Raw genomic sequence first — 115343 nt, 5'->3', positions numbered from 1 at the left:
GGAAGTGCCCGCACTGATCACCACGGATGGTGGTACACAGGTGGCTTGCCACGCGGTGGAAGAGGGCCGTTTGTAGTGGCAGCGTGGGGATAGGCTATCATGCCTGCAATCCGGACCTGACCCATACAACCGCTTAGTCACACCACTTCACTCCAGGGGATTCCATGGAAGTACGCTGGCTGGAAGACTTTTTGGCGCTTGCCCGCACGCGCCATTTTTCACGGGCTGCCGAGTTGCAGCACGTGAGCCAGCCTACGTTCAGCCGCCGCATCAAGCTGCTGGAAGAGGCTATGGGCAGCACACTGATTAACCGCCAGACCCTGCCACTGTCGCTGACGCCGGCAGGAGAGATGTTCCGGGATCTGTGCGAGCGGATTACGCGGGACGTACGGGACACGAAAGAGCGTATTACTGCCCTTGAGGCCGAGGCGTCGGCGCGGATCAGTGTCGGGTCCACACAAGGTCTGTTTTCACACTTTTACCAGGGGTGGGCGACGGATGTGGGCATCGCCGAGCGACTCCAGCTCAACCTGAAAGCCACCAGCTGGGTTGGCGAACAGTTTCTGGAAGCCCTGGAAAGCGGTGAGTGTGACCTGGTGCTGTGCTATTGGCATCCGGACCTGCCCTGGGGAGACCGGTTGACCAAAGAGAATTTCGAGTGGCTGGTGCTGGCCCGGGAATCCCTGGTGCCGGTCAGTGTCGCGAACGAACGGGGAGGCGCCCGGTTCCCTCTGCCTGGTAGTCAGGAGCAACCGGTGCCACTGATCGCCTATCACAATCGTGGCTTTTTGCAGTCGGCAATTGAAGGTCATCTGGCACGGCAAAAGCTGACAGCGAATCTGTTGCCTTTGAATGAGAATACCCAGTCGGCCAGTATCAAGGCACTGGTCAAGCAGGGTTTTGGCATGGGCTGGCTGCCGCAACGGATAACGGAGAAAAGTGAACAGTTTGGAAGCCTGGTGCGCGCCGGTAATGAGCGCTGGGATGTGCCGCTGGAAATCCGTCTGATTCGCCGGCGGGATGCCCGTTCGGAAGATCTGTTAACCCTCTGGAAACAACTGGAAAGCTGATATGCCTGAAGACGCCCTGCTGTCGCTGCAACTGGATCACCTGAAAGAACTGCAAAGCCGGTATGAATCGGTATTGGCAGACAATGGTTTCGATAGCCTGCTGATTGCTTCCGGCGCCGCGCCTTACCGACATGGCGATGATCAGCGCTGGCACTTCCAGGGCTATGGTCCGTTTCTGCACTGGACCGGGCTGGCTGGCCGCGAAAACTGTTGGTTATTGATTCGGAGCGGGCACAAACCGGTGCTGTGGCTGTATGAGCCGGTGGACTTCTGGCATGCGAATCAGGCGTTGCCAGAAGAACCCTGGCAGGCGTTCATAGAACTTCGCAGTAACCAGTCGCCGGACGCGCCGGTGCTCGACGATCCGGGCCACGTCGCCGTGATTGGCGATCCGGCCCTGATTGACGGCGTGGCGAGGGAGCATAACCCGGAAGACCTGCTCGCAGCCCTGGACGAAACCCGGGTGCACAAAACCGCTTACGAAATTGAGTGCCTCGCACGCGCGAATGCCCTGGCTCTGGTAGGGCACCGTGCTGCCCGGGATGCGTTTGCAAACGGGGAGAGCGAATTCAGCATCAGCCTCGCCTATCAGCAGGCCACCGGGCAGCGGGAGGCCGATGCGCCGTACCACAGCATCATCGGCCTGAATGAACATGCCGGTACATTGCACTATCAGTATTACGACACCCGGCCTCCGGGCCACCCTCGCAGCCTGCTGATTGACGCCGGTGTCCGGTTCCGGGGGTATTGCTCCGACATTACCCGCACCACCGCCGGGCCGGGGGAGTCGCACTTTGCCGCCCTGGTCCACGGGCTTGAAAGGCTCCAGTTACGGTTATGCGAGATGGTGGCACCCGGGGTGGATTACGTCGATATCCACCGCAAGTCCCACCAGGGCATTGCGGCCCTGCTGTCAGCCTCCGGCCTGGTTACCGGTCTGACTGATGAAGACATCGTGGAGCAGGGCATTACCCGGGCCTTCTTTCCCCACGGTATCGGCCACTTTCTTGGAGTCCAGGTCCATGATGTTGCCGGAAAACCGACACCGCCGCCGGAGGATGCACCGTTTCTGCGCTTAACCCGTACCCTGGAGCCCGGTATGGTTGTGACCATCGAGCCCGGCCTCTATTTTATTCCGTCGTTACTGGAGCCATTGCTGGCAGGAGAGGTGGGGCGCCATATCAATCGGGAACGGCTGAACAGTCTGCGGGGGTGCGGAGGCATTCGCATCGAAGACAATGTGGCGGTAACCGAGACCGGAAACCGTAACCTGACCCGTGACCGGCAAGGCTGAAACACTCCGTTGCACAAAATTGATCCAAGGGGGTTGCAATTCCAGATGTAAATAACAATAATTATCACTCATCTTTGTATCCGCTGGTGAGTAATTATTATGTACGTGTGCCTGTGCCATGGGGTAACCGACCGAGAAATCCGTGAAGCTGCCGACAACGGCGTCAGTTCCATGCGCCAGCTTGGCAAGGAACTCGGCGTGGGTACTCAATGCGGCCGCTGCGCCTGTACCGCACGGGAAATCCTGCGTGAGAGCCGTACTCCTGATTACCTCGCCATGGCCAACATGCTGGCCCAGCCGGCCTGACAGGCATTGGGCAGCATCTGTTCTTGCCTGCACCTGATTCCCAAATGTGATTTTTTCTCCCCGTATGAAGGACTATCCTTGTAGGATTACCCACTCACACAAGGAGATCCGTCATGAAAGGCGACAAGAAAGTCATCCAGTTCCTGAACAAGGTGCTCGGCAACGAGCTCACCGCTATTAACCAGTATTTTCTGCATTCCCGCATGTACAAGGACTGGGGTATCACCAAACTGGCGGACAAGGAATACGAAGAGTCCATCGACGAAATGAAGCATGCGGATCAATTGATCGAGCGCATCCTGTTTCTGGAAGGACTGCCAAACCTGCAGGACCTGAACAAGCTGCTGATCGGTGAGAACGTCGAAGAGATGATTTCCTGTGACCTCAAGCTTGAAATGATCGCCCACAAGGACCTGAAAGAAGCCGTTATCTACTGCGAGCAAGTTCAGGACTACACCAGCCGTGAATTGTTCCGCGGTATTCTCGACAGCGAGGAAGAGCATATCGACTGGCTCGAAACCCAGCTCGACATGATCGGCAAGATGGGCATCCAGAACTACATTCAACTTCAGTCTGCCGCCGCGGAGTAAACATTAGTGACAATGGATCTGTCCTGCTTTAAAGCCTACGACCTTCGCGGCCGCGTTCCGGACCAGCTCAATCCGCAGCTGGCCGAGCGCATCGGCCGCGCCTACGTGGAGGTGACGGGGGCGAAGCGAGTCATCGTTGGCTACGATATCCGCCTCTCCAGCCATGAAATTACCGACGCCCTCAGTTCCGGCCTGATGGCCGCCGGTGCGGATGTCTTCGATATCGGCCTTTGCGGCACCGAACTGGTCTACTTCGCCACCAGCCACTACAAGATGGATGGCGGTATCATGGTCACCGCCAGCCACAACCCGCGGGACCACAACGGCATGAAAATGGTGGGCCCGGACTCGCGCCCCATCAGCTCCGACAACGGCCTGAACGACATCCGCGACCGGGTGCCGGAACCCTTCGGCAATGCACCGGAACAAGGGCGTTACGAGCCCCTGGAAGTCACCACTGCTTACATTGATCATTTGCTGGGCTACATTGACTCCGGGTCGCTCAAGCCGATGACCATTGTCGTCAACGCCGGAAATGGTGGGGCAGGGCTGGTCATCGACGAACTGGAACAGCACCTGCCGTTCGACTTCGTCAAAGTGCACCACCAGGCCGACGGCAACTTCCCCAACGGCGTGCCCAACCCCATCCTGGAAGAAAACCGAGCGGCCACCGCCGAAGCGGTCATCGAACACGGCGCCGCCATGGGCATCGCCTGGGACGGCGACTACGACCGCTGCTTCTTCTTCGACGAAAACGGCCGCTTCATCGAAGGCTATTACATCGTTGGCCTGCTGGCAGACCAGTTCCTCCGCAAAACCGGCGGCGGAAAAGTCATCCACGACCCAAGGCTGACCTGGAACACCATCGACCTGGTCAAAGCCGCCGGCGGCGAAGCCATCGAAAGCAAAACCGGCCACGCCTTCATCAAACAACGCATGCGCGACGAAGATGCCGTCTACGGCGGCGAAATGAGCGCCCACCACTACTTTCGCGACTTCGCCTACTGCGACAGCGGCATGATCCCCTGGCTGCTGGTAGCCGAACGCCTGTGCCAGTCCGGCCAGACGCTTTCGTCCCTCATCGACGCCCGCATCGAAGCCTACCCGGCCAGCGGCGAAATCAACCGCACCATCGCCGACCCACCCAAAGTCATCACCGCCATCGAGGCAAAATACAGCGTAGGCGCCAAAAACGTCTCACACGTTGACGGCGTAAGCATCGAATTCGACGACTGGCGTTTCAACCTCCGCATGTCCAATACCGAACCGGTGGTTCGCCTGAATGTGGAATCGAGGGGGGATATTCCGTTGATGAAGGAAAAAACGGCAGAACTTCTTGCAGAAATGCAGAGACTGAACGAGGAAGGCTAACTCAAAGCTCTGGGGCCGGTCGGCGCGATACCCATGTCAGAAACTGTGCGGAGCCATGGATGGCGGAGCCCAAGCGTCACATGGATGTGCCGCAAGGAGCGTGTTTCTGACATGGGTATCGTGCTGACCGGTCTTGCAGCAAGTTCAGGAAATAACTCAAAGCCAGTCATTCAGCATAATGCCAATGCCAATCCGCTGAATCCGCTCATTGTAATCAATCAGACTCTCGCCATACCCATTGTAATAATGGATATACCCCTTGATCGTATCCCCCATCGGAAAGCTATAACCCAACTCAACAGACGTCTTATTACTATCCGACCGCAAATTGTTCATCAGCTTCAAAGACAGCGTCCGATCCTCTGTCCACTTATAGATCGCCATATAATTGGCATACCCCAGATAACGCTCAATATCCTCATTGTCATCCTCACTTTCATCCTCCGGCAAGCGATACCAGGGCTGAAGGATAAACAGCCAGCGATCATAACTGTACGCCGCCGAAGCCACGATCCGGTTCCAGCTACGCGATCGAGGCTCGGACTGCCCGTTCGACTCATGATTAAAGCCCAGAGTGACACCATTTAGCGTACCAGGACCTATATCGAAGTCCGTCGCATACCTCAGAAAAACTTCCGGCTCGTAGTTGGTCTCCCGGAATGGGGCCGAATTATCAGTGTTATAGACCTGCCAGAAAGACTTCTGGGTATAGCCGAACCAGAGCGTGGTGCGCTCATCAAGCCAGCCGGTCAGCAATGGCACCTTGAAACTGATCTGGTATTTGGCTTCCTGGTTGTCAATGCCGTAGTCATAGTCGGTGCTGCCCAGCCGTGGGTTGGAAGGCTCCCGGTTGGCATTCTTCATATAGCTGAAGGGCAGGATGTACATTGGCCGGTGCCCGACAAAACTGCCGGAGAACGAGAAAATGGCTTTCTCAGCAGCCACATACCGATTCAGGAGGGCAGACATCACGCCAGTGTCCCCATCCTCTGCATCAGGTTCTGCGTTCTCCGCGGCCCCCAGTGACGAGTCGTCATCTTTTGATGGGGCAGCTTCCTCGAACTCCAGAGCCTGGGTGGATTGGTCAATGGCTTCCAGGGATTCTTCGGAGGCGCCATTGTGCGCTTCGGCAGGGTCATTGATGGCGTCATAGCAGGCAAGCCGCTGCACGCCATCCTTGATCAGGGCGCATTCCTCCGAGCTTACGCCCTCGGCGTTGCCGCTGCCTGAAGGTTCATCCTGTGCATTGACAATCGCAGGCATAGCTAACCCCAGGCACAACAGAATGCCGGCGGGCCGCAAGGTTCCGGTGTGGGAAATGATTGGCATTGTCCTGTTCCTAAGCATTGGAAAGACTGACCCATGTGTTGGCAATACCGTAAGCCCATACGCTGAGCAACGTTATCACCAACAGGGAAAACACAATCTTGTGGCGGGTTTTCCGCTCCGCGGCTGCCGCCACCACCCAGCGCAGGTACATCAGCCCGATAAAACTGACGAACACCGCCAGGCTTGCAGCAGCAGGTATCAGTAGCCAGACCGGGCTGAGTGCTGCCCCGGCGTCTGCACGGCTGGAAAACCACCCCATGGAGACCACCAGTATGGCCACAGCGGCAAACTCGGTGATCAGTAGTGGCTTTCGCCAGGGGTGGGGCTGGTTCGCATCAGGCATATATTCGCATCCTCGGTATCTGTTTTGTGCATGGTACCCGGAAAGGGCGTCCGGAGCCTTCCGGCTTACGAAATGGCAACGAAAATTGATTGAAATCGGGTGTTCATTTTGCACTTTGGTTTTTTTGGCCTGCCGCAGTCGCTATAATGCGGGCACTAACGATTATAACGCCCAATTGTGAGGTGCATTGTGAAGATGAAGAGAGTCCTGGCTGCCGTATTGCTTGGCTTCGGCCTGACAACAGGTGCCGTAATGGCAAATGTTGAAGATGAAATCCGCGCCCGTATTGCTCCGGTCGGCGAAGTTTGCGTCCAGGGAGAAGACTGTGGACAGGCAGCCGCTCCCACCGAAACGGCGAGTTCCGGACCTCGCTCCGGAAGCGAAGTATACGATGCAGCCTGCATGGCCTGTCACAGCACTGGCGCGGCGGGTGCTCCGAAAAAAGGTGACGCGGCAGCCTGGTCACCTCGCATAGACAAGGGGCTGGAAACACTGGTCAGCCACGCGATCAACGGCTTCAATGCAATGCCCGCGAAGGGCGGCTGCTCAAACTGCTCTGATGAAGAAATCAAGAACGCTGTGCAGCATATGGTGGAAGCCAGTCAGTAGCTGGCGGTGATAACACCAGAAGCCTCCGCGTTGCGGGGGCTTTTTTGTTATCAGAGTTCGAGGTCGCCAAGCAAAGCACTCAGCGTGGCCTTGCCCTTCTTCTGGTTGGCCTCCACATTGAGGTCACCGGTACCCTCCCAGAGCAGGTCGGCTTCGGGAAGTTCATCCAGGAACCGGCTGGGGATGGTTTCAAGCTTTTCACCGTACTGTTTGCGCTGGGCAGCAAAAGTGAGGGTCAGGGTTTCCCGGGCACGGGTAATGCCTACATACATCAGCCGTCGCTCTTCCTCGATATTGCCTTCCTCGATGCTGGAACGGTGAGGCAGGATTTCCTCTTCCAGCCCCATGATGAAAACGTGGGGGAACTCCAGTCCCTTGGAGGCGTGCAGGGTCAGCAACTGGACCTTGTCACTGTCGTCCTCCTCTTCCCGCTGCTCCATCATGTCCCGCAGGATTAACCGGCTGATGGCGTCCTCGATACCCATTTCGTCAGCCGTGCCCTTGCCATCATCCAGCATGCGCTGGATGGACTCCACCAGGTACCAGATGTTCTCCATCCGCTTTTCGGCCTGTTTCGGCGAGCCGGAGTGCAGGTGCAGCCATTCCTCGTACTCGATGTCGGTGAACAGCTGCTTGATCACCGGAATCGGGTCTTCGCTGTGCAGGCGCTCGCAGGTGTTGTCCACCCAGTGGGCGAAGCGACGCAGGCGGTCCAGCCCCTTTTCGGTAACGTGGGTTTCAGCGCCCATATCGCCCAGGGCGCGGAACAGGCTGACATCACGGGAACGGGCGTAATGGCTGAGCTGTTCCAGGGTGCGCGGGCCAATCTCCCGGCGCGGCACGTTCACCACCCGCAGGAACGCGGCATTGTCATCCGGGTTCACCAGCAGGCGCAGGTAGGACATGGCATCCTTGATCTCGTTCTTGGAGAAAAACGACTGGCCGCCGGAAATGCGGTACGGAATCTGGTAGGCCTGCAACTTCATTTCCAGCAACCGCGCCTGGTGATTGCCCCGGTAGAGCACGGCGAAATCCCGGAAGGCCTGGCCTTTCTTGAGTTTCTGATCGAGGATTTCCGTGGCCACCCGTTCGGCCTCCGCGTCCTCGTTACGACAGCGGACGATGCGCAGCTCATCCCCAGTGGTGTGGTCGCTCCACAGAGCCTTTTCGAAAACATGGGGGTTGTTGGCGATGACGGTGTTGGCGCAGCGCAGGATGCGCACGGTGGAGCGATAGTTCTGTTCCAGCTTGACGATCTTCAGGCTGGGAAAGTCTTCCTTCAACTGGGCCAGGTTTTCGGGCCGGGCGCCGCGCCAGGCGTAGATGGACTGGTCATCATCGCCCACCACGGTGAAGGCAGCCCGCTCCGCCACCAACAGTTTCACCAGCTCGTACTGGCACACGTTGGTGTCCTGGTACTCATCCACCAGCATGTAGCGGATTTTCCGGCGCCATTTCTGCAACACTTCCGGGTTGTCGCGGAAAAGCTGCACCGGCAGCAGGATCAGGTCGTCGAAATCCACCGCGTTGTAGGCTTTCAGGTATTCATTGTAATACCGGTAGATAATGGCAATGCGTTGTTCACGCTCGTCCGCAGCCCGGCTCCAGGCGTCCTGGGGGCTGCGCATGGCATTCTTCCAAGATGAGATGGTCATCTGCACGTCGGAGAGCTCATCGCCGGCGTCCGCGCTGGCCTCGCGCATCATCAGGTCCTGCAGCAGGGCCTTGGCGTCTTCGGCGTCGAAAATGGAAAAGCCGGGATGATAGCCCAGGTGCTCGTGCTCCTCGCGGATCATGTTCAGACCGAGGTTGTGAAAGGTGGACACAATCAGGCCGCGGGTCAGCTTCCGGTCCACCAGGCGCCCGACGCGTTCTTTCATTTCCCGGGCCGCCTTGTTGGTAAAGGTGACCGCGGCAATGTGCCGCCCTGGAATGCCCAGGTGCTCGATCAGGTAGGCCACCTTGCGGGTGATCACGCTGGTCTTGCCACTGCCGGCACCAGCCAGTACCAGCATGGGGCCGTCCGCGTAGCGGACGGCTTCGCTCTGTCGGGGATTGAGCCTGTTCACAATATGGACGCCAATTCGGGATTTAATGAGTGAACTCGAGAAGCGGATATTCTACACCAGCAGGACTTGCTGTACCTTGTGGATGTATCAGCTATTCTTGAGGGAACGGAGATGTTTGATCACGAGGAACGGGACGCTTCTTGATGACCCTGGCAGTAAAAAAACTCAACCCAGGCCATGTGCGGCTGCTGGTGCTGACTCCGGAGTATTCGGACTTTCTCTGGCTGGGCGCTCTCCTGTCCCGCGACAGTGAAATGGAACCGGACCTGACCTGGTGTCCGGACCTGATTGATTGTGATGACCTGATACGCAACACTCACTTTGACGTTATTCTCTGGGACTGTGTTTTTCACGGCGGCTCCGAAGACGCCTTCCTGCAGTACCTGTCGGTGTCCAGCAACGAGAAGCCGGTTCTGGCCCTGAGTGCCGAGACGGCATCCGAGCGGGCTCCCGAACTCTTTGCCAACGGAGCATCCGACTACCTCTGCCGCCAGACCCTGGACCACTGGGGGCTGCGCCGGGCGGTTCGCTGCCTGTGGTACCGGCAACAACTGTCGGAGTCCGCCCACGGCCAACTGGGCCGGGAAGTCGCCAGTGGCTTTATCAACCGTGACCTGTTTTTTGATCGTCTGCAACAGGCCTTGCTGAGGGCGGAACGAGCCAGCCAGAGACTGGCGCTGCTGCACATTAACCTGGATGATTTTCGTAGCTTCAATGAATCCTTCGGCTACCAGAAAAGTGACCAGATCATGCTGAAGCTGGCGGAGCGGCTGCGCCAGAACCTCAGAAGGGTGGATTCGCTGATGCGAATTGGTGGTGACGAGTTTGCCATCATTATCGAAAAGGTAGAGGACTCCCTGGATATCACCCAGATTATCCGCAAGATTGTTAACGCGCTGGGTGAGTCGCTGAGTATCGACGGACAGAATGTCGTGGTCAGCGCCAGCCTGGGCGTGGCCACCTATCCGGAGGCGGGCGACAGCCCGGAGAACCTGTTGCGACGTGCCAACCGCGCCATGTTCGAGGCCAAGCGCGATCCGGGCACCAGCTACCGTTTCTACGACCGGCAATTGCACATTACGGCGGGCTACCAGCTACGCCTGGAGGCCGATCTGCGCAATGCCCTTCGGGGTAATGAACTGGAGGTGTATTACCAGCCGCGAATTGATCTGGCGTCCGAGGAAGTTCGTGGTGTCGAATGCCTGCTGCGATGGAACCATCCGGAACGGGGGCTGGTGGGCCCGGACGAGTTTATTCCGGTGGCCGAGCGCAGCGGGCTGATTGTGCCTATCGGTTACTGGGTGATTGAGCAGGCCTGCAAGCGTCTGCAGGAATGTTCGGAGTTGGGTCATCCGGGGCTGGTGTTTGCGGTGAATCTCTCTTTCCGCCAGTTCCATGACCGTAAGATGACGGAAACCATTTTCCGCATTATCTTCAACGCCAACATCGATACCAGTCTGCTGGAACTGGAACTCACCGAAAGCGCCATGATGCACGACCCGGAATACGCCCAGCGATGCCTGCGCGAGCTCAACCAGTTGGGTATCAGCTTTGCCCTGGATGACTTCGGTACCGGTTTTTCCTCCCTTAGCAATCTTCAGCACCTGCCAATCTCTCTCGTTAAAATCGACAAGTCCTTTGTTCAGGAACTGGGCCAGTCCGCCGATGCCGAGCACATCATCCGCGCCATTATCAGCCTGGCCCACAGCCTGCAGATCAGCGTTGTAGCAGAAGGCGTGGAGACCGAAGGGCAGTTGGAATTCCTGCGCCAGCAACACTGTGATGAAATCCAGGGTTATTACTACGCCCGCCCCATGCCCTGGAAAGATCTTGTTCAATTCCTGGACAACCGTAGCCAGTCTGCTTGCCTGCAGCAATAAGCCGCTGTACCTTTGCGCTTTGACTCGTAAGCATCAGATGAGGTTGCATGAACAGTATCATCAGGCGCATTGCTGACGAACTGGGTGTTCGTGAACAGCAGGTTAATGCCACCGTGGAAATGCTGGATGGTGGTGCCACCGTTCCTTTTATTGCCCGTTACCGCAAGGAAGTTACCGGTTCGCTGGACGACAGCCAGTTGCGTACCCTGGAAGATCGCCTGCGCTATCTGCGGGAACTGGAAGACCGCCGGTCCACCATCCTCAAAAGCATCGAGGAGCAGGGCAAGCTGACCGATGAACTGCGTGCCAGCATCGATGCGGCGGACACCAAGAACCGCCTGGAAGACCTTTACCTGCCCTACAAGCCCAAACGCCGCACCAAAGCTCAGATTGCCCGTGAGGCAGGGCTGGAGCCCCTGGCCGATGCGCTTTATGACGACCCGACACTGGAGCCGGAGAGAACAGCGGAAGGCTACCTGAACGAGGATGCCGGCATCACCGACACCAAGGCGGCCCTCGATGGCGCCCGTTATATCCTCATGGAACGTTTTGCCGAGGACGCGGAACTGCTGGGTGAGTTGCGTGACTTCATTTGGCAGCAGGGCCAGCTCAAGGTCACCGTGGTGGCAGGCAAGGAGAACGAAGGCGCTAAGTTCCGGGACTACTTCGACCACGTCGAGCCCCTGAAAAAAGTACCCTCCCACCGTGCCCTGGCGATTCTGCGGGGCCGCAATGAAGGCGTGCTGACCTACTCCATCGTGGTTGGCGACGGCGAAGACGACCGCCGCCAGCCACATCCCGCGGAACAGCGCATTGCCGCGCGCTGGAGAATTCGCGATAACGGCCGGGCTGCTGACCGCTGGCTGTCGGAAGTGGTGCGCTGGACCTGGCGGGTGAAGCTCTCGACCCAGATTGAAACCGACCTGATGGCCCAGGTGCGGGAAGCGGCGGAAACCGAGGCCATCAACGTGTTCGCTGCCAATCTCAAGGACTTGCTGCTGTTGGCGCCCGCCGGCCCGCGCCCGACCCTGGGGCTGGACCCTGGCCTGCGGACTGGCGTGAAGGTAGCCATCATTGACGGCACCGGCCAGGTAGTGGGCCATGGTGGCATTTTCCCACACGCGCCCCGCAACCAGTGGGACCAGTCCATCGAGCAGTTGGCCAAATGGTGTCGTCAGTACAGCATTGAACTGATTGCCATCGGTAACGGTACCGCGTCCCGCGAGACCGAAAAGCTGGTGGCGGATCTATGCAAGCGCTACCCGGAACTGAAGCTGGCGCGGATCGTGGTCAGCGAGTCCGGCGCCTCTATCTACTCCGCCTCCGAGTTTGCCTCCCGCGAACTACCGGACCTGGACGTCACCATCCGCGGTGCCGTGTCCATTGCCCGCCGCCTGCAGGATCCACTGGCAGAAATGGTGAAAATCGAACCCAAGTCCATCGGCGTGGGCCAGTACCAGCACGACGTGTCACAGGTGCAGCTGGCCCGCAGCCTGGATGCAGTGGTGGAAGACTGTGTTAACGGCGTGGGGGTGGATCTCAATACAGCCTCTATTCCCCTGCTGGCACGGGTGTCGGGCCTGAACCAGAATATTGCCCAGAACATTGTCGATTTCCGTAACCAGAATGGCGTATTCCGTGACCGTAAGCAGTTGCTTAAAGTGTCGCGACTCGGTGACCGCACCTTTGAGCAGGCGGCCGGCTTCCTGCGAATCGCCAGTGGCGACAACCCGCTGGACCGTTCGTCGGTTCACCCGGAGGCCTATGGCGTGGTTGAAGCCATTGCCCGCAAGAACAACCGCAAGGTGGAGGGCGTCATTGGTGACGCCGCCTTCCTGCGCTCGCTGAACCCGCAGGATTACGTCACCGAACAGTTTGGTCTACCGACCATAAAGGATATTATTACGGAACTGGAAAAGCCGGGCCGGGATCCGCGCCCGGAATTCCGTTTTGCCAGCTTCGAGGAAGGGGTGGAAACCCTTAATGACCTGAAGCCGGGAATGGTGCTGGAGGGCTCGGTTACCAATGTCACGAACTTCGGCGCGTTTGTGGATATCGGCGTTCATCAGGACGGACTGGTGCATATTTCAGCCTTGTCCAACACCTTTGTGAAAGATCCCAGGGAAGTGGTCAAGGCCGGGGATATCGTCAAGGTGAAAGTGATGGACGTGGACATCCCCAGAAAGCGGATTGCGCTTTCCATGCGTATGGATGACCAGCCGGGCGAGAAGTCCGACAATCGTGCCGGCTCTGGTGGCAACCGCAGGGATGGTGGCGGCAAGCCGTCTGCCAGGAATGACCGCCAGAAGGGCAGTGACAGCCCTCAAAAGGGTGCCATGGCCGGAGCGCTTGCGCAGGCGTTGGCATCAGCCCGTAAAGACGGCCGTTGATCCGCGCCGTTACACACTATACTCATGGCCGCCGGTGATCCCGGGGCCATCCCAGCAGGAGTCATTCATGGGTGAATCCCGCCATCAGCTTTTTCAGCAGTTCACGGCCAGCCAGTGGACAGGGTTCAGGAAGGGCGTGGAGAAAGAGGGCCTGCGGGTCGATCGCAACGGCTTTATCGCCCAGACTCCGCATCCGCGTGCGCTGGGCTCCACGCTCACCCACCCGCGAATCACCACGGACTACTCCGAAGCCCTGCTTGAGCTGATTACACCGGTGTTCGACACCACTCGCGGAATGCTGGATTCGCTCCGGGATATTCACCGGTACGTACAGCACAACCTGGGCGATGAAGTGTTCTGGGCCGCCAGTATGCCCTGTGAGCTGGACGGCGACGCAAGCATTCCCATCGCGGAATACGGTACGGCCAATATCGGGCGCCTAAAGCATGTCTATCGCCAGGGGCTGGCGGTACGCTATGGGCGCATGATGCAGAGCATTGCCGGCGCCCATTACAACCTGTCGTTGCCAGAGAGCTTCTGGCGCCTGTGGCAACAGGCTCTTGGTAACCAGCAAAGTTTGCAGGACTTCAAGTCAGACCAGTACTTCTGGCTGATCCGCAATTTCCGCCGCCGTAGCTGGCTGCTGATGTTGCTGTTCGGAGCCTCCCCGGCGCTGGATGCCAGTTTTGTGGCGGGTGTACGTCATGACCTGGCCCGGTTCAGTGGCGACACCTGGTATGGCCGGAATGCCACTTCCCTGCGCATGGGGGATCTGGGTTACCACAACAATGCCCAGGCCTCGCTGAATATCTGTTTTAACGAGCTGAAGACCTACACAGACACCCTGTTCCGGGCCATCCATACCCCCTGGCCGCCCTACGAAGAGATCGGCACCCGGCGTGACGGCGAGTTTATCCAGATCAATACCAGCGTGCTGCAGATCGAGAACGAGTACTACAGCGCGGTGCGCCCCAAGCGCACGACCGAGCGGGAAGAAAAGCCGATTCAGGCCCTGGAATCCCGTGGTGTGGAGTACATCGAAGTGCGTTGCCTGGACCTGGACCCGTTCTCCCCGGTGGGCGTCAACGAAAGCCAGATCGACTTCCTCGACCTGTTTCTGTTGGACTGCCTGCTCTGCGACAGCCCGCGCATTGACGATGCCGAATGCGACCGCCTGGATGACAATTATCAGGACGTCGTGGCGCAGGGCCGGGATCCTGATCTGACCCTTTGTCGTGCTGGAGAGAGAGTCCGGGTTGGTGACGCCGCCACCGGTATACTGGATCGTCTGGCGCCACTGGCCGAACAGCTTGACGGCTGGAACGGTGACAACACCTATCGGCGCGCGCTTGACGATCAGCGGGCCAAGCTGGACGATCCGCTTCAGGTGCCATCAGCACGGGTACTGGATGCCATGGAGCGCTCCGGCATGGGGCACCGTGAGTGGGGGCTGGAAATGTCCCGGCAGCATCAGCAGACACTTCGTGAGGAAGGGCTGTCGCCGGAGGTGATGGCCGCCTTCGAAAAAATGACAGCCGACTCCCTCGCCGAGCAGGCTGAAATGGAACACGCGGAAAACCAGCCATTTGGCGAATTTCTGGAGCAATACCTGCGCTCATGAGCCGGGTGAAAAACACTCGTTCACATTCTTCCCGGACCTGTCGCACAGAAACGTGATAAACGTTTGTCACTTTCTGTTAGCGCTGTTAATTTCTGTAAACAGAAAGGCACCATCTGATGGTGGCTGACAGGTAAAGGGAGAACCGGCATGGCCAGAGACATCAAGCTGGGATGGGATGTGGAATCCCTGAACAAAGCCTATCGCCAGGGCTACATGGCCGCCTCCATGGGCATGGAGCGCAGCCGCTGTCCGTACCGTGGTGAGGTCGTTGTCGCTGCCTGGGAGGCGGGCTGGGAAGACGCTGAACAGGTTGCCGGTGAGGTACAGCCTGCCGATGACCTGTTCTCTCGCATCGCCTGACATCCTTTCCCGCTTTCCGCCCGGTGGTGTGCCGGCTGTTACTTCTGTACGACAAATTCGGTGAATAGCACGCCGGTGATGCGCTCGCCGGTCTGCTGTTCTTCCAGTACCGCGTTAATCCGCTGTGTGGCCTCTTCCCGCAACGCCTGTTGCCCCTCGTTTCCAGACAGTCGGTCAGTGTCGGTCTGCTCCCCAAACAGCATGACCAGCTCATGGCGCAGTCTTGGCATGTGGGCCTCCACCGCGGGGCGAGTGGTCTCCTTTGATGCTCTCAGGGTAACGGCGGCCTTCAGGTAGGTGAGCTTGGTATCCGGCTCCCCCACATGGGTAACGAAGGAAGGATCCATTTCGATGTAGTCGGTGATTGCCGGTTCTTCCTGCTGTTCCTGAGTCTCCTCTTCTCCTTCCGGCTCCTCCTGGGCAAGGGCCACCGGGGCCAGGGTAAGCGTGAAAACCAGAGTTAGCAGAAAGTGCTTTAGCTTAAGTCTCATAGGCTTGAAGTTCGTGTTGGTTTAAGGTTTAGTGGCTGGGCACCTGCCGGTGCCTCCTGATGCTGGGAGAATAGCAGGCTAGATGCGTGGTTGCAGCATCCGGTGCTTCAGCCGCCCAAGGCAGAATGAAATACCTGACCCGAACGTTGATCCGAGGTACGCACTTGAATTCCAGAGCTGTCTTTTTCCTGATATTCCTGCTTTGCGCCGGGCTACTTGGTGTGGCCTTTTACATGGAACATGTGATGGGGCTGGAACCCTGCCCGTTGTGCTGGTTGCAGCGCTTCGGTTTCATGGCCGCGGGTCTTGTCAGCCTGCTGGCAGCCCTTCACGGCCCCCGTGGCTTCGGCGTTAGGGTTTACGGTCTGTTGCTGGTGGTAAGCGCCGGCGCCGGCCTCGGGGTTGCGGGGCGCCAGCTGTGGCTTCAAAGCCTGCCGGCCGATCAGGTTCCCGCTTGTGGCCCCTCGGTGGACTATATGCTGGATGTGTTGCCCTGGATGGAGGTACTGACCACTGCGCTGAAAGGCACCGGGGACTGCGCCGAAGTGACCTGGCGCTTCCTGGGGCTCAGTATTCCCGGCTGGACGGCCATCTTTTTCACCCTGCTGGTTGTCGCCGGCCTGGTTCTGCTGTTTCGGCCCGGCAGAAAGCGTGAGTGGATACAGGGCTGAAACGGTTGCGACGGACCGCTGGCATGGGGTAACTTGAGTTTCGATACAACAAGAATCAAACCAGAACCCGGTAACCGGAGAGAGGCGTCATGTTGGATAATTGCCGTAATGCCAGGGAGCGTTGGGGTGGTGTCAGCGAGCTGATTGACCGCTGGCTGAAAGAGAGGCAGGAGCTGCTGGTGCACTACTGCGAGCTGTCTGCTGCCACGGATTACTCCCAAACGGATGCGCTGCGCGCCAAGTTTGTCAGGCTGTGTGAGGTGTTGGTGGATTATGTCTCGGCAGGGCACTTCGAGATATATGAGCAACTGGTGCAGGAAGCCCGGGAATTCAACGACGGCGGGCTTGAGCTCGCGGCAAAGCTGTATCCGAAGATAGAACAGACCACGGAAACGGCGCTGAACTTCAATGACCGGTTGAACGGTCAGTCATTGACGGAAAACGAAGTGCGCGATTTGTTCCAGCAGTTGTCAGAACTGGGCGAAACCCTGGAAAATCGATTTGAGATGGAAGATTTCCTGATCGAGCATCTGCACAACGCCCATGCCGACAAGGTGATGTCCTCCGCCTGAATACCAGGCGAGAGTCTTCCCCCGCATCATAGAGTGAAGCGGGGGAAGAAACGGTAATGGCGCGGTTTATTCCGGATTGATTTCCAGCAGTTCCACGTCAAACACCAGGGTTTCATTGGGTCCGATCCGCTGGTTTCCACCTGGGCCGTAAGCCAGTTCCGATGGAATGTAGAGCTTGGCCCTGCTGCCTTCCGACATCAGTTGCAGACCTTCCGTCCAGCCAGGGATGACCTGGTTCAGTCCGAACGTCACCGGCTCGCCGCGCTCGCGGGAGCTGTCGAACACCTCTCCCGAAATCAATTCGCCAGTGTAGTGCACACGTACCCGGTCTTCAGCCGTTGGCTTGGCGCCCTCGCCCTCTTCCAGAATTTCATACTGCAGTCCGGAGTCAGTGGTTTTAACGCCTTCTCGCTTGGCGTTCTCGGCCAGGAACTCTTCACCGGCCTCAAGGTTTTTCTTTGCCAGTTCTTCCGCCTTGGCCGATTCCTGCTCCTGGAGCTGGGTCTGGTAGGCCATCAGGGCTTCCTGGATTTCTTCGCGGCTCATGCGCGTCTGCTCATCATCACCGGCGTGGCCGTGCTGGATGCCTTGCAGGAACTGCTCCATTTTCAGGTTTGGCAGATCATTACTCATTCTCTGGCCCATCACCAGGCCCATGCCGTAGCTGACTTTCTCGTCAGTGGATTCCAGTGCGGGGTCTTCCGGAGCAGCGTCCTGAGGAGAGGAGCAGCCTGCCATGACACCGGCAACTGTTAGTGCGATCAGGGTTTTTCTCATTACATCGTCCTTAGTCGTACTAGTCATTGAATGATCGGGAACGCACAGAAGGTAACGGGTTCTGTCGCCAGATGCCACTGAACATGTGTTAAGGAAGGAGGGTAACCTCAACTGCCGTTGTTGGCGGTGTCCGGCGCGAGAGAAAAGGGCGCATGGTAGGGGGACTGCCAGTCTGTCTCGGGGTCAGGCATGGGCGGGCGTACTCTCTTGCTTTCCGATCGCTCTATGGCCAGGGCGTTCCAGGGGCCTTGTGCCGGTGGTTTGTCGGCATAATGCCAACTGCCGTCGCTGTCCTGCCATTTGAAGACGATATCCGGGCCTTCTGTTGGAACCGGCGAAGGAACCAACCCCTCGAAAGCCGGAATTTCCGTGTTGGTTTCCGCTTTGGCGGGTTTGCTCGTGGTTTCCGCAGGGTCGTTCAGGCCGAAAAACATCAACGCCACCAAAACGCCCAGTGCGGGAAACGCCAGCCGGATTAGCCATTTCATCAACATGGCCTTTTATCTCCCTCAACGAGTGTCGACAGTTCTCTGGTCAATGTGTCCAGCATGCTGCCGGTCCCGTTATCCAATGTCTTATCCGGTGCCGCGGCGAGAAGGTTGCTCCGGGCCAGACTGGCCGTTGGCTTCTCACCGTTGCCTGTTTGTTTGTCTGAAATCAGAGCCTGATAAGCCAGCGCCAACTCTACTCGCTCCGCTTCTAGTTCACTATGGGCAACGCATTCCCTCACAATAGCAGTGCAGGGGTTGTTTTTAGTAATGTATTTCCTCGCGGACCTGAGTGGCTCGGTAACATGGTTTCGCCATTCGATCACCGTCTGGCTCTCCAGGCCGGAAAATGTTCTGCCCAATGAGGCCAGCCAGCCCGCGCACAGAATCCGGGTAACGCTCCAGCCACAGTCCTGCAGCTCCAGACACGTTTCCCGTGCCGGGGATGAGGCCCAGAATCGGCAGGCAAAATGCCATAACGGGTTTTCCGGATCAGCATCCTCAGGTATCTTGCTCCCGCTACACGACATAGGACCTCTGCCGGTTCCTTATCAAATATTCCCTGATACCATTACGCTATGTTAACGATAACCGATCTCAGTTTACAACGGGGTGGCGTCTGGTTGCTAGAAGCCGTCAACCTGACCATCCAGCCTGGCCAACGGGTGGCGATAGTCGGTGCCAATGGCGCTGGCAAGTCCAGTTTGTTCCAGTTATTGCTGGGACAGCTGTCGCCGGAGCAGGGTAGCGCGTCGTTGCCCGGTGGATGCCGGATTGCCCACATGGCTCAGGAGGTCGCCGCCTCGCCCCGCAGTGCCCGGGATTTTGTGCTGGACGGTGACCACGACCTGCGGCGGATGGAGGCAGAACTGGCCGCCGCGGAAGAGCGTGGGGACGACCACACCATTGCCCGTATCCATGGCGAACTGGACGTCCACGAAGCCTGGTCCGCGCCGCGCCGGGCGGAAACCCTGCTGCGGGGGCTGGGGTTTTCGGATGCCGATGCTGACCGGCCGGTGTCTTCGTTCTCAGGCGGCTGGCGGATCCGCCTGAACCTGGCCCAGGCGCTGATGCGCCCCTCGGACCTGTTGCTGCTGGACGAACCCACCAACCACCTGGACCTGGACGCCTGTCTATGGCTGGAAAACTGGCTGCGGCGTTACGAGGGTACCCTGCTGTTCATTTCCCACGACCGGGATTTCATGGATCGTGTGGCGACACACCTGGTGCATTTCGATCAACGAAGACTGGACCTGTATACGGGTAATTACTCAGCGTTCGAAACCCAACGCAGCGAACGTATCGCCCAGCAGCAGGCCGGCTATGAGCGCCAGCAGGCCAGAATCGCTGAGATCCAGCGTTTCATCGACCGATTCAAGGCCAAGGCCACCAAGGCCCGGCAGGCCCAGAGCCGGGTCAAGGCGCTGGAGCGCATGGAAAAAATTGCCCCGGCCCATGTGGACTCGCCGTTCAGTTTTGAGTTTCCGATGGCCGACAAGGTATCTAACCCGCTGCTGTCCATTCGCAACGGCGCCGCCGGCTATGGTGAAACCGTTGTCCTGGACGGGATTAAACTGTCCCTGCTGCCCGGTAGCCGCATTGGCCTTCTGGGGCCCAACGGTGCTGGCAAGTCCACCCTGATGGATGCCCTGAGGGGTGAAGGCACACTGATTCGCGGCGAACGGACGACTGGGGAACACCTGGCCATCGGTTACTTTGCCCAGCACCAGTTGGAGTCGCTGGACCTGGACGCCAGCCCCTTCCTGCATCTGCAGCGGCTGGCTCCAAGGGCATCCGAGCAAGGTATTCGCAACTTCCTTGGTGGTTTCGACTTCCATGGTGACGAGGCCCTGAGCGCGATCGGTTCTTTTTCCGGCGGCGAAAAGGCCCGGGTGGCCCTGGCGGTGATTGCCTGGCAAAAGCCCAACCTGCTGCTGCTCGATGAGCCCACCAACCACCTCGACCTGGAAATGCGCCAGGCCCTGACCATGGCCCTGCAGAACTTTGAGGGTGCCATTGTGGTGGTCTCCCACGATCGCCACCTGTTGCGCAATACCGTGGATGATTTCTGGCTGGTGAATGATGGCCGGGTGACCGAATACGACGGCGACCTGGAAGACTACGAACGTTGGCTGGCCGACCGGCGCAAGGATGAAACCGAAGCGCCCCGCCGTGAGAACGGCAGTACCCCGGCAGCCGGAAACCAGGGAACTGCCGCTGGTGCGGCAGCGAGCGGTGCCGGTGAGAACGCGGAAGACCGCAAGACCCGTAAACGGGTAGAGGCAGCCATTCGCCAGAAGCTGAGCCCCTATCGTAAGCAACAGGTTGCGCTGGAGAAGGAAATGGACAGTCTCCAGTCCACCCTGGTGACACTGGAGCAGGAACTTTCCGATCCGGACCTCTACTCCGATCAGGGCAAGCAGACGCTGAAAGAACTCCTGGGCAGGCAGGCCAGCGCCAAGAGCCGCCTGGCGGATGTGGAGGCCGAGTGGCTTGAAATAAGTGAAACCGTGGAAAGCCTTGAGGCCGAACTGACGGCCTAGATGTTCACCTCAAGCCTGAAATCCTGTTTGGCCAGGTACTCACGTTCGTTTTCAAGGTCTGCAAGGGTCAGGGGGCGCTCATCCAGCCAGCCTGAGGTGAACTCCACGGCAAGGCCGTTGTTTGAAGGGTGCAGGCAAAACTCCGGCGGCTGCTCGTGATTCCGAGGATGCTGCAGCAGTACGGCCAGGCGCACCAGCACGCACAGGTAGCGCAAGCGGGGAACGTCCTCCGGGTCCAGCCCTTCAAAAATGGCGGAAGAGAACTTGCGCCGGTGCCCGCGGACCAATGTCGCCAGGTCGCGCTGGAACTGCTGGCTGAAGCCGGGCAGGTCAGAATAGCGCAGCAGGTAGGCACCGTGTTTGTGGTATTGGCTGTGTGAAATGGTCAGGCCGATTTCGTGCAACCGGCAGGCCCAGCGCAGCACCTCCTCGTCGGCGGGCGTATTCAGCGCCCAGGTGTCGGCCACCTGCCGCCAGGCCGCGATGGCGGTGTTCTCAACGGCAGTGCCGTGCTCCTGGTCCACATGGTAACGCTCCTGCAGGGCCTGGATGGTCCTTTCGCGCACATCCTCGTGCTGAATCCGGCCGGCAATGTCGTACAGCAGGCCTTCCCGCAGGGCGCCATCAGCGAACGTCATTTCCGATATCTGAAGCGACTGGAAGGCACCCATCAGGATGGCAAATCCGGCCGGGAAAATGCTCTGGCGGTCAGTGCGCACGCCCAGGTCACCAAGCTTCTCCACCTTGCCCATATCCACCAGACGTTTCCTGAGCTCGGCCATGGCCTCCGTGGTAATGGTGCCATCGGTAATCTTGAGACTGGCCAGCACACTGGCAATGGCCTTGATGGAACCGGACGACCCCACGGCACTCTGCCAGCCCTTGTTACGGAAGTGCTGGCGGATATTGAGCAACTCCTGCTCGGCGTGGGTGACGGCCCTGTCCATCTGTTTGCGGGTAATCTTGCCATCGGGGAAGTAACGGTTGCGGAACGACACACAGCCCATGTGCAGGCTTTCCAGCTCCTGGGGCTCGAAACGTTCCCCGATAATGAACTCCGTGCTGCCGCCGCCAATATCAATCACCAGACGCCGCCCGCTGTCATCCGAGAGGGTGTGGGACACGCCCAGGTAGATCAGGCGCGCTTCTTCCCGCCCGGCGATGATCTCCACCGGGTATCCCAATACTTCCTCCGCCCGGGCCATGAACTCCTGGGTATTGCGCGCCACCCGCAGGGCGTTGGTGCCCACAACCTGAACCGCCTCCGGCGGCATGCCCTGCAGCCTCTGGGCGAACCGGCTGAGGCAGGCCAGGGCACGCTGCTGGGCTTCCTCGGTAAGGCGGTTATAACTGTCCAGGCCAGCCCCGAGCTGAACCTTCTCCCCCATCTTCTCGAGAGTACGAATTTCACCGTGAACCAGGCGGGCGACCACCATGTGGAAACTGTTGGAGCCCATATCAATTGCTGCGAGCAGTTCTGGCGGGGTGGCGGAGGAGTTGGCCGTCACGTGTATTGAATTCCTTCTGCCAGGCCCTAAATAGAGGGGAGGGAGCTTGAAAGGCCGCAGGCCGGAAAGCCCGGAAGCGGTCATAAACGGTCATTTGCCACTGGGATGGCAGGCGGAAACCGCCGTACATGGTGATTACTATAAGCGATATGCCGTGTAACGCAATGGGACCTCATCGCTCAGAATGAGGGTAATCCGAAGTGCCGGGTTGGAACGAAGCGCTTCACATACGCCTGACCAATCGCGTAAAGTATCGCATACAATAATTTAGGAAATCGGTTGCCCCAAGCCTTTTTCGGCAACTGTCAGAACAGTCAACAGCATCATCCATGCGGCCGTGGCCGATGGTGGGTGCACGAATCGGGAAACTGAAATGAGCGGAAATATTGTAAACGTTACAGATGCCTCCTTTGAGCAGGACGTACTGCAGTCAGACGTACCGGTACTGGTGGACTACTGGGCAGAATGGTGCGGCCCGTGCAAGATGATTGCACCGGTACTGGAAGAAATGGCCGAAGAGTACGAAGGCAAACTGAAAGTCTGCAAACTGAACATCGACGAAAACGAGCAGACACCGCCCAAGTTCAACATCCGCGGCATCCCCACGCTGATGCTGTTCAAGAACGGCAACGTGGACGCCACCAAAGTGGGCGCACTGTCCAAGTCACAACTGGCCGCGTTCCTCGACAGCAATCTCTGATAGCTGCCAACGGCCAAAACCGCCCCTGGACTGATGTTCACGGGCGGTTTTTTATTGCCATAAATCGATCCGAAGGATCTTGAAGGCAACTCTGCACCAGGCGAGTAATGCCATCTCCCCTTCCGAAAATGTGCGGAGCCATGGATGGCGGAGCCCAAGCGTACACGGACGTATTCAAAGCGTTTTTCGGAAGGGGAGATGGTATTACTTGCCGTCTGGCAGAAGGTTTCGACGGATTACTCCCAACTCCGAGTCCGGTCCAGGTCAGCAGCTCTCTGCTCAACCCAGTGCTCACTGTCGCCAGTAATCTCCTTCTTCCAGAACGGCGCCGACGTCTTCAAAGCATCCATAATGAACTCACAGGCCGCAAACGCATCCCCACGGTGGGCACTGCAAACCCCCACAAACACAATCTGCTCACCCAAAGACAGATACCCCACCCGGTGGATAATCCGCGCTTCATGCACATCCCAGCGCCCGGACGCCTCACGAACCAGCCCCTCGATAACCTGCTCCGTCATCCCGGGATAATGCTCCAGAAACAGCCCCGTCACACCATCCAGGTCACCACTGTCACGCACCAGGCCGGTAAACGTCGCAATAGCTCCGGTACCGGAACCAGAGCCACGGAGTGCGCGGTATTCTTCTGCAGGATCAAAATCCTGTTGCTGCACACGAATCACGTCAGCCCCCTGTCACCGGCGGGAAAAATGCCACCTCATCGCCCGGTTGCAGCACCTTGTCCGGTTTTGTCATCACCTGATTGACCGCAATCATCACCGGTAGCGCGCCGTCCAGCTGAGCCCAGTTTCCGCCCTTGCCAGCGAGATCATGAAGCAACCGGCCTGCTGTCAGCCCCGGTTCGGCCTCAACCGTCAACGTGGCGGTATCCAGTTCCTCCCTCAGGCGGGCGAAAAACTTCACAGTAATGGTATTGTTCGTGGCCATGGTTATTCCAATAGCTCCGCAAATGAGTAGTAAGTGACAGGGTCACCGAGGGCAAGGGTAGCGTTCTCCGGCACCACGGCCAGCCCGTCAGCCCAACAAGCCGAACTCAGAACACCAGAGCTCTGGTTGGGGGAGGCGTGGACGACCGGACCTTCATCACCGATGCCCTTGCGGGCGCGGACATACTCCCGACGAACCGAAGGCTTCTCGATCGAAAACCCGGCGGGCATTTGTTCGCCATGGCCCGAAATGGCCGTCCGGCCCTGGCAGGCGCGTATCAGCGGCATTCCCACCACCAGGAAAGTAACCAGCACTGACGCCGGGTTGCCGGGCAGGCCCAGTACCGGGGTATCGCCAATGCTGCCAAAAGCCAGGGGTTTGCCCGGTTTCATGGCCATGCGCCACAGCGACAGGCCGCCGGCCTCCTCCAGCACTGCCCGTACGTGGTCTTCCTCACCCACCGACACGCCACCGCTGGTGATGATCAGGTCGGCCTCCGCTGCTGCCCGCTCAAGAGTGCTGCGGGTCGCTTCCCGGGTGTCCTTCAGGGTTTCACAGAGCACCACCGCGCAGCCTGCTTTCGCCAGCAGCCCCAGCATTGTATAGCGATTGCTGTTATAGATCTGTCCGGGGCCCAGTGGTTGTCCGGGGTCCACCAACTCGTCGCCGGTGGTCAGAATGGCGACCTTCAGTTTTGCGTAAACAGTAACGTCTGCCACACCGATGGAACCCAGCAGGCCCATTTCCTGGGGACGGATCCTGGTGCCTGCCGCCAGCGCCAGTTCGCCCCGGGCCAGATCCTGGCCACGGCGACGGATATTCTGGCCTTCGCTTACCGGGGCATTGACGGTGATGCTGTCCCCGGACACGCTGACTCGCTCCTGCATGATGACCGAGTCCGCCCCAGAAGGAATTTCCGAGCCGGTAAAGATGCGCACGGCCGTTCCAGGTTCGAGGGCTCCGGGCGCTTCGCCGGCGGCTACCCGGCCGGACACCGGCAACGGAGTTTCACCGGCAAGATCCCTTGCGCGCACGGCGTAACCATCGACCGCGCTGTTGTCCGCGGGTGGTACGTCCTCCGGCACCCTGTAGTCTGTTGCCAGAACACGATCCAGGCTATCCACCAGGGCGACTGTTTCGGTGCGGGCAACCGGGCGGGCCTGTCCGACAAGGTGGTTAATGGCATCATCAACGGGGGTCAGCTCAGAACTTGCCATGGATTATCGCTCCGAACGCTCGCCAATGACCTGATTGATCCGGTTAAGAGGCTTGTCCGGCTTGCCCAGGGCCAGGGCCGAGAAGTTGCAGGGGCCGTGGCGGCTGTCCAGTTGGCTGACCAGAATGCCGTTCCAGCCCGTGCGGCACGCACTTGTGGAACCGGGCAGGCAGAAAACCACCGTGTGATTGGCCAACCCTCCAAAGGCACGGGACTGAATCGTGGAGGAGCCAATCTCGCTGGCGGAAAGCCGGCGGAACTCCTCACCGAAGCCATCGATGGCCTTGTCCAGCAACGGGGCGACGGCTTCCGGTGTGCTGTCGCGCTCATGGAAGCCGGTGCCGCCAGTGATGAGTGCCACGTTGATCTCCGGGTCTGCAATCCAGCCTGACATCAGCGCGCGTATGAGATAGACATCGTCCGGCAGGATGCGTCGGGCAACCAGCCGATGGCCTGCTTCAACGATGCTGTTTTCCAGGAACCGCCCCGACGAGTCTTCCGCTTCACCACGGCTGTCAGACACCGTTAGCAAAGCGATGTTCAAGGGTTCCAGTTCGACGGTGGTGTCGCTGCTCATGGGTGCTCTCCGAAGTCTTTAAGGTCTGTCTGACAGTATCCTCATTGGGAATGCTGAATGGAAGGGGAGTAACCCATCAGAGGGAGGTGATCCGGTGCCGGGATGGACCGATATGGCTGAAAAACCGGAAATCGGTGCAAAAGTGCGCAACATCACTTGACATTGGTACGCAAGGTGGCTGATGATCCCTCTTGCCCGGCGAACGGTTGTTCTTCCTGTCTCTGGCTTCAGTACTTTTCCGGACTCCATCTACACCGGTTGCTCCATCTGGCCAGCACCAAGATCAACGCATATCCGATCAATCCGTTCAGGGGCGTCCCTGTCATTCCAATGTTCGTTTACTTCCATTCCTGACAATCTAACAACCTATGAATCTTACTGAACTCAAGCAGAAATCCGTGCCCGAATTGCTCGATATTGCGCAAGAGATGGGCCTCGACAACCTTGCCCGTTCGCGCAAACAGGATGTCATCTTCACAATCCTGAAGAAGCATGCAAAAAGCGGCGAAGACATTTACGGTGATGGCGTACTGGAAATTCTGCAGGACGGTTTCGGCTTTCTGCGATCCGCCGACGCTTCCTACCTGGCCGGCCCGGACGACATCTACGTTTCACCCAGCCAGATCCGCCGTTTCAACCTGCGGACTGGCGATACCGTTGCCGGCAAGATCCGCCCGCCGAAGGATGGCGAGCGCTACTTTGCCCTGTTGAAAGTTAACGAGATTAACTTCGACAAACCGGACAACGCCCGTAACAAGATCCTGTTCGAGAACCTGACACCGCTGTTCCCGGACGAGCGTCTGATGCTCGAGGCGGGCAACGGCAGTACCGAGGACCTGTCCTCACGTGTACTCGACCTGATCGCCCCCATCGGCAAAGGCCAGCGCGGCCTGATCGTCTCCCCACCCAAGGCCGGTAAAACGCTGCTGATGCAGGGCATCGCCCAATCCATCACCCGCAACAGTCCGGAGTGCCATGTGATGGTGCTGCTGATTGACGAGCGTCCGGAAGAAGTGACCGAGATGCAGCGTACCGTGCGTGGTGAAGTAATCGCCTCCACCTTCGACGAGCCACCGGCCCGTCACGTGCAGGTGGCGGAGATGGTCATCGAGAAGGCCAAGCGCCTGGTTGAGCACAAGAAGGATGTGGTGATCCTGCTGGACTCCATCACCCGTCTGGCCCGTGCCTACAACACCGTGATCCCTTCCTCCGGCAAGGTTCTGACCGGTGGTGTGGATGCCCACGCCCTTGAGAAGCCAAAGCGTTTCTTCGGTGCCGCCCGTAACGTGGAGGAGGGCGGAAGCCTGACCATCCTTGCAACGGCGCTTGTGGATACCGGTTCCAAGATGGACGAGGTTATCTACGAGGAGTTCAAGGGCACCGGCAACATGGAGGTGCACCTGGATCGCAAGATTGCCGAGCGTCGCGTTTACCCGGCGATGAACATCCGCCGTTCCGGTACCCGCCGCGAGGACCTGCTGATGAGCGAGGCGGATATCCAGCGTATCTGGATTCTGCGTAAGCTGCTGCACTCCATGGACGACGACACCGGCGCCATCGAGTTCCTGCTCGACAAGCTGCGTGAAACCAAGACCAACGACGAGTTCTTCCAGTCGATGAAACGCCGCTAGGTTTTGGTCTGAGCCCTCTTTGCGCACTGACTTGGGGGGCTTGCAATGCCGGGGATCTTCTCCCCGGACACGCCGTGAACCCATCCATGGGGGCTCGGCATTGCCATCCTTGGCAATGCACGGTCCGGGGAGAAGATCCCCGGCATTGCTGATCGGACTTTTGCGCGCGCGTACTCACTACTTCATTGTGCTTTCGATTCTGTCGTCTTTTGCGAGTGGTTATCTCGTGATTCGTGAACAGGCTGGGGGACGCTGGTCCCAGACCCTCATTTGCCATGGATGGCAAATGGGAGCCTACATGGACGTATTAACGGCGTGTCTGGGACCAGCGTCCCCCAGCCTGTTCCCGCACCCAGGCAAAAATCCAAGCCAAAACCAGAGCCGAACCAAAACCAAAGAATTCGCGTACAATGCCGGAATCAACCGGAGCAGCCGATGAAATACAACGACCTGAGAGACTTCATAGGCCAGCTTGAAAAGCTGGGAGAGCTGAAGCGTATTTCAGTGGAAGTCGACCCCCACCTGGAAATGACCGAAATCTGCGACCGCACCCTGCGGGCAGGTGGCCCCGCGTTGTTGTTCGAGAACCCCAAAGGTTACGACATGCCCGTACTGGCCAACCTGTTTGGCACGCCAAAGCGCGTGGCCATGGGCATGGGGCAGGACAGTGTGACCGCACTGCGGGAAATCGGAAAACTGCTCGCCTTCCTGAAAGAGCCCGATCCCCCCAAAGGCTTTAAAGACGCCATCGAAAAACTGCCCCTTTTCCGGCAGGTGATGCGCATGAGCCCCAAGGTGCTTCGCTCCGCGCCCTGCCAGGACGTGGTGATCGAAAAGGACAAGGTAGACCTTTACCAAATACCGGTACAGCACTGCTGGCCGGGGGACGCCGGGCCGTTGGTGACCTGGCCGCTGGTGATTACCCGCGGGCCGAACAAGGAGCGCCAGAATCTGGGCATCTACCGGCAGCAGGTAATCGGCCGTAACCGGTTGATCATGCGCTGGCTCAGCCATCGCGGTGGCGCGCTCGATTTCCAGGAGTTCCAGAAGGCCAACCCCGGCAAGCCCTATCCGGTAGCGGTGGCCCTGGGGGCCGATCCGGCGACGATTCTGGGGGCGGTGACGCCGGTGCCGGACAGCCTTTCCGAGTATGCCTTTGCCGGCCTGCTGCGGGGTGGTCGGACCGAGCTGGTGCAGTGTGGCCTCAGCGACCTGCAGGTTCCGGCCAGTGCCGAGATCGTGCTGGAAGGCTTTATCTACCCGGACGATATGGCGCCCGAAGGGCCGTTCGGGGATCACACCGGTTACTACAACGAAGTGGATCAGTTTCCGGTGTTCACCGTGGAGCGGATGACCCATCGCAAGGATCCGATCTACCACAGCACCTACACAGGCCGCCCGCCCGATGAGCCGGCGATCCTGGGTGTGGCGTTGAACGAAGTATTCATCCCCATCCTGCAGAAACAGTTCCCCGAAATCGTGGACTTCTACCTGCCGCCCGAAGGCTGTTCCTACCGCCTTGCAGTGGTGACCATGAAGAAACAGTACCCCGGCCATGCCAAGCGGGTGATGATGGGTGTATGGTCGTTTCTGCGACAGTTCATGTACACCAAGTTTGTTATTGTCACCGACGATGACGTGAACGCGCGGGATTGGAAAGACGTGATCTGGGCCATGACCACCCGCATGGATCCTGCCCGGGACACCGTGCTGGTGGAGAACACGCCCATCGACTACCTGGATTTTGCTTCGCCAGTGTCCGGGCTGGGGTCGAAGATGGGCATGGATGCCACCAGCAAGTGGCCGGGAGAGACCGACCGGGAGTGGGGCACTCCCATTACCATGTCCGATGACGTAAAAAGGCGCGTTGATGACATTTGGGACAGCCTGGGGATTGAAGTTTCGCCCGACCGCCCCGATTGATATGGCCACAGACGTGTTCCGTGTCCTTCTCTCGCCGGCTGCATTGTCATTTACCGCAACAGCCGATGAGACGCTTCTGTCGGCCGCCGGGCGGGCAGGTATTGCGGTCCCTGCCGCATGTCGCAACGGAGTGTGCGAGCTTTGTGAGGCTCGCCTGGCCAGTGGCGACGCCCTGAACACTCGCAATCAACATACAATTCCGGTCACTGGGCGGCTGATGATGTGCCGCACCCACGCGTTCAGTGACCTAGAACTGGAGATAAACGCCGTTATGGCAGCCGGAGACAATCAGCCCCGCAAGTTCCTGGCGAAGGTGGTGGACGTCCGTTCCATCAGCCATGATGTATACTGTGTGGAACTGCAACTGCCCCGTCGCCGGGAACTGTCCTTCCACGCCGGCCAGTACCTGTCGGTGAACCTGCCGGGCACGGATCCGTGTTACTTCTCCATTGCCAGCAGCCCCTCGGATGAGTTGATAGAACTGCACATCCAGGCCACCCCGGAGTGGGTCTCAGCCCAGAAAGTCATCGACGCACTTACTTCCGGCGGGGAAGTCACCGTTGAGCTGCCCCACGGCCGCGCCTGCCTGGCATCAGCGCCAGAAAAACCTTTGTTGCTGGTCGCCGCCGGAACCGGTTTTGCGCAGATGAAGAGTCTGGTGGATTACCTGCGGGAAACCTCTTATAACAAGCCGGTGAAGTTTTACTGGGGTGTTCGCCGCCACGAAGATATGTACCTGCGATCCCTGGCTCAGAAGTGGCAGGAAGAGTGGCCACCGTTCACATTTCTGCCCGTGGTAGGGGATGACGAAGATAACGAATGGAGTGGACACCACGATCAGTTGGTGCGAGCGGTCCTGGCTTCAGGAATGAACTGGAATAACGTGGAAGTCCACGCCAGTGGCTCGCCGACGATGGTGTATACGTTGATGGATGCATTGGTAGAGGCCGGGTTGCCGCAGGCGGCGTTTTTCTCCGATGTGCTGGAATACGCGCCGAGGGGGTGATGCCCGGCACGGTCGGATTACGCTTCGCTAATCCGACCTACGCGCACCATGTCCCAAACTCCATGTAGGTCGGATTAGGCAAAGCCGTAATCCGACAATCAGGCGTCCAGCAACCAGATAAACCACCAGCGTCAGATCAGGCCTGGGTGGGGTACCTTTTCTGGCAGGGAAAAGGTGTCCGAGCAAAGCGAGTTCTTTTCCCAGAAGAAAAGGTACCCCACCCAGGCCCAGCCACCCAACTGGCAGGCTACAAAGCCAATCACCGATCTTTCAGGCCTTCGGCATCGGCAAATCCGGCAACCCACTGTCCTTGACCAGCCCCTGCATCAACAACTTAACGCTGTTTTCACCTTCCCCCATATGGGCATTCAGGCGACTCAACTCCGCCATGGTTTCGCGGCTGCGGCGCAACCGAAGGCTGGTTTCGAAATACTCCCGGGCCTTGCCCCAGAGTTCGTTGCGCAGGCTCAGGCGGCCGAGTGCCAGTAACAGCTCTGCATTATTGGGGCGGTCCTTCAGCCACTGTTCGGCCACCAGTAACTGCTCATCCGGCTTCAGGCCCTTCACGCGGCCATACAGATTGACCAGTTCGTCACCCCAGTGATTGCGCAGCACTTTCCGCAAGAGGGTTTCAGCCTGTGCTTCATCGCCCAGATCGGCGAGCAGCCGGGCGTACTCGCGAATGGTGTGCTCGTCACGGCGAAGGAACCCTGGCAACTCGTCCCAAAGCTTGGTCAGCGGCTCAAGGGAAGCGGAAGGTTCGCCTGACTGGCGGCGGCACTCCTCGGCGGCACGTTGCAGCAGGTTGTGCCACACCAGTCGCTCCAGGTTGCCCAGTTCCTCGCTTTCCATCAGGTTGCGCTTGCGGATCTCCGGCAACAGGCGGGAGAGTTCTCGCCAGTCTTCCAGGCGTACGTAGGTGTTTTTCAGCAGTTTGAGCACAAACGGGTGATGGGGTGCCTGCTTGCGCAGCCTGACCAGTGTGGCCAGGGCCTGCTCAAGGCGATTGCCGGCCAGTTGCAGTTGGGCCTGGGTGATACCCACGGCCATGTCGGAGCCGGGTGTACTCTCAAAGGCCTTGCGCAGCAGTTCGTCAACGGCTTCATGATCGCCGGACTCGAACGATGCCTGGGCTGCGGCCAGATAGTTGATCAGAGGAGTGTCGGCGTGCTCTGCCGACGAGGTAAGCAGTTTGCGTGCCCGGGGCCAGTTGCCCTCCGCCAGGGCCAGCAATCCCTGGGTGGTACGGCGGCGTGCCCGGCGCTCATTGCTGCGGGCCAGCCAGCCGGCGACCATGCCGGTGCCGTGGCGCAGGCGACGAAACAGGTTGATGGCCAGAACAGACGCCACAACCAGCAGTACCAGCAACGCCAGGCCAATCCAGAAATTGGTCTCGATCAGGTAATTGCCCAGGCTGATGCGAATATAGCCGAGGTCGTACTGCAGCCCCAGGGCAAGACCGGTACCCAGCAACAGGGCAATCAGGATGATCAGCAAAATGCGGATCATGAGGCATCTCCCTGCTCACCATCGTTGCTGTTTTCCGGAGTGTCTCCTTCGCCGTTGTCCAGCCGTCCCGCCAGGCGGGCTTTGAGCAGTTCCAGCGAACGGCTGATATCCGGCAGTTCCGGGTCCACGTTCTTTTCCGCCAGTTCATCCAGGGTCTTGGACAAAGCAATGATGCGGGCGTTGCTGCTGTCGTACCAGTTGTTGATGGCGTTGCTGGCCTTGGCGAGCGCGCGGGAATAAAGCTCCTGGTGGCCGCGGAGTACCGCCAGTTCCGCCTCTTCCAGCATCAACTGGAGGTTGAGCCGGGCGTAGGCGCTTTGTTCCGGGGACAGCAGGGGTTTGACCGGTTCGTCCAACCTGCGGACCACGACCACTTGTGACAGAGTTTGCTTGACCTTATGCCAACCCTCGGCAATCAACCCGGGCTCGGAGGCGTTGCTTTCCGGGCTGTCACTCTCGTTGTTGCTGACAAATCCCGGGGCACGATCGTGGACCAGGGCATTGTCAGTCAACTGGTGAATGCTGTCGATAGCAGCCTCCAGCTTCAGGTAGAGGCCGGTGCGGTCAACGTCGGCAAGACCCTTGAGGGCAAGAATTTCTTTCGCCAGTTGCTGGCGCACCGGGTAGACGCCGATGTCGTCGGACTCCGCCAGAACCTCGTCAGCGGATTCGAGCGCCGCCAGGGCGCCACGGATATCCTTTTCAATCATCAGGCGCTGGTTGCCGACCCGGAGCAGGTATTCCGCCTCGGCAAGCAGCCAGTCGGTACGTGTGCGGTTGCCGGCTTCCAGTAACTCACGGGCGTTGTGGTCGATCTGGCGCTGTTGGGTGGCGATGAGTTCGCGCTGGTCCGCAAGTTTGTCTTCCAGGGCCTGCAGGCGCTGGCCCTGTTCGCTGCCGGTCTGGCCGTACATGCGGTCCAGCTGTTCGGTGTCGCTTTCCAGGCTGGCGATGGATTGCTGCAGTGACTGGTAGTTATTCCACTGCTGCCAGCTCCAGAGGGCAAGGGCCACCGCCAGGGCAAGTGCCAGCAGGGTAATGATCCAGAGGGGCCACAGTCTTTGCCGTGTTGGCTGATGCTTGTCAATCGGGGCAGGCAGTAGTGCTTTTGATTCTGTCACGGGCATCCTTACTTGGTGTTTCCGGAGCCTCCGTCCAGGCTGGCAAGTTGTTCGGCAACTGCAGCCACAATCGAGCTATCGGCAAGGCTTCCTGGTATACACGTTCGCCGAAGGCCGGCCAGACGTGCTTGTTCGGCAATCCGCTCAACGGGGACAACCAGTAAAGTATTTTCGAGATTATGGCCGGTATTTTCACTGAGTGCGATGAGATTGTTCAATGTTTCTCCCGACAGTGTGACGATGGCCTCGGGAGAAAAGTCATTCAGCATCGCATTCCGCGTTGCTTCATCATAGTCGGGACAGTAGCGGCGATAAAGTGGCAACACGGTGACGCGCGCGCCCCGTTTTTCCAGGGTTTGCGGAATCAGCTCACGACCTTCCTGGCCCCGTACCAGCAGAACCTTTGCATGGTCCAGTGTGGTCAGCTCCGGCAACTGTAGCAAATCCTCGCTGGTATGGCCGGCGTCTGGCTGACGCGGATTCAGGCCGTAGTCGCTCATTACCGCAGCGGTTCCGGCACCGACACCGTACCAGTTGATCCCCGTGGGCGTTTGTGGCCACCAGTCGTCCAACCACTCCAGCAGTAGGCCGGCGGCATAGGGGCTGACGGCAATCACATGGCTGAACTCATCCAGGTTCAGGATTTGGGTGCGGGTGGCGGGGTCTTCCGGTAGCGGTTCCCGGGCAACGAGGGGCATTGCCCGGGCATCGGCGCCGGCATCACGGAAACTCGCGGCAAGCCGGTCGGCCTCCGGTTGTGGCCGGCAGACCAGGATTCGCCGGCCCTCAAGGGGCAGTGAATCAGGTCGGGGTATGGCCATAGATTTCAGCCAGCACCTTGTCTGCACCCAATGCGAGCAGGTCTTCCGCCAATTCGCGGCCAAGGCGTTCCCCCTCGCTGCGGGGTGCGCGGCCCTCCACCCGGAACACTTGTGTGCCGTCCACGGCACCGACCAGGCCTCGCAGCCAGATTGTGTCGTCGTCTTCCAACAGCGCATAGGCGGCGATAGGTACCTGGCAGCCACCCTGCAGGCGGCGGTTCAGGGCCCGTTCCGCCTTAACACGGTCCGAGCTGTCGGGATGGTCCAGGGGTTCGAGCATCGCGATCAGTTCGGCGTCATCCAGCCGACACTCGATGCCCAGTGCACCCTGGCCTACGGCGGGCAGGGAGATGCTGTCTGGCAGACAATAGCGGATACGGTCATGGAAGCCGAGGCGTTTCAGCCCGGAACTGGCCAGCACGATGGCCTGGTAATCGCCGGCGTCCAGCTTGGCCAGGCGAGTGTTGACGTTGCCGCGCAGGGTGCGGATCTCCAGGTCGGGCCGGTAGGCACGGAGTTGGGCTTCCCGGCGCAGGCTGGCAGTGCCGACAACGGCGCCGTGGGGCAGGGCATCCACGTTATCGTAGTCATTGCTGACGAAAGCATCGGTGGGGTCTTCCCGCTCACAGATGGCGACCAGCCCCAGCCCTTCCGGGAATTCCATGGGAACGTCCTTCATGGAGTGCACGGCCAGGTCGGCGCTGCCCGCCAGCATGGCCTCTTCCAGTTCCTTGACGAACAGACCCTTGCCACCGATTTTGGCCAGCGGTACATCGAGGATCTTGTCACCCTGGGTTTTGATCTTGACCAGTTCAACCTCCACGTTGTCGTGGAGCCGTTCCAGTTCGGACTTGATAAATTCCGCCTGCCACAGCGCCAATGCACTGCTGCGGGTTGCAATACGAAGGGTTCGTTTTGACATGATACTCGTTGCCGGATCTGAAAAATGGTATGCCAAGGGTACTCTTTGTGTGGCCAATTGTGGAGCCGAATGTCGCGCCTCCAGCCCTGACGGGCGGGCTACCCGGGGCAATGCTCCCTCAGCCATTGCCGCACAGAGGCGGCGTGCCTTCGGCTCACCGGCAACTGGCCGTAATGGTCCGTCAGGTCGATCAGATTCTGGCCGTCACGGCGTCTCAGCAGGGCCCGGATAAACCGCACGCCCACCAATGTGTGCCGGTGGACCCTCAGCAAGTGCTGTGGATACGTGCCTTCCAGTTCTTTCAGGGTGTAATCGGTGACCGTCTCGCCACGGACATGGTGGATGGTGACGTATTTCTGGTCGGCCTCGCAGTACAGGATTCCCCGGATGTCGATCAGTTCAGTGCCGCGGTGGGTGCGGATGGCGATCTGTTCGTCCGGGCCCGACGCCTTTTCCGCCAACGCCTGCAGTTGCACCCGGTTGACGCGGCCGGCACGCTTCAGGGCGTCAGCCAGTGCCTCCCTGCGAACCGGTTTGAGCAGGTAGGCCACCGCGTGTACGTCGAACGCCTGGATGGCGTAATGGTCATACGCGGTACAGAAGATGACAGCGGGAGGCGCTTCCAGCCTTGCGATCCGTTGGGCCGCTTCCATGCCGTCCGTGCCGGGCATGCGGATGTCGAGCAGCAGAATATCCGGGCTCAGTTGTGCGATCTTTGTCAGCGCCTCCTCGCCGTCGCCGGCTTCGCCACACGCTGTGTACCCTGGCAGTGCCTCCACCAGCCGGCGTATCCGTTCCCGGGCCAGCGGTTCGTCATCGACAACCAGTACACTGCGGCGGTTTGGGTCGGCCATGGGTGCCTACTCACTCCTTGTTGCGGGTTTACCATTGCCACTTGCCGTCTGCCAGGGCAGCCGGAGCGTGACGGTATATATATCATTCTGGTGGCTGTGTTTCAGCACTGCAGGCTCTCCGAACAGGGCATGCAGGCGCGATTGAATGTTGGCCAATGCCATGCGGTTGCCGTTGTGGCCGCCGTGGTCCGGGGCCGGACGTGGGTTTTGCACCATCAGGTAAACCGATGGCCCCTTGCGATAGGCCTCGATTTTCACGGTGCCCCCGTTCGGGCGGGGCTGTATGCCGTGATAGATGGCATTCTCCACCAGTGGTTGCAGGGTCAGCGGCGGTATGGCTTGTTGGTCCAGGCCCTCCTCGATTTGCCAGTCCAGGGTCAGCCGGTCTTCCAGGCGCAGTTTTTCGATGGCCAGGTAGCGCCGGCACAGGTCCAGTTCCGCCGACAGGGGAATCAGGCGGTCACCGGTCCGCAGGCTGGCACGGAACAGTTCGGACAGGTCGAGCACTGCATCCTCTGCCCGCTCCGGGTTTATGGTGATCAGGCTGGCGATGGTGTTCATGCTGTTGAACAGGAAATGCGGGTGGATTCGCGCCTGGAGGGCCGTCAGGCGTGCCTGCATCTCCGATTCCCGTTGCTGCTGCCACTGGAATTGCAGGTAAAAGTAACGCAACACCATCAGCGTGATCAGTAGCGCCAGCAACAGTTTCTTGGCCACACCCTGCCAGGCCTCAACGCCCGGCCGGGGATGAATCACGCTGTCTGCGAACAGGCTGAAAGCCAGCACGTCCAGCAGCACGATGGCAACGATCACAGCGGTGGCCCGGGGAATGGTCAGGGTCGACAGCCAGCGCCGTAACAGGCAGATCAGGGCGGCACTGGTGAGGACGGTCCATTGCACGAACAGTGACAGCAGGCCGAAGTAGTTCCAGTCAATCCAGTGGCTTTGTGCCTGGACAATCGACAGAACCAGCACCATCAGCTCGCTGGTGACCACCAGCATGAACACGGCGCGCACCCGGCAAAGGTCCGGTACATAGAAATCGGTGTCGCTCACGGTGGTTTCCCTGGCCGTGCGTTCCCTGTTGTGTCTTGCTGCCATTGACGCTTTTCCTGAATCAGAGAAGGGCAACTGTGCGCTTCAGAATGCTATAATCCCGCGACATTCCATTTACCCATTCCCGCAGAATGATGCCGGGCTGTCAGCAGGAAAGATAGACCATGACGGATCAGAACAAGAGCGCCGAGAAACCCTGGGGCGGTCGTTTTACCGAACCCACCGATGCCTTTGTGGAGCGTTTCACCGCTTCCGTGGGCTTTGACCAGCGCCTGTACCATCACGATATTACCGGCTCCATTGCCCACGCCACCATGCTGGCGGAAGTAGGCGTGCTTACCAATGAAGAGCGTGACACCATCATCGAAGGCCTGAAAGCCGTCAAGGCCGACATCGAGGCCGGCACGTTCCAGTGGTCGGTCAGCCTGGAAGATGTGCACATGAACATTGAGGCACGGTTGACGGACCGCATTGGCATCACCGGCAAGAAGCTGCACACCGGCCGCAGCCGTAATGACCAGGTGGCCACGGATATCCGCCTTTACCTGCGTGATGAAATCGACGTGATCGCCGAAGAGCTCCGGCGCCTGCAGGCCGGCCTGCTGGACCTGGCCGAGCGTGAAGCGGAGACCATCATGCCGGGGTTTACCCACCTGCAGACCGCCCAGCCGGTTACGTTTGGCCATCACCTGCTGGCGTGGTACGAGATGCTGGTGCGGGATGCCGAGCGCCTGCAGGACTGCCGCAAGCGGGTCAATGTGATGCCCCTGGGCGCCGCTGCACTGGCTGGCACAACCTACCCCATTGATCGCAGTATCACCGCAAAACTGCTGGGCTTTGACCGGCCCAGTGAGAACTCCCTGGACTCTGTCAGCGACCGGGACTTTGCCATCGAGTTCTGCAGCTTCGCGGCCCTGCTGATGACCCACCTGTCCAGGTTCAGCGAAGAGCTGGTGCTGTGGACCTCCGCCCAGTTTGATTTCATCGACCTGCCGGACCGCTTCTGCACCGGTTCGTCCATCATGCCCCAGAAGAAGAATCCGGATGTGCCGGAGCTGGTGCGGGGCAAGACCGGCCGGGTGAATGGCCACCTGATCAGCCTGCTGACCCTGATGAAAAGCCAGCCGCTGGCGTACAACAAGGACAACCAGGAAGACAAGGAGCCCCTGTTTGATACCGTGGACACCGTCAAGGGCTGCCTCAAGGCTTACGCCGACATGATTCCGGCCATTGAAGCCAAGGCGGACAATATGCGGGTGGCGGCCAAGCGCGGTTTCTCAACTGCAACCGATCTGGCGGACTACCTGGTCAAGAAGGGCGTGGCCTTCCGTGATGCCCACGAGATCGTGGGCAAGGCCGTGGCCTTCGGCGTTGCCGAGGGCCGTGACCTGTCGGAGATGACCACGGACGAGCTGACGCGCTTCTCCGATGTGATCGGCGAGGATGTGTTCGATGTACTCACCCTGGAAGGGTCGGTGCAGGCCCGGGATCATCTGGGTGGCACCGCGCCGGCCCAGGTTCGCGCCGCCGTGGCCCGGGCCAGGAAGGCGTTCTAGCCGCCAATCTTCCCGGTGGTCAGGGCGACTTCCGCCGGTCTCAGCTCCTCCAGGGGGCGAGGCCGGTAGAGTCGGAAGCCCTGACCGTAATGGATGCCCAGTGTACGCACCTTGCGGAGGGTGTCGTCGTTTTCGATGAATGTGGCGACGGTTACCTTGCCCGAGGCTTCCGCAATCTTGTGCAGCGCCTCTACCATCACCTGTTGCACCGGATCATCGTTCAGGTGCTGCATGATTTTGTGGTCCAGCTTGATAATATCCACCGGCAATCGCGCCGCCAGGCTGTAGCTCTCCACTGACGCTCCCGCGCCATCCAGTGCCACCCGGCAGCCAACCCGGTGAAGGGTGTCGCAGAGTACCGCCACGTCGTCCGGATACTGGGTGGCATGGGATTCCCGGATTTCCAGGCAGAAACACTCCGGGGCAAAGGGTGAGCCTTTCAGGGCGGTTTCCATAAAATCGGCGAAGGTGTCGTCCAGTACACTGGCCAGGGACAGGTTAAAACCGCAGTACTTGAGGCGCGGCTCCAGCAGTCGATGCTGCGCCAGCCAGGCCAGGGTCTGGCGAATAACCTGACGGTCCAGGCGTTTGGCGAGATCGAACCGCTCGGCCACTGGCAGGAACTCGCTGGGTGTCAGCGGCGGGCTGTCCGGGGTCTCGCCGGGAATCCGGGTCAGGATTTCGATATGGTCGCCCCAGGTAACACTGGCCACCGGCCGTAGCGACTGGTACTCGAGCTTCAGATGGCCGCTGTCGAGGGCCTGGCGAATCTGCTCCAGGACGTCGTTGGTGGTGCTTTCATCCAGCGACAGGGACATGGCCCGGGCAGCGTGAATCCGGTTGCGGCCGGAGGTTTTCGCGGTATGGCACAAATCGGCGGCCTGGGTCAGCAACTGCTCCGGGTCGGTTGGTGCGTGTTCATCCAGGAACAGCAGGCCGCCGCTGGCGGTTGTCTGTAATTGCTTGTCCTGCCAGTGGAAAACAAAGCCGCCAATCAGCTCCAGAATGCTGTCGGTAATCTTGCGGGCCCTGGCTTCGGGGCAGTTCTCGATTAGCAGAGCGAAAGTATCGCCAGCCAGGCGCGCAAGCCCATCCCGCTGCCGCACCTTGACGCCCAGGTTGCCGGCAAGTTCACGCAGGTAGCGGTCGCAGATACCGCTGCCGGCAATGTCGTTGAAGTGCTCAAACCCGTCCAGGTCCAGATAGAGCAGGCTGTCGGTGCTTTCCCGTCGGGGGTTTTGTTCCAGTGTTTTCTGAAACCTGGCCAGGAAGGCTTTGCGATTCATCAGACCGGTGACCGGGTCGTGCTGAATTCGGTATTCGCTGCTGGACGAGTTCAGCAGGCGGTCGCTGATATCCCGGGCAACGTGAACGGCCCCGATGACCTCGCCCTGGGAATCCGTCAGGCGCTGATAGTGAATTTCGTACAGCGGAAGCTCCTTGTGCTGCTGCGCCAGGGGCATTTCCACCACAAAACTGTCACGTTCGAAGGCGCGGTTCCAGAGTCGCTCCATAAGCCGCCGCTCGTTGGGGAACTCGTGTAACACCGCACTCAGGTTGCTGTCGGGTTTAGGGTGCAGGCCGAAGGTGAGCTCAAACTGGCGACTGAAGGCACGATTGAAATGCAGCAGGTTGAGCTGGCGGTCAACGGCAACCACCAGATCGCTGGTGGTATCAATGGTGGCCGCCAACAGCTGTTCTGCCTGTTGGCGGGCCAGGGTCTGGTTGCGTTCATGGGTGCGGTCAACCAGCGTGCCACCCAGGCGTTGTATCCGTTCGCCGGCTTTCAGGGCGCGACCGGTCAGTGTTACCTGGCGGATGTTCTGGCGGGCGGTCAGCAGGTCCAGGGTCAGGGAAAAGGGTTGCCCGGTGCGGATGCAGCGCCGGAACAGGGCGCGAATCCGGCCCTGGCTGGACTGGCAGTAAAAAAGCGCCTGTTCCGGCGTGATTTCGTTACCGGGCCGCAACTCCAGAAGGTGATACATGCCGTCTGTCCAGGTCAGCTCATTGCTGTTGAGATCCAGTTCCCAGATGCCCAGGCCGGCGGAGGTTTCCGCCAGACGGATCAGGCGGTGGTCGATGGGGGAGTGGTCACGCTGGCTGATACAGGCGCTGGCAGCCTGGTCGGAATCGCGGATATCCATGCGCAGGCTGAGAGCGGCGGTAAAGAAAAATCCTTCCTTGTGGCGAAAGGTAATCAGTACCGATTCGCCGTTTTCGATGCGATGTCGGTGGGCCGGCGCGAAGGGGTCGTCCTGGCGCGTAGCCAGGATACACTGCACCTTGCGTCCTTCCAGTTCGCTGGCCTCATAGCCCAGTACCGCCTCGGCGTGATGATCGGCGAACAGGATCACGCCTTCGTCGTTGATACGGATCAGGGTGCGTCGCTCAGCACCCTGGGGCGCGTCGGAGCGGTCTCGACGGATAAAGAATTCTTTCACGACGGAATAACCTCAGCCAGGTTCGTGGCGGGATGTTGTAAAGTAGTCCCGCTTTTATTTTTTTGCCGGTTTTGCCACGATGCATCCATCATACTGATAATGATATCGGAAAGAACCTCTCCCGCGGAGTCACCGTGACCACCCATACCGCTCCCATTGCCCTGGATTTCGACGAGGGTATCGACCGAAAAACGCTGCGACGGCTGCGGGATCGGTTCATGGCTGTCAACCGGCAACGCTGGGAGCGCGCCCATTCGGCTCTGACCTATCGCCAGCAGGCAGTCCTGGACGTGTTGCCACTGGTGTTTCACCTGAACCACCCGGCCCTGCCTGGTTATCTTGACAGCGACTGTCCCTATGGCCTGAGCCACTACCGGCCTTCCGAGCCAACGCTGAGCGCCGCCAGGCGCCTGGCACGAACCTTTTCGCTCAAGGACGAGGGGCGGCGAAAGCCGGACCTGGAAGCCTTGTTCCTGATGGGAAGTCCCGGAACTCTCGGCCATTCGGTGGCCAGTGACCTGGATATCTGGCTGTGCCATCGTCCGGATCTTCCGGAGCGAGGCATACGTTGCCTGGAGCGCAAGGCGCAGAGCCTGTCGGCCTGGGCCGCGACCCTGGGAGTGGAACTTCACGTGTTCGTGTTTTCCGCCGCCGACTGGCGCGCCGGGCGTCAGCGTGCGGAAGTCACCGGCGAGAACTGCGGCAGTTCGCAGCATTACCTCCTGCTGGATGAATTCTATCGCACGGGGATTCATCTCGGTGGCTGCTACCCGCTCTGGTGGCTGGTGCCGGTGCAGGATGAAGAGCGCTACGACGAGTGCGCGCGGCAACTGATTGATTGCCGCTTCATCCGGGGCGATGAATACATTGATTTCGGCCCGGTGTCGTCCATCCCGCAGGAAGAGTTTCTCGGTGCCGGGGTCTGGCAATTGTACAAGGGCATTGACGCGCCCTGGAAATCCATCCTCAAGCTGTTGCTGATTGAATGTTATGCACGCAGTGGTAACGAGCCATTGCTATCCCGGGTCTTCAAGGCCGAGATTTTCGCCGGTGAAACCGATCCTGACCGGCTCGATCCTTATATACTGCTTTACCAGCGCCTTGAGCGTTGGCTGCTAGAAGACGCGCCCCAGCGCCTGGCGCTGGTGCGCCAAAGCCTCTACCTTAAGGCGGGGTTGCCGCTGACCCGTTCGGCGCAGGCGGGGTCTGGCTGGCGAACCGGGCTGTTGCAGTCGCTGGTCGACTCCTGGGGCTGGTCGGCCCCGGAGCTGAAAAACCTGGACAACCGGATACGTTGGCGGGCAGAAGATGTGGTGACCCTGCGACGGGCTGTGGTGGCTGAATTAACCCACAGCTACCGCTTGTTGTCGCGCCTGGCACGGGATCATGGTACTCGTGCTGCTATCAGTGGTAATGACATGAATCTGTTGGGGCGAAAACTCTATGCCGCCTTCCAGCGTAAGGCTGGCAAGATTGAGCAGATCAATCCCGGGCTGGCACCGTCGCTGTCGGAGGAGAATCTGGCGTTCCATCACCAGTCGGAACAGGGCGGATCGGCGGCTTACGAGGGCTGGCTGCTCTACCGTGACCTCGAAGACCCGTCGGATGCCCTCTGGCAACCGGTTATCCGCCGCTCAGGCAACCTCACAGAGCTGATGCTCTGGAGTTATTACAATGGCCTGCTGACCCGGTCCACCCGGTTGAACGTCCGCGCCGGCAGCAGTATTGCCTCGGTGGCGGAGCTGAGGGAAATGCTGGACGCGCTGGGTTCGTTTCTGCCGTTCCCGGTGGAACCTGCCGGGCGGGAAGCCTTGTCCAGGGCTGTGCATCCGTTGCGTAACCTGTTGTTTGTAAATGTCGGGGTGGACCCCCAAGCCTTTCTGACCGAGCGCGGGCTGCACAAACTCAGCGCCCGACACGACTCACTGGGTTTCAGTGGCGGGCGGGAGAACCTGGTGAACACCATTGACCAGGTCACCTTCAACAGTTGGCACGAGGTCAGCCTGCAGCACTATGCCGCCGGCGATACCCTGATCCAGTGCCTGAAGAATATCCTGGCCTCGGTGGCTGCGGCCCCCGACCGGTTGCCGGAGATTATGGTCCACAGCCATAACACCGGCCATGGTGCCGCCATTGCCCGTCGGGTGCGCGAGCTGTTCATCGACGTGATGCGCCATTTCTTCGCCGGCGGCGTTGGCCCCCATCCCCTGCGCTATGTGATAGAGATGGACAGGCGCTTCTTCCTTCTGCGTTTTAACGGTACCGAACCGGGGTTCGTGGCCTTCGACAGTACCGAGGCGTTGATGGCCTACCTGGCAAAACCCCAGGAGTCCTATCTGCCGGTGGTGTTTGACCAGTACGCCCTGCTGGACGACCTGCCCCTGCGCACCGTGTGCCATGCCAGTGAGCCGGGTAACATCCAGGTGTTCTGCCGGGTAACCGGCGATACCGCGCGGGTGTGGGTGGTGGACGAGCTGGGGTCGGTGTTCTGCTGGCAGCAAGGCTATGCCAATCGCCGCTTCCTGCTGGTGCCGTTACTGCGATTCCTGGAAAACCTGACGGAACGCAGGCAGTTGCGCCAACTTGACGCGATTACCGATATTTCCGGTGTGCAGTGCTATGAAATGGTGCTGCGCGATGGCCAGTGGCGTGCCGAACGGCGTCCGGACGCGGACAGCAATGCGTCACTGCCGGGGTTGGAAGTGCAGGCCATCGGTATCCAGGAGGGCGACTCCCGGGTGCGTTTCGATATTTTCTGCGGTGACCAGGAATTTACCGTCCAGGAGTACGGAGACCAACTGATCCCGGCGGTGGCCCACTACATTCGCTCGCTCCGCCACAGTGGCGAGCCGTATCCGGTCTACCTGACCGATGTTCACCTGCCCCACGACCTGGACCCACAGGTCTACCAGCAGGATATCCAGACTATCCAGTACCTCTATTACCGCACGGAACTGGAACGCTCGCTGAATCAGCACCTTTAACACCCCGGATCGGTGGCCGTGGCATCTCGCCGGACGCCGCCAAACTCAGGTATACTGCGCCCATACAGACACAAGGGGCAGCTACCGATGAAGCCAGGGCAGACAATCGCACTCCTGCTGGTGACGGCCGTGTTCCTGGCCGGTTGCGGCCAGAAAGGCCCGCTCTACCGTGAGGCTCCGGCCGACAGCGAGGCAGCCTCCGAGCAGGCCAGCACCCGTGCGCAGGACAGAAATGAGCAGGCTGAAGACCGCTAGGTCTGGCAGGCTGACCCGATAACAGACTCAGGACATCCATGGATCACTTCAATTACCGTAACGGTGAATTGTTCGCCGAGGAAGTAGCGGTCGCGGACATCGCCGGGCGCTTTGGTACGCCCGCGTATGTCTATTCCCGTGCCACCCTTGAACGCCATTACCGGGCCTATGACGATGCCCTGACAGGCCGTCCCCACCTGGTGTGCTATGCCGTCAAGGCCAACAGCAATATTGCCGTGCTGAATGTGCTGGCGCGTCTTGGTGCCGGCTTCGACATTGTCTCTGCCGGGGAGCTCGAGCGGGTGATTCGGGCCGGCGGTGATCCTGCAAAAACGGTCTTTTCCGGCGTTGGCAAGCAGCGCTGGGAAATGCGCCGCGCCCTGGAGGCGGGCGTTCGCTGTTTCAACGTCGAATCCGACACCGAACTGGACCGGCTCAACGAAGTGGCGGGCGAACTGGGTGTGAAGGCTCCGGTTTCCCTGCGGGTGAACCCCGATGTGGACGCGGGCACTCACCCCTACATTTCCACCGGCCTGAAAGAAAACAAATTCGGTATTGATATTGCCGAAGCGCCAGCGGTTTACCAGCGTGCTGCCGCCATGCCCAATCTGGACATACAGGGTGTGGATTGCCATATCGGCTCCCAGTTGACCACAGTGTCGCCCTTCCTGGACGCGCTGGACCGGGTGCTGGCGCTGATCGATGCCCTGGCGCAGAACAATATTGTTATCCGCCACCTGGACATGGGTGGTGGCCTGGGAGTCACCTACGACCGGGAACAGCCACCGCAGCCGTCAGACTATGTAACCGCGCTGGCGGAACGCCTGGGCGACCGGGAACTGGAACTGATCATGGAGCCCGGCCGCTCCATCGCGGCAAACGCCGGTATCCTGCTGACGCGGGTTGAATTCCTCAAGTGCACAGAACATCGCAATTTCGCCATTATCGACGCGGCGATGAACGACCTGATCCGTCCCGCTCTCTACAGCGCGTGGCAATCCATTATCCCGGTGACACCCCGCAATGACGGCGAGGAGAAAGCCTGGGATCTGGTGGGGCCGGTGTGTGAGACCGGTGATTTCCTGGGCAAGGATCGCAAAATGCGACTCCAGGCAGGTGATCTGCTGGCGGTTCGCTCCGCTGGCGCCTATGGTTTTGTCATGAGTTCCAACTACAACACACGTAACCGCCCGCCGGAACTGATGGTGGATGGTGACCAGGTGCACGTTGTTCGCCGGCGGGAAACCCTGGAAGAGCAGCTTGGCCCTGAAAGCTGTTTGCCGGAATGAGTGGGGATGAAGGTATGAGTCAGTCCCGGCGTGGACAGGGTCCATTGCTCAATTTCACCAAGATGCATGGCCTGGGCAACGATTTCATGGTGGTGGACGCCATCAGCCAGCCGTTCCGCCTGCGTCCCGACACGATTCGTGAGCTTGCCGACCGACACTTCGGCATCGGCTTCGACCAGTTGCTGGTGGTTGAACCGCCAGGCTTGCCGGATGTGGATTTCCGCTACCGGATTTTCAACAGTGACGGTTCGGAAGTGGAGCAGTGCGGTAATGGCGCCCGTTGTTTTGCCCGTTTTGTCCGCGACCAGCGCCTGACGAACAAGAAGGTTATCCGGGTACAGACCGCCAAGGGCGTAATTGAGCTCAGGGTAGGGCGTGCTGGCATGGTTACCGTGGACATGGGCGTGCCGGAGCTGAATCCGCCGGCCATTCCCTTTGCTGCCGACCGGCGCAAGGATATTTACACCGTGGAAGTCGGGGGTGACACGGTGGAGCTCAGTGCCGTATCCATGGGAAATCCCCACGGCGTCCTGTTGGTTGATAACGTCGACACCGCACCGGTGGGCGAACTTGGGCCCCGGCTTGAGAACCATCCGCGGTTTCCGGCGCGGGCCAATATCGGTTTCCTGCAGGTGATTGACCGCACCCACGCGCGGCTGCGGGTGTTCGAACGCGGTTCCGGTGAAACCATGGCCTGTGGCAGCGGAGCCTGTGCGGCAGTGGTTGCCGGTTGCCTTCGTGGCCTGCTGGACAGCCGTGTGGAGGTCGAACTCAAGGGCGGGCACCTTGTCATCGAATGGCAGGGGGAAGGGTCCCCTGTTATGATGGAAGGCCCTACGGCCAGCGTCTTCGAGGGTCAGCTTCGCCTGCCGGGAGACCCGTCCCCGAGACGTCGCAAGAGTGCACGGCAGGGGGATGCAAAATCCGGAACCAACCGGAAGAACCATCGCCAGCGCCAGCCAGTCACATCCAGGCCCTGACCATCAGGAGAGCAGCATGACAGAACAAACGGCCCACAAGAAGGTCGGTGAGCTCAGCCGGGAATCCGTCGCAGACTACCTGCGAAATAACCCCGATTTCTTTGTTGAACAGGACGAGCTCCTGCGCAGCCTGACATTGCCCCACGACAGTGGTCGCGCAATTTCACTGGTGGAGCGCCAGGTTCACCTGTTCCGCGAACAGCGCGACACCCTGCGCCGCGAACTGGTGGAGCTGGTGTCTATTGCCCGCCATAACGACCGTCTGTTCGAGAAAAGCAAGCGCCTGCTGATGCAGGTGATTGAGGCCCGCAACCTGAATGACATGGCCGCTGCGATTGATGACAGTATCCGTGGCGATTTCGGCCTGGATGCGGCCTCGGTCATCCTGTTCACCGACAGTGAATTGCCGGCTGCGGCCCAGGGAGCCCTGCATGTGGTGACGCCGGAAGCGGCGAAAGCGCGCCTTGGGGGGCTGCTGGAAGGTGATCGTGCGGTTTGTGGCCAGTTCCGGGAAAGCGAGCGTAGCTTCCTGTTCCCGGATCGGGAGGAGCCTATCGCTTCAGTGGCGCTGGTACCGCTGCGCACCAACGAACTGGTCGGGGTTTTTGCCGTCGGCAGTTGCGAGATCGGGTATTTTGACCAGAGCATGGGGTCGCTCTTCCTGACCTACATCAGCGATACGCTGAGCCGCCTGCTGCCTCCGATCCTGCAAAGACACGCGGCCACGGTGCCAGTCACCGACGTGGTGGCGGAGTCCCGCTGAGCATGTCGGTGACTGGTGGCGAGGCTGGTCCGGCTGCCAGTCTGGCGGAGCCCCTGACGGCCTTTCTGCGCTACCTGGCCTCGGAAAAACGGCACTCGCCGCGCACCTGTGCCAGTTACTGTGAAGATCTGAAGCGCTTTGCCGTCTGGGTTGAACAACTGCCGTCACCTCATTGGCGGTCGGTTTCCAGCCATGACCTGCGACGTTATGTGGCCCTGCTCAGCCGGCAGGGGCTGGGCGGTCGCAGTATCGCCCGCCACCTGTCCGCCATCCGCCGTTTCTACGAATACCTGTTGCGTGAACACCTCGCCACTGACAATCCGGCGCTTGATATCCGTGCTCCAAAAGCAGGAAAGCGTCTGCCCAGGGTGGCGGATGTGGACCAACTCAACCACCTGCTTGACGCGACCCCTGACGACCCGTTGGAGGTTCGCGACCTGAGCATGTTCGAACTGATGTACTCCTCCGGCCTGCGGTTGTCGGAGCTGGCGGGTTTGAATCTTGGGTCTGTGGATTTTCGTGGTGGTGAGGTCCGGGTCCTGGGTAAGGGCAGCAAGGAGCGTATCCTGCCGGTGGGTCGCAAGGCGCTGGATGCGCTGTCACAGTGGCTTGAGGTCCGTGGTGCAATGGCACCGGAAGGACAAAACGCTCTTTTTGTGAGTCGCCGCGGCGACAGGCTAAGCACACGCAGCATCCAGTCCCGCCTCAGTCGCTGGGGTATGGTCAAGGGCGCGGATCAACGGCTTCACCCTCACCTCCTGCGGCACTCATTTGCCAGTCACATGCTGGAGTCCAGTGGTGACCTGCGTGCGGTACAGGAATTGCTCGGTCATGCGGACATAGCCACAACCCAAGTCTATACTCACCTGGATTTCCAGCACCTGGCAAAGGTCTATGACCAAAGTCATCCCCGTGCCCGCCGGGGTAGTAAACAAGACAGGGAGAGCCGTTGAAACATCAGTCACGGAGCGCCGCAAAGAACGTTATGGATGGTATGCGCGGGCGCATCGCTTCACTCTGATTCAGTGCCTCATCAATGCATCCAGCTCGTCAATGATCTCCGCCCAGTCAGAGTCATCCTCCAGTCCTTCTTCAAGGAAGTGTGACTGGCTTTCCGACCAGAACGGGGCGTCCTGCAGGGCAATTTCGGAAGGGAGTGGCGAGTGTTTTGCGATGAAATCCTCGATACTCCTGGGGTCAGACGGCATGCCGAGTTGCTCAAAGAGAACGCTGAAAGTGTGCTTGCTGGTGTCCATCGTAACAATTCTCCCCGGACTCTCTCCGGTGTTATGACAGGTTGTATGTCTGGCCACGTTAATTCGGGTAACCCGCTGAATGCAATCAGAAGAATTTACGGGTATCGTTCCCTGAACTGTAGCCGAACCGGTGAGGATATCCAGTGAGGGCCGTTTTTCATTTTCTGTTGGTGTTCACCTCCCTGCTGGCGCCCGGCATGTCTGTTGCCGAACCGCCGCAGCCGTCTCCGGCACCGGTTCTGGGTAGTGACGACTTGCGCTGGCTCGAAGAGCGGGAATCGTTTCGCGTGGGGGTTCGCAGTGCCCAGGTGCCACTGGTGTTTGACACCGGTAACGGTGAGTTGGCCGGCATATTTATTGACTACCTCAACCGGCTGTCGAATAAGCTTGGTGTGCCGGTTGAACCGGTTTCCGGCTCCGAAGAGCAGCTTGACCAGTGGCTGCAGGACGGCACATTGGACGCCCGCCTGACAACCCGGATGGCACACCGGTCTCCGCCTTCCAACGTGATGGTGTCATCGCCATTGATGAGTCTGACCTACGGTATTTTTGTCGGTTCGGGCGATGCAGGCATCCGTAAGCTCTCGGACCTTGAGGATGCACGGATCGCCCTGATCACCAATGACCCCAACCAGTTTGCCCTGCTTGATCCTGTCGACAGCTTTTCTCCCGTGCCTGTCCCGAGCGTCAGTGAAGCAGTGGGTATGGTGCTCTCAGGACAGGCCGATGCGTTTCTAGGCCCGGTCCCGGTGGTGTCGGACTATCTGCAGTCGGCGATGGTGAACGGGGTGGGAATGGCCTCGCTACTGAGCCAGCAATCGGTCGATGTAGTGCTGGAAGTCAGCAAGGGCAATGACCAGACATACCGGGTGCTCAATCAGGCAGTGCTGTCCATTGACCACAGTGAACACCGGAGTATCCGGCAATCCTGGTTGCAGACCGAGCTGCCGGAATTGGACCCTTCCGCCATTACCCTGTCTGCTGAAGAGCGCGCGTTCCTCAACAACAACCCCAACCTGCGTGTTGCCTTTCGTCCGGATTGGCCACCTTTTGAGTATACCCAGGACGGGCAGCTTACCGGGCTTGTTCCAGATCTTGTAACGCGCCTGGAGGAGCAGTTGAACATCCGCTTCAGCCGGGAGGTCATGGACAACAGTGCCGATGAGGAAAGTGCTTTGCGTTCGGGCGAAGTGGATATATTGCCCGCGCTTTCCCGCACCCCCCGAGTGGAGGAGTCGTTCCTGTTCAGCCGCGCGTATCTCACCGTCCCCATCGCCCTGGCTATCCGCGACGACGGCCGTTTTATCGGGGAACTGCGGGAGCTGAGGGATGAAAAGGTGGGGGTGGTCAATCGCCAGGCCGGGCATGATTACCTGTTGATCAACCATCCCAACCTTAATCTTTATCCGGTGACCTCCATCGAGGAAGGCCTGTTGGCCCTGTCCAACGGTGACCTTGATGTGATGGTCACCCATATTCCGGCGGTGAGCTACACCGTTGCCCGGTTGGGGCTGTCCAATCTCAGGATTACCAGCATTACCCCTTACCAGTATGAACTGCGTTTTGCTGTCAGCAAGGAACGGCCCGAGTTGCAGCGCATCCTGAACAAGGCTCTGGGCAGCCTCGACGCGTCTGAAACGGAATCAATCTATAACCGCTGGATCCACCTGGATATCGAGCAGGAGACGGACTACACCGTGGTGCGCCGTATTGTGCTCATCGCCCTCGTGGTGGTGCTGATTTTCCTGTACTGGAACCGCAAACTCTCGCGGGAAGTGGACGAGCGCATCCGCTCGGAAAACGCTCTGCGGCGCAGTGAAGATGAACTGCGGGCGGCCAAACTGGAGGCGGAGCGGTTGGCGCGGGAAGCCGAGGCGGCCAGCCTGACGAAAAGCGAGTTCCTGGCCAACATGTCCCATGAAATCCGCACCCCGATGAATGCGGTGATCGGATACAGCGATTTGCTCAGCAACTCGGTCAAGGACCCCCAGCAGCGGAATTACCTGGACGCCATCCGGGCAGGCAGCCGCAGTCTGTTGATGCTGATCAACGACATCCTGGACCTGTCCCGCATCGAGGCGGGAAAAATGCGGCTGGACTATTCGGCGGTGTCGGTGCGGCGGTTGCTCAGCGATGTCCGCCATATATTCGACCTGCGGGCGACCGAACAGGGAATCTCGCTGGAAGTCAGCGTTGACTCGAAGATGCCAACGGCGATGATGCTGGATGAGACGCGGCTGCGGCAGGTATTGTTCAATCTCGTCGGTAATGCCATCAAGTTTACACACGAGGGTGGCGTAACGGTTCGCGCGACCGCCACGCCCAGGAAATCGTCGGAAAAAGGATCGGTTGGGGAAGGGGAAAATGAAGCCGATCGTCGCTGCTGGTACCGACTGGTGGTGACGGTATCGGATACCGGTATCGGTATCCCTCCGGACCAGCAGGAGCAGATTTTTGATGCCTTTGAACAGCAGGAGGGACAGAACACCCGTCGCTACGGTGGCACCGGTCTCGGTCTTGCGATCAGCCGCAAACTGGTGCGAATGATGGGCGGCGAACTGAAGGTTGAAAGTGAGCCGGGGGCTGGCTCCACATTTACCGTGCGGCTTCCGCGGGTGGAAGCAACCGGGGCCCAAGCGGAGGAGGAAGGAGCGCCAGAGGAATCAGAACGCCTGCTGGCGCAGACACTCAGTATGCAGGAGCGCGGCTGGCTGCGGGAACAACTGGCAAGGGACTTCGGTGATGAATGGGAAACCGTGAGGGAGAGCGGCGATCCGGAGCAGATGAAGGATTTTGCCATCCGCGTGCTGGAGTGGGGGAAGCGTTTCCGCTCTCCGTCGGTGACCCGTTATGGCGAGAGATTACTGACGGATGTTGAGGCCTTTAACCTGGACTCGGTGAATAGCGCGCTGGAGGCGTTTCCGCGGCTGCTGGGTCGGGACCAGTAAGGGCATTATCAGAGACAGTCGAACTGGGAGTTACGGTCGAAGGCGACAGCGACCATGTCGTAACCGGAGTCAGACAAAGAGCGTATCAGTTCGCGGTCTTTCAGCAGTGCCATACAGACCTTGTGAACATTGGCCTGGAGCTGCTCTTGTGGCGGCTCGGATTGAAACCGGAAATCCACAATCAGGTATTTGCGTTCAACGGCGGACGTGGCGGGAATGTCTTCACGCTCAACGCTTTCATAGCCAATGTAAGTGGCTTGTTTGTCAGGGAAAATTCCGCTTAGCAGCACGTCCAGGTTGCCGGCCATGACCGGTTGTGATGCCAGTGCAAGTAGCAGGGCAAAAGCGCCGATGGTGCGTTTGATGGTCATGGGAGGCACTCCTGGGGGGTCAGCCCGTCAGGCTCTGTAAACATATGTAACGTTTGGTTACTGATCATTATTGCAGAGTCCGAACGGTTTTGCGTATTTTTTGCACGAATTTTTCAATTGTTTGCATTTTTGCAATCAAGGTGGCTGGCAACTGCAGATTTCCTGAGCCCGCCAGGATCAACTACTATGAATAAAAGCAGAGGCAGGCAGAGGCAGGACTATGTTTCAACTCGTCTTTAAAGGTGAATGCACACCCGGAACCGACCCGGTAACAGCCCGAAATAACGCGAAGACCCTGTTCAAGGCAACCGTAGAGCAGATTGACCGCATGTTCAGCGGCCAGCCGGTGGTTATACGCAATAAGCTTGAGGAGGTGCAGGCGGAAAAATACCGCTTGGTTCTGCAAAAACACGGCATGGTGGCCTATGTACAGCCCATGGAGGGCGTGGCGTCGTCTTCCGCTCCCCGCCCGGAACCCGCCGCCAGTTCTCAGCCAGCGCAAAAACCGTTGCCTTCTGCGGAACCGGGCTCCGCGGAGCCTGCTGTCAGCTCCGGCAAGCCGGGATCATCGGTCGCCGTGGAACCCGGTGATCGTTTGCAGGTGGCCGGCGAAAAGGTTGACAGCATTCTTGCCGGCTCGGGGCTGACCCTCGACCCGGTTGGTGTCACGCTGGAGGCGCATCGGGAGGCACCAACCCCCATGTTCCAGCACCTGGACGACTGGACGCTGGCGCCCCCGGGCAGTGACCTGGGCGTGAAGCGTGAAGTGCCACCGCCGGTGGTGCCCGATGTTTCCCACCTCTCGCTGGCAGACGAAGACCCTGCGGATGAGCGCTGACATGCAGGCAGGATAATGTCGGTATTGAGGTTACTGGGATTGGTCATTGTGCTGCTCTCGACCAGTCTGGCACAGGCGGATGTGGGGCGGCCGAAAGTGGGACTTGTGCTCAGTGGCGGCGGTGCCAAGGGCATGGCTCACGTGGGTGTGCTGCGGGTGCTGGAAGAACTGCAGGTGCCGGTGGATTTCGTGGTGGGCACCAGTGCCGGATCGGCTGTGGGAGCGCTCTATGCGTCCGGTATGGACGTCCACGAGATCGAAGAGCGTTTCATCGATATGGACTGGGTGTCCAGTTTTCAGGATGACCCCGGTCGTGCCTACAAGCCGGTCAGGCGCAAGCGCCAGGACTGGCGCTATCCTGTCTCCCCCGGTATTGGCGTTCGCTCCGACGGTCTGCACCTGGGAGGCGGCATAATTGCTGGCCAGAACCTGGGGTTTATCCTCAACGAGCTCACTCGTGACGCCTCCCTGGTGGAGGACTTTGACAAACTGGCCATCCCGTTCCGGGCAGTTGCCACCGACCTGGAAACCGGCGAGGAAGTTGTTATTGGCAGTGGCAACCTGTCTGAAGCCATTCGTGCCAGCATGAGTATTCCCGGTGTCTACGCGCCAGTCACGCTGGATGGGCGCTTGCTGGTGGATGGGGGCGTGGCTAACAACCTGCCTGTCAGTGTGGCCAGGGACCTCGGGGCCGATATCGTCATTGCGGTGGACATTACCGATCCGCTGTTGGAACGGGAGGATATCCGCGAGGCATTCTCGGTGGTGGGGCAGCTCACCACCATGATGACGCGGCAGAACACTGAACAGCAGTTGGAACTGCTGACCGATCAGGACATCCTGATACGGCCGGATCTGGAAGGCCTGTCCTCGGCGGATTTCTATAAGGCGCCTGCGCTGTTCGAGCTCGGTGCCAGCGGGGCCCGCAAACATGCCGGTGAGCTACGCCATCTGAGTGTCGGTGATGATCACTGGGAGCGGTTTCGAAGCCGGTTGACGGAACACTCATTCAGCCCGGGTGTGATCACTGGCATCCGAATCGATGACGATTCCCGCTTGGCCGGCGATTTCCTGCGCCAGCGCATACGACAGCAGGCCGGAGAACCCCTGGACGTGGCCGCGCTGGAAGAAGACCTTAATCGTATCTACGGTCTTGGCTACTACGAGACCGTCTCTTATTCCCTGGTGCCGACTGACGCGGGTGGCACCGATCTGGTCGTCCGGGTTCGCGAGAAAAGCTGGGGGCCAAATTACCTGTCCTTTGGCCTGAACTATGAAGACAATTTCGAGAGCGACACCCGTTTCAATGTTGCCACCTCATTGCGGATGACGGGCCTCAACGCCCTGGGTGGTGAGTGGACAACGGGGCTTCAACTGGGTACCCAGCCGCGGGTGCGAACCGAATGGTTCCAGCCTCTGGACTATGGCTTTGAACGGTTCCTGACCCTGGGCGGTGAGTATTCCCGGGAAAGCCTGAGTGCTTTCGACGGGGAGGGCGAACGTATCACCGAAGTGGATATTACCAACCGGCAGATTGATCTGGCGTTGGGTACCGAACTGGGAGCGAATGGAGAGGTTCGCCTGGCATACATACGGGGCTACGCAACCGTCGACGAGCAGGTTGGCGAGCCGGTGGCGCCCTCCGGTTCAATCCAGAGCGGCAATATCAACCTGCAACTGGTACACGACTCCCTGGACGATACCTTCCTCCCGGAGTCCGGAGGTTTTGCCGGTATCCGCGGCCGGTTCGAGCGCCCGGGCCTTGGGTCCGACCGTGATTTCGACTCGGTAAGGGTCATGGCCCTGGGTACTGCAAGCTGGAACAAGGCCAGTGTGACCGGGCTGCTGTTCGCCAACGCCGTGACCCGGGGCGTGGCCGGCATTGAGAATTCGGTGCTATTGGGTGGTTTCCATCGGCTGTCGGCCTACAGCCAGGGTGAGGTTTCGGGAGAGGATGCGGCCCTGGCCGGCGTCTATGTCAGGCAGGAATTTGGCGGGCCATTTATGCCCTGGTTTGCCGGAGCGGGTTTTGAAACCGGTAATGCCTGGTCGTCCCTGGGGGACGCCCGCTGGAATAACCTGCTGCGTTCCGGGAGCCTGTTTGCCGGCATTGACACCTTCCTTGGCCCCATTCAGGTGGCAACCGCCTACAACAATGAAGACGATTGGAGCGCCTACCTGAACATCGGCTTTTCGTTCACCCGCCTGTTCTACTGAACATCGGCGGGTTTACGCAGAGGCAGAGGCGTTTTGGATAGCTTCCAGAACCTGTTGGCACTGCTGTTCGGCGTACCCTGCCAGAATCCTCGCCAGACGCTCTTCGTCGCGTTCCTTGATGGCACTGATGGATTCCCGCACATGGGCCAGGTTGTCTTCAAGCACGCGATTGCCACCGCGCTGGAAGGCCACAAAGGCACAGCGTTTTGCCGACGGCCACAGGTCCTCGATGGCGGATACGATGAAATAGTTGTCGGCATAGGCCAGCGACGCCTGGGTATACTCAATGCCCAGTTCCAGGAACGCCAGCAGGTCATTGTTGTCATGGCAGGCTTTCATGCGCTGGTACAGGGATTCAAGCCTGTCCATGTCGGCGGCCTCCCACTGTCGCACCAGCTTGCGCCCGGTGTGGGTCAGGTATAGTTGCAGTACCTCGTAAAGGCTGCGTACAAAATACTCATCCAGCGGTGTAACGAACGCGCCTTTGCGGGGTACGTTCTGCACCAGGTGGCGCTTTTCCAGCAACAATAACCCTTCGCGAATCGAACCATGGCTGACGTCCATCTGCTTTGCCATGGCGCCCTCATAGATGCGCTCGCCGGAGCGAAGCTGGCCAAAGGCAATGAGGTTTTCGATGTGTCGGGCGACCTGCTCGGTCAGGGTTTCGCGGGGCTTGAATGTGGTCATGGTCCTGCTTCGTTACAGCGTGCTGGCTCGGTGGTTCTGGAATACTCTCACATTATTCCCGTATGGAAAATGGGCACACGGAAACCTGGCGGCCTGTTTCAGAGCAGCGGGCCCAGCAACCGGGCGGTGCGGCAGGCCAGGCGGAAGGGAATCGAGCGGTCCCGGTAATCCCGTTCGGTCATCAGGCGGCTGGTGATCAGATCCTGTTCCAGCAAATGCTCAATACCCTCCACAAACTCACTGGCTGTGCAGATGGCGGTGATTTCGAAGTTCAGTCGCATGGATCGGTTATCCAGGTTGGCGGTGCCAATCGCAGCGTACCGGTCGTCCACCAGTACCACTTTCTGGTGCATGAACCCCGGCTGGTAACGATAGATGCCGATGCCGGCGCGGCACGCCTGAACCAGGTAGGAGTAGGCGGCAAGCCGGATCAATCGGCTGTCGGACTTCTCCGGGATAATAATCCGTACATCCACGCCTCGCAGCGCTGCCAACTGCAGCGCGTTCATGATCTGGACGTCGGGCACGAAATAGGGTGAGGCAATCCAGATCCGCGTGCGGGCGTTGTTGATGCAGTTCAGGAAGAACAGCGTGCAGGTTTCATAGGTGTCCGCCGGCCCGGTGGGGAGGATGAGGACTTCCTGATCACCCTGAGCTGACCTGGCCGGAGTCCAGTTAAGAGTCGGGAAATCCTCGCTGGCCCAGTTCCAGTCTTCAAGCCAGGCCAGTTGCAGGCCGGTAACCGCCGGGCCGGTAATGCGGCAGTGGCTGTCGCGCCAGGGTTCCTCGTCCATGGCCGTCCCGAGATATTCGTCACCAAGGTTGATACCGCCGACGAACCCCACCTCACCGTCACAGACCAGCAGCTTGCGGTGGTTGCGGAAATTGACCTGCAACCGCATGCGGCGAAAATTGCCATCCCCGAAAGAGGCAACGTTTGCCCCGGCAGCTGCCAGTTCCCGGAGGTATTTTCGGGGCAACCAGACACTGCCGATATCGTCATAGAGAAACCAGACCTCAACGCCCTGTGCCAGTTTGCGTTTCAGGATCGACTTGATGCGCCGGCCCACCTTGTCGGAGCGGACGATGTAGAACTCGAGGAGGATGTAGTGTCGGGCATTTTCCATGGCATCGAACAGGGCTTCGAAGGTTGCTTCGCCGTCCTTCAGCAGGTCGCACTGGTTGCCGGTTGTGAACGGCTGCCGGCCCAGCTTGCAGAGTACCTGGAGCTCGTCGCGGAAATGCTGGTGAGGGCTGTCGCTGATCGCGGCTGTCTGTTGTTCAAAGCGGTTGAGCAGGTCGGTGAGTGCGGCGTCGCCCATTCGCCGTGCCTTGATATAGCCTCCGAACCGGTTGCGACCGAACAGCAGGAACATGGGAACGGCAAGATAGGGCAGGCCGATCAGGGCCAGTATCCACGCGATGGCCCCCTGGGCCATGCGATAGGTCATCAGTATCCGATAGATGCAGGCCGCAGACGCCAGGTAGAACAGGGCAATAACCATGGCAAGCCAGGGTATGTCTGGGATACTCATTCCGACGGTTCTCCTGTTTCGCTGGACAGGTGGCGGGCACGATACTGGGCCGGCGCCATCCCGGTCCAGCGTTTGAAAGCCCGACTGAAGGCGCTGAGTTCAGAGAACCCCAGCAGGAAGGCGATCTCCCCAAGCGCGTAATGGTCCGATGCCACATAGCGCAGGGCCTTGTCCTTGCGGACTTCTTCCACCAGTTCGTGAAACCCCAGCCCCTCCTTCTTGAGCCGCCGGTACAGGGTCTGGCGGCTCATGTGGCATTGCTTTGCGAGAGTGTCAGCGTCAATGCGATTGGTGGACATCTGGCGGGAAATCAGCCGTCGGATCTTGCGGCCAAAGGTGCGCCGGCTTTGCAGGCGGGCCAGTACCGCATTGACCTGTTTCAGCACCGCGGAATAGACGTAGGGGTTGCGATGGGGGATCGGATGGCTTAGGTGGCGGCTGCTGAACGCCAGGCGAGTGGTGCCGCAACCAAAATAGACCGGGCCGCCCAGCAGTCGTTTGTACTCGGCGGCGTAGGACGGTTTCGAGTGGGCAATCTCGGCCCATTCGGCCTCGATGGCGGGGTGGATGAAGTGACGTGCGCGGCACAGGGCCGCCGCCAGTGTGCGGTCCATATCCTGGCGGCAATAGTGCCCGGGTGAATCCGCCTGCCAGGTCAGGATGGCTTGCTCACCGGACTGTTCAAAACTCAGGATCACCGATTCGTTGATCAGCCGGTGCAGGCGAACGTACTGGGTAACGGCCTCGCCCAGGGTGTCGCAATTGAAGAATACATGGCCCACCAGCCCCATTCGGTCCGGGTCAACCACCTGACCGGCATGGAGGCCCACGCCCGGGTCCCCAGTAACCTTTTCTGCGTGCTCCCACAGGCGATAGTGACGGTCGGCTGGAATGCGCAGGTCCGGGTCGGTCAGTTCATCCCGGCTGAACCCGGTGATCTGCTCCACGGTGGGAAGGTCCAGCACCCCTTGACGGTCCAGGTAGTGCACCAGGGCCAGCGTGCTTGAGGCTGCAACCAGGGGCGATGTGGTGGCGTCTGCCTGTGGTGCGTTCACGGTCACCTTTATTCGATGGTTAACAGGAATTCATTCGTGCTGGTACAAAATGTCAAACCTGTGGGACAGCGTGTCAACGGTTGGTCGTACTAACAACGATAGCATTAAGTCATTGAGGATTCTCATCCGCACGTCAGGAATCAGGAGGTGTTTTCATGGAATTGGAAATTTTCGTTCCCCACAGTGAACTTGAGCGCCGTAACATTGCCGCTCTCGCGGAATACCTGAACAGCATGTACTACTGCTGAACCGGGTACAGCCAAGGTTTATGACCTGTTGCCGGGGGGAAACCCCGGCTTTTTTTTGCCTGTAACATCTGCCCGGCCGGTTGTGTAAGCCTGTTGCCCCCTTGTGCCTGCACCGATCGATGGTAATGTAGTCGGCTGATCGGCAACAGACAGTCAACCCGGTACCATAACCGGGGATTCCAGGAGGCCCAGTCCATGAGTGTTGATCTCAACCACCGTATTACCGGCGACGGTCCGCCACTGATCCTGCTGCATGGCCTGTTTGGCTCGCTGGAGAATCTGGGCGGTATCAGCCGTCGGCTGCAGGAGCAGTGGCAGATCCATGCCCTGGACCAGCGCAACCACGGCAGTTCCCCCCATACTGATACCATGGACTACCCCGCCATGGCCGACGATGTACTGGCCTATATGGACGCCCGTGGGCTGGACAAGGCAGCCATTCTCGGCCACTCCATGGGCGGCAAGACCGCGATGCAGGTGGCTCTCCGGGCCCCGGAGCGGGTTGAGCGGATTATTGTGGCGGATATCGCGCCGGTGACCTATCAGCCCCGCCATGATGCCGTGCTGGAGGGACTGACCTCGGTGGACCTGGGCTCGATCCGCTCGCGACAGGATGCAGACAGGGTACTGGCGGACTATGTTGAGGAGCCGGGCGTCAGGCAGTTCCTGCTGAAAAATCTGGTGCGTGTAGGGGAGGATGAACGAAATGACCACCCGGGGCTTTATCGCTGGCGGCTGAACCTGCCGGTTATCGAGCAGAGCTATCCCGGGCTGGCCCGGGCGCCGGAGGGTGATGGGCCGTTTGAAGGCCCGGTGCTGTTCATCAAGGGTGCCGATTCCGCCTACATCCAGGAGAAACACCGCGACGAGATTCGTCGGCTCTTTCCCAGCGCGGATCTGAGAATTATCACCGGCACGGGGCACTGGTTGCATGCCGAGAAGCCCGACAGCTTTGCAGCATTGTGCCGTCGCTTCCTTGCGGATTAGGCCCTTGTGACCGGCTTGCCGGCGTGGTTGCCCGTTTTGCCGCTGGCGGGTGTCTGATAAGGTTACGGAATTGCATCTGACAGGAACAGGCATCGTCTATGAAGTGGCTTCTGGGAGCTTTGCTGATCGGGTTTTTGGTACTGGGCAGCTTTTTGTTGTCGCCATCGCCCATCAACAGCCAGGCCTGGAAAGCTCCCTCGCCCCAGCCGTTGACTGGTGAACTGGCCCCCAACGAGCGCCTGAGATTGGCTGACCTGCTGGCCAGGGGAGAAGTTTACGGCCCGGAAGACACCACCGTGGATGAAAACGGCGTGCTCTACACCGGCACCCAGGACGGCTGGATTGTCCGGGTCTGGCCGGATGGCCGGGTGGAGAAATGGCTGGAAACCGGAGGCCGGCCCCTGGGTATGGTGTTTGACCGCCACGGCAACCTCATTGTCGCGGATGCCTGGAAAGGGCTGCTGTCCATCGCCCCGGATAAAACCGTAACCCTGTTGACCCGGGAGGCCGAGGGCCTGCCTTTCCGCTTTACCGACGATGTGGATATTGCCCCCGATGGCCGGATCTATTTTACCGATGCCAGCTCCCGCTTCCGTCAGCCTGATTACATGCTGGATCTGCTTGAAATGCGACCCCACGGCCGCCTGTTGCGGTACGATCCGCAAACCCGCAGGACCGAGGTGTTGCTGAGCAACCTGCATTTCGCCAATGGCGTGGCAGTGTCGCCTGACGGCGAATACCTACTGGTCAACGAAACCTGGAAATACCGCATCCTCAAGTACTGGATTGGCGGCCGCAGCCCCGGCCAGGCCGAGGTGTTCGCCGACAACCTGCCCGGGTTTCCCGACAACCTCGCTGTCGACCACGAGGGCCGCTACTGGGTGGCGTTCCCCACCCTCAGGAATCCCCGTGTTGACGCCCTGCATCAGCAGCCCTGGCTTAAAGACCTGCTGGCCAAACTGCCGGGCTATTTCCTGCCAACACCCCAGGAGTATGGCCTGGTGGTGGCAATGGACGAACAGGGTGAGGTGATTACCAGCCTCCATGACACCCGCGGCACCCATTTGCAGGAGATTACCTCGGTCAATCCCCACCAGGGTTACCTCTACTTTGGTTCACTTCACAACGACCGCATCGGCCGGTTAGCCTTGTCGGCCATTCCGGGGCTGGGAGACAACAACGATGACTGACAGCAATCCGGTGAACTGGGATCTCCCCGAGCCGTTCACCATGACCATTGACGTGCGTGAAGAGGATACCGACAGGCTGGGCCACGCCAACAACGTGGTGTACGTGCGCTGGCTGGAGGAAATAAGCTGGCAGCATATCGACAGCCTGGGGATGACCTGGGAACTGCATGAACAAACCGGCAAGGCCATGGCCATTACCCGCACGGAAATTGACTACATGGCCTCTGCCAACGCTGGTGACCGCCTGGTGCTGGGCACCTGGCTGACCGGGTTTGACGGCCGTTTCCGCTCGGCCCGCCAGTTCCAGCTAGTGCGGGAGTCGGACGGCAAGACTCTGGTGCGGGCAGTGTCCACCCATGCCTGTGTCAACATGAAGAGCCAGCGCCCCTCACGGATGCCTGCGGAATACGCGGAGATTCTTGGCAGTGCCATGGTCCCGGGCGGGCGCGGCTTTGATACCACACTTTGAAGTTTCTGCTAGTCTGAACAAATGATCCTGTTCTGTCCCTGAAGCTGTCTGGAGAACCTCATGGAAAACACCGTTGATCCGAATGCTGGCAACGCCATGCGCCACGTGGTCTATGACCGCTTTGGCGATACCGACGTACTCCGGATTGAATCCTCCGCCATCCCCGAACCAGGCGCAGAGGAAGTGCTGTTCCGGGTGGCCGGAGCCGGGCTGAATCCCATCGACTGGAAAACCCGTAAGGGCCTGGGCTTTGCTGCCCGGCAGATTGAAGATCATCTGCCGTGGACACCGGGATACGACGCCGCTGGCGAAGTGATTGCCATAGGCAGTGACGTGACCACGTTGGCACCGGGTGACCGGGTCATGGGGATGGTGGGTTTCCCGGCCGTGGGCGGCGGTTATTCCGAATATGCCGTGGCTCGTGCCGACGAACTGGCCATTGTGCCGGAGGAGCTGGACCTGGTAACGGCGGGCGCCATGCCCCTGGCCGCTCTGACTGCCTGGCAGGCGCTGTTTGAGGTGGCAGAACTGGAAGCCGGCCAGAAAGTGCTGATCCATGCCGGCGCCGGTGGGGTAGGCCATTTCGCGGTGCAGTTCGCGCTGGAGCGCGGTGCCCATGTCATCGCCACCGCCTCTGCGAGCAACCGTGATTTCCTGGCCGCCTTCGGTGTCCACGAGGTGATTGATTACCACACCACAGATGTGGTGGATGAATGCTATGGCCTTGATGTGGTGCTGGACCTGGTGGGCGGCGAAGCCGGTAAACGCTCGCTGCATACCCTGAGTGAGCATGGTGTACTGGTGACCATTCCCACCGTGACGGCGGATGAAATCATTACTGCGGCTGAATCCCTGGGGCTAAGGGCCCATGGCATGACCGTCCGCCCGGATATCTTTCATCTTGATGAGATCGCCGAGTTGATTGAGGACGGCGACGTGCGGGTGCACATCGACAAGGCCTTCCCGCTGGATCAGGTGGCGGATGCCCATCGATTGCTGGAGGGCGGGCACGTCAGGGGCAAGCTGGTGCTTGACTGCCGTACCCGCTGATACCGTCAATTAGGGGCGGGCTCCGGTGCTTCGCCGGTGTCCCGTTCCTTGCGCTCTTTCCTGGCCTGGGGAGGTACCAGGCTGACCAGGGTCCAGTCTTTTTCGGGCCTGATATTCTCCATGCTCTTCACCGGCATGATGCGTTCGCGGTTATCCAGCACGAACAGCACCATGGCCTGACGGTCGTACTTATCCAGGAAGTCTTTGAACGTAAACTCATCGCTGAGCTGGGTGGTTTTCACCGTATACCCCTGGCTGGCCAGGCTCGCGAGCTTGGCATAACTCACGCCTTCGAACAGCCCCCTTGTCAGCTGGATTTTCTCGGCGGTCTGGTGCCTGGCTTTCTGGTCCTGGTCGCCTTCGGCCAGCGTCAGAACGGCGTCTTTTCCGAACCAGTCCAGGAAGTGGTAAGTCGCCAGTGAATTCATATGCTTGTAGGGCGAAATGACCAGCAGGTTGCCAATGCCTGTCAGGTCGAGGTGGGTGGACGCGTGCTCGGACACCGGGTTGCCAAAATACACCTGCAGATTGTCCATCCTTGCCTGTTTGACGTTCTCCCAGTTGGTATCCGCCAGGGTGACCGGTACTTCCAGCTTTTTCAGTGCCAGGCCAATCATCCGTGCCACCGGGTTGGCGCCGAGGATGAGGAAGCCGTATTCCGCCGGCTCTGCCACCTTGAGCAGCCTGGCCAGCGGCCGGGCCGTGAGGCTCTGCAGGGTGACGGTGGCAATAATCAACATGAACACCAGTGGTACCAGGGCGCCAGCACTCTCGTAACCCAGTTTCTGCAACTGGAACGCGAACAGGGCGGATACCGCAGCGGCAACGATGCCCCTGGGGGCAATCCAGCTCAGGAACAGCTTGTCACGCCAGTTGAGGCTGGTACCGAGCGCAGACAGGAAGATGCTTACAGGGCGTGCAACCAGTATCAGTAGCGCCAGCACCGCCACCAGCCCCCAACCCAGTTGGGCAATGGCTTCGAATTCCACCCGCGCAGCCAGGATGATGAACAGGGCGGAGATCAGCAGCACGCTCAGGGATTCCTTGAATTCCAGGATGCTGTCGATGGGGACCTGTTTCATGTTGGCCATCCAGATGCCCATAACGGTAACCGTCAGCAGGCCGGACTCATGGGCCATCTCGTTCGACAGGGCATAGACCCCGAGCATGAACGTCAGGGTGCCGGCATTATGCAGGTATTGGGGTAGCAGGTGCTTGCGCAGCGCAATGCCATTGAGCCAGCCGGCCACCGCCCCAATAAGAAAGCCCACCGCCAGGGTTTTTCCGAAGATGTACATGGAGTGGCCGAACACGTTGCCCTGGCCCCAGGACACAATGCCCTCGAATACCAGAACCGCCAGAAGAGCCCCCACCGGGTCAATGATAATGCCCTCCCAGCGCAGGATGTTGGCGAGTTTTGCATCCGGCCGGACGGATCGCAGAAGGGGAGCTATCACTGTAGGGCCGGTGACGATGGATATGGCGCCGAACAACAGCGCGACCTCCCAGGACACATCCAGGAGCCATCGGGCGGACAGGGTGCCGATAAAGCAGGTGACAATGGAGCCAACGGGAATCAGGTTGCGCACCATCTTGCCGTGGCCCCGGATTTCGTCATAACGGAGCGTCAGGCTGCCCTCGAACAGGATGATGGCGACGGCCAGGGAAATCACCGGGAACAGCAGGTCCCCGAATACCGCTTCGGGGTCCAGGAAACCGAGCATTGGGCCTGCCGCAATGCCACCCGCCAGCAGGAATAGAATGGCGGGCATGCGAACCCGCCAGGCGAGCCATTGGCAAAACAGGGAGAGCACACCGATGCAGGCAAGAAGAAAAACAGTGCTGACGGTCATAATGGGGTCAGTTCCGTTGAATAATGGGTTTAGTTCTGTGATCCGGAAGGGGAGTCTGCCGCGTGATCCGACTCGGCCTTGCGTGCAATCCGGGCCAGGAGCCGGGCCGACGCAAAGAAGCCAAAACTGGCGGTGACGGGGCTGGCGGCGCCGAACCCGGAAGCGCAATCCAGGCGGACCGGGCCCTCGGTGGCTGGCTTCTGTAGGCAGACCTCACCGTCCCCTGCAGGATACGTGAGCTGTTCCAGGGAGTACACGGCTTCGATCCCGAAGCGGCGCTTGGGGTTGCGTGAAAAGCCGTACTCCCGACGCAACAGGTTACGAACCTTGGCCAGTAATGGATCCTGTGTGGTCTTGCTCAGGTCACTGACGCGGATTTGCGTGGGGTCCATCTGACCGCCCGCGCCGCCGGCACATACCAGTGGGATCTTCCGGCGCTGGCAATGGGCTATCAGTGCGGCCTTGGCTTTGACGCTGTCGATGGCGTCGATCACGCCTGACATTTCCTGGGTGATCAGTTCACTGACATTCTTGGTATTCAGAAACCCGAAGTGGACCTGGATATCGGCTTCCGGGTTGATTGCACGTAGGCGCTCCGCCATGGCATCGGTCTTGGTACGGCCGTATTGGCCGGCCAGGGCATGGAGCTGGCGGTTGGTGTTGGAAACGCAGATGTCGTCCATATCGATCAGTGTCAGTGCACCGATGCCGGAGCGGGCCAGGGCCTCGGCGGCCCAGGAACCAACGCCCCCCAGCCCGACGATGGCGATGTGGGCATGACGGAAGCGCTCCAGGGCCCTGCGGCCATAGAGTCGCTCGATACCGCCGAAGCGGAAATGGAAATCGTCACCCGTCATGCTGCATCTCCGGAGAAAAGCCACAATTGTACCCCAGCCCTGCTGGCTGTCTCTAATAAGTGGGCGGATACAGTAACGATGGAAGGTGCCTGTCAGGCATAAAAAAGGCCACGCAAGAGCGTGGCCTGTAAGCAAGTGCCCAACCCGACGGGGGATTGGGCCGGACTAGTTCAGAGACACTAATCAACGTGATCAGTATCGTCTATTAACGTGTCGTCCGGAAGGTCACAAACTGACAATGACCGGTCATTTCCGGCCAAGCTCTCACTTTGCTAAAAGACAGGCATACCGCCTCAGCGTATGAAGGGGTTCAGTAACCGGGTGAATGTGCCAGTGAGTTTGACCGGCGCGCTCAGTATGGAGAGGGTAATGCAGTCTTCGCAGCCAACGGCCACCGGCTTGTGCTCGTCTTCCTGGTTCAGAACCACAAAGTCCCACTGGTTAAACACGCCCTTGTGATCCGAAAACGCACCCTGGAGCACAATGGTGGTTTCGTCGCCACGGTGAGTATGGGCCGGTGCCTTGCCGCCGGCTGCCAGCTTCTGCAGCACAACCTGTTCGTTCTGGCCAGGGAACCTGTCGCTGATGTCCAGCACACTGACGTCGCCCAACTGACGTTTCCAGGGCAGGGCGTTGAGGTCATCGCCCAACAGCTTCTGCAAGGGGCTCATGCGTTTGGCCTGGGTGCTTATGTACTTCTCGGTCATGTCCGGCTCGCTGTCAATGCGTGACAGGATGGCGTCAAACATATCCGACGAAACACCCACATGGGGTTGGTTTTCCATCATCACGGCGCCCAGGCTGTCGAGCGTATCCACGCGGCTGCGACAATGGGGGCACTGGTCCAGATGGAGACGAATGCACAGTGCGTGGGGCTCGCTGAGGTTGCCCGCACTGAATTCCATCAGGGATAGTGTGTCCGGGTGATGCCGTGTCATACGTTCTGGTCCTGCAAAATCACTTTCAGTTTGTTCAGTGCCAGGCGAACCCGACTTTTTACGGTACCTAACGGTATATTGAGCTCGTCGGCCACCATCTGGTGTGACTTGCTTTCCATATAAACCTTGGCAATGACCGTAATCTGTTCTTCCGGGAGCTGGCTGAGGGACTCCCGCACCCGGCGCTCCGACATCAGGCGGTGCAGCGATGTGACCGGCTCGTCGTCGTTCTCCCCGGGAATCTGCCACAAGTCTTCGGTCTCGACCGGCATCTCTGCGCTCGTGCGTCTCATCTTGCGAAGCATGTCAATGCGCTGGTTACGGGCGATGGTGAAAATCCAGGTGGAAGCGGCAGCTTTGCGCCAGTCGTAGAGGCAGGAGCGGCGCCAGATGGATACGAACACTTCCTGGACCAGTTCCTCCGCATGACTTGCCAGGCCATTTGCCATGGCGTAGTACTTTATTTGCGGGCCAAAATGCTCGAACAGGGCATGATAGGCCTGGCGATCCTGGTGCTTTCCCACTTTCTCCAGCATCTGGCTCCAGGGATCCTTGCGGCCCTCGGCCCGAGCCGGTTTCTGATCCAGAGTGGTCACCGGATGCTCCTTGACTGTCGCATGATTTAAAATTGTTCTATTCGTCATTCTATGCACTCGCCCCGGGTTTGTCAGTCACGAGATGTACGGGGCGGGCCGACAGCCGGATCACTCTTCCAGGTAGGTGTAGCCTTCCAGACCACTGCCAAGCTCTTCCAGCAGGCTGATCTGTTCTTCGTCCGGCAGGCCGCTGGCGGCAAACTTCTGCTGGTAGGCCCGCAGCAGGGCGGCGGGTTCAAAGTTCACGTATTGCAGTACCTTGGCCACGGTATCGCCGTGGATCGGTTCACTGACTGTATGGCCGCCGCCCGGATTGCGTCGTACATCCACCGAATGGGTGTCGCCGAACAGGTTGTGCATGTCGCCGAGTATTTCCTGGTAGGCGCCGGTCATGAAAAAGCCCATCAGCATGGGTTCCTCCGGCGTATCTTCCGGCAGGGGGAACGTGGTCTCGATGCCCTGGCCATCCACGTAGCGATCAATCCGGCCGTCGGAGTCGCAGGTAATGTCCTGGATAACCGCACGCCGGTTCAGGGGGCGATTCAGCCCATTGATCGGCATAATCGGGAAAATCTGGTCGATGCCCCACACATCCGGCAGCGACTGGAACAGCGAAAAGTTTACGAACAGCTTTTCCGCCAGTTTCTCGTTGAGCTCGTCAATGATCTCCCGATGCGCGCGGTTGGCGGAATTCAACTGGTCCCTGAGGGCACGGCAACAGGTCGTGTACAGGGTTTCCGCCCGCGCCCGGTCTGCCAGCGACAGCAAGCCGTGGGCGAACTGGGTGTGAACATCCGCCATGGCATGGAGCACGTCGTGGTAGATCTCGGCCAGTGAACGGCGTGAAGCCTCGTCCCGCAGGCTTTCCAGGTCCCGCCACAGATCCTGGAGCGGCGCGGGCGCATCGCTGACTGGCTGCTCCGGCTGGCGCTTGTCGGGCACCTCCCTGTCGATCACATTGGTGACCAGCACCGAATGATGGGCCGTCAGTGCCCGGCCGGATTCACTGATCAGGCTGGGGTGGGGGATGCCTGCCCGGTCGCATTCCGACTGTAGAATGTGCACCACGTTGTAAGCGTATTCATGCACGCTGTAGTTCATGGAGCAGCTACTGCGTGAACGGGTGCCTTCGTAATCCACACCGAGACCGCCGCCGATATCCACCGTGCCCACCGGTGCACCCATGTGGCGCAATTCGCTGTAGAAGCGGGCGCATTCCCGTAGCCCGGTCTGGATGTCACGGATATTGGCAATCTGTGAGCCCAAATGGAAATGCAGCAGCTGCAGGGATTCCAGGGCCCCGGCGCCGCGCAGGGTTTCAACCACATCCAGCACCTGGCTGGCGGACAGGCCGAATTTCGACTTCTCGCCACCGGTATTCTGCCAGTTACCCTTGCCGATGGTGGCCAGCCGTGCACGAACACCGACCAATGGGGTGACCCCAAGCCGTCGGGCTTCCTCCAGGATCAGCGGCAGCTCGGACTGTTTCTCCACCACGATAAACACGCGGTGCCTCAGTTTCTGCCCGATCAGCGCCAGGCGGATGTATTCCCGGTCCTTGTAGCCGTTACAGACGATCACCGACCCCTGTTGATTCGAAAGCGCCAGAACCGCCATCAACTCCGGTTTGCTACCCGCTTCCAGCCCAATCTGATTGCCGCTGGCTGCTGGCTCCGCGCACAGCAGTTCCTCAACCACCCGCCGCTGCTGGTTGACCTTGATGGGATAGACCGCGGTATAGCCGCCCTGGTAGCCGTGTTCCCGGGCGACCTTGTTGAAAGCACCGCAAAGTGTGTTGACCCGGTCATGGAGGATATCGGTAAAACGGATCAGCACTGGCAATTGAATCCCTTCGCTGACCAGTGACCGGGTCAGGTCCGGCAGATTGATGTCCTCACCACTGTGGCCACGGTCCGGACGGATCAGTACCTCCCCGCGGGCATTCACATCGATATAGCCATCACTCCAGTGGGCGATGTTGTACACCTTGTGGGCGGTACTGCCGGTTGGTTCATTCATGGCGCTGTCCTGTACTGAATCTTGCGCCGGCACTGTGCCGGTCTATGGCGGTCATTGTATGGATTCCATCGGCCCGCTAAAAGAACCGTGCCGTAAAAACCATGGACTGACGCGATGATAGTCCTTTAGGTGTCGGGACTCCCCACCTACAATACCTTCAATACGAACAGGCTCAATCAGTAAATCCGGAGACACGACATGACTGCACTGAACGAAGGCTGGTTTACAGAGGTATTCCAGGATCAGGGAACCGCATTTTCCCTTCAGGTGAAGAAAAAGCTGCACGAAGAACAAACCGACTTCCAGAAACTGGAAATCTGGGAAACCGAAACCTTCGGCAACCTGATGGTGCTTGATGGCTGCGTGATGCTGACCACCCGGGACAACTTCCTCTATCACGAAATGATGACCCACCCGGCCCTGTTCACCCACAAGAACCCGAAAAAAGTGGTCATCGTCGGTGGTGGTGACTGCGGCACCCTGAAAGAAGTCCTCAAACACCCGGGCGTGGAAGAAGCCTGGCAGGTGGAAATCGACGAACGCGTCACCCGCCTCTCGGAACAGTACTTTCCCGAACTGTGCGAATCCAACACCGACCCCCGCGCCAACTTCTTCTTCGGCGACGGCATCCAGTGGATACGCGACGCAGTGCCGGAAAGCCTCGACGTCATCATCATCGACAGCACCGACCCGGTCGGCCCCGCCGAGGGCCTGTTCGCCCTGGACTTCTACCGCGACTGCATGATCGCCCTGCGCGACGGCGGCATCATCGTCCAGCAAAGCGAATCACCGTTGCTGCACACCAACACCATCATCAAGACCATCCACGACGACATGAAAAAGGCCGGCTTCGACCACGTACGCACGCTGCCATTTCCGCAACCAGTTTATCCCACCGGGTGGTGGAGCTGCACCATGGCCGGGAAGGAAAAGCCCGTTGTGTACTTCCGCGAGGAAGATGCGGATCAGCGGCCGTTTGTGACTCGTTATTACAACGCTGATATTCACCGGGGGGCGTTGGCGATGCCGCAGTTTATGGTGGATGCGTTGGAGGATGAGGTTATGTCGAGCGAAAGGTAGGAGTTAGCCGGGAGTGGAGATGTCGGATTACGGCTTCGCCTAATCCGACCTACGAGGACCAACACAGAGCTGGCGGAGGAGGTGGGTGGGGCCCTTTCCGGGATCGTCAAAAACATGGATGTTTTGTCGAGCGTACAGGGACGTATTCACAGCGTATCCCGGAAAGGCTCCCTCCCACCTCCGGCAAACTCCGAAGCCGATAACTTCAGAACCAAAAAAGGGGCTCCCGAAGGCGCCCCTCTTTCAATCCAGTGTCAGCGGATATTACTTGCTGCTGACAAACTCCGGATAGGCTTCCATACCACACTCGGACAGATCCACACCTTCGTACTCTTCCTCCTCGGTCACCCGAATACCCATAACCGCCTTGAGGACGCCCCAGACAACCAGGCTGGCAACGAATACCCAGACGAAGATGGTGATAGCACCGATGATCTGGCCGATGAAGCTTACATCGCCGTTGGTGACGGGTACCAGCAGCAGGCCAAGCAGGCCACACACGCCATGTACCGAGATCGCACCGACCGGGTCGTCGATCCGCAGTTTGTCCATGGTGACGATGCTCAGTACGACCAATACGCCACCGAAACCACCAAACAGGGTCGCAGTAAGGGCGCTCGGAGTGGACGGCTCAGCAGTGATAACCACCAGCCCAGCCAGGGCACCGTTCAGCAGCATGGTCAGGTCGGCCTTGCCGAACATCAGGCGGGCAGTGATCAAGGCGGCAATCGCACCACCGGCTGCGGCGGTGTTAGTGTTCAGGAACACCATGGCCACGGAGTTGGCGCTGGCGATATCGCCCAGTTTCAGGACCGAGCCACCGTTAAAGCCAAACCAGCCCATCCACAGGATGAAGGTACCGAGAGTTGCAAGCGGCATGTTGGCACCCGGAAAGGCGCGGATTTCACCGTTCGGGCCGTATTTGCCTTTACGGGCCCCCAGCAGAAGAACGCCTGCCAGAGCCGCGGCTGCACCGGCCATGTGAACGATACCGGAGCCGGCAAAGTCGCTGAAGCCGAGGTCGCCAAGGCTATACATACCGAATACGGACGCACCGCCCCAAGTCCAGGCGCCTTCCATCGGGTAGATGAAGCCGGTCATGAGCACGGCGAAGATCAGGAAGGCCCAGAGCTTCATGCGCTCAGCCACGGCACCGGAGACGATGGACATGGCGGTGGCGACGAATACAACCTGGAAGAAGAAATCAGAGGCGCCGGAGTAGATGGATCCACCCCCGAAGCCGTCTTCTCGGCCGGCGAAGTCGCCCAGAACAGCGGTAGTATCGATGTCAGCGATTCCGGAAAGGAAGATGTTGCCGCCGTACATGATGGCGTAACCGCACACCAGGTACATGATGCAGGATATGGCAAACAGTGCCACGTTTTTGGTCAGGATCTCGGTGGTGTTCTTGGCACGCACCAGACCCGCTTCGAGCATCGAGAAACCTGCGGCCATCCACATGACCAGGGCACCGCAGATAAGGAAGTAGAAGGTATCCAGCGCATACTGGAGTTCAAAAATATGATTAAGATTGCTTTCCATGTGAAGCCCTCCGCACGAGGCTTTTCAAGTTATAGATTTTTTGCGTTGGCTGTCTGGTTGATCAGGCTGTAATCAGACCGCTTCTTCGCCGGTTTCCCCGGTTCGGATTCGGATTGCCTGTTCCAGTTCGGTCACGAAAATTTTGCCGTCGCCGATTTTTCCGGTGTTGGCGGCCTTGGTGATGGATTCGATGACCTGGTCCAGCAGGTTGTCGCCGATAGCAACTTCAACCTTGACCTTGGGCAGAAAGTCCACCACGTATTCTGCGCCACGGTAGAGTTCGGTATGACCCTTCTGGCGACCGAAGCCTTTGACTTCAGTGACCGTTACGCCTTGTACGCCAATCTCGGATAGTGCCTCACGGACATCATCCAACTTGAAAGGCTTGATGATCGCTGTCACAAGTTTCATTGCTTTCTCCTTGGTAAAGCCGTCTCAACATCTGGAGCTCTTCGGCCGTTGTTGAGGTCGGGATGCTGCCACCTCGCACACCAATGTGCGGATTGCGTACAAGGCTTTTAGCATCGGGTGTGCCAACGCAAAATTTAACAATATTATCAGTAGTTTGGGTATATCCTGATCCAAAATGGATCGTCAGGTCGCCCCAATTTGGGGCTGGCCTGCTTTTGGTGAACCATAATGATGCACGAACTCGGCGTGAGCATTACGGTTTATCACAGCGGCATTATACTGCCGACAGGGGCAGTATGGCAGGGGAAGCAATAGTGTTACACTCCGAACCATTGTTCTGGCGCTGTCATCAGCCCGTTCGGGCAGCCATCGGGCCAGAAAGACCATTTTGAAAGGTGATTCGTGAGAGGTGATTCGTGAAAGGCCCACAGGATTTCTTTGCCCAGCTCCAGGGGCAGTTTGGCCAGTTTGTTCCCGACATGGCCCGTGCGGCCCGGGAGGATTTTGAAGCCCAGGCACGGGCGACGGTGATGACCGTTATGTCGCGCCTTGAGCTGGTCACCCGTGAAGAGTTTGATGCCCAGCAGGCGGTACTGATGAAAACCCGCGAGAAGGTCGAGGCGCTGGAAAAGCGCGTGGCCGAGCTGGAAAAACAATCCCCGAACAGCTGACAGGCAGGAAGCCCGTCACGCGGCCCAGCCGCTCATGCCCCTAACCATGGAAGGTTGTCATGTTTGCCGTCGTCCATACCCGCGCCAGTATTGGTGTTTCCGCTCCATCCGTTACCGTTGAAGTTCACCTGTCCGGCGGCCTGCCGGCGCTTTCCATCGTCGGGCTCCCTGAAACCGGGGTTCGCGAAAGCCGGGAGCGTGTCCGCAGCGCCCTGATGAACGCCGGCTTTGAGTTTCCCGCCCGCAGGATAACCATCAACCTGGCTCCCGCTGACCTGCCCAAGGAGGGTGGCCGCTTCGATCTGCCCATTGCCCTGGGTATCCTGGCGGCGTCAGGGCAGATCCCGGTGGAGAGTCTCGCCAACTACGAATGTGTCGGGGAGCTTTCCCTCGACGGCGCCCTACGCCCTCTCAAAGGCATCCTCCCTGCGATACTGGCGGCTCGTAACGAAGGCCGACAGTTGCTGATTCCCCAGGCCAATGCTGCTGAAGCCGCCCTCGCCAGCCAGGACGACGTATTGCCTGCCGGGCATTTGCTGACCGTGTGTGAGCACTTGTGTGAGCGTGCACGAATCTCTCCGGTACCCACTGCAGTGCCGGACGCAGGGGTAAAAGCCGGCCCTGACCTGGCTGATGTCCGGGGGCAGAATGTGCCTCGCCGGGCACTGGAGATTGCCGCCGCCGGCGGGCACAACCTGTTGATGTTCGGCCCGCCAGGCACCGGGAAAAGCATGCTTGCCAGCCGCCTGCCGGGTATCCTGCCGCCGCTGACCACGGAATCCGCCCTGGAAGTGGCGAGTATCCATTCGGTGGCTGGCTTGCCTGTGCGGGACGGGGATTGGTGTCGGCCGCCTTACAGGGCACCGCATCATACGGCTTCGTCGGTGGCCATGGTTGGCGGTGGCAGCAGCCCGCGGCCCGGGGAAATCTCCCTGGCGCACCGGGGCGTATTGTTTCTGGACGAGTTGCCCGAGTTTGAGCGCCGGGTGCTGGAGGTGCTGCGGGAGCCCATGGAGTCGGGCGAAATTGCCATCAGCCGGGCGGCAAGGCAGGTTACGTTTCCTGCCCGGTTCCAGGTGGTGGCGGCCATGAACCCCTGTCCCTGCGGCTACCTGGGGCACCCTTCGATTGAATGCCAGTGCACACCACAACAGGTGCTCCGTTATCGGGCAAAGATCTCCGGGCCGTTGCTGGACCGGTTTGACCTCCACGTGGAAGTGCCGGTGCAGAGTGGGGAGGTACTGATGCAACGCGAGGGCGGAGGCGAGTCCAGCGCTGATGTCAGAGAGCGGGTGTATCGCGCCCGGGAGCGGCAGATGCAGAGAGGCTTCGGGAATTCAGCGTTGGGTGGCGGTGAACTTCAGGCGCATTGCCGCGTGGATGCAGCCGGCGAGGCCATGCTGTCCGGGGCTATGGAACGCCTGGGCCTGTCTGCCAGGGCACTGCACCGTATATTGCGGGTAGCGCGTACCCTGGCCGACCTGGAGGGTCAGGAGCGCATCGGTAATGGCCACCTGGTAGAGGCGCTGGGCTATCGCAAGCTGGACCGACAGCAGACCCGGAACGCGCAGGTTTCCGTGTAGTCGACACACGCCTTGCAGGGGGCTGACGGGCTCGAGGACCTCCCTGTATAGTGCCCCCTGCAGGCCGGCACTCTGGTAAACTATTGCCATAACCCATTGAAGGAGAACCGCACAGGGCGGTTGAGGACGTCAGATGACCGATCACAATGATGAATCCGGCGATTCACCTGTTACCACCCGTCGTGGTGTACGCAGCTTCGTACTGCGTCAGGGGCGGATGACCGAAGGCCAGAAAAAGGCCTATGACCGCAGTTGGCCGAAATATGGCCTGACCCGCGAACAGGGCATGATCGACCCGCGCCAAGTGTTCGGGCGTGACAACATGCTGAACCTGGAGATCGGCTTCGGTATGGGCAAGTCGCTGGCGGATATGGCGGAAGCGGCGCCGGAGCAGGACTTTATTGGCGTGGAAGTGCATCTTCCCGGGGTGGGAGCACTGTTGAAAGAAATCGAAGATCGCGGGCTGGAGAACGTCCGGATCTATTCCATCGACGCCAACGACGTGATTGACCTGTGCTTGCCGGATGCCGCGCTGGACAGGGTGATGGTGTTTTTCCCGGACCCATGGCACAAGAAACGCCACCACAAGCGCCGGCTGATCCAGCACGAATTTGTCCAACGCCTGCGCCACAAGCTGCGGGTGGGCGGTATCCTGCACCTGGCAACAGACTGGGAGAACTACGCGGAGTACATGATGGAAATCATGGGCGAATCCGAGGGTTTTGCCAATTCACAGCAACCCGGGGCGTATTCCCCGAAGCCCGAAGACCGCCCGATCACCAAGTTTGAGAAGCGGGGAGAAACCCTGGGGCACGGTGTCTGGGACCTGGTGTTCTACCGCACTAACTAGGCAGTTGCCGCTAGGGGGAACTATTCGTGCGCCAGCGGATGGCGCCTGGCCGCGCGTATAATCACCAGCCCGGCGCCCCCCAGCATCAGGCCGGTGAACTTGACCAGGGCGCAGACCGTCGCGGAAAGACTGACCATATCCGTCGGCGGGTCCATATTGTTGAGCAACAGGATGTTCTCAGCCAGATCGCCGGCACCAGCAGTCACGAACAGGGCTTTCACCCAGCGTGCGACGTTGCGCTCGCGCACCCCCGGCCGGTCACGGGTCAGGTGGTTGGTCAGGAAGATCAGTGTGAACAGGTAAGCCGGGACAAACAGGAAGTCCAGCCACAGCGACACCTGCGCCCACACCACGCCTTCCTGACGCCAGCTGCGCAGGATTGCCATGGACTGGTCCGCTGTGGCGGCCATCTGGAAACTGACAATACCCTGGGGAGCCGAGCCGGTCTGCAACGGCTGGTTAACAACGACCAGTATCAGCAACAGGGCGGCTGTTGCCAGCAGGCTCAGGTTGAGCCTCTTGGGCAACAGGGTCAGAAGGCGCGGCGGTGACATCAGAGGAAGCGCTCCAGCAAGCTGTTCAGGTATCGCTGTCCGAGTTCCGTGGTCTGTATCCTTCCCGGTTCCAGCATGTTTTCCTTTCTAAGTTCTTCAAGTTTTACCGCAACTGTGCTCAACGGTAAACCTGTACGTTCTGTAAACAGGTTTTCCGAAACCCCTGACGTCAGGCGAAGGGCGTTCATCAAAAACTCCAGCGGCCGCTCATCCGGCTCAACCAGCTGGCTGCCGGCGGTGCGACTGCCAATGCGATTCAGGTAGGCCTCAGGCTGCCGTGTTTTCCAGAAACGCCGGATGTCGCCATTGCCAAACGTGACTTTTCCATGGGCGCCGGCGCCCAGTGCCAGGTAGTCCCCGAACATCCAGTAGTTCAGGTTGTGGCGGGATGCCATCCCGGGCCGGCTCCAGGCGGAAACTTCGTAGTCGGTAAAGCCCTGCTGGTGCAAGTAGTCTGCCCCCTGGCGGTAGATCTCCCACAGGTGATCGTCGTCGGGCAGTTTCGGTGGCCGGCTGTAGAACTCGGTATTGGGTTCGAGGGTCAACTGGTACCAGGACAGGTGCGGTGGATTCCAGGCCAGTGCCGCTGCCAGGTCGTCTATGGCTTCCGCCGGTGTCTGGCCCGGCAGACCGTGCATCAGGTCCAGGTTGAAATTGTCGAAACCCGCGTCGCGTGCCGCCTCAATGGCCCTATGGGCGGCGGTGTCATCGTGGATGCGCCCCAGTGCTATCAGGCGCTTCGGGTTGAAGCTCTGGATGCCGATGGACAGCCGATTGATGCCGGCCGACCGGAATCCGTTAAACCGGGCCTGTTCCACCGTGCCCGGGTTGGCCTCGAGGGTGATTTCGGCATCGTCGGAGAACAGCAGATGCGCGCGAAGTCGCTCGAACAATGTGTTGTAGAAATCGGGGGACATCAGTGAAGGTGTGCCACCTCCGATGAATACAGTCTGAATGGGACGGCCCTGGACCAATGCCAGATCGCCGGCCAGGTCGTCCATAATCGCATTCAGGTAACTGTTCTCGGGAATGTCGCCTGTCAGTGCGTGGGAGTTGAAGTCGCAGTAGGGACACTTCTTCACACACCAGGGGACGTGTATGTACAGGCTTAGCGGAGGCAAGGTGTTGCCTGCAGCTCCATCCGGCAGGGGCATGGTCACTCGGACCTTTTCCCTAACTGGTCGAGGAGCTGGGTCAATGCCCGGCCGCGATGGCTGATCCGGCCCTTTGCTTCGCGGGACAGTTCAGCCGCACTGGTTCCAGTTTCCGGGACAAGGAACACCGGATCATACCCGAAACCGCCTTCACCCCTGGGTTGTTGCAGGATGCTCCCCGGCCAGCGTCCGTGGCAGATCATGGGTGTAGGATCGTCGGCATGGCGCAGGTACACCAGAACACAATGGAACTGGGCGGTTCGTTGCGGCTCGGGAACGCCCTCCAGAGCCTGGAGTAACGCCCGGACATTGTCTGCATCGCTGGCGGATTCGCCGGCGTAGCGGGCCGAGCGAACGCCGGGCGCACCGTCCAGAGCATCGACCGCGAGACCGGAGTCGTCCGCAAGGGCCGGCAGCCCGGTCAGGCGGGCGGCATGGCGTGCCTTCAGGATCGCGTTTTCCACAAAGGTAACCGCTGGCTCCTCCGCTTCGCCAACCCCCAGTTCTCCCTGGGCAATCGGCGTGAGCCCGAGGGGGCCCAGAAGGTCTGCGAGCTCGGCGATTTTGCCCTTGTTGTTGCTGGCAATAACCAGCCTGTTGGTGGAGTCGGTCATCAGTCGTTAAACAGTGTATGGGTAAAACGTACGGGCAGTTCCTCATCACTGCCCGTGGGCCTTGCTGTTATCTCAAACGTCATCAGCTCGGCGTTGCCGTACTGGTATTCGGAAATGAAATAGACCGCATTGCCCTCCTGGACGCGGCGGAAACCCAGAAACTTGATCTGTTGCACATCGTTCAATACCTTGCCTTCCACTTGCCCCGATACCGGCTCCAGGCCACTCTGCTCACCTTCCCGCATGATCGATATATTGACGATGCCAATACTGCGGCTGCGGTTCAGGTTGTATTCACTGGCAATCTTGGGTGCCAGGAAGGTGCTGGGGAAAACACTCCAGTGCACCTGGAATTCACCGAAATCCTTCGAGCCGGCCTGGCTCTGGCCGGTGAAAAGTGCGAGGCATACCAGTGACAGTGTAGCCAGCCAGTGTTTGCGAATGTTATTGGTCATGATTCCTCCCGGGTTATCCGGTAAATGGCAATCTGCCCCAACATGTTTGGCCACAGACGGCTGAGCCAGCGATCCTGGTGTTCACCGTCCACCACCGTACGATTCAGGATGCGGAAGCTTTTGCGGTAACACAAGGCCTCGAAATCCTTGAACGTGCACAGGTGGATGTTGGGTGTGTTGTACCATTTATACGGTAGCGTTTCGGATTCGGGCATGCGACCCCGGCGCATCAGGTACCAGCGTAATCGCCAATAGGCAAAGTTGGGGAAGGTTACTATGCCTTCCCGGCCAACCCGCAACATCTCGTCAAGGACTACGTCGGGGCGTCGAACGGCCTGGAGGGCCTGGGTCATGAGCACGGTGTCGAAGGTGTGGTCCTCGAAATTGCCCAACCCCTGGGTGTCCAGGTTCTGCTCAATCACGGAGACACCGCGGCCCATGCAGGTGGTGATATGGTCCGGGTTGATTTCCAGGCCAAAACCGGTGGCCTGTTTCTCCCGTTGCAGGTAGTCCAGCAGGGTGCCGTCGCCACAGCCCAGGTCCAGTACGTGGCTGCCAGCGCTGATCCACTGTTCAATAATTTTCAGGTCCGTCCTCATGCGCCCACCTCCCGTGCAACCCTGTCCATATAGGCTTCGAAGATTGCGGTGTACCTGGGCGTTGGAATCAGGAAGGCATCGTGGCCCCATGGAGCGTCGATTTCCGCGTAGCTGACCTTTCGTCGGGCCGAGATCATGGCGTCCACCAGTTCTTGCGAGCGTGCCGGTGTGAAGCGCCAGTCCGTGCTGAACGACAGCACCAGGAACTCACAGCTGGCGTGGAGCAGTGCCTTGGCCAGGTCATTGTCATGTTCGTAGGCGGGGTCGAAGTAGTCCAGCGCCCGGGTCATCAGCAGGTAGGTGTTGGCGTCAAACGACTCCGAGAATCGCTCGCCCTGGTACCGCAGATAGCTTTCCACCTGGAATTCGGCGTCATAGCCGAACTTGTAGGCCTGGTCCCGCAGTTCGCGGCCAAATTTTTCACCCATGGACGCGTCGGACAGGTAAGTGATGTGGCCCACCATGCGTGCCAGCATCAACCCGCGGCGGGGCAGGGTGTTGTGCTCAAAATAGCGGCCATCATGGAATTCCCGGTCAGAAGTGATGGCCTGGCGCGCCACTTCGTTAAAGGCAATGTTCTGGGCGCTGAGACGTGGGGTGGAAGCGATGACCACGGCGTGCCGGATGCGGTCCGGATAATCCAGGCTCCATTGCAGCGCCTGCATGCCGCCAAGGGAACCGCCTACCACTGCCGCCCAACAGTCGATGCCGAGCCGGTCGGCCAGAAGGGCCTGGCTGTGAACCCAGTCGCGCACCGTGATCACTGGGAAATCGGGGCCGTAGGGCTGGCCGGTCTGCGGGTTGTTGCTGCAGGGCCCGGTGCTGCCATGGCAGCCGCCCAGGTTGTTCAGGCTGACGACAAAAAAGCGATTGGTATCAATAGGCTTGCCAGGGCCAATGCAACTGTCCCACCAGCCGGGCTTGCGGTCTTCTTCGCTATGGTAGCCAGCCGCATGATGGTGGCCGCTGAGTGCATGACAGATCAGTACTGCGTTGCTCGCGTTGGCGTTCAACTTACCGTAGGTCTCGATCACCAGATCGTAACTTTCCAGCGTCTGGTCGCACGCCAGGGTGATCGGCGTGTCGAAGTGTAGTGTCTGCGGGGTGACTATCCCTACAGAATCCGTTGGCAAGGGATCGGGCATTGGCGCGACAGGTTCCTGATTCGGTCCGTATTATCTGGAAGAAGGTTCAGGCAATGGCCGGGCAGGAAACCCGCATACCGGGGCGGGTTCAACAGGAATGGCCAGGCGATTGCCAGCCAAGCAGTTTAAAGGCCGGCCTGCATGGCTGCAACCGCCATTTCCGGTGTCGGTCAGACCGCGCCGGAAATGTTGACCACCTTCTGCTGGATCAGGGTTGGCGCCGGCTTGCGGATCTGCCGTTGCATGGCATCAGCCAGTTCGAGTTGGCGCGTGAGGTCAGTAATGGTGTTCTGAAGTCGTTCCCGTTCGGCGCGGCTGTCGCGGTCACTGCGGACCATGTCCCGCAGGCGGCGGATCTGGTGTTCCAGCAACTGCTTCTGTTCCATGGAGTACTGCATGATGGGCAGTAACGCTTCCGAGGGCCAGCGGTCAACGTCGACCCTGACTCGCTGATGCAGCGTACGGGCTTCGCCCACCATCACGTTGAAGAAGCGTCGCACCAGCAGGGACTGTTCCGTCAACAGGTTTTTCGGGCTGATACGGAAGCGTTTGGCTTTCTTGCGCAGTTCGCGAATCGCAATGACGTGGCGACCTGCCCGCAATGGTATCGGTTCCAGGTGGCGGGCGCGGGTGTCCTCGTTGTAGCGGCGATAAATGGCGCCGACCATTTTTTCCGCCAGTTGCCCCTCGCTGAGGAGGTTTGTGAGGTCGCTTTCCAGAAGCTCGAAGAAATGGTCCATGCTGTGATTCATGCCAGCGGTGGTCCAGCTCTTCGACATTTTCTGGCGGATTTTCTCGGCATGGGCTTCAAACCGGTCTTCGCTGACCAGATCCCTGAGCATATTGCCTTGGGAATCCATCAGCCGCCGGCTGGATCGCAGGGTGATCAGCTTCTTGTAGTAGAAGTCGTAGTCCCTCTGGGCGCGGTCGGCCAGACGGCGCAACGCATCCTTGTCCATGGTGACACCGGAGCAGGCTTCCAGTTCTTCTTCGAGCGCATCCAGCCGGGTCTGCATGGCGGCCTGGCTGTTTTGCAGCATGCCCAGCAGGTCGTTGATCAGGCTCTGGGTGATCAACTGCTCCTTGTGCATCAGGATGCGCTGGATGATCAGTTGTTCCAGTTGGCCGAGATTGGATCGTTCGAACAGTTCCTCGTTGCCCTTTACGCGCGCCGTCAGGCCCTGCTTGGCAGACAGCGGAATAACATCATTCTGGCGCATGCCGAGATGGTCGGCGGTGTAGCCACGCACTCGCTCAATGGCCTCCTGGGTGTGCTTTTCACCCTGGAGGTCGTCCCACAACACATCAATCTTGTTGAGTACCGCAAATCGCCCGGCGCGGTGGTCTGCGTGCTCGGTGTCGATATGCTCTTTCCAGATCGTCATGTCGCTGGCGGTAACGCCGGTATCGGCGCTGAGCAGGAAGATAATGGCATGGGCCCTGGGCAGCATGCTGATGGTCAGCTCCGGCTCGGAGCCCAGGGCGTTGAGGCCGGGGGTGTCCAGGATTCGCAGGCCGCGTTCAAAGAGGGGGTGGCGAATGCTGATCTGGGCGTTGCGCCAGGCTGGAACCAGGACGTTGCCGGGCCGGTTGCGGTCGTGCTCCAGCATGTCCTCATCAAATCCGAGGCTGCGGGCTTCCTGTGGGCTGACACTCTTGACCCGTGCCACTTCCGCCAGTACTTCCCGCATGATTTCCGGGTTGCGTTCATCCAGGTCGTGTTTGACCCAGCGCTCGGGCTGTTTGCGCAACTGTTGCAGCGACAGCTCACCAGTGCGGGTCTCGATGGGGAGCAGCAGCAGGTAGTTGCTGTTTGCTGTCCGGTCAAAAAACAACTCGGTCGGGCACATGGTGGTGCGGCCGGCCTGGGAGGGCAGCATGCGCTGGCCGTATTCGGAGAAGAACAGGGCGTTGATCAGCTCTGTTTTACCGCGGGAGTACTCACCCACAAACGCGATGGTGAGTTCGTCCTCAATCAGTAGTTCCAGGCCGTGACGGATGCGGTTGCTGACATCATCCGAGAACAGGTTGTTGTCCTGCAGCCACAGGCGGTACCGGCCAATTTGCCTGATCAGTTCCTTTTTCCAGCCGTGGTAGGCCTCTACCTGCTGCGACAGGGTTCCTTGCTTGTTCATCGAACCATCCTTCTGCGCGACTTCCGGGCGACTGCGTTGGACATGGGTTGGGCAAAGTTGCGCCAAAAATATAGCCGATATTACCGCACTGGCGCGGCAAATCAGCGGGAGTAATGACAGGTCTGTATACCAGTGCGACGGGTTGAGGTCAAAAAAATGCAGCTGATTCAGTCAGATGAACCAGCTGCGGGGTAAGGGTGTTTTATTGTCCCGATGTGTAACGGATTGTGATTTTGAGACCTGGTCTACATTCCGACAATGGATCCCATGCCGGCGGCGACTTTCATATGGTCGATAACAACCGAAATCACGTTGAGGATCAGGAACACGATAATCGGCGACAGGTCCAGTCCGCCCAGGGATGGCATGACGCTACGCACCGGCCGCATCACCGGCTCGGTTATCTGGGCAACCAGTTGTATGGCAGGATGGTTGCTCTGTGGGGCGATCCAACTGACAACCACCACAGCGATGACGGACCAGAAGTAGATCTTGACGATCAGATCCAGCACGTTGAGTATCGACCAGCTCAGCAGAGTAAGCGGATTAATCGCCGGAATGCTGCTGTTCAGGGCAACCAGGATCAGGAAAAAAGTGATTGCCTGGATAATGACCGCCAGTACCAGGGCGGCGCCGTCGATGCCGCCCCAGCCAGGAATGAATCGGCGTAAGGGGCGTAGCAGCGGGTTGGTGGCTTTGACCGCGAACTGCGAGATCGGATTGTAGAAATCGGCCCTCGCCAGTTGCAGCAGGAAACGTAGCAGCACAATCGTCAGGTAGAACGTTGAGGCAATAAGCAGGATTGTGATCAGAATGTCAGCCAGCATGAAGCCGTGTCTCCCGTTTTCGGTTACTGTTTTTTGGCGAGTTCTTTGGCCATTTCCCCGGAGCGCTTGTAGGCAGCGGAGTAGGCCTTCTTGACCAGGTCCCTCATGCCACCGTCCTCAAACGTCTGGATGGCCTGTTCGGTGGTGCCACCGGGAGACATGACGTTGCGTTTGAGCTGGCCGGGATCATGTTCGCTGCGGCCCGCCATTTCGGCGGCGCCGGCCATGGTCTGGATGGCCAGTGCCCGCGCAGTCCCGCTGGCAATGCCTGCGTCGGTTGCGGCTTCCTCAAGGGCTTCCAGCATCAGGAAGAAATAGGCCGGGCCACTGCCCGAGAGGGCGGTTACCGCATGCAGGAGCGATTCCTCGTCCACCCACAGGGCCGAACCGATGCTGTTGAAGACCGACTCCACCATGGCTTTCTGTTTGTCCTTCACCTGGTCATTGGCGTAGAGGCCTGCTGCCCCCTTGCCTACCAGTGATGGGGTATTCGGCATTACCCGAACCAGTGGCAGGCCACCTCCGAGCCACTCGTCCAGCGTGTCTGCTTCCAGCCCTGCGGCAATGGATACCATCAATGGGCGGGTGTTCTGCACCACCGGAGCAATGTCCTGGCATACGTCTGCCATGACCTGGGGTTTGACCGCCAGCACCACCATATCCGCCTGCTCGGCGCAGTAGCGATTGTCGGTGGTGACGCTGACACCAAACTGCTTGCGGATGGATTGAAGGTGATTGTCATCGGGGGCGCTGACCCAGATATTGGCAGCTTTGAAGCCGCTGTCCAGCATGCCACCGATGATGGCACTGGCCATGTTGCCGGCACCGATAAATGAAATCGTTGGTGATGTGCTCAAGGTTCACTCCACGTTTGGAATCAGTAGTGGTTCAGTTGTCGATCTGCTGCTGATGATAACAGGATCTGACGCTGTCAGCCTCCGGTTACCGTGGCCCGAACAGGGCGGTACCCACCCTTACCCAGGTGGAACCCTCCTCAATGGCCATCTCCAGGTCACCCGACATCCCCATCGACAGGGTGTCCAGCGGCCCGCTGCCGGGCGCCTCCTGGCGCAGTTTTTTCAGGGCATTGGCCAGCTTGCGGAAACTCGACCGCAGCCCCGCCTCAGGCTGGTCCGGGTCCGGAATCGCCATCAGCCCCCTGAGAGAAAGGTTTGGCATTTCTTCAATGGCATCCGCCAGCTCGATGAGGTCATCCAGTGAGCAGCCGGACTTGGTCTCTTCGTTATTGATATTCACTTGCAGGCAGATGTTCAGCGGCGGCAGGGTGCTGTCACGTTGCTCCTCCAGACGTTGTGCAATCTTCAGCCGGTCTACGCTGTGAACCCAGTCAAACGCCTCGGCAATCTGACGGGTCTTGTTGGACTGGATCGGGCCGATGAAGTGCCATTCGATGGCGTCCAGGTCCCGTAGTGCGCCCATCTTGTCCAGCGCTTCCTGCAGGTAGTTCTCACCGAACGCACGCTGGCCAGCATCAAAGGCAGTACGAAGGTCGTCCGCCGGCCGCGTTTTGCTGACCGCCAACAGGCGCACGGAGCCCGTCTTGCGGCCCGCTTTCAATGTTGCTTTTTGTATGCGTCGGGTTACGCTCCCGATGTTGTCTGCTATGCTGCTCATAGTGCGAATCCGCCGACTCCGGTCAGTCACTGATACGCTGACACGTTACCCGCAGGTCACTGAAATGCCAAGTGAAGCCGTTCAGGGCCAGTGACTGGAGCCGGCGCATACCGGGATAAAAGAAAAAAGCCTTCCGAGGACCCCTATGGATATTACTGAACTGCTTGCCTTTTCGGCCAAACAGGGCGCATCAGACTTGCACCTGTCCGCCGGCCTTCCTCCGATGATCCGTGTTGATGGCGATGTACGCCGTATCAACCTTCCGCCCATGGAGCATAAAGAAGTCCATGGGCTGATCTACGACATCATGAATGACAAGCAGCGCAAGGACTACGAAGAGTTCCTGGAAACCGACTTTTCCTTCGAGGTTCCCGGTGTTGCCCGCTTCCGTGTGAACGCGTTCAACCAGAACCGGGGTTCCGGCGCGGTCTTCCGGACCATCCCGTCAAAAGTCCTTACCATGGAAGACCTGGGCATGGGGCAGGTGTTCAAAGACATCGCCTCTGTACCCCGTGGCCTGGTGCTGGTCACCGGCCCGACGGGCTCCGGTAAGTCCACCACGCTGGCGGCAATGATCGACTACATCAACGACAGCCGTTACGAGCACATCCTCACCATTGAGGACCCCATCGAATTTGTGCACGAATCCAAGAAATGCCTGCTCAACCAGCGGGAAGTGCATCGCGACACCCTGGGCTTTAACGAAGCCCTGCGATCGGCACTGCGGGAAGACCCAGACATCATCCTGGTGGGCGAGCTGCGGGACCTGGAAACCATCCGACTGGCACTGACCGCGGCGGAAACCGGCCACCTGGTATTTGGCACCCTGCACACCACCTCGGCGGCGAAAACCATTGACCGGGTGGTGGACGTATTCCCGGCGGAAGAAAAGTCCATGGTCCGTTCCATGCTGTCGGAGTCGCTACAGGCGGTTATCTCCCAGACCCTGATGAAGAAGATGGGCGGCGGCCGGATTGCGGCCCACGAGATCATGATTGGTACCTCGGCGATCCGTAACCTGATTCGCGAGGACAAGATTGCCCAGATGTACTCGGCTATCCAGACTGGCGCCTCCATTGGCATGACGACGCTGGACCAGTGTCTGGAGAAACTGCTGAAGAAAGGCCTTATTTCCCGCGAGGCCGCGCGGATGAAGGCGAAAATGCCAGATAATTTCTAAACTTTGTAGAAGGCTTGGCAAAGGTTCGGAGGGTGTCGGGCATTGTTTGTTCAGGGACGTCAAAAACATGGATGTTTTTGTCGAGCGTACATGGACGTATTAACAGCGTGCCCTGGACAAACAATGCCCGACGCCCAGAGCACCGAAAGTCAGAAACACAGGTAACAGATCATGGAATTCGAAAAACTGCTCCGTTTGATGGTGGAAAAAGGCGGCTCTGACCTCTTTATAACAGCCGGCGTGCCACCCTCCATGAAGATTAACGGCAAGGTGCTGCCCGTCACCAAGAACGCCCTTACACCCGAGCAAACGCGGGAGTTCGTGTACGGTTCCATGAACGACAAGCAGCGGGCCGAGTTCGAGGAAAGCCACGAGTGCAACTTTGCCATCAGTGCCCGGGGTATTGGCCGTTTCCGTGTCAGTGCTTTTTTCCAGCGCAATCTCTGCGGCATGGTGCTGCGGCGGATCGAGGTGAAAATCCCGCAGATTGATGACCTGGCACTGCCGGAAATCATCAAGGACTTGGCCATGACCAAGCGGGGCCTGATCATGTTTGTGGGCGCCACCGGCACCGGTAAGTCCACCTCGCTGGCGGCCATGCTGGGGCACCGTAACCGCAACAGCCGGGGCCACATCATCTCCATTGAGGACCCCATCGAATTTGTTCACCAGCATCAGGGTTGCATCGTGACCCAGCGAGAGGTGGGCATTGATACCGAAAGCTTTGAAGTGGCGCTGAAGAACACCCTGCGCCAGGCGCCGGACGTCATCCTGATCGGTGAGGTGCGTACACGCCAGACCATGGAATACTCGGTGCAGTTTGCTGAAACCGGCCACCTGTGCCTGGCAACCCTGCACGCTAACAACGCCAACCAGGCACTGGACCGGATTATCCAGTTCTTCCCGCCGGAGCAGCACAACCAGATCTGGATGGACCTGTCCCTGAACCTCAAGGCCATCGTGGCCCAGCAGTTGATTCCGACACCTGACGGACAGGGCCGTAAAGCGGTTATCGAAGTGTTGATCAACACGCCGCTGGTGGCGGACCTGATTCGCAAGGGTGAAGTGCATCGGCTCAAGGAGTTGATGTCCAAATCCAACGAGAGCGGTATGCGTACCTTCGACCAAGCGCTTTATACGCTTTATGCCGAGGGTTCTATTACTTACGAAGACGCGCTTGCACACGCCGATTCAGCCAACGATCTGCGTTTGATGATCAAGTTGGGTACGGATTCGCAAGGAGCGGATAAACTGGCCTCCAGCGTCGACAAGTTGTCGATTCAGGACGATTGATCAGGAGTTAGACAAAAGTCGTAACTGGTTAGGTTTCTGAATCAGTAGTCTTGGCATTTGAGGCCATTGGCCCGTGGTGCGTATACTCCGCCCGACGACTATTCAGGGGGATTTATGCGCAAAAACAAAGTATTACCCGGTTCCGCCATTCGAGTGGCATTTTTATCGGCCCTGGCGGCACCCGCCGGAGCCCTGGCTGGTGGCTTTTCGCTCAATGAGCAGAGTGCCAGTGCCATGGGCGTTGCCAACGCCGGAACAGCTGCCAATCCGGAGAACGCCACCACCGTATTCTTCAACCCGGCCGGCATGAGTCAGCTGTCCGGCACTAATATGTCCTTCGGTGCCGCGGTGCTGGATATCGATGCCGAGCTCAAGGAAGGCACCGGCCGGGCGGTCCGTGATGACGGTCGCCCCGTCAACGGTGGAACCGGCGGTGACATCGCCGACCCGGCTCTCCTCCCGAATTTCTACATGACCCATGAAATCAACGACTGGGTCGACGTAGGCTTTGGCCTGCACGCTCCCTATGGGCTGGCGGCTGATTATGAGGATGACTTCAAAGGCCGCTTTTTCGCCGACGAGACTGAGCTGACTGCCATCGCTTTCAGCCCATCTATTGCGGTCAACGACGGCAATGGCTTCTCCATGGGGGCGGGCATCAACGTCATCTATGCCGAAGGGAAGCTCACCAAATTCCAGGACTACAGTGGTACGGAAGCCCGTTTCGGTCTGCCACCGGGAACCCTCGACGACGGCTACGCGAATATTGAGGGGGACGACCTGGCGCTTACGTTCGCCTTTGGCATGCTGTGGGAGGTTTCGCAGCAGACCCAGTTCGGTATCTCCGCCCAGACCGGGACGGAACTGGAGCTGGAGGGTGATGCAGAAATCCGGAACTTCCCTCAGGGTAGTGCAGGTCCCGGTGGCGTGACATTCAGTCAGCCCACCGTCACTGAAAAGGCGATGGTTCCGCTGGAGATTCCCGAAAGCATCACCTTCGGCGCCCGCCACCGCCTCACCGACACGGTAACACTGCTGGCTGGTGCAACCTGGGCCAAGTGGAGCCGCTTTGAGGCGCTGGACGTGGTCAGCCGCGAAGAGAACGGCCCTGTGTCTTCCCAGACCGGACCGCGCCTGGGTGATGATCGCCTGATCGCCCATGTGTCGGAAAACTGGAAGGATACCTGGCAGGCGAACGTCGGTGCTATCTGGCAAGCCACCCCGGAATGGGCGCTCAAGGCCGGGTACGCCTGGGACGAGTCGCCTGTAAACGACGATTTCCGGACCGCGCGAATCCCTTCCGGTGACCGCGATTGGCTGACGCTGGGCGCGCAGTACGCAGACGCACGTTCAGGCTGGACGGTGGATGTGGCCGCCGGTGTGTTGTTGTTCGACGACCAGAAAGTGGACGAACAGAACTACGATGTCGACGACGAACCGATGCCGGGCGCAGCGCGCTTCCAGGGAACCTATGAACTGGATGCCTGGAGCGCTGGCGTTCAGGTCAGCAAGCAGTTCTGATGGATAACCTGAGGGGCGCAAAACGCCCCTCAGCCAATGACCTGGCCACGGTAAATCACCTTCTTTTTTCTTGCCTGTTCCGCTTCTGTTTCAGACGTACCGTTATGGCCCCTTGAGGTCTCTTCAGCAATAACCTGGCCGCGATACGTTCGCTTTGTACTGTCCTGTTCGTCGTCCTCGTTGTGCACGAGATTGGGGATCTGGGGCTTCAGGGCTTCCCAGGTGCTTATAAGATGGTTGGAGCGGCTTTTGCTGGCATAGTCCGCCAATTGTTGTTCCAGATGCTCTTCCGTGAGATGCAGCTTTACCCCAAACTCAGACTGAATCAGTCGCCGGCACTGGTGAACCAGTTTCAGCAAACTGGGGTTCATTATCCAGCTTCGCTCAGATGCCAGAGAAGTCATGATGAGGGCCTCGATGGAAATGTGTCACAACATGGCCCCGTCTCACGGGTGTGATTCGGGGGCCGACCATGCCCAAACCTGCGAATTTCGTGCCGTTTTTCAGTTTATTGGAGGGGCCCCGGCATTGCCGGGGTATGCTGGGCGTGGGGATAGCTGGTGACGTCGAAGGAGGCATGTTTTGGGGCGAAAACGGCGCCTATGCCCCAAAACGGACCCTGTGTGGATGAATCAGTGGGCCTCATCCCAGTTGTTGCCGACACCGGTTTCCACCAAAAGCGGAACATCCAGCGTGGCGGCAGCCGACATGCGCTTCTCAAGGCCTTCCCGGATCTTGTCCACTGCCGACTCACGGACTTCCAGGATTAATTCGTCGTGTACCTGAAGAATCATCCGGGCATCATCCGGATGATTGTCCAGCAGCCAGCCTTCCACGCTCACCATGGCCCGCTTGATAATGTCGGCTGCTGTACCCTGCATGGGCGCGTTAATGGCGGTACGTTCCGCAGCCTGCTGCATCTGTTTGTTGCGGGCGTTGATCTCCGGCAGGTACAGCCGGCGGCCGTACAGGGTTTCCACATAACCGTCGTCGTGGGCCTGTTTGCGGATGTTGTCCATGTACCTGAGTACGCCAGGGTAGCGCTCAAAGTAACGGTCGATGTATTGCTGGGCCTGGTTGCGGCCCACATCCAACTGGCGGGCAAGGCCAAAGGCCGACATGCCATAGATAAGCCCGAAGTTGATGGCCTTGGCGCTGCGGCGCTGGTCACCGGACACCTCATCCACAGCAACGCCAAAGACTTCCGCAGCAGTCGCCCGGTGGATGTCCTCGCCTTGCTCAAAGGCCGTCAAAAGGCCCTTGTCGCCGGAAAGATGCGCCATGATCCGCAGTTCGATCTGGGAGTAATCCGCGGCCATCAGCTTGTAGCCATCCGGTGCCACAAACGCCTGGCGGATGCGCCGTCCCTGTTCGCTACGGATGGGGATGTTCTGCAGATTGGGTTCGGAAGACGACAGCCGGCCGGTGGCCGTCACCGCCTGGTGGTAGGAGGTGTGAATCCGGCCGGTGCGATGATGGATAAGCTCCGGCAGCGTATCGGTGTAGGTGGACTTCAGCTTGCTCAGGCTACGGTGCTCAAGGATCAACCGGGGCAGGGTATGCTCGTGGGCCAGTTCCTGCAGCACCGGTTCCGCCGTGGAGGGCGCGCCTTTCGGGGTTTTCTTCACCACGGGCAGCCCCATCTTGTCGTAGAAGATGGCTTGCAGCTGCTTGGGAGAGCCCAGGTTGAAGCTTTCGCCCGCTTCCTCGTGGGCTTCCTTTTCAAGCTCCGCCATGCGTTCCGCCAGTTCCTGGCTGTGTTTGCGGAGGGTGCTTGCGCTGATCATGGCGCCGCGTTGCTCCATTCGCGACAGCACCGGTACCAGCGGCAGGTCAATGTTTTCATACACTTCCTGTAGCCGGCCCGTTTTCTCCAGTTGTGGGCGCAGTACCCGGTGCAGGCGCAGGGTGATATCGGCGTCTTCCGCGGCGTAAGGGCCTGCCTGCTCCAGGTCAATCTGGTTGAAGGTCAGTTGCTTGGCGCCCTTGCCGGCGATGGACTCGAAGGTAATGGTCTGTTCGCCCAGGTGTTGCATGGCCAGGGAGTCCATGTCATGGCGTGAGCCCACCGAATTGAGCACGTAGGACTCCAGCATGGTGTCCTCGGCAATGCCCTCCAGGCTGATGTCATGGTTGGCCAGTACGTTCTTGTCGTATTTGAGGTTCTGGCCGAGCTTGGCCTTCTTCGGGTCTTCCAGTAGCGGCTTCAACTGGCCCAGCACAGTGTCCCGGTCGAGTTGTTCCGGGGCGCCCATGTAGTCGTGGCCAAACGGGACGTAAGCAGCCTCGCCCGGCTCGATGGCAAACGACACACCGACAACCTCGGCATCCATATAGCGCAGGCTGGTGGTCTCGGTATCAAATGCAAACAACGACGCATTGTTGAGGCGCTCAACCCAGTGGTCCAGTTCCGCCTGGTCGGTCACCACCGAGTACTTCTTCTCTTTACTGGTGGACCGGTCGTTACTTTCGACCGGGTTCTCGACATCCTTTTTATCGGCAGAGCCAGAGTTGCCGTTTTCGATCTCGGCAATCCAGGAACGGAGCTCGTATTCCCGGAACAGCTCAAGCAACTGGTCATCGTCCTGGGACCTCAGTTTGAGATCTTCCAGCCCGAACTCAAGCTCCACATCGGTCTTGATGGTGGCCAGTTCGCGGCTGAGAGGCAGGGTTTCCGTGGCCTCCCTCAGGTATTCACCTATCTTGCCCTTGACCTCATCCGCGTGCTCAATAATGTCATCCAGGTTGTCCCAGGTTTGCAGCCATTTAACGGCGGTTTTCGGGCCGCATTTGTTCACGCCAGGTATGTTATCGACCTTGTCGCCCACCAACGCCAGGTAGTCCACGATCTGTTCCGGGGTGATGCCGAACTTATCAATCACGCCCTCGCGGTCCATGCGGGTATCCGTCATGGTGTTGATCAGGGTGACATGGTCGCTCACCAGTTGAGCCATGTCCTTGTCACCGGTAGACACCACGACATCAATGCCCTTGCTGGTGGCTTCATGGGCCAGAGTGCCGATCACATCGTCCGCCTCCACGCCGCTGACAATCAACAGCGGCAGGCCCATGGCGCGCACCATGTCATGGATCGGCTGGATCTGCACGGCCAGGTCATCGGGCATGGGCGGGCGAGTCGCTTTGTAGTCTTCGTACAGGTCGTTGCGAAAGGTTTTGCCCTTGGCGTCGAACACCACCACCATTTTCGAGCCCGGAAAATCCTGCTCCAGTTTCCGGATCATGCTGATAACGCCCTTGATGGCACCGGTTGGGTGGCCTTTACTGGTCATCAGCGGTGGCAGGGCATGATAGGCGCGGAACAGGTACGACGAGCCGTCTACGAGAACCACTGGCGGAGTCTGCTGCTGTGTCATATCAAAACGGATCCGGATTCTGATTGAAGCGTTGATTGGCTTGTGCAACTCTGGCACTAACGGTGTGCATTTTCCGTGATACCAGTGCGGCTTTGCACGTCTTTAAACAGAACCGAAGAGTACCATGAAAATGAAACGTATCGCCTGCTCGGGTCTTGTGTTGGGTATGCTTTGTGGGCCTGTGATGGCCCAGGATGAACAGGATATTGTACAGACACCAAAAGTCCCTCTGGTAGTGTCCGATTATCAGCCATCTTCGGAAGGGCCGCAGATTGTTATCCGCCCCGGTGACAACGAAGTGTTCTACGAATACCGGGTGAACGGTCAACTGATGGAGATCAAGGTGGTGCCGGAAGTGGGCCCCGAATACTATCTGGTGCCCGCAGATGGCGGCGGCTGGATTCGTGAGAGTGAGACCGACATGCTGGTGCCCAGTTGGGTTATTTTCAGCTGGTAGCCCGCTCAGATCAGGTCAACGGTGACGGCGTCGGAGCGCTTGCTTTCCAGGCCGCTGTCATCAAGCGTGGTGATACTGAATTCGTAGGCCCCAGGAGGAAAGTCCTCAAGGGGGTATGTGGTATCAGTGCTGCCGGGTAGTGGAATAACGTCGAATTCATCTTGATGGCGCAGCCGGTAGTAGATGCGATAGCCACTTATGTCGCTGGAGTAGAGGCGGGAGCCGTCTTCCCTGGTTAGTGGCGCTTCCCAGTGCAGGGTCGGGGGCGTAGTCAGTGGTTCTTCGCCGCTGGATACGGATGTCCCTCCTGATTCCTCTCCTGGCTGCCCGAGAGTGTCACGGAAAGAGGAGACGGCGTTGTTCAGGCGTTTTTCAGACACCTCATTAGCCTGGCTGGATGCTGCCCGAGATGCTCCGGAGTCTTCCAGGCAGCCTGTCAGTCCGATAACGAACAGTCCGAGCAGGATCAGTTTCCAGGGGTTTGGTTGGCCTGCGGCCCCTTGGCTGATGTTCTTGCCTGGCATGGTATATCTCGCAATCCGGTTGTCAGCGCAACGTTGGTTCTTTTTTTAAACACATCGGGGTGCGTCAAAAGCGAGGCCTGAATAATACAGGGAGACGGGCATTCTCAATTCAAGGCGCCGATTATGCCGATTCTGGAAAAATCATCAAGTGAACAATCGGTAAATTCCGAGACAAGCAGGTTCTCTCTCCTAACTGATGAATATGATTCCGATTTTAGTATGAACATTCTAATTTTTGACCGTAACCTCCGAAGTGTGATCAGAAGTCGGTAGCGGTTTACCGACGCTAACGATGCAAATTTTCAAACCACGCATCCACAACCTCAGGAGAGTCATCATGGGTAAACTCAAGACCTATCAGGAACAACTTCAGGACATCGTAGAGAAAGGTATCAATGCTGCGGAAGAACAGCAGAAGAAACTGGCTTCCAAGCCTTTCGAATATGCGGAAAAGCTGGAATCCGAAGCTCGCGAATACAGCGTCAAGACCCTTCGCACCCGTTACTATGGTTATAGCGAGAACCTGTTCGAGCAACTGCGTAGCCTGAACAGCCGTTTCAGCAGCTTTGCCGCCGATCTGGTTGCCAAGCTCGAGAAAGAAGCGGCTGAAGGCGCAGATGCCGTTGCCGACGCAGCGGACGATGTGACCAGCGTTGCCCAGTCAACCAAGGCCACTGCCCAGGCCAAGAAGCCGGCTGCACGCAAAACCACAGCCCGCAAGAGCACCAGCACTGCCAAGAAGACTCCTGCTACTGCCTGATTGGCAGTCGGGGTTTTCTGGAAGCAAAAGAAAAGGTCACCCTCGTGGTGACCTTTTCGTGTCCGTATCCCGTCCTGACAGCTATTGCCCTGCGTCATCGGGATCGAGCGGAACGGTTCGTTCCTCGCCCGTAATTTCCTCAAGTCTCTCGATATCAGCCTCGAACCGCTCACGCAACGCTTTTATATCGGCATTTTGTGAGTTGATTTCCCGTTCGATGTCGCGAATCTGGGCTTCAAGCCGCCGAATCTTTTCCAGTGTGGCTTCCGGTATGTCGCGACCGGAACGTTCGAGGTTAGCAGCCCGGCTCTGCTCGCTGTCGAGCTGACTGACAATCACCGAAATGTTGCCCCTTTTGAGCTGGTTCAGTCCCTGCAACTCACGAATCTTCCGGTGCATGGCGCGCACGGCTTCGTCGGGGTGGCTGTAACGTTCCAGGAGTTTGCGGTCGAGTTCGCGCTGGCGTGCCGCTTCCTCCTGGCGTTGCTCTTCGGCTTCCCTGGCAGCGATTTCCTCTTCAGTGGGCGCGGGGTCAATCGTTTCAATGACCCGGCCATTACTGTTGAGGATGTCGTAGCCCCGCTCTGTGGCTTCCTGGGGAATGGTATTACTGATGACGACCTGGCCGTTTTCATCCGTATAACGGTACATCGTCGCTTCTGCAATCGAGGCAGACATCAGAGTCGCCACAGCAGTTACAGCGATTGAAAACCTGGTCAGACGGTTCATGATTAAAGTCTGGTGCTCCGCTAAAAACGAATGGTGTCAGGAAGCATAACAAAAGCTGAACGATAAGCCATGCCCGGTTTCAGACCCCGTACTTATCCCGGTAGGCAGCAACTTTCTCAGCATGCTTCTCGAACCCGGGACTGGCTTGCAGGTAGTCAAGCACCTGTTCAAGCCTGATAATGCTGACCACAGGAATGCCAAACTCCTCTTTGACTTCCTGGATGGCAGATAGTTCTCCGGCGCCCCGTTCCTGGCGGTCCAGGGCGATCAGCACGCCGGCTGGTTCTGCTCCGGCACTGCGAATCAGTTCCATGGATTCACGGATGGCGGTGCCAGCTGTGATGACATCGTCAACAATCAGCACTTTACCCTGCAGCGGGGCACCCACGATGTTGCCACCCTCACCGTGTTCCTTCTTTTCTTTTCGGTTGAAGGCAAACGGCTTGTTGTTGCCCTCAGAGGCCAGCGCCATGGCGGTGACCGTCGCCAACGGTATGCCCTTATAGGCAGGCCCGAAAATAATGTCATAATCCAGCCCACTACGCTGGAGCGCGGCGGCATAAGCCTTGCTTAACTCAAGCAGATCCTCCCCGGTATTGAAGAGCCCCGCGTTGAAAAAATAGGGGCTGGTGCGACCGGATTTAAGCGTAAACTCGCCGAAGCGAAGAACGTTGCGGCGAATGGCGAATTCAATGAACTGTTGCTGATAGTCGTGCATGACAAGGCTTCTGGCGGGTTGGATCTTTAATTAACGCGTAAAACCGGTATCATACACACAAACCGAATCAGGGAACACGTATGCGGGTAGTAACAATCAGCGTCAACGGTCTGGCCCAGGCTGTTGAAAAAGGTTTCTTTGAATGGCTGGCCAGGCAGGACGCTGACGTGGTCTGTGTTCAGGACCACCGCATGCGGGCCTACGAGGTCGAGGACTACAACCTGATCCCGGAGGGCTACGAAGCCTATTTCATCGACGGCGAGCGCAACGAGGACGGTGGTGTCGGCATCTACACCCGTCACTTCCCGAAAGCAATCATGTACGGTTTCGCCAATGAGCAAGCCGACCGCGAGGGCCGCTTCATTCAGGCGGATTTCGACAAGGTATCCGTTGCCTGCGTTCTCTCTCCCTGCGCCCTGGGTCGGGAAGAGGAGCCGATTGGCGAAGATGACCTGACCGTACTCGACCACAAAGACGACTTTATGGAAGCCTTTGGCCTCCATATGCAGAAAACCCTGCGCAAGCGCCGCCAGTTCATCTTCTGCGCCAACCTGCAGACAGCCCACCACGTAACCGACGCCAGCCCGCTATACCACAAGCTGGACTTCTCCGGTTTTCTGCCCCATGAGCGGGCATGGCTGGATCGCCTGTTTGATGAAATGGGCTGTGTTGATGCATTCCGTGATATTAACAAGCAGAGCAACCAGTACACCTGGTGGCCCGAGCAGGCGGAGGGGTCCCGCAGGAACGCCGGTATCCGTGTGGATTACCAGTTGCTGACACCGGGCATCCGCAAGACCATCCGCGACGGCTGGATCGACGACAGCACCCGATTCTCCGATCACGCGCCGGTGATCATGGATTACGATATCGAGATTGGATTGTAAATTTTGGAGTAAGCGGTCTCGGGGAGATGGGCCTTCCCGGACACGCTACAAGCACATCCCTGTGCGCTCGACTCCGGCCATCCCTGGCCGGAGACGGTCCGGGAAGGCCCATCTCCCCAAGTCCACCCAGACTCCAGAGTTAACCGCAAACCGTAGGTCGGATTAGGCGAAGCCGTAATCCGACAATCAAGCATTGGCTCTAAGCTTCCAAAGCCGCCTTCTGCGCCTCAAACAACTGCGAAATGCCCAACTTGGCCAGCTTCAACATCCCATCCAGCTCTTCCTGCTCAAAAGGCGCACCCTCTGCAGTTCCCTGAATCTCAATGAAACCACCCTGGTCGGTCATGATTACATTCATGTCGGTTTCGGCTTCGGAATCCTCTGGATAATCCAGGTCCAGCACCGGCGTGCCCTTGTAGACACCCACGGAAAACGCCGCAATCATCTGCTTCAGCGGCGACTTCTTCAGTCGACCTTCTTTCACCAGATGGTTCAGCGCGTCGACAAGCGCCACACAGCCACCGGTAATGGCCGCCGTGCGAGTGCCGCCGTCAGCCTGGATGACGTCACAGTCGATGGTGATGGAATGCTCGCCCAGGGCGCTCAGGTCCACGGCGGCGCGCAGGGAGCGGCCGATCAGGCGCTGGATTTCCACGGTACGGCCACCCTGTTTGCCGCGTGCGGCTTCCCGGCCCATACGGCTGCCAGTGGAGCGGGGCAGCATGCCGTACTCGGCGGTGATCCAGCCCTTGCCTTCACCGCGCAGGAAGGGTGGAACCTTGTTCTCGATTGAGGCGGTGCAGATCACCTTGGTGTCGCCGAATTCCACCAGCACGGAACCTTCGGCGTGGCGGGTGTAGTGGCGCGTGATGCGAATATCGCGGGATTGTTCCGGCGTTCTTCCGCTCGGTCTCATAATCATTCCTGGTATCAGTGGTGAGTGTCCGGGGTGATCGCCCGGTCGATTGCAATATCGAAAGATTGCGGAGTATAACACGCAGTCTGGGGCGTCTGTTCGATGTTGGGGCAGTCGGCCTGCTAAACTGAAATTCTGCTTCTTCCCAAACGCGGAGTCACCATGATCAGAAGTATGACGGCCTTTGCCCGCCAGGATACCCAGGAAGACTGGGGAACGCTCACCTGTGAAATTCGCACGGTAAACCATCGCTACCTGGAGCCGTCCTTCCGTTTGCCGGAGGCGCTCCGGGAGCTGGAGAACAGTTTTCGCGAACAACTGCGCAAGCAACTGCGGCGCGGCAAGGTGGATGTGGCCCTTCGGCTTCAAACGACGGAATCCGCGGCCCAGGGGTTCGAGATCGACGAGGACGTGGCTCATGCCGTAAATGAGGCGGCCAATCACATCAACAAGATGCTGGATAACCCCGCGCACATTAGTGCCCTGGATATCCTCAAGTGGCCAGGAGTGCTGGCCTCAACCGAGCAGGATTTCGGTCCGGCCCGCAAGGCGGCGGGGGAGTTGTTTGAACGCACGGTGAGTGAGCTGGTGACGGTCAGGGAACGTGAGGGGGAGCGCCTGCGGCCATTGTTTGAGGACCGGCTGACCACCATGGGCAAACTGGTTGCTGAAGTGCGGGAGCGGATGCCGGAATTGATCCGTGCCCAGGAAGAGCACCTGAAAAATCGCTTCGAACAGGCAAAGGTCGAGATCGACCCGGATCGCATTGCCCAGGAGATGGTGATGCTGGCCCAGAAAAGTGATGTGGCCGAAGAGCTCGACCGACTGGACGCTCATATCACAGAAGTCTCGGAAACCCTCCGGGGCGACGATGCCATCGGCCGGCGGCTGGATTTCCTGATGCAGGAGCTCAACCGTGAGGCCAACACCCTCAGCAGCAAAAGCATCGACGCCCGGGTAACCAGGGCTGCCGTCGACCTGAAAGTGCTCATTGAGCAAATGCGGGAGCAGGTCCAGAACCTGGAGTAGTACCCGTTGGATGCGAGGGCCGCGTAAACGCCGTATAATCCCGCCTTCATCATTGTGGTGCTCGGGTTGTCCCGCGCCAGTTGTAACCCCGTCAAGGCCCGGAGTTGTTTGCCCCATGAGCCAGGAATCAGAACAAGGCACGCTTTACGTGATTTCCGCCCCCTCGGGTGCCGGTAAAACCAGCCTGGTGGCAGAAATGCTGAAGCAGGACGAGAAACTGGGCGTTTCCGTGTCTCACACCACCCGGGCCATGCGCAAGGGTGAGCAGGACGGCGTTAACTACCACTTCGTCAGCCGCGAGGAATTCGAGGCGATGATTAACCGTGGCGAGTTTCTGGAGCATGCGGATGTTTTCGGGAATTACTACGGCACTTCCCAGGTCTGGGTGAAGCAGACATTGGCCACGGGCCAGGATGTCATCCTGGAAATCGACTGGCAGGGCGCGGAGCAGGTGCGCCATCTGATACCGGACTGCGTTAGTATCTTTATTGTGCCGCCTTCGCCGGAGGCATTGTACGAGCGCCTGAATGGCCGTGGAACGGATGCACCGGCGGTGGTGGAGCGGCGCCTGAATGAGGCTGCGGACGAATGCAGCCACGCGGTGGAGTTCGACTACCTGGTGGTCAACGACGAATTCAACGTTGCGCTGGACGATCTGCTGTCGATTGTTCGCTGCCATCGGCTGCGTATGCAGGCCCAACAGGTCAGGCATTCCGGATTGCTGACCAGGCTGTCCGAGCGCCACTGAAGGTCGAGTTTTACCTGTATACAAATTGAGCCGGTCGCATTACACTACGCGGTCTGCTGAAATCAGTCATTTTTGCTATTGTCGGGGATGTTATGGCACGAGTTACCGTTGAAGATTGCCTTGAAAACGTTGATAACCGGTTCCAGCTGGTTATGCTGGCCACCAAGCGCGCCCGCCAGATCGCAACCAAGGGCTTTGAGCCACTGGTCGCCGAAGAGAACGACAAGCCAACCGTTATTGCCCTGCGCGAAATCGCCGAAGGCAAGATCACTCGCGATCTTCTCAATGAGGATGACGACGAGTAAGGTTGATAGAGTGCTGGAGACGGGAATATTTTCCAGTAACCCGTTTAAGGCATTGAAATCTGTTCTTTCGGTTTTATAGTGTATCTATAGACATGACCGGAAGAACGTCGGAAGGACCCGAATGCATGCATTCGGGTTTTTTTATCCCTGACATTTATGATTCCCACGGAGGCGCGGTGTCGGCAGAGGCAACGGTTGATGTGCTGGCCAATGAACTCAGCACCTATCTTGATACCAATCGCATCAACCAGGTGCGAAGAGCCTACTATTATGCCGAACAGGCCCACGAAGGGCAGATGCGCAAAAGCGGTGACCGTTACATTACCCACCCCCTGGCGGTTGCCCGTATCCTCGCTGGCCTGAAGCTGGACCACCAGAGCCTGATGGCGGCCATGCTCCACGATGTTATTGAAGATACCGGTATCCCCAAGGATGCGTTGTCAGAGCAGTTTGGCGAGGATGTGGCGGAGTTGGTGGATGGCGTCAGTAAGCTGACCCAGATTGAATTCCGTTCCCGTGCCGAGGCCCAGGCCGAAAACTTCCAGAAGATGACCCTGGCCATGGCGCGTGATATTCGCGTGATCCTGGTCAAACTGGCGGACCGCCTGCACAACATGCGCACCCTGGGGCCCATGCCCTACGAGAAACGCCAGCGCATTGCCAACGAAACCCTGGATATCTACGCGCCGATTGCCAACCGGCTGGGCATGCACTCCATCTGCACCGAGCTGGAAGACCTGGGGTTTTCCTCGCTATACCCGATGCGGTCGAAATACATCTCCAAGGCCGTGGCGAAGCTACGGGGCAGTCACCGGGAAATCATCGACGATATCCGTGGCAAGCTGCAGGAAAAACTGGAGGAGCGCAGCCTGCCAGGCCGGATACTGGGCCGGGAAAAACACCTGAACAGCATCTACAACAAGATGAAGTTCAAGCAGAAGTCCTTCCATGAAATCATGGACGTGTACGCCTTCCGCATCATCACCGACACCGAAGACGACTGCTACCGCATCCTTGGTGCCGTGCACAGTCTCTACAAGCCGCTGCCAGGGCGTTTCAAGGACTACATCGCCATGCCCAAGGCCAATGGCTACCAGTCCCTGCACACCACGCTGTTTGGCATGCATGTGAATATCGAAATCCAGATCCGCACCGAGGAGATGGAGCACATTGCCAACAATGGTATTGCGGCCCATTGGATGTACAAGAATGAGCCTTCCAGTGTCACCAGCGTTAATCAGTCACGGGTGGACCGCTGGGTGCAGGGCCTGATGGAAATGCGGGAGCGTGCGGACGACTCCCTGGAGTTCATTGAGCACGTGAAGGTGGACCTGTTCCCGGACGAGATCTATGTGTTTACGCCCAAGGGCAAGATCATGGAGTTGCCCAGCGGTGCCACACCGGTGGATTTCGCCTACGCCATCCATACCGACATCGGTAACGCTTGTGTGGCTTGCCGCATAAACCGCAATCTCGGCTCCCTGAGCCAGCCCCTGCAAAGCGGCCAGACCGTCGAGATCATTACCGCACCCGGTGCGCGGCCAAATCCCGCGTGGCTAAGCTTCGTGGTCACCGGCAAGGCTCGCAGCAGTATTCGCCACGTCCTCAAGAATCAGAAGCGGGCCGAATCCCTGGATCTGGGCAAGACCCTGCTCAAGAAATCCCTCAAGGGCTTCGGAACCAGTTTGTCGAAGATCGGTGAACAACAGGTCCAGGCGGTGGTCAGCCACAACCAGGTGGACAGTTTCGAGGACCTGATCAGCGACATCGGCCTTGGCAACCGCATGGCCTATCTGGTGGCCCGTCAACTGGTCAGCGGCAGCACTGAGGACGAAGCCTCGGACACCGCATCAGCGCCGATCATGGACAAGGCCGACAACAGCCCGGTCACCATTCGTGGCACCGAGGGCCTGTTGGTTCGGTTTGCGAGCTGCTGCAAGCCCATTCCCGGTGACCCTGTCGTTGGTATCATGGACTCCGGCAACGGCATGGTGATTCACTCGGATACCTGCTCCCGGTTGCCGGAAGGCGGTGAGGGAAGAGCGCGACTGACTCACCTGAAGTGGGCCAAGGACATTGCCAACGAATTTTCCGTTGAGCTGCGGGTAGAACTCGAGCGCCAGCGTGGGGTGATTGCGGAACTTGCCAATGCCGTTGCCATGGCAGACGGCAACATTGAGCGCATCAACGTGGAAGAACAGAACGCCAAGCTGGGCATTGTCAGCCTGGTGGTGCATGTGAACGGGCGCCGGCACCTTGCCAGGGTTATGCGGCGGATCCGGAATATTCGCGCTGTTACCCATATCAATCGGGTAAGGCACTGAAACGGTCGCTGGTCAGCAGGCCAGGGGCACGACGTTTGGCCTGTTGACACGCCAGCCACACAAGGGCGACGATTGGCGTTTTGAAAAAGAGGGTCCCAAGGTCATGACCAATAAATCCATAATACAGACTGAAAATGCGCCACAGGCCATTGGTACATACTCCCAGGCAGTGAAAGCGGGAGATACCGTATACCTGTCAGGACAGATTCCGCTGGTGCCGGAGACCATGGAAGTGGTCGCGGGTGATTTCGCCGCCAAGACCCGCCAGGTGTTCGAGAACCTGAAAGCGGTCTGCGAGGCCAGTGGCGGTGAGCTCAAGGACATCGTCAAACTCAACATCTACATGACGGACCTGAGCAATTTCGCAACGGTAAACGAGATCATGGCCACCTACTTCCAGGAGCCCTACCCGGCGCGTGCAGCCGTGGGTGTGGCCGCCTTGCCGAAGGGCGTGCCGGTAGAGATGGAAGCGGTGATGGTGCTGAGCTGATAACAGCCCGGTCTTCCAGGAAAGGCGGCTTGCGGGCCGCCTTTTTTATGACTGCCCCGCTTACCCTTCCTCCAGGCGGTCCGCAATCATTTCGCGGTAGCCGGCCCTGAAGTCGGGGTAACGAAAACGAAAGCCGGTATCCAGAAGCCGCTGATTGCTGCATCGTTTACTGCCGGCACGACCGCCTATGCGGGCATCGGGCTCGGGGGGCTCGCAGGGCAACTGCTCCCGCACCCAGGCCACCACCTCATCGAGCCTCACCGGCTCACAGTCGCTGGCGAGGTAACACGGATCCAGTGATGCTCCAGCCAATGCACGGTTTACCAGGTGACACACCGCCGCCACGGCGTCGGCCTCGTGAATGCGGTTACTGAACGGAGCGGGCGACGCCGGGTCCATCCGGCCGTTCACGACCGCCTCCAGAAACTGCTTTCGCGTGGGCCCGTAAATACCGCTGAACCTTACAATTGTCGCGGGATTGCCACTGTTCAGGGCCGTCTGCTCGCCTTCAAGGATCATCTGGCCGCTGAACCGGGCGGGCTCTGTGGGACTGGTCTCGTCAACCCAGGAGTCGTCGTTCTGGGAGTAGACGCTGCTGCTGCTCACGAAAATCAGGCGTTCGAGTGGCTGGGAGCCAAGGGCGGAGACAAGATTCTCGAGGCCACGAACATAGGCGTTGCGGTAGCCCTCCTCATCGTAACTGGAGGGCGTCAGGCAATAGATCACAATATCGACACCGTCTGGCAATACCGATGCTACCTGCTCCCGGTGCATCAGGTCAGCGCCAAGGGGTCGAACCCCTTGGGGAACCCGGGCCGGGTCGCGCCGTAAGCCAAATACATCGGCTTGCCGGGAAAGCCGCTCTGCTATCGCTCCGCCGAGTTTGCCGCAACCAGCCACCAGTATTCGAGGCGTTTGTTTGTGTTCAGTGATTGCCATAGACAATATCAATCCTTATGCTTTGGCTAATAAATTAACGGAACGTTTAAGCGATCTCTGACCTGGACGAATTCTGACCGGAGCCCATCATGACTCTCACCGAGTTAAGATACGTTGTTACCCTTGCCCGGGAAAGGCATTTTGGCCGCGCCGCCGAGCGCTGCCATGTCAGCCAGCCGACTCTCAGTGTGGCCGTCAAGAAGCTGGAGGATGAGTTGGGCATCCCGCTGTTTGAACGCAGCAAGAACAGCATCCGGGTTACCGAAACCGGCAAGCGTATCATCGACCAGGCCCAGCGGGTTCTGGACCAGGTGGGCGTTATCCGCGATATGGCGCAGGACGGCAAGAACCAGCTTAACGCGCCCCTCAAGGTGGGTGCCATCTACACCATCGGCCCCTACCTGTTCCCGCATCTGCTGCCGGAATTGCGCCGGGCGGCACCGGACATGCCGCTCTACATTGAGGAAAACTACACCGCGACCCTGCGCCAGAAGCTGCGCCAGTCAGACCTCGACGCCATCATCATCGCGCTGCCGTTTGAAGAGCCCGAGGTAGTCACCCTGCCGCTCTATGACGAGCCCTTTGTGGTGCTCCTGCCGGGAGGTCACCCGCTGACCAGGCGTGAGAGCCTGACAGCGGAAGAGTTGGCGCAGGAGCAGTTGCTGCTGCTCGGTCCGGGCCACTGTTTCCGCGACCAGGTGCTGGAGTCCTGCCCACCGCTGGTGGAGGCGGTCACCCGTAATCCCAGTGCCGCCGCTCCCTCGCTGGTAACCGAAGGCAGTTCACTGGAAACCATTCGCCATATGGTCGCCTCCGGCCTGGGTATCACCGTTCTGCCTTTGTCTGCGGCAACGGCCATGCAATATGACGAGAGCATCCTCGCGGTCAGGCCCTTCGCGGCGCCGGTGCCCTACCGTACGGTGGCGTTGGCCTGGCGAGTCACCTTTCCGAGACCAAAGGCGATTGATGTGCTGTCGCTGGCGGCCAGCCAGTGCCGGGTGATCGAGAAAGCGAAGATTGAAACCCCGGCTGCGGCCGCAACCGCCTGAGCCGGGATATGACATCACTGGATGACATCCCTGTTACCACCCTGAAGGGCGTTGGTAGTGCCCTGGCGGAAAAGCTGTCGAAACTGGGCATCCAATCGCTCCAGGACCTGCTGTTCCATCTGCCGCATCGATATGAGGACCGCACTCGTGTTATTCCCATGGGGAATCTCCGTATCGGCGATGTCGGGGTAGTGGAAGGCGAGGTGATGAAAACCGACTTGGTCATGGGCCGGCGCCGCAGCCTGCAGGTGACCCTGAAGGATAATAGCGGTTTCCTGGTCATGCGTTTCTTCCACTTCAACGCCGCCCAGAAGAACCAACTGACCGAAGGGGTGCGAGTGCGCTGCTTTGGTGAAGTTCGGCCGGGGCGTGCCGGTTACGAATTCTATCACCCGGAGTACCAGGTCAACCCCCCGCCGATGCCGGCGCAAGGCGAAGCCACCCTTACGCCGGTCTACCCCCTGACTGAGGGCATCCAGCAGCCAAGGGTCCGCAGTCTGTGCCAGCAGGCCCTGGGTTACCTGAAACGCTATCCCATTCGGGAATGGTTGCCCGCGGAGTTGTTGGCAAGCTATCAACTGCCGGGCATCACTGAGGCGGTGGGGCTGGTGCATTCACCGCCGGCCAACGCTCCAGTCCACCTGCTGATGGAAGGGCGCCACCCGGCCCAGCAGCGACTGGTGATGGAGGAGTTACTTGCCCACCAACTCAGCCTGCTGCAGGTACGCCAGCAGGTTCAGGCCCGGGAAGCCTTGCCATTGCTTCCCACCGGCGACCTGCCGGAACGCTTTCTCGATCTTCTTCCGTTCAGCCTCACCGGTGCCCAGCGTCAGGTGATGAGCGAGATCCGCCAGGACCTCAGCCAGCCGGTTCCCATGTTGCGGCTGGTGCAGGGGGACGTGGGCTCCGGCAAAACCGTGGTGGCGGCGCTTGCGGCCCTGCAGACGATCGGGGCCGGTGCCCAGGTGGCCCTGATGGCGCCCACTGAAATTCTTGCAGAACAGCATTATCAGAACTTCCGCGGCTGGCTGGAGCCGCTGGGCATTCGCCTGGCGTGGCTGTCGGGAAAGATCAAGGGCAAGGCGAGAAAGGAAGCCCTGGAGGCGGTTGGCAGCGGTGAGGCCGCCGTGGTTATCGGCACCCATGCCCTGTTTCAGGAAGACGTTGCCTTCAGCCGCCTGGCGCTGGTGATTGTGGATGAGCAGCACCGGTTCGGCGTGCACCAGCGGCTGGCCTTGCGGGAGAAGGGTGTTGGCGGCACCATGGCACCACACCAACTGATTATGACAGCAACCCCGATTCCACGTACGCTGGCCATGAGTGCCTATGCGGATCTGGATACCTCGGTGATTGACGAGTTGCCACCCGGCCGTAAGCCCATTGAAACCATCGCGATTCCCGACAGCCGGCGTGACGATGTCACCGATCGGGTACGGAAGGCCTGCAAGGAGGGCCGCCAGGCGTACTGGGTGTGTACACTGATTGAGGAATCCGAGGCGTTGCAGTGCCAGGCGGCGGAAGTGACGGCAGAGGAACTGGCGGAACGGCTGCCGGACCTGAAGGTGGGCCTTGTCCACGGCCGCCTGAAAGCGGCCGAAAAAGCGGCGGTTATGGAGCAGTTCAAGAACGGCGAACTGGACCTGCTTGTGGCGACCACCGTTATCGAGGTGGGCGTGGATGTACCCAATGCCTCGCTGATCATCATCGAGAACCCGGAGCGCCTGGGGCTGGCGCAATTACACCAGTTGCGGGGCCGGGTTGGCCGGGGCGAAGAGGCCAGTTTCTGTGTGCTGATGTACCACCCACCGCTGTCACTGAATGGCAAGGCGCGCCTGCAGGCCCTGCGAGACAGCCAGGACGGCTTCGTGATCGCCGAAAAAGATCTGGAAATACGTGGGCCGGGAGAAGTGTTGGGCACTCGCCAGACCGGCATGATGCAGTTCCGGTTGGCGGACTTTGATCGGGACAAAGGCTGGATCGAGCCGATCCGTGAAATGGCGCCCTCCCTGATGAAACAGCCGGCGTTGGTCAATGGCCTGATCCGCCGCTGGCTGGGTGAGCGAATTCGCTACGGCGACGTATAAGAACTGTTTGCGCTGGTGCCAGAAGCATGCGGAAACCGGTCTCAGGTCAAAGTCGGGTCGCTGTTTGTGCCCTATACTGAGTGAAACCAATGTGTCCAACGGGGCACCGTCTACATTTTGGGAGAAACTTATGGAGCTACCTGTCGCAGTCAGGCAGGCACTGGGTGAATCTGCTGCCGGCGTTTCCCTGAGGGATGTGAGCCAGGCCCGGGACAATGAACTGTTGCGAATGGTGTTGCTCACTGACGAACAAGGAAACCTCCAGGCGATTTGCCGCCAGGATGACCTGCTGGATATCAATGCCCTGAACAAACAGCTGGGGCGGGACCTGCGCGTGATGAAGCGGCGGGAACAGGTACGGGTACGGGAGCGTTCCGGCCTGACAGAACTGCCGGCATTGCCGTCCCTCACGGGCTGGCCAACCGTTGTTGATGAGCGGGTTGATGAGCTGGTGTCCGTTGCGCTGGTTCTTGGCGACCAGAACCTTTGCATGGTCATGCCCGGGGAGGAATTCCGGACTATAACGGTTGCCGCTGACCGCCAATCGTTTGCGGTGGCGCGGGACTCCATCGCGGTGAATCTCAACAGCCCCGAGAAGGACCGGGACCAACTGCACTCCGCCATTCGCCGGTTTACCACTTTGCGTATCCAGCAGCGACTGGAAGACACGCTGGAACTGCCTCCCCTGCCGGAAACCGCCCAACGCATCATCCACCTGCGGGTCAACCCCAATGCCGTAATGGGCGACCTGGTTGACGTAGTGGAAAGTGATCCCAGCCTGGCAGCTCAGGTGGTGAGCTGGGCGTCATCGTCGTTTTATGCCGCGGCGGGGCAGGTGCGTTCGGTTCATGATGCCGTCTCAAGAATCCTGGGGTTCGATCTGGTGATGAACCTGGCTATGGGCCTGTCCCTGGGCCGCGCCCTCAAACAGCCCCAGGACCACCCTGAAGGCTACGTGGATTATTGGCAGCAGGCGATATGGCAGGCGCAGTCGGCGGGCATCCTGGCCAGTATGATGCCCCGTGGCGAGCGCCCGGTATTTGGCCTGGCCTACCTGTCCGGGCTACTGCACAATTTTGGTTACCTGGTGCTGGCGCAGGTGTTCCCGCCCCACTTCAAGCTGGTTTGCCGCTCTCTGGAAGCCAATCCCCATATTGATTCGTCACTGATTGAGCATTTCCTGCTGGGCGTGACCCGTGAGCAGATTGCGGCTGAGCTGATGCAGAATTGGGGCATGCCAGACGAAGTCAACCTGGCGATCCGCAACCAGAAGAACCCGGACTACGATGGTCCTCACGCGGTTTACAGCAAACTGCTGTGGCTGGGCCGACAATTGCTGACCAGGCGTGGTGTGGCGCTGGGGGGAACCGGGGAGGAGGTGTCGGATGAGTTCTATGAATCCCTCGGGCTGAACAGGAAGAAGGTGGAAGAGCAGTTTGACGAGCTTGTGCATAGCAAGGACAGCATCATGGCCATGGCAGGGATGATGAATCAGTAACCACCTGCCACCAGATTTCTCCAGCCCCGCAAAAAAGCCGGCCCTAAGGCCGGCAAGCTCACCCGCTTGTTGCAGATCAAACCAAACGTGTTCAGGAGAAAACAACGAGAACCGTTGCAGGGTCAGTATTGGCAACGTCCTGTTCTAAACTTAGCCAATATGGAAGGAAATAAAAGCCAGTCATGTTGGGGTTTGGTTAGTGAGCAAGGCGTCAGATTTTCGTAGTATCTGAAGAGGTTGATTTGTAAAGCTAATCGTGGTTGTGGTGACGAAAACCGATTACAAACTGTTACAAAAATACTTGGAAAGCTCCAGTGGGCCGGCTTTGAGACACAGTCTAGAACTGATGATGACGAAGGGCCGTTGCAGCCCGTCGAATGGCATCGGCGTGCTTTTCCTCAACCGCCAGCCGCTCCCTGTCCATTTTTTCCACAAAGCGGGTTTCGGTTTCCTGGCGCGCACGGTGGGTGGGCATGTGCTGGATCTGATCATGCACCTCCTGGAAGACCCGGAAGGGTGATTGCGCCAGCAGTTCCGGGGCCACGTGATCCAGCAGTCCCTTGATCCTCAGGCAGGCTTCGGAATACTCGATCTGGTCCTCCTCCACCGCCATGGACAATACCCGGATACTTTCTATCATGCTGCCTCGGCGTTCTTTCTGGAAGGCCTCGGTTTTCTCCTGCCGTTTTTTGCTGTCCTGCAGGGTGCGGAACTGGCGGGCAATAAAGGCCGCGAGCAATGCGATGGCCAGCAGGCCGGCGACGATCAATGTCCATTGGAGCCACTGAGGCATAGAGTTCTCCCTTGAGGGGGTCGGGCCCGTTTTCGTTGGTGGTCTGCGCGCCAGGCTTTCACAGTAACAGATTGTCCATTAAGTACGGATGTACCCACGAGCAGATCTGTTTCCTGGTCGCTCAGTACATCGTTAATGCTGGCGCCAGCATGGGCAACGGCCACACTCTGGCCAGTGCCCGACCGGTGGTGGCCCCAGCCATGGGGCACGGAGACCACGCCCGCCATAATATCCTCGGTGATCTCCACCGGTAATACGATCTGGCCGGATGCTGAACCAACCTCTGCCGAGTCACCGGTCTGCAGGCCACAACGGGCGGCATCTTTCGGGTTGATCATCAGGGTACAGCGCTCTTTGCCCTTAACCAACCGCTGGCTATTGTGCATCCAGGAATTGTTGCTGCGCACGTGCCGGCGCCCGATCAGTAACAGGCTGTCGACGGGTGTGGCAGACAGCAGCGAGTGCAGGCGTTCCAGGTCCTGCAGGTAACGGCGGGGGGCCAGGTTCACCTTGCCGTCACGGGTGAACAGCCGGCCGGGCATACAAGGCCGCAGTGGTCCCAGGTCCACACCATTGGGTAGCTCCTTGAGGGCATTGATTGAAAGTCCCTTGGGCAGGTCCTGCCAGTGTCGGTTCAGCGGGCTGAGTTTCGCCAGGCCCTGCAGTGGGTGACGCTTCGGGAGAATGTCCATCACCAGGTCGATCGCGGGCTGGGCCAGGCCACGTGCTGGCCCGATATCGGTGCCATAAGGCCCCGAGCGCAACATCAGGTCAAGGATCGGGTCCGGCCCGATCTGCTTGAACGCGCGCCAGCCCATTTCCGCGCGCAGGGGCAGGCGGCCGCCTTTTCTTTTCTTCTCCAGGCGGTGCGCCAGTTCCAGCAATATCTGCCAGTCGTGGCGGGTGTCCTTGCCGGCATCGAACAGGGCAGGGCTGTATTTGGCGGTGTTGCGAACCGCGAACATGCTGAAAATCAGGTCGTAATGGCTGCGCTCAAGTCCCGCTGTCGGCGGGAGAATAACGTCCGCGTGGCGCGTGGTTTCGTTCAGGTAGTAATCTACCGACACCATGAAATCCAGCCCGCTGAAAGCTTCGTCGAGACGGCCACCGTTGGGGCTCGAGAGTACCGGGTTGCCCGCCACCGTCACAAACGCGCGTATCTGGCCCTCACCCGGTGTCAGAATCTCATCGGCCATGGTGCTGGAGGGGTATTCACCCCCGAACTCCGGCAGTTTCTTCACCCGGCTGAACCGTTTGCCAAAATGCCCGTTCTGGCCAGACATGGCGCCCAGCGCGACAAGGTCAATGGCGGGCTGCGTGAACATCACACCGCCGGTGCTATCCAGCTTTCCGGTCAGGATATTGAGCACATAGGCAAGCCAGGTGGCAACGCCGCCAAAGGCCTGGGTGCTGGTGCCCATGCGGGTGTAGAGGGCGGCTCGCTGCGTGGTGGCGAGCTGGCGGGCCAGGTTGCGGATGTCTGCGGCGGGCATGCCGGTATGCTCACTGACGGCTTCCGGTGTGAAGCTCATGGCGGCCAGGCGCACCAGGTCCACATCTTTGGTAAAGGGTTCCGCGTGGCCCAGGTTGACCAGGTTTTCCTCGAACAGGGTGTGCACCATCGCCATCAGCAACAGGGCGTCGGTCCCCGGGCGGATAAAATGGAACTCGTCCGCCAGTTTGCCGGTTTCGGTGCGGCGTGGGTCGACCACCACCATCCTGCCGCCGCGGCCCTTGAGGGCTTTGAGGCGGCCCCGGAAATCCGGTACCGTCATCAGGCTGCCGTTGGAGGCCATGGGGTTGGCGCCAATGCAGATAAACAGGTCGGTGCGGTCGATGTCTGGGATGGGGAACAGGATCTGGTGGCCAAACATCTCCAGGCTTGCCAGCATATGGGGCAACTGGTCGTTGGAGGTGGCGGAGAAACGGTTCTGGGTGCCCAAAGCCCGGAGAAACGGCGTTGTCGCGACCAGGGAGCCGTGGTTATGTACGTTCGGGTTGCCCAGGTAGGCACCGATGCTGTTGCGGCCGTGTTCCTTGCGCACGCTGTGCAGGCGGTCTGCCACCAGATCAAAGGCTTCGTTCCATTCCATTTCCTGCCAGCCATCGCTAGTGCGGCGTACCGGTTTGCGCAGCCGCTCCGGATCTTCATGGAGGTCCTGCAGGGCGACGGCCTTGGGGCAGATGTGGCCATGGCTTAACGGGTCGTCTTCGTCGCCCTTGATGGAGGTGATATGGCCATCCCTGACCTCAATCGCCACGCCGCACATGGCTTCGCACAGGTGACAGGTACGATAGTGGGTGCCGTTTTCCATGGGGTCTCTCCGGTCTTTTTATTAACTGTGTGCATTGGCAAGCGGGCAGGGTATTCCGAAACACGCTTTGAATACGTCCCTGTACGCTCGGGCTCCGCCATCCATGGCTCCGCACGGTTTCGGAACCCCGTCCCCGCTTGGCCCCGGATTTTGGAGTTGGTTTCAACAGGCAACCAGATTAGCAGGAAATGGCTGGGAGGGGAAAACCGCTTTCAGGTTCTTCCGGCCACAAAAAAGGCCAGCCCGAGGGCTGGCCATGAGTAGCGGAGCCTGAAGTTAGTACTCTGCTGGAATTTCCTTGATGGGGTTGGAGATGAAGTTGAGGTAAACACCACCGACAGGAATTTCGAGGGGGATATTTCCAAGACTCTCGATATTGACCGTCAGTGGCACGCGATTCGTGTTTCTTTGCTCTATCTGCATTCTGCCATCGTCAAAGAAATTGATATCGCCTTCCAGAGCGAGGGTGAACGGCTTGCTGTACAAATCGTGTGGTCCACCGATGGGCGGTTCCAGAAGTGGCGCATCGAGCTGAAGGCGGGCTTCGGTCCTGAATTCGGTCTGGCCCTCATCGTTCTCGACAATAATGCCTTCCACCAGCCCCTGCGGGTTTTCTTCGGAAGTCTCTTCGGCATAACGCATGCGAAGAATTTGCGGGCCGGTGGGCTCCTCCAGCGTAATCAGGCCTGCTATCCGCAGATAAACGGAGGTAGACGTTGTGGCCAGCATCGTTGGATACAGGAGAACTCTAACGCCGGTCTGCTCTCCCGTGTCCGGGTCTATGTAGGGGCCGATAACCTCGGTGTTCAGCCCGTAGGTCTGGTAGATGAACTTGTTCTCGGGGCAGTCAGCTCCTTCCGCCGGGCATCCCACTCTTGCTGGGGTGGACATAAGCAGAATCGTCGCATTACCTGCTGATTTCAGTTTTGCCGCGTTGGCCGATGGCAGGTATTCGTTGGAATTGTTCGGATCCACTTCATGATCGAACGGCTCCAGGCAGTCTTGCGAGCCCAGCGAATCACAGTCAACCACGTAGTTTGAGTTTGTATCCCGGATCGGCAGGTTCCGTAAGGGTGTAAACACGGTATCAAGCGCTTCACTGCCCCGGAAATAGATGTCCATGTCCGGGCCGCCTACGTCTTCAGGGTTCACCAGAAGGTCGGTTTGCAGGGCAAGACCGTTGGCACCACAGATGAAGTTTTCAGTGCCGGTCTGGCATTCGCCGCCGGCCGTGGATCTCATCCTGTAGCGGTAAAGGCTGTCGATTTCCCAGGGCTCATCCGGGTAAAACCGGATACGTTGATTGTTCTTCTCCAGGCGACCGGAGACAGGTTCGATAGCGGTGCCGCTTTCGTCCACCTTCTCAACCACAAAGGTTTCGCCGCTGCGGATGGAGTCGAGGTTCATGGACTGGGAGAAAACCACCACAATGGGGCGATCTTCCGGCATGGTGGTTACCGGCAGTTCGTCGCCGCGAGGGCCGTCGGGTGCGGCATCCACACATTGTCCATGGCTGCCCTGGCTCAGGTTAACTCCGGTTGTTACACAGGGGTACCCCGGATAAGTCGTCAATGCCAAGGGTGCTGTCTGGGGAACCGAGTCGCCACCCAGGTTCGGCAGGGCGAACGCCAGGTCCTGCGGTGTGGCACCGTTGCCGGCAAGGTCGGTCAGGGAGTTGCTGATTTGTACGGTGTAGTCAACGCCATGCTCCAAACCGCCGGCCGGGTTCAATACCAGGGCAGTGCCGTCGAGCTTGGCATCCAGTGATCCATCGCCTACGGTCAGCGGTGTTCCTGCTGCATCCAGGGTGATGCCGTCGGCAATGGTGTCGTTATCCAGCGGCTCGTCAAAATTCAGCACGATCGGGTCGCCCGGGCGCTGCATCTGGTCACGATCACCCGGGAAGGCATCGTCGGGGCCCGGCATCCAGCTGACCAACTGCGGGCCGGTGTTATCCGCCAGTTCCTCGTCGCGCTGTTCGGCGGCATCCAGTGCGGATTCGGAATCCGTCGAGGCTTCGATGCGGAAGGCGATGGTGGAGTCGGTGTATTCCTGGCCCAGCAGGTTGGGTTCAACCATGCCGATGGCGTCGATGGTCAGTACACCGTCTTCCACAATCGCGATACCGGTGAGCTCCACGCCCAGCAGGTCCTGGGACAGGGCTGCGTTTGGCTGCGCCTCCTCCGTGTTCATGGATACATCCATGAACAGTTTGACGTGGCGCGGGGCGTTCATGCTGTCCGTGTAGGGGTTGGGCATCAGGTAACCGGTTGCATCCGACAGCATGGTGACCTTGATGTCGCCGGTGCGCTGAATCTCTCCGGTGGCCGGGTCGATAACCGGCACGGTGCCGTTGATTCGTACGTCCAGGCTGCTGCTGGTCAGCAAGCTGCCCTTGGGCACACGGAGCGGTAGCGGCTCGTCGGCCTCGAACGCCGGAGCGTAGGCAAGCTCTGCGAACAGGTCGCCGGTTTGCTGGGACGGCCCGGCATTACCCTGCAGTACGGAATTGAGAGTAATGCCGTTAATGATCTGACCGTTCAGTCGGGATTTGCGAGCGTTGGCTGCGCTCTCACCGGCGTTCAGCCCGGAATCCACCACTTCCTGGAACAGCACAACGGTCGGGCTGGTATCCCGTGGTGTGACGGCTTCACTGAAGTTGTCCAAAGTCGCGCCATGAAGGCTTGGCAGGTTGCGGACCGACACGGTGTAGGTCTCACCTGCGGTGAGTACGTCTTCCTCGCGGCCGCAGCGTTCCTTTGAGTCGGCCAGGCAGGGGTCGATGGTGATATTCCTGCCCTTGACGATGACCGTGGCGGGTACGATTTCGTCATTGCTGTTCGTGATTTCGATGACACCGCCGTGTGCTTTCCAATCCGGGTGCACGGCCTGCGTCATATGCAGGCGGAACGTGGAGAAGTTCATGGGCTGGAAGACACCGCCCTCGGACGGAATCATCTGCGCGACCGTGAATTCCGGGCTGAGGTTGTCCAGCCCGGCGATGCCGCTGAAAGCGCCTCGCGTTGAAAACTGCACACCGTCCGGGCCGAAGGCGTTGGGGTTGGCGATGGTACGGCCACCTTCCGCCTGCAATGACTCGGTGAATTCAATCGTGTAGTCGGTTCCGGGGCTGAGTTTGGCCTGTGGGGATAGAGTCAGGCTGCGCCCGCCATCCACGCTCTCGGCCGTGAAGCTCAGGTCGGTGTTTCCATCGGTGATGCGTATTTTGCTGGCGACATCATTGTCAGACAGCGCATGGGAGAAGCGCAGGACCATGTCCGCCATGGGGCTGACATTGCTCTGGCCATCCGCCGGGTAGGAATAAACAACCTCCCCCGGGGTTTGGGGGTCGTTGATGGTCTGTTCATCACCCCCGCCGCATGCAGCAAGCAGTGCGGCGGGAATCAGTGCCAGTGTGTTGTTGTACTTCATGGCAAACCTCTCCTCAGAACTTCAGGGTGATGGAGCCGCTGATTACATGGATATCACCGTCGGCAGTTGCCTGCTGTTCGTTACCGTCATAATCGACGATGGTGAAATCCCGGTCCTGCAACTGCTGGTACTGGTAACCGATGTCCAGCCGTACCGGGTAGGCCAACACGCGCGTGCGCTCGTAAGTGGCGCTGATACCAAGTCCTGCCACGATCTTGTCGGTGTCCAGATAGTTCAGCTCCGGATTGCGAGTGGTTTTGAGGGGAGACTCCTCATAGGCCAGCCCGCCCCGAACGGCAAAGTGACGGCTGAGTTGGTACTCGGCGCCAATACGGGGCACCAGAATGTCATCAAAACGAATTCGATTGGCGGCGCTGACACTCTCCTGATCCTTGATAGTGTCGCCAGTGAATTCGTCTTCCAGTTCCGACCAGTTCTGTTGCTCGATGCTGCCACCGACACGCCAGCCGTCACCCTTGTATTGAGTACCGATGGCAAAGGTCTCCGGCTGGAAGGAGTCGATGGTTGCAACCGCAAGGCTCAGGCCCGGGTCGGGAATGGTCTGGGTAACGATGATGTTGGAATCAACGGACGTCGACGCAGACGATTTGGTGCGATATGTCACCGCGCTTTCCCAGCCGTCGAGGAAACAGTCGCTCTCCGGGCAGAAGGTATCACCCCACTTGATGGTGGTGCCGAGAATAGACTTCAGCGAAGGCTCTGCGTTGACCGCCAGCCGCTCACGGCTGGTTTCACCACCAAGCGTTGAAACGGCATCCAGTTGAGCCGCCGCTTCCAGGGTGACGCGCACCGAGAAGCCGCCCGAAATGCCCCGCCAGAGTGGGGTAGCACCACCAATGTTCAGGAACAGGGGTTCCTTACCGTATTGCAGGTACTGGCCGGTTTCAGAGGTTTCCGAGGAGAACGCCAGCATCTCCTTGCCATACTTCTCAACGCCGGCGATGAACCCCAGGTAAATCGGGTGGTCGAAGCGGGTAAGGGACGCCAGGTTGGTTTTCATGCCAATCAGGACATGCTGGCTCGGTGAGTCGGAAACGACATCGCCGTCTGCATCGGAGCGGCTGGAGCGCAACTCCTGCTCCGCGTGAAGAATGCCGCCGGTCAGCTCACCACGCTCGTCACTGGTCAGATAGGACGGGTTGTAATAGGTGGCTGATACCTGATCGTTGAACATCGACAGGGATTGGGCGGTGGCCACATCCACAGGCATCACACCGTAGGTTGTACCGATGTTGCCCATGCTGGCAGAGGCGTTCAATGAAAAGCCGGCCGAGGCGGCTGCAACGGCGAGTGTTATCGCACGCAGGGAATAACGGGAGGTTGAAACCATAAAACACACTCCATTCGTTTGTCTTTGTTATTGACCTTCGCCGAGCCCCCGGAGCCGGGTGACAGGGCTGACAACCATTGTTGGTACATCTGTTCGAAAAGCAGTGTAGTGTTCTTGTCTTATCGGGACGTTGGCTTTTGTGACAGCTTTCGATGTCGGAATGACCACTTGCTGAACAAAGATGGTTTAAAAATGAAGGAAATACAGAGTCTTATCAGGCCTGATGATGTTTTGTTTCGTTACGAAGAGTTGTGAACTGTTACAAGTTTTCGGGAAGGGTAATAAAAAGGCTCCCCGTGGGGAGCCTTGAAGTACTGATCTATCTGTATAAAACTTTGACGTTTTAGCTGGTGCGGTTTTTCCGGCGGGCCAGCGTAAGCCCGATAATGCCAAGGCCCAGCAACGCAAGTGTACCTGGCTCGGGAACCTGAACGGAATTCTTGCCATAGAGGTTCATGTGTGAGAGCCCGTCGCCGCCATCAAGTGGCAGATTGAAGGCCCAGTTGCCTGACGAGACACCCGGGACGAGCTCATAAACAAACCAGTTGTCTGGTTGATTTCCGCCGCCAAATTTGAAACCAAGAGCAATAGTGCCAAAATCGCCCCAAAGGCTGCTGTCGAACTCCCAGGTACCTGTTCCATTGCTCCCCGCGTACTCGAGGCTGTACATGGTCGTTGGGTTGGATGCGCCTTCGGACTTCTCAATGAACTGGTAGTCAGTTCCAACACCGCTCAGGAACGGGTCTTGAACAGCATTGTCTCCCTGGATATTTCCCAGTCCGGAATCCAGGCAAGCGGACGCTTGCGAATCATCCATGGACATGTGATTAATGGTTGGATCACTGCAAATGATCGGCGCTGCCATGGCCGTGCCAGACAGCATGAGCCCTGAAGACAGTGTTGCTATCATCAGCGACCAAAGCTTTGTTCTCGTATTCATCATCCTTACTCCCGGTGAATATTCCTTACTGCGGGATGCAAGAAGCATGAACAATGCCACTACCAGAAACTGCTTTTTTAACAGCTATATGGTTGAGGCGTCCGCCTAGTGATCCGTCGTTGGTGTAAATAAAGCTGACGCGGCTCCGAAGTCCGCTTTCGTAGAGCCTCAACTGTTCAATACAGACAGTACCTTCTGAGCATGCTCCGCCGTTTCACTGCCGAGGCTTGTCAGGTAACCGCCATCCTTCTGAGTAATCAGTCCCTTCTGGTGCAGACGTTCAGCCGCAGTCACCATCTCTGGCGCCGCCGAATGCTGGTGAACCTTAATGCCTTCCTGCGCGGAAGACAGGTCGAACATGGCAAGCAGATTGAGTTCATCAATGTGGTCGGAAGAGAAGGGCATAATGCTTTCCTTGTGTTATTTTTAATGGCCTTGGTGTAGTTGTATACGAAGCCACGGTATTCGGCAAAAATGATTTCTG

Annotated in this window: 103 protein-coding genes and 1 pseudogene (1 of these 104 only partly in view); 50 read left to right on the top strand and 54 right to left on the bottom strand. The window is 59.1% G+C overall.

The genetic code is table 11. The annotated features are described in order from the left end of the window. The 6 genes from NLU14_RS07230 to NLU14_RS07205 all read left to right on the top strand — a co-directional run. Positions 1-76, top strand: partial view of an ABC transporter ATP-binding protein gene (locus NLU14_RS07230; RefSeq protein WP_275705533.1) — the 3' portion only. The gene continues 935 nt to the left of window position 1, outside the view; only the last 76 of its 1011 coding nucleotides appear in the window; its start codon lies beyond the left edge, outside the window; its stop codon occupies positions 74-76. Positions 77-164: 88 nt separating this feature from the next. Then, positions 165-1070 (top strand): LysR family transcriptional regulator, encoded by a 906-nt coding sequence (locus NLU14_RS07225; protein WP_275705532.1) that lies wholly within the window; start codon positions 165-167, stop codon positions 1068-1070. A 1-nt stretch (position 1071) separates the two neighbouring features. Continuing rightward, complete coding sequence (gene pepQ / locus NLU14_RS07220) at positions 1072-2364, top strand: Xaa-Pro dipeptidase (RefSeq protein ID WP_275705531.1); 1293 nt, start codon at positions 1072-1074, stop codon at positions 2362-2364. 99 nt (positions 2365-2463) lie between these two features. Then, on the top strand, positions 2464-2670 hold the full coding sequence (locus tag NLU14_RS07215; protein ID WP_012139146.1) for a bacterioferritin-associated ferredoxin: 207 nt from the start codon (positions 2464-2466) through the stop codon (positions 2668-2670). Positions 2671-2783: 113 nt separating this feature from the next. Beyond that, positions 2784-3260, top strand: coding sequence for a bacterioferritin (gene bfr / locus NLU14_RS07210; RefSeq protein ID WP_275705530.1), 477 nt, complete (start codon positions 2784-2786; stop codon positions 3258-3260). Positions 3261-3272: 12 nt separating this feature from the next. Continuing rightward, on the top strand, positions 3273-4631 hold the full coding sequence (locus NLU14_RS07205) for a phosphohexomutase domain-containing protein (protein ID WP_275705698.1): 1359 nt from the start codon (positions 3273-3275) through the stop codon (positions 4629-4631). Between the two features lie 156 nt (positions 4632-4787). Here the strand turns inward: NLU14_RS07205 and NLU14_RS07200 are convergent, their stop codons facing one another. Both NLU14_RS07200 and NLU14_RS07195 read right to left on the bottom strand, forming a co-directional pair. Beyond that, entirely contained in the window at positions 4788-5960 is a 1173-nt protein-coding gene (locus NLU14_RS07200; protein ID WP_275705529.1) for a phospholipase A, read from the bottom strand. Between the two features lie 10 nt (positions 5961-5970). Further along, positions 5971-6303 carry a hypothetical protein gene (locus tag NLU14_RS07195; protein WP_275705528.1) on the bottom strand — a complete coding sequence of 111 codons (333 nt, stop codon included), beginning with the start codon at positions 6301-6303 and terminating at the stop codon, positions 5971-5973. A 195-nt stretch (positions 6304-6498) separates the two neighbouring features. Here NLU14_RS07195 and NLU14_RS07190 point away from each other — a divergent pair, with 195 nt between their 5' ends. Continuing rightward, positions 6499-6912, top strand: a complete 414-nt coding sequence (locus NLU14_RS07190) for a c-type cytochrome (protein ID WP_275705527.1) — start codon at positions 6499-6501, stop codon at positions 6910-6912. A 50-nt stretch (positions 6913-6962) separates the two neighbouring features. On the opposite strand, the gene rep is transcribed toward NLU14_RS07190, so the two are convergent. Continuing rightward, positions 6963-8981, bottom strand: a complete 2019-nt coding sequence (gene rep, locus NLU14_RS07185; protein WP_275705526.1) for a DNA helicase Rep — start codon at positions 8979-8981, stop codon at positions 6963-6965. A gap of 143 nt (positions 8982-9124) precedes the next feature. Here rep and NLU14_RS07180 point away from each other — a divergent pair, with 143 nt between their 5' ends. From NLU14_RS07180 to rmf, 4 genes are all read left to right on the top strand, one after another. Then, positions 9125-10861: a GGDEF and EAL domain-containing protein gene (locus NLU14_RS07180; RefSeq protein ID WP_275705525.1), complete on the top strand. Its 1737-nt coding sequence runs from the start codon at positions 9125-9127 to the stop codon at positions 10859-10861. A gap of 47 nt (positions 10862-10908) precedes the next feature. Then, positions 10909-13251, top strand: coding sequence for a Tex family protein (locus NLU14_RS07175; RefSeq protein WP_275705524.1), 2343 nt, complete (start codon positions 10909-10911; stop codon positions 13249-13251). A 67-nt stretch (positions 13252-13318) separates the two neighbouring features. Further along, positions 13319-14872 carry a glutamate--cysteine ligase gene (gshA, locus tag NLU14_RS07170; RefSeq protein WP_275705523.1) on the top strand — a complete coding sequence of 518 codons (1554 nt, stop codon included), beginning with the start codon at positions 13319-13321 and terminating at the stop codon, positions 14870-14872. 147 nt (positions 14873-15019) lie between these two features. Continuing rightward, the gene (gene rmf / locus NLU14_RS07165) at positions 15020-15232 is read left to right on the top strand and encodes a ribosome modulation factor (RefSeq protein WP_275705522.1); all 213 of its coding nucleotides are present in this window, start codon (positions 15020-15022) and stop codon (positions 15230-15232) included. A 38-nt stretch (positions 15233-15270) separates the two neighbouring features. Here the strand turns inward: rmf and NLU14_RS07160 are convergent, their stop codons facing one another. Beyond that, the gene (locus NLU14_RS07160; protein ID WP_275705521.1) at positions 15271-15723 is read right to left on the bottom strand and encodes a flagellar basal body-associated FliL family protein; all 453 of its coding nucleotides are present in this window, start codon (positions 15721-15723) and stop codon (positions 15271-15273) included. A gap of 164 nt (positions 15724-15887) precedes the next feature. On the opposite strand from NLU14_RS07160, the gene NLU14_RS07155 reads away from it, so the two are divergent. Both NLU14_RS07155 and rsd read left to right on the top strand, forming a co-directional pair. Then, a complete protein-coding gene (locus NLU14_RS07155; RefSeq protein ID WP_275705519.1) occupies positions 15888-16394 on the top strand; it encodes a disulfide bond formation protein B in 507 nt (168 codons plus the stop codon). Positions 16395-16483: 89 nt separating this feature from the next. After that, positions 16484-16966 (top strand): sigma D regulator, encoded by a 483-nt coding sequence (gene rsd, locus NLU14_RS07150; RefSeq protein WP_275705518.1) that lies wholly within the window; start codon positions 16484-16486, stop codon positions 16964-16966. Between the two features lie 66 nt (positions 16967-17032). Here rsd and NLU14_RS07145 read toward each other — a convergent pair whose 3' ends face one another. From NLU14_RS07145 to NLU14_RS23100, 3 genes are all read right to left on the bottom strand, one after another. Then, positions 17033-17743 (bottom strand): BamJ family beta-barrel-assembly machinery protein, encoded by a 711-nt coding sequence (locus NLU14_RS07145; protein WP_275705517.1) that lies wholly within the window; start codon positions 17741-17743, stop codon positions 17033-17035. Between the two features lie 107 nt (positions 17744-17850). Then, positions 17851-18237: a DUF4124 domain-containing protein gene (locus NLU14_RS07140; RefSeq protein ID WP_275705516.1), complete on the bottom strand. Its 387-nt coding sequence runs from the start codon at positions 18235-18237 to the stop codon at positions 17851-17853. Beyond that, entirely contained in the window at positions 18231-18761 is a 531-nt protein-coding gene (locus tag NLU14_RS23100; RefSeq protein ID WP_420845045.1) for a DUF2390 domain-containing protein, read from the bottom strand. The genes NLU14_RS07140 and NLU14_RS23100 overlap by 7 nt, the downstream gene beginning before the upstream one ends. A gap of 48 nt (positions 18762-18809) precedes the next feature. Between NLU14_RS23100 and NLU14_RS07135 the strand changes: the two genes are divergently transcribed. Continuing rightward, positions 18810-20774, top strand: coding sequence for an ATP-binding cassette domain-containing protein (locus tag NLU14_RS07135; protein WP_275705515.1), 1965 nt, complete (start codon positions 18810-18812; stop codon positions 20772-20774). Here NLU14_RS07135 and ppx read toward each other — a convergent pair. Next, positions 20771-22282: an exopolyphosphatase gene (gene ppx / locus NLU14_RS07130; RefSeq protein ID WP_275705514.1), complete on the bottom strand. Its 1512-nt coding sequence runs from the start codon at positions 22280-22282 to the stop codon at positions 20771-20773. The genes NLU14_RS07135 and ppx overlap by 4 nt on opposite strands. Before the next feature lie 373 nt (positions 22283-22655). Between ppx and trxA the strand changes: the two genes are divergently transcribed. Continuing rightward, the gene (gene trxA / locus NLU14_RS07125; protein ID WP_007153552.1) at positions 22656-22982 is read left to right on the top strand and encodes a thioredoxin TrxA; all 327 of its coding nucleotides are present in this window, start codon (positions 22656-22658) and stop codon (positions 22980-22982) included. 236 nt (positions 22983-23218) lie between these two features. Here the strand turns inward: trxA and NLU14_RS07120 are convergent, their stop codons facing one another. From NLU14_RS07120 to moaB, 4 genes are read right to left on the bottom strand one after another with little or no spacing between them, the layout of a single operon-like run. Then, complete coding sequence (locus NLU14_RS07120) at positions 23219-23665, bottom strand: molybdenum cofactor biosynthesis protein MoaE (protein WP_275705513.1); 447 nt, start codon at positions 23663-23665, stop codon at positions 23219-23221. 1 nt (position 23666) lies between these two features. Then, entirely contained in the window at positions 23667-23930 is a 264-nt protein-coding gene (gene moaD / locus NLU14_RS07115; RefSeq protein WP_275705512.1) for a molybdopterin converting factor subunit 1, read from the bottom strand. Between the two features lie 2 nt (positions 23931-23932). Beyond that, positions 23933-25147 carry a molybdopterin molybdotransferase MoeA gene (locus NLU14_RS07110; RefSeq protein WP_275705511.1) on the bottom strand — a complete coding sequence of 405 codons (1215 nt, stop codon included), beginning with the start codon at positions 25145-25147 and terminating at the stop codon, positions 23933-23935. A 3-nt stretch (positions 25148-25150) separates the two neighbouring features. Further along, positions 25151-25723 (bottom strand): molybdenum cofactor biosynthesis protein B, encoded by a 573-nt coding sequence (gene moaB, locus NLU14_RS07105; protein ID WP_275705510.1) that lies wholly within the window; start codon positions 25721-25723, stop codon positions 25151-25153. 368 nt (positions 25724-26091) lie between these two features. On the opposite strand from moaB, the gene rho reads away from it, so the two are divergent. From rho to NLU14_RS07090, 3 genes are all read left to right on the top strand, one after another. Next, positions 26092-27354 (top strand): transcription termination factor Rho, encoded by a 1263-nt coding sequence (gene rho / locus NLU14_RS07100; RefSeq protein ID WP_275705509.1) that lies wholly within the window; start codon positions 26092-26094, stop codon positions 27352-27354. Between the two features lie 435 nt (positions 27355-27789). Continuing rightward, positions 27790-29277, top strand: a complete 1488-nt coding sequence (gene ubiD, locus NLU14_RS07095; protein ID WP_275705507.1) for a 4-hydroxy-3-polyprenylbenzoate decarboxylase — start codon at positions 27790-27792, stop codon at positions 29275-29277. A gap of 1 nt (position 29278) precedes the next feature. Beyond that, complete coding sequence (locus NLU14_RS07090; protein ID WP_275705697.1) at positions 29279-30283, top strand: 2Fe-2S iron-sulfur cluster-binding protein; 1005 nt, start codon at positions 29279-29281, stop codon at positions 30281-30283. 270 nt (positions 30284-30553) lie between these two features. On the opposite strand, the gene NLU14_RS07085 is transcribed toward NLU14_RS07090, so the two are convergent. The 6 genes from NLU14_RS07085 to NLU14_RS07060 form a co-directional block, all read right to left on the bottom strand. After that, positions 30554-31792, bottom strand: coding sequence for a heme biosynthesis HemY N-terminal domain-containing protein (locus NLU14_RS07085; RefSeq protein WP_275705506.1), 1239 nt, complete (start codon positions 31790-31792; stop codon positions 30554-30556). Then, complete coding sequence (locus NLU14_RS07080) at positions 31789-32919, bottom strand: uroporphyrinogen-III C-methyltransferase (protein ID WP_275705505.1); 1131 nt, start codon at positions 32917-32919, stop codon at positions 31789-31791. The genes NLU14_RS07085 and NLU14_RS07080 overlap by 4 nt, the downstream gene beginning before the upstream one ends. Before the next feature lie 2 nt (positions 32920-32921). Next, a complete protein-coding gene (locus tag NLU14_RS07075) occupies positions 32922-33734 on the bottom strand; it encodes a uroporphyrinogen-III synthase (RefSeq protein ID WP_275705504.1) in 813 nt (270 codons plus the stop codon). After that, entirely contained in the window at positions 33715-34656 is a 942-nt protein-coding gene (gene hemC, locus NLU14_RS07070; RefSeq protein ID WP_275705503.1) for a hydroxymethylbilane synthase, read from the bottom strand. The genes NLU14_RS07075 and hemC overlap by 20 nt, the downstream gene beginning before the upstream one ends. Positions 34657-34754: 98 nt before the next feature. Next, entirely contained in the window at positions 34755-35510 is a 756-nt protein-coding gene (locus tag NLU14_RS07065) for a LytR/AlgR family response regulator transcription factor (RefSeq protein WP_275705502.1), read from the bottom strand. 6 nt (positions 35511-35516) lie between these two features. Then, positions 35517-36611: a sensor histidine kinase gene (locus NLU14_RS07060; protein WP_275705501.1), complete on the bottom strand. Its 1095-nt coding sequence runs from the start codon at positions 36609-36611 to the stop codon at positions 35517-35519. 119 nt (positions 36612-36730) lie between these two features. Here NLU14_RS07060 and argH point away from each other — a divergent pair, with 119 nt between their 5' ends. Beyond that, positions 36731-38122, top strand: a complete 1392-nt coding sequence (gene argH, locus NLU14_RS07055) for an argininosuccinate lyase (RefSeq protein WP_275705500.1) — start codon at positions 36731-36733, stop codon at positions 38120-38122. Here the strand turns inward: argH and NLU14_RS07050 are convergent. After that, positions 38119-40563 carry an EAL domain-containing protein gene (locus NLU14_RS07050; RefSeq protein ID WP_275705499.1) on the bottom strand — a complete coding sequence of 815 codons (2445 nt, stop codon included), beginning with the start codon at positions 40561-40563 and terminating at the stop codon, positions 38119-38121. The two genes, argH and NLU14_RS07050, sit on opposite strands and share 4 nt — an antisense overlap. Before the next feature lie 134 nt (positions 40564-40697). Between NLU14_RS07050 and NLU14_RS07045 the strand changes: the two genes are divergently transcribed. The 6 genes from NLU14_RS07045 to xerC all read left to right on the top strand — a co-directional run bounded on the left by NLU14_RS07045 (position 40698) and on the right by xerC (position 47787). Beyond that, a complete protein-coding gene (locus tag NLU14_RS07045; protein ID WP_275705498.1) occupies positions 40698-43547 on the top strand; it encodes a class I adenylate cyclase in 2850 nt (949 codons plus the stop codon). Between the two features lie 87 nt (positions 43548-43634). Further along, positions 43635-43802 (top strand): LPS translocon maturation chaperone LptM, encoded by a 168-nt coding sequence (lptM, locus tag NLU14_RS07040; RefSeq protein WP_275705497.1) that lies wholly within the window; start codon positions 43635-43637, stop codon positions 43800-43802. Between the two features lie 38 nt (positions 43803-43840). Next, complete coding sequence (lysA, locus tag NLU14_RS07035; RefSeq protein ID WP_275705496.1) at positions 43841-45091, top strand: diaminopimelate decarboxylase; 1251 nt, start codon at positions 43841-43843, stop codon at positions 45089-45091. A 14-nt stretch (positions 45092-45105) separates the two neighbouring features. Then, a complete protein-coding gene (gene dapF, locus NLU14_RS07030) occupies positions 45106-46071 on the top strand; it encodes a diaminopimelate epimerase (protein ID WP_275705495.1) in 966 nt (321 codons plus the stop codon). A 16-nt stretch (positions 46072-46087) separates the two neighbouring features. Further along, the gene (locus NLU14_RS07025; RefSeq protein ID WP_275705494.1) at positions 46088-46834 is read left to right on the top strand and encodes a DUF484 family protein; all 747 of its coding nucleotides are present in this window, start codon (positions 46088-46090) and stop codon (positions 46832-46834) included. A gap of 2 nt (positions 46835-46836) precedes the next feature. Next, complete coding sequence (gene xerC, locus NLU14_RS07020; RefSeq protein ID WP_275705493.1) at positions 46837-47787, top strand: tyrosine recombinase XerC; 951 nt, start codon at positions 46837-46839, stop codon at positions 47785-47787. Between the two features lie 69 nt (positions 47788-47856). Here xerC and NLU14_RS07015 read toward each other — a convergent pair whose 3' ends face one another. Next, positions 47857-48090, bottom strand: a complete 234-nt coding sequence (locus NLU14_RS07015; protein WP_275705492.1) for a DUF2789 domain-containing protein — start codon at positions 48088-48090, stop codon at positions 47857-47859. Positions 48091-48233: 143 nt separating this feature from the next. Between NLU14_RS07015 and NLU14_RS07010 the strand changes: the two genes are divergently transcribed. Then, positions 48234-51038: a transporter substrate-binding domain-containing protein gene (locus NLU14_RS07010; protein ID WP_420845044.1), complete on the top strand. Its 2805-nt coding sequence runs from the start codon at positions 48234-48236 to the stop codon at positions 51036-51038. Between the two features lie 8 nt (positions 51039-51046). Here the strand turns inward: NLU14_RS07010 and NLU14_RS07005 are convergent, their stop codons facing one another. Next, positions 51047-51409, bottom strand: a complete 363-nt coding sequence (locus NLU14_RS07005; protein ID WP_275705491.1) for a hypothetical protein — start codon at positions 51407-51409, stop codon at positions 51047-51049. A 220-nt stretch (positions 51410-51629) separates the two neighbouring features. Between NLU14_RS07005 and NLU14_RS07000 the strand changes: the two genes are divergently transcribed. Together NLU14_RS07000 and NLU14_RS06995 are read left to right on the top strand one after the other, a co-directional pair. Continuing rightward, positions 51630-52247 (top strand): hypothetical protein, encoded by a 618-nt coding sequence (locus tag NLU14_RS07000; protein ID WP_275705490.1) that lies wholly within the window; start codon positions 51630-51632, stop codon positions 52245-52247. A 15-nt stretch (positions 52248-52262) separates the two neighbouring features. Further along, a complete protein-coding gene (locus NLU14_RS06995; protein ID WP_275705488.1) occupies positions 52263-54464 on the top strand; it encodes a patatin-like phospholipase family protein in 2202 nt (733 codons plus the stop codon). A 12-nt stretch (positions 54465-54476) separates the two neighbouring features. On the opposite strand, the gene NLU14_RS06990 is transcribed toward NLU14_RS06995, so the two are convergent. The 3 genes from NLU14_RS06990 to NLU14_RS06980 all read right to left on the bottom strand — a co-directional run bounded on the left by NLU14_RS06990 (position 54477) and on the right by NLU14_RS06980 (position 57747). Further along, on the bottom strand, positions 54477-55151 hold the full coding sequence (locus NLU14_RS06990; protein ID WP_275705487.1) for a GntR family transcriptional regulator: 675 nt from the start codon (positions 55149-55151) through the stop codon (positions 54477-54479). 98 nt (positions 55152-55249) lie between these two features. After that, positions 55250-56686 carry a cardiolipin synthase gene (gene cls, locus NLU14_RS06985; protein ID WP_420845043.1) on the bottom strand — a complete coding sequence of 479 codons (1437 nt, stop codon included), beginning with the start codon at positions 56684-56686 and terminating at the stop codon, positions 55250-55252. Further along, positions 56683-57747, bottom strand: coding sequence for an AraC family transcriptional regulator (locus tag NLU14_RS06980; protein ID WP_420845042.1), 1065 nt, complete (start codon positions 57745-57747; stop codon positions 56683-56685). The genes cls and NLU14_RS06980 overlap by 4 nt, the downstream gene beginning before the upstream one ends. A gap of 437 nt (positions 57748-58184) precedes the next feature. On the opposite strand from NLU14_RS06980, the gene NLU14_RS06975 reads away from it, so the two are divergent. The 4 genes from NLU14_RS06975 to NLU14_RS06960 all read left to right on the top strand — a co-directional run bounded on the left by NLU14_RS06975 (position 58185) and on the right by NLU14_RS06960 (position 61685). Beyond that, positions 58185-58976, top strand: coding sequence for an alpha/beta fold hydrolase (locus tag NLU14_RS06975; RefSeq protein WP_275705485.1), 792 nt, complete (start codon positions 58185-58187; stop codon positions 58974-58976). Positions 58977-59074: 98 nt separating this feature from the next. Beyond that, complete coding sequence (locus NLU14_RS06970) at positions 59075-60166, top strand: SMP-30/gluconolactonase/LRE family protein (RefSeq protein ID WP_275705484.1); 1092 nt, start codon at positions 59075-59077, stop codon at positions 60164-60166. Then, positions 60159-60635, top strand: coding sequence for an acyl-CoA thioesterase (locus tag NLU14_RS06965; RefSeq protein ID WP_275705483.1), 477 nt, complete (start codon positions 60159-60161; stop codon positions 60633-60635). The genes NLU14_RS06970 and NLU14_RS06965 overlap by 8 nt, the downstream gene beginning before the upstream one ends. A 60-nt stretch (positions 60636-60695) precedes the next feature. Beyond that, a complete protein-coding gene (locus NLU14_RS06960) occupies positions 60696-61685 on the top strand; it encodes an NADP-dependent oxidoreductase (RefSeq protein WP_275705482.1) in 990 nt (329 codons plus the stop codon). Positions 61686-61690: 5 nt separating this feature from the next. Here NLU14_RS06960 and NLU14_RS06955 read toward each other — a convergent pair whose 3' ends face one another. From NLU14_RS06955 to speA, 5 genes are all read right to left on the bottom strand, one after another. Next, positions 61691-63538: a cation:proton antiporter gene (locus NLU14_RS06955; RefSeq protein ID WP_275705481.1), complete on the bottom strand. Its 1848-nt coding sequence runs from the start codon at positions 63536-63538 to the stop codon at positions 61691-61693. A 29-nt stretch (positions 63539-63567) separates the two neighbouring features. Continuing rightward, complete coding sequence (tcdA, locus tag NLU14_RS06950; RefSeq protein WP_275705480.1) at positions 63568-64395, bottom strand: tRNA cyclic N6-threonylcarbamoyladenosine(37) synthase TcdA; 828 nt, start codon at positions 64393-64395, stop codon at positions 63568-63570. Positions 64396-64688: 293 nt separating this feature from the next. After that, the gene (locus NLU14_RS06945; RefSeq protein ID WP_275705479.1) at positions 64689-65333 is read right to left on the bottom strand and encodes a ChrR family anti-sigma-E factor; all 645 of its coding nucleotides are present in this window, start codon (positions 65331-65333) and stop codon (positions 64689-64691) included. Then, entirely contained in the window at positions 65330-65929 is a 600-nt protein-coding gene (locus NLU14_RS06940) for a sigma-70 family RNA polymerase sigma factor (protein WP_275705478.1), read from the bottom strand. Before NLU14_RS06940 ends, NLU14_RS06945 begins: the two co-directional genes overlap by 4 nt. Before the next feature lie 108 nt (positions 65930-66037). Next, positions 66038-67948: a biosynthetic arginine decarboxylase gene (gene speA / locus NLU14_RS06935; RefSeq protein ID WP_275705477.1), complete on the bottom strand. Its 1911-nt coding sequence runs from the start codon at positions 67946-67948 to the stop codon at positions 66038-66040. A 198-nt stretch (positions 67949-68146) separates the two neighbouring features. On the opposite strand from speA, the gene speE reads away from it, so the two are divergent. Then, positions 68147-69028: a polyamine aminopropyltransferase gene (gene speE, locus NLU14_RS06930; protein ID WP_275705476.1), complete on the top strand. Its 882-nt coding sequence runs from the start codon at positions 68147-68149 to the stop codon at positions 69026-69028. 264 nt (positions 69029-69292) lie between these two features. Here the strand turns inward: speE and NLU14_RS06925 are convergent, their stop codons facing one another. Then, a complete protein-coding gene (locus tag NLU14_RS06925) occupies positions 69293-70570 on the bottom strand; it encodes an ammonium transporter (protein ID WP_275705475.1) in 1278 nt (425 codons plus the stop codon). A 72-nt stretch (positions 70571-70642) separates the two neighbouring features. After that, complete coding sequence (gene glnK, locus NLU14_RS06920) at positions 70643-70981, bottom strand: P-II family nitrogen regulator (protein ID WP_004578958.1); 339 nt, start codon at positions 70979-70981, stop codon at positions 70643-70645. Positions 70982-71397: 416 nt separating this feature from the next. Here glnK and NLU14_RS06915 point away from each other — a divergent pair, with 416 nt between their 5' ends. The 3 genes from NLU14_RS06915 to trmB all read left to right on the top strand — a co-directional run bounded on the left by NLU14_RS06915 (position 71398) and on the right by trmB (position 74085). Further along, positions 71398-71652, top strand: coding sequence for an accessory factor UbiK family protein (locus NLU14_RS06915; protein ID WP_275705474.1), 255 nt, complete (start codon positions 71398-71400; stop codon positions 71650-71652). A 59-nt stretch (positions 71653-71711) separates the two neighbouring features. Continuing rightward, positions 71712-73235 carry a YifB family Mg chelatase-like AAA ATPase gene (locus NLU14_RS06910; protein WP_275705473.1) on the top strand — a complete coding sequence of 508 codons (1524 nt, stop codon included), beginning with the start codon at positions 71712-71714 and terminating at the stop codon, positions 73233-73235. A gap of 133 nt (positions 73236-73368) precedes the next feature. Then, a complete protein-coding gene (gene trmB / locus NLU14_RS06905; RefSeq protein ID WP_275705472.1) occupies positions 73369-74085 on the top strand; it encodes a tRNA (guanosine(46)-N7)-methyltransferase TrmB in 717 nt (238 codons plus the stop codon). A 20-nt stretch (positions 74086-74105) separates the two neighbouring features. On the opposite strand, the gene NLU14_RS06900 is transcribed toward trmB, so the two are convergent. The 10 genes from NLU14_RS06900 to NLU14_RS06855 all read right to left on the bottom strand — a co-directional run bounded on the left by NLU14_RS06900 (position 74106) and on the right by NLU14_RS06855 (position 83203). Continuing rightward, positions 74106-74639, bottom strand: a complete 534-nt coding sequence (locus NLU14_RS06900; RefSeq protein WP_275705471.1) for a hypothetical protein — start codon at positions 74637-74639, stop codon at positions 74106-74108. Beyond that, positions 74639-75793: a radical SAM family heme chaperone HemW gene (gene hemW / locus NLU14_RS06895; RefSeq protein ID WP_275705694.1), complete on the bottom strand. Its 1155-nt coding sequence runs from the start codon at positions 75791-75793 to the stop codon at positions 74639-74641. Before hemW ends, NLU14_RS06900 begins: the two co-directional genes overlap by 1 nt. Positions 75794-75795: 2 nt before the next feature. Beyond that, complete coding sequence (gene rdgB, locus NLU14_RS06890; protein WP_275705470.1) at positions 75796-76407, bottom strand: RdgB/HAM1 family non-canonical purine NTP pyrophosphatase; 612 nt, start codon at positions 76405-76407, stop codon at positions 75796-75798. After that, a complete protein-coding gene (locus tag NLU14_RS06885; RefSeq protein WP_275705469.1) occupies positions 76407-76862 on the bottom strand; it encodes a DUF4426 domain-containing protein in 456 nt (151 codons plus the stop codon). Before NLU14_RS06885 ends, rdgB begins: the two co-directional genes overlap by 1 nt. Next, positions 76859-77461, bottom strand: coding sequence for a methionine biosynthesis protein MetW (metW, locus tag NLU14_RS06880; RefSeq protein WP_275705468.1), 603 nt, complete (start codon positions 77459-77461; stop codon positions 76859-76861). Before metW ends, NLU14_RS06885 begins: the two co-directional genes overlap by 4 nt. After that, complete coding sequence (gene metX, locus NLU14_RS06875; protein ID WP_275705467.1) at positions 77458-78606, bottom strand: homoserine O-succinyltransferase MetX; 1149 nt, start codon at positions 78604-78606, stop codon at positions 77458-77460. Before metX ends, metW begins: the two co-directional genes overlap by 4 nt. A 170-nt stretch (positions 78607-78776) precedes the next feature. Further along, positions 78777-80741: a dynamin family protein gene (locus NLU14_RS06870; RefSeq protein WP_275705465.1), complete on the bottom strand. Its 1965-nt coding sequence runs from the start codon at positions 80739-80741 to the stop codon at positions 78777-78779. A 245-nt stretch (positions 80742-80986) separates the two neighbouring features. Beyond that, a complete protein-coding gene (locus tag NLU14_RS06865) occupies positions 80987-81568 on the bottom strand; it encodes a YggT family protein (protein ID WP_275705464.1) in 582 nt (193 codons plus the stop codon). 23 nt (positions 81569-81591) lie between these two features. After that, the gene (gene proC, locus NLU14_RS06860; RefSeq protein WP_275705463.1) at positions 81592-82425 is read right to left on the bottom strand and encodes a pyrroline-5-carboxylate reductase; all 834 of its coding nucleotides are present in this window, start codon (positions 82423-82425) and stop codon (positions 81592-81594) included. Between the two features lie 85 nt (positions 82426-82510). After that, positions 82511-83203 carry a YggS family pyridoxal phosphate-dependent enzyme gene (locus tag NLU14_RS06855; protein ID WP_275705462.1) on the bottom strand — a complete coding sequence of 231 codons (693 nt, stop codon included), beginning with the start codon at positions 83201-83203 and terminating at the stop codon, positions 82511-82513. Positions 83204-83348: 145 nt separating this feature from the next. On the opposite strand from NLU14_RS06855, the gene NLU14_RS06850 reads away from it, so the two are divergent. From NLU14_RS06850 to NLU14_RS06840, 3 genes are all read left to right on the top strand, one after another. Continuing rightward, on the top strand, positions 83349-84383 hold the full coding sequence (locus NLU14_RS06850) for a type IV pilus twitching motility protein PilT (RefSeq protein ID WP_275705461.1): 1035 nt from the start codon (positions 83349-83351) through the stop codon (positions 84381-84383). 171 nt (positions 84384-84554) lie between these two features. After that, on the top strand, positions 84555-85676 hold the full coding sequence (locus NLU14_RS06845; protein ID WP_275705460.1) for a PilT/PilU family type 4a pilus ATPase: 1122 nt from the start codon (positions 84555-84557) through the stop codon (positions 85674-85676). Between the two features lie 114 nt (positions 85677-85790). Continuing rightward, a complete protein-coding gene (locus NLU14_RS06840; protein ID WP_275705459.1) occupies positions 85791-87197 on the top strand; it encodes an OmpP1/FadL family transporter in 1407 nt (468 codons plus the stop codon). Positions 87198-87226: 29 nt separating this feature from the next. On the opposite strand, the gene NLU14_RS06835 is transcribed toward NLU14_RS06840, so the two are convergent. Beyond that, positions 87227-87601, bottom strand: coding sequence for a hypothetical protein (locus NLU14_RS06835; protein WP_275705458.1), 375 nt, complete (start codon positions 87599-87601; stop codon positions 87227-87229). A gap of 228 nt (positions 87602-87829) precedes the next feature. Next, on the bottom strand, positions 87830-90571 hold the full coding sequence (gene polA / locus NLU14_RS06830; protein ID WP_275705457.1) for a DNA polymerase I: 2742 nt from the start codon (positions 90569-90571) through the stop codon (positions 87830-87832). Between the two features lie 130 nt (positions 90572-90701). Here polA and NLU14_RS06825 point away from each other — a divergent pair, with 130 nt between their 5' ends. Beyond that, entirely contained in the window at positions 90702-91028 is a 327-nt protein-coding gene (locus tag NLU14_RS06825; RefSeq protein ID WP_275705693.1) for a DUF2782 domain-containing protein, read from the top strand. 5 nt (positions 91029-91033) lie between these two features. Here the strand turns inward: NLU14_RS06825 and NLU14_RS06820 are convergent, their stop codons facing one another. Further along, positions 91034-91552, bottom strand: a complete 519-nt coding sequence (locus tag NLU14_RS06820; protein WP_275705456.1) for a fibronectin type III domain-containing protein — start codon at positions 91550-91552, stop codon at positions 91034-91036. A gap of 337 nt (positions 91553-91889) precedes the next feature. On the opposite strand from NLU14_RS06820, the gene NLU14_RS06815 reads away from it, so the two are divergent. Further along, positions 91890-92312 carry a hypothetical protein gene (locus NLU14_RS06815; protein WP_275705455.1) on the top strand — a complete coding sequence of 141 codons (423 nt, stop codon included), beginning with the start codon at positions 91890-91892 and terminating at the stop codon, positions 92310-92312. A gap of 81 nt (positions 92313-92393) precedes the next feature. On the opposite strand, the gene NLU14_RS06810 is transcribed toward NLU14_RS06815, so the two are convergent. Both NLU14_RS06810 and pyrE read right to left on the bottom strand, forming a co-directional pair. Then, complete coding sequence (locus NLU14_RS06810; RefSeq protein WP_275705454.1) at positions 92394-92990, bottom strand: DUF4124 domain-containing protein; 597 nt, start codon at positions 92988-92990, stop codon at positions 92394-92396. 130 nt (positions 92991-93120) lie between these two features. Then, positions 93121-93759, bottom strand: a complete 639-nt coding sequence (pyrE, locus tag NLU14_RS06805) for an orotate phosphoribosyltransferase (RefSeq protein WP_275705453.1) — start codon at positions 93757-93759, stop codon at positions 93121-93123. Positions 93760-93839: 80 nt separating this feature from the next. On the opposite strand from pyrE, the gene NLU14_RS06800 reads away from it, so the two are divergent. Further along, positions 93840-94646, top strand: a complete 807-nt coding sequence (locus tag NLU14_RS06800; protein ID WP_275705452.1) for an exodeoxyribonuclease III — start codon at positions 93840-93842, stop codon at positions 94644-94646. A 199-nt stretch (positions 94647-94845) separates the two neighbouring features. Here NLU14_RS06800 and rph read toward each other — a convergent pair whose 3' ends face one another. Next, entirely contained in the window at positions 94846-95562 is a 717-nt protein-coding gene (gene rph, locus NLU14_RS06795; protein ID WP_137437112.1) for a ribonuclease PH, read from the bottom strand. 162 nt (positions 95563-95724) lie between these two features. Between rph and NLU14_RS06790 the strand changes: the two genes are divergently transcribed. The 5 genes from NLU14_RS06790 to NLU14_RS06770 all read left to right on the top strand — a co-directional run bounded on the left by NLU14_RS06790 (position 95725) and on the right by NLU14_RS06770 (position 100458). Continuing rightward, positions 95725-96591: a YicC/YloC family endoribonuclease gene (locus tag NLU14_RS06790; RefSeq protein WP_275705451.1), complete on the top strand. Its 867-nt coding sequence runs from the start codon at positions 95725-95727 to the stop codon at positions 96589-96591. Between the two features lie 115 nt (positions 96592-96706). Beyond that, entirely contained in the window at positions 96707-97339 is a 633-nt protein-coding gene (gene gmk / locus NLU14_RS06785; protein WP_275705450.1) for a guanylate kinase, read from the top strand. A 92-nt stretch (positions 97340-97431) separates the two neighbouring features. Then, entirely contained in the window at positions 97432-97644 is a 213-nt protein-coding gene (rpoZ, locus tag NLU14_RS06780) for a DNA-directed RNA polymerase subunit omega (protein ID WP_275705449.1), read from the top strand. 176 nt (positions 97645-97820) lie between these two features. Continuing rightward, positions 97821-99968, top strand: a complete 2148-nt coding sequence (locus tag NLU14_RS06775) for a RelA/SpoT family protein (protein WP_275705448.1) — start codon at positions 97821-97823, stop codon at positions 99966-99968. A 103-nt stretch (positions 99969-100071) separates the two neighbouring features. After that, on the top strand, positions 100072-100458 hold the full coding sequence (locus NLU14_RS06770; RefSeq protein ID WP_275705447.1) for a RidA family protein: 387 nt from the start codon (positions 100072-100074) through the stop codon (positions 100456-100458). A gap of 60 nt (positions 100459-100518) precedes the next feature. Here NLU14_RS06770 and NLU14_RS06765 read toward each other — a convergent pair whose 3' ends face one another. Beyond that, the gene (locus NLU14_RS06765; RefSeq protein ID WP_275705446.1) at positions 100519-101397 is read right to left on the bottom strand and encodes an NAD-dependent epimerase/dehydratase family protein; all 879 of its coding nucleotides are present in this window, start codon (positions 101395-101397) and stop codon (positions 100519-100521) included. An 89-nt stretch (positions 101398-101486) separates the two neighbouring features. Here NLU14_RS06765 and NLU14_RS06760 point away from each other — a divergent pair, with 89 nt between their 5' ends. From NLU14_RS06760 to NLU14_RS06750, 3 genes are all read left to right on the top strand, one after another. After that, positions 101487-102446: a hydrogen peroxide-inducible genes activator gene (locus NLU14_RS06760; protein ID WP_275705445.1), complete on the top strand. Its 960-nt coding sequence runs from the start codon at positions 101487-101489 to the stop codon at positions 102444-102446. 8 nt (positions 102447-102454) lie between these two features. Continuing rightward, a complete protein-coding gene (recG, locus tag NLU14_RS06755; RefSeq protein WP_275705444.1) occupies positions 102455-104530 on the top strand; it encodes an ATP-dependent DNA helicase RecG in 2076 nt (691 codons plus the stop codon). Between the two features lie 130 nt (positions 104531-104660). Beyond that, positions 104661-106028: an HDOD domain-containing protein gene (locus NLU14_RS06750; protein WP_275705443.1), complete on the top strand. Its 1368-nt coding sequence runs from the start codon at positions 104661-104663 to the stop codon at positions 106026-106028. A gap of 337 nt (positions 106029-106365) precedes the next feature. On the opposite strand, the gene NLU14_RS06745 is transcribed toward NLU14_RS06750, so the two are convergent. From NLU14_RS06745 to NLU14_RS06720, 6 genes and pseudogenes are all read right to left on the bottom strand, one after another. Continuing rightward, positions 106366-106821, bottom strand: a complete 456-nt coding sequence (locus NLU14_RS06745; protein WP_275705442.1) for a DUF2489 domain-containing protein — start codon at positions 106819-106821, stop codon at positions 106366-106368. Next, on the bottom strand, positions 106794-109136 hold the full coding sequence (locus NLU14_RS06740; protein WP_275705441.1) for a molybdopterin-dependent oxidoreductase: 2343 nt from the start codon (positions 109134-109136) through the stop codon (positions 106794-106796). Before NLU14_RS06740 ends, NLU14_RS06745 begins: the two co-directional genes overlap by 28 nt. A 276-nt stretch (positions 109137-109412) precedes the next feature. Next, entirely contained in the window at positions 109413-112568 is a 3156-nt protein-coding gene (locus tag NLU14_RS06735) for an Ig-like domain-containing domain (RefSeq protein ID WP_275705439.1), read from the bottom strand. A 13-nt stretch (positions 112569-112581) separates the two neighbouring features. Beyond that, positions 112582-113919 (bottom strand): alkane uptake protein AupA, encoded by a 1338-nt coding sequence (gene aupA / locus NLU14_RS06730; protein ID WP_275705438.1) that lies wholly within the window; start codon positions 113917-113919, stop codon positions 112582-112584. Positions 113920-114262: 343 nt separating this feature from the next. After that, positions 114263-114376 (bottom strand): annotated as a pseudogene (locus NLU14_RS23095) (PEP-CTERM sorting domain-containing protein); the annotation flags it as partial. A gap of 651 nt (positions 114377-115027) precedes the next feature. Beyond that, complete coding sequence (locus NLU14_RS06720) at positions 115028-115264, bottom strand: TIGR02647 family protein (protein ID WP_275705436.1); 237 nt, start codon at positions 115262-115264, stop codon at positions 115028-115030. Positions 115265-115343 lie beyond the last annotated feature (79 nt).

This window comes from Marinobacter iranensis, from assembly GCF_029207565.1.
Classification (GTDB): Bacteria; Pseudomonadota; Gammaproteobacteria; order Pseudomonadales; family Oleiphilaceae; genus Marinobacter; species Marinobacter iranensis.
This window is presented reverse-complemented; position numbering and strand designations above follow the sequence as displayed.

What these genes read in the sequence shown, in the direction of transcription:
- NLU14_RS07215 (WP_012139146.1), top strand. Translation starts at nt 2,464, where the DNA reads ATGTACGTGTGCCTGTGCCATGGGGTAACCGACCGAGAAATCCGTGAA.
- NLU14_RS06740 (WP_275705441.1), bottom strand. Translation starts at nt 109,136, where the DNA reads ATGGAAAACGGCACCCACTATCGTACCTGTCACCTGTGCGAAGCCATG.
- NLU14_RS06800 (WP_275705452.1), top strand. Translation starts at nt 93,840, where the DNA reads ATGCGGGTAGTAACAATCAGCGTCAACGGTCTGGCCCAGGCTGTTGAA.
- NLU14_RS06760 (WP_275705445.1), top strand. Translation starts at nt 101,487, where the DNA reads ATGACTCTCACCGAGTTAAGATACGTTGTTACCCTTGCCCGGGAAAGG.
- NLU14_RS07195 (WP_275705528.1), bottom strand. Translation starts at nt 6,303, where the DNA reads ATGCCTGATGCGAACCAGCCCCACCCCTGGCGAAAGCCACTACTGATC.
- NLU14_RS06790 (WP_275705451.1), top strand. Translation starts at nt 95,725, where the DNA reads ATGATCAGAAGTATGACGGCCTTTGCCCGCCAGGATACCCAGGAAGAC.
- NLU14_RS07060 (WP_275705501.1), bottom strand. Translation starts at nt 36,611, where the DNA reads ATGGCAGCAAGACACAACAGGGAACGCACGGCCAGGGAAACCACCGTG.
- moaD (WP_275705512.1), bottom strand. Translation starts at nt 23,930, where the DNA reads ATGGCCACGAACAATACCATTACTGTGAAGTTTTTCGCCCGCCTGAGG.
- NLU14_RS07000 (WP_275705490.1), top strand. Translation starts at nt 51,630, where the DNA reads ATGTTTCAACTCGTCTTTAAAGGTGAATGCACACCCGGAACCGACCCG.
- NLU14_RS07205 (WP_275705698.1), top strand. Translation starts at nt 3,273, where the DNA reads ATGGATCTGTCCTGCTTTAAAGCCTACGACCTTCGCGGCCGCGTTCCG.
- recG (WP_275705444.1), top strand. Translation starts at nt 102,455, where the DNA reads ATGACATCACTGGATGACATCCCTGTTACCACCCTGAAGGGCGTTGGT.
- speE (WP_275705476.1), top strand. Translation starts at nt 68,147, where the DNA reads ATGACTGCACTGAACGAAGGCTGGTTTACAGAGGTATTCCAGGATCAG.
- glnK (WP_004578958.1), bottom strand. Translation starts at nt 70,981, where the DNA reads ATGAAACTTGTGACAGCGATCATCAAGCCTTTCAAGTTGGATGATGTC.
- hemC (WP_275705503.1), bottom strand. Translation starts at nt 34,656, where the DNA reads ATGTCAAAACGAACCCTTCGTATTGCAACCCGCAGCAGTGCATTGGCG.
- hemW (WP_275705694.1), bottom strand. Translation starts at nt 75,793, where the DNA reads ATGCCCCTGCCGGATGGAGCTGCAGGCAACACCTTGCCTCCGCTAAGC.
- NLU14_RS06850 (WP_275705461.1), top strand. Translation starts at nt 83,349, where the DNA reads ATGGATATTACTGAACTGCTTGCCTTTTCGGCCAAACAGGGCGCATCA.
- metW (WP_275705468.1), bottom strand. Translation starts at nt 77,461, where the DNA reads ATGAGGACGGACCTGAAAATTATTGAACAGTGGATCAGCGCTGGCAGC.
- NLU14_RS06865 (WP_275705464.1), bottom strand. Translation starts at nt 81,568, where the DNA reads ATGCTGGCTGACATTCTGATCACAATCCTGCTTATTGCCTCAACGTTC.
- NLU14_RS06765 (WP_275705446.1), bottom strand. Translation starts at nt 101,397, where the DNA reads ATGGCAATCACTGAACACAAACAAACGCCTCGAATACTGGTGGCTGGT.
- NLU14_RS07065 (WP_275705502.1), bottom strand. Translation starts at nt 35,510, where the DNA reads ATGGCCGACCCAAACCGCCGCAGTGTACTGGTTGTCGATGACGAACCG.
- rph (WP_137437112.1), bottom strand. Translation starts at nt 95,562, where the DNA reads ATGAGACCGAGCGGAAGAACGCCGGAACAATCCCGCGATATTCGCATC.
- NLU14_RS07110 (WP_275705511.1), bottom strand. Translation starts at nt 25,147, where the DNA reads ATGGCAAGTTCTGAGCTGACCCCCGTTGATGATGCCATTAACCACCTT.
- NLU14_RS06970 (WP_275705484.1), top strand. Translation starts at nt 59,075, where the DNA reads ATGAAGTGGCTTCTGGGAGCTTTGCTGATCGGGTTTTTGGTACTGGGC.
- NLU14_RS07015 (WP_275705492.1), bottom strand. Translation starts at nt 48,090, where the DNA reads ATGGACACCAGCAAGCACACTTTCAGCGTTCTCTTTGAGCAACTCGGC.
- NLU14_RS06975 (WP_275705485.1), top strand. Translation starts at nt 58,185, where the DNA reads ATGAGTGTTGATCTCAACCACCGTATTACCGGCGACGGTCCGCCACTG.
- NLU14_RS06815 (WP_275705455.1), top strand. Translation starts at nt 91,890, where the DNA reads ATGGGTAAACTCAAGACCTATCAGGAACAACTTCAGGACATCGTAGAG.
- dapF (WP_275705495.1), top strand. Translation starts at nt 45,106, where the DNA reads ATGAGTCAGTCCCGGCGTGGACAGGGTCCATTGCTCAATTTCACCAAG.
- moaB (WP_275705510.1), bottom strand. Translation starts at nt 25,723, where the DNA reads ATGAGCAGCGACACCACCGTCGAACTGGAACCCTTGAACATCGCTTTG.
- NLU14_RS07190 (WP_275705527.1), top strand. Translation starts at nt 6,499, where the DNA reads ATGAAGAGAGTCCTGGCTGCCGTATTGCTTGGCTTCGGCCTGACAACA.
- NLU14_RS06955 (WP_275705481.1), bottom strand. Translation starts at nt 63,538, where the DNA reads ATGACCGTCAGCACTGTTTTTCTTCTTGCCTGCATCGGTGTGCTCTCC.
- NLU14_RS06720 (WP_275705436.1), bottom strand. Translation starts at nt 115,264, where the DNA reads ATGCCCTTCTCTTCCGACCACATTGATGAACTCAATCTGCTTGCCATG.
- NLU14_RS06925 (WP_275705475.1), bottom strand. Translation starts at nt 70,570, where the DNA reads ATGGAAAGCAATCTTAATCATATTTTTGAACTCCAGTATGCGCTGGAT.
- NLU14_RS07145 (WP_275705517.1), bottom strand. Translation starts at nt 17,743, where the DNA reads ATGAGAAAAACCCTGATCGCACTAACAGTTGCCGGTGTCATGGCAGGC.
- ubiD (WP_275705507.1), top strand. Translation starts at nt 27,790, where the DNA reads ATGAAATACAACGACCTGAGAGACTTCATAGGCCAGCTTGAAAAGCTG.
- rdgB (WP_275705470.1), bottom strand. Translation starts at nt 76,407, where the DNA reads ATGACCGACTCCACCAACAGGCTGGTTATTGCCAGCAACAACAAGGGC.
- rpoZ (WP_275705449.1), top strand. Translation starts at nt 97,432, where the DNA reads ATGGCACGAGTTACCGTTGAAGATTGCCTTGAAAACGTTGATAACCGG.
- NLU14_RS06735 (WP_275705439.1), bottom strand. Translation starts at nt 112,568, where the DNA reads ATGAAGTACAACAACACACTGGCACTGATTCCCGCCGCACTGCTTGCT.
- tcdA (WP_275705480.1), bottom strand. Translation starts at nt 64,395, where the DNA reads ATGACGGGTGACGATTTCCATTTCCGCTTCGGCGGTATCGAGCGACTC.
- aupA (WP_275705438.1), bottom strand. Translation starts at nt 113,919, where the DNA reads ATGGTTTCAACCTCCCGTTATTCCCTGCGTGCGATAACACTCGCCGTT.
- NLU14_RS06750 (WP_275705443.1), top strand. Translation starts at nt 104,661, where the DNA reads ATGGAGCTACCTGTCGCAGTCAGGCAGGCACTGGGTGAATCTGCTGCC.
- NLU14_RS07180 (WP_275705525.1), top strand. Translation starts at nt 9,125, where the DNA reads ATGACCCTGGCAGTAAAAAAACTCAACCCAGGCCATGTGCGGCTGCTG.
- metX (WP_275705467.1), bottom strand. Translation starts at nt 78,606, where the DNA reads ATGCCCGATCCCTTGCCAACGGATTCTGTAGGGATAGTCACCCCGCAG.
- NLU14_RS06770 (WP_275705447.1), top strand. Translation starts at nt 100,072, where the DNA reads ATGACCAATAAATCCATAATACAGACTGAAAATGCGCCACAGGCCATT.
- NLU14_RS07140 (WP_275705516.1), bottom strand. Translation starts at nt 18,237, where the DNA reads ATGTTGATGAAATGGCTAATCCGGCTGGCGTTTCCCGCACTGGGCGTT.
- NLU14_RS06855 (WP_275705462.1), bottom strand. Translation starts at nt 83,203, where the DNA reads ATGAGCAGCATAGCAGACAACATCGGGAGCGTAACCCGACGCATACAA.
- NLU14_RS06960 (WP_275705482.1), top strand. Translation starts at nt 60,696, where the DNA reads ATGGAAAACACCGTTGATCCGAATGCTGGCAACGCCATGCGCCACGTG.
- NLU14_RS06885 (WP_275705469.1), bottom strand. Translation starts at nt 76,862, where the DNA reads ATGACCAATAACATTCGCAAACACTGGCTGGCTACACTGTCACTGGTA.
- NLU14_RS06810 (WP_275705454.1), bottom strand. Translation starts at nt 92,990, where the DNA reads ATGTCTGCCTCGATTGCAGAAGCGACGATGTACCGTTATACGGATGAA.
- NLU14_RS06745 (WP_275705442.1), bottom strand. Translation starts at nt 106,821, where the DNA reads ATGCCTCAGTGGCTCCAATGGACATTGATCGTCGCCGGCCTGCTGGCC.
- NLU14_RS23100 (WP_420845045.1), bottom strand. Translation starts at nt 18,761, where the DNA reads ATGTCGTGTAGCGGGAGCAAGATACCTGAGGATGCTGATCCGGAAAAC.
- NLU14_RS07025 (WP_275705494.1), top strand. Translation starts at nt 46,088, where the DNA reads ATGACAGAACAAACGGCCCACAAGAAGGTCGGTGAGCTCAGCCGGGAA.
- NLU14_RS06840 (WP_275705459.1), top strand. Translation starts at nt 85,791, where the DNA reads ATGCGCAAAAACAAAGTATTACCCGGTTCCGCCATTCGAGTGGCATTT.
- gshA (WP_275705523.1), top strand. Translation starts at nt 13,319, where the DNA reads ATGGGTGAATCCCGCCATCAGCTTTTTCAGCAGTTCACGGCCAGCCAG.
- argH (WP_275705500.1), top strand. Translation starts at nt 36,731, where the DNA reads ATGACGGATCAGAACAAGAGCGCCGAGAAACCCTGGGGCGGTCGTTTT.
- NLU14_RS06835 (WP_275705458.1), bottom strand. Translation starts at nt 87,601, where the DNA reads ATGACTTCTCTGGCATCTGAGCGAAGCTGGATAATGAACCCCAGTTTG.
- NLU14_RS07080 (WP_275705505.1), bottom strand. Translation starts at nt 32,919, where the DNA reads ATGCCCGTGACAGAATCAAAAGCACTACTGCCTGCCCCGATTGACAAG.
- rmf (WP_275705522.1), top strand. Translation starts at nt 15,020, where the DNA reads ATGGCCAGAGACATCAAGCTGGGATGGGATGTGGAATCCCTGAACAAA.
- NLU14_RS06965 (WP_275705483.1), top strand. Translation starts at nt 60,159, where the DNA reads ATGACTGACAGCAATCCGGTGAACTGGGATCTCCCCGAGCCGTTCACC.
- gmk (WP_275705450.1), top strand. Translation starts at nt 96,707, where the DNA reads ATGAGCCAGGAATCAGAACAAGGCACGCTTTACGTGATTTCCGCCCCC.
- bfr (WP_275705530.1), top strand. Translation starts at nt 2,784, where the DNA reads ATGAAAGGCGACAAGAAAGTCATCCAGTTCCTGAACAAGGTGCTCGGC.
- NLU14_RS06900 (WP_275705471.1), bottom strand. Translation starts at nt 74,639, where the DNA reads ATGTCACCGCCGCGCCTTCTGACCCTGTTGCCCAAGAGGCTCAACCTG.
- xerC (WP_275705493.1), top strand. Translation starts at nt 46,837, where the DNA reads ATGTCGGTGACTGGTGGCGAGGCTGGTCCGGCTGCCAGTCTGGCGGAG.
- rsd (WP_275705518.1), top strand. Translation starts at nt 16,484, where the DNA reads ATGTTGGATAATTGCCGTAATGCCAGGGAGCGTTGGGGTGGTGTCAGC.
- NLU14_RS06990 (WP_275705487.1), bottom strand. Translation starts at nt 55,151, where the DNA reads ATGACCACATTCAAGCCCCGCGAAACCCTGACCGAGCAGGTCGCCCGA.
- trxA (WP_007153552.1), top strand. Translation starts at nt 22,656, where the DNA reads ATGAGCGGAAATATTGTAAACGTTACAGATGCCTCCTTTGAGCAGGAC.
- NLU14_RS07090 (WP_275705697.1), top strand. Translation starts at nt 29,279, where the DNA reads ATGGCCACAGACGTGTTCCGTGTCCTTCTCTCGCCGGCTGCATTGTCA.
- NLU14_RS07075 (WP_275705504.1), bottom strand. Translation starts at nt 33,734, where the DNA reads ATGGCCATACCCCGACCTGATTCACTGCCCCTTGAGGGCCGGCGAATC.
- NLU14_RS07135 (WP_275705515.1), top strand. Translation starts at nt 18,810, where the DNA reads ATGTTAACGATAACCGATCTCAGTTTACAACGGGGTGGCGTCTGGTTG.
- NLU14_RS06825 (WP_275705693.1), top strand. Translation starts at nt 90,702, where the DNA reads ATGAAACGTATCGCCTGCTCGGGTCTTGTGTTGGGTATGCTTTGTGGG.
- NLU14_RS07085 (WP_275705506.1), bottom strand. Translation starts at nt 31,792, where the DNA reads ATGATCCGCATTTTGCTGATCATCCTGATTGCCCTGTTGCTGGGTACC.
- pyrE (WP_275705453.1), bottom strand. Translation starts at nt 93,759, where the DNA reads ATGCACGACTATCAGCAACAGTTCATTGAATTCGCCATTCGCCGCAAC.
- pepQ (WP_275705531.1), top strand. Translation starts at nt 1,072, where the DNA reads ATGCCTGAAGACGCCCTGCTGTCGCTGCAACTGGATCACCTGAAAGAA.
- trmB (WP_275705472.1), top strand. Translation starts at nt 73,369, where the DNA reads ATGACCGATCACAATGATGAATCCGGCGATTCACCTGTTACCACCCGT.
- NLU14_RS06820 (WP_275705456.1), bottom strand. Translation starts at nt 91,552, where the DNA reads ATGCCAGGCAAGAACATCAGCCAAGGGGCCGCAGGCCAACCAAACCCC.
- NLU14_RS06910 (WP_275705473.1), top strand. Translation starts at nt 71,712, where the DNA reads ATGTTTGCCGTCGTCCATACCCGCGCCAGTATTGGTGTTTCCGCTCCA.
- NLU14_RS07175 (WP_275705524.1), top strand. Translation starts at nt 10,909, where the DNA reads ATGAACAGTATCATCAGGCGCATTGCTGACGAACTGGGTGTTCGTGAA.
- lptM (WP_275705497.1), top strand. Translation starts at nt 43,635, where the DNA reads ATGAAGCCAGGGCAGACAATCGCACTCCTGCTGGTGACGGCCGTGTTC.
- NLU14_RS07005 (WP_275705491.1), bottom strand. Translation starts at nt 51,409, where the DNA reads ATGACCATCAAACGCACCATCGGCGCTTTTGCCCTGCTACTTGCACTG.
- NLU14_RS07160 (WP_275705521.1), bottom strand. Translation starts at nt 15,723, where the DNA reads ATGAGACTTAAGCTAAAGCACTTTCTGCTAACTCTGGTTTTCACGCTT.
- NLU14_RS07200 (WP_275705529.1), bottom strand. Translation starts at nt 5,960, where the DNA reads ATGCCAATCATTTCCCACACCGGAACCTTGCGGCCCGCCGGCATTCTG.
- NLU14_RS06845 (WP_275705460.1), top strand. Translation starts at nt 84,555, where the DNA reads ATGGAATTCGAAAAACTGCTCCGTTTGATGGTGGAAAAAGGCGGCTCT.
- NLU14_RS06995 (WP_275705488.1), top strand. Translation starts at nt 52,263, where the DNA reads ATGTCGGTATTGAGGTTACTGGGATTGGTCATTGTGCTGCTCTCGACC.
- NLU14_RS07225 (WP_275705532.1), top strand. Translation starts at nt 165, where the DNA reads ATGGAAGTACGCTGGCTGGAAGACTTTTTGGCGCTTGCCCGCACGCGC.
- rho (WP_275705509.1), top strand. Translation starts at nt 26,092, where the DNA reads ATGAATCTTACTGAACTCAAGCAGAAATCCGTGCCCGAATTGCTCGAT.
- NLU14_RS06945 (WP_275705479.1), bottom strand. Translation starts at nt 65,333, where the DNA reads ATGACACGGCATCACCCGGACACACTATCCCTGATGGAATTCAGTGCG.
- cls (WP_420845043.1), bottom strand. Translation starts at nt 56,686, where the DNA reads ATGAGTATCCCAGACATACCCTGGCTTGCCATGGTTATTGCCCTGTTC.
- lysA (WP_275705496.1), top strand. Translation starts at nt 43,841, where the DNA reads ATGGATCACTTCAATTACCGTAACGGTGAATTGTTCGCCGAGGAAGTA.
- polA (WP_275705457.1), bottom strand. Translation starts at nt 90,571, where the DNA reads ATGACACAGCAGCAGACTCCGCCAGTGGTTCTCGTAGACGGCTCGTCG.
- NLU14_RS06870 (WP_275705465.1), bottom strand. Translation starts at nt 80,741, where the DNA reads ATGAACAAGCAAGGAACCCTGTCGCAGCAGGTAGAGGCCTACCACGGC.
- speA (WP_275705477.1), bottom strand. Translation starts at nt 67,948, where the DNA reads ATGAATGAACCAACCGGCAGTACCGCCCACAAGGTGTACAACATCGCC.